86 protein-coding genes, 2 tRNA genes, 1 pseudogene and 2 riboswitches (2 of these 91 cut by a window edge) are annotated in these 115,343 nt (G+C 40.9%); of the genes and pseudogenes, 18 read left to right on the top strand and 71 right to left on the bottom strand.

What is annotated here, in order from left to right:
* On the bottom strand, positions 1-1,195 hold the 5' portion of the coding sequence (locus G4417_RS02205; protein ID WP_173682485.1) for a glutamine--tRNA ligase/YqeY domain fusion protein. The gene continues 473 nt to the left of window position 1, outside the view; the window shows 1,195 of its 1,668 coding nt (coding positions 1-1,195); its start codon is at positions 1,193-1,195; the stop codon falls past the left edge of the window.
* Between the two features lie 251 nt (positions 1,196-1,446).
* Here G4417_RS02205 and G4417_RS02200 point away from each other — a divergent pair, with 251 nt between their 5' ends.
* Positions 1,447-1,956: a Uma2 family endonuclease gene (locus tag G4417_RS02200; RefSeq protein WP_173682484.1), complete on the top strand. Its 510-nt coding sequence runs from the start codon at positions 1,447-1,449 to the stop codon at positions 1,954-1,956.
* Between the two features lie 642 nt (positions 1,957-2,598).
* On the opposite strand, the gene G4417_RS02195 is transcribed toward G4417_RS02200, so the two are convergent.
* The 12 genes from G4417_RS02195 to G4417_RS02140 form a co-directional block, all read right to left on the bottom strand.
* Positions 2,599-2,670, bottom strand: a tRNA-Thr gene (locus G4417_RS02195).
* 113 nt (positions 2,671-2,783) lie between these two features.
* Positions 2,784-3,386, bottom strand: a complete 603-nt coding sequence (sigH, locus tag G4417_RS02190) for an RNA polymerase sporulation sigma factor SigH (protein WP_274597608.1) — start codon at positions 3,384-3,386, stop codon at positions 2,784-2,786.
* Between the two features lie 80 nt (positions 3,387-3,466).
* Positions 3,467-4,204 (bottom strand): 23S rRNA (guanosine(2251)-2'-O)-methyltransferase RlmB, encoded by a 738-nt coding sequence (rlmB, locus tag G4417_RS02185; protein ID WP_173682482.1) that lies wholly within the window; start codon positions 4,202-4,204, stop codon positions 3,467-3,469.
* Positions 4,201-4,680: a Mini-ribonuclease 3 gene (locus tag G4417_RS02180; protein WP_022380425.1), complete on the bottom strand. Its 480-nt coding sequence runs from the start codon at positions 4,678-4,680 to the stop codon at positions 4,201-4,203. Before G4417_RS02180 ends, rlmB begins: the two co-directional genes overlap by 4 nt.
* On the bottom strand, positions 4,665-6,074 hold the full coding sequence (cysS, locus tag G4417_RS02175; protein WP_173682481.1) for a cysteine--tRNA ligase: 1,410 nt from the start codon (positions 6,072-6,074) through the stop codon (positions 4,665-4,667). Before cysS ends, G4417_RS02180 begins: the two co-directional genes overlap by 16 nt.
* A 27-nt stretch (positions 6,075-6,101) precedes the next feature.
* Positions 6,102-6,584, bottom strand: coding sequence for a 2-C-methyl-D-erythritol 2,4-cyclodiphosphate synthase (gene ispF / locus G4417_RS02170; RefSeq protein WP_118409590.1), 483 nt, complete (start codon positions 6,582-6,584; stop codon positions 6,102-6,104).
* A gap of 2 nt (positions 6,585-6,586) precedes the next feature.
* Entirely contained in the window at positions 6,587-7,861 is a 1,275-nt protein-coding gene (locus tag G4417_RS02165; RefSeq protein WP_173682480.1) for a sn-glycerol-1-phosphate dehydrogenase, read from the bottom strand.
* 181 nt (positions 7,862-8,042) lie between these two features.
* Positions 8,043-9,536 carry a serine hydrolase gene (locus tag G4417_RS02160; protein ID WP_243872048.1) on the bottom strand — a complete coding sequence of 498 codons (1,494 nt, stop codon included), beginning with the start codon at positions 9,534-9,536 and terminating at the stop codon, positions 8,043-8,045.
* A gap of 125 nt (positions 9,537-9,661) precedes the next feature.
* Positions 9,662-12,019 (bottom strand): ATP-dependent DNA helicase, encoded by a 2,358-nt coding sequence (locus G4417_RS02155; protein WP_173682479.1) that lies wholly within the window; start codon positions 12,017-12,019, stop codon positions 9,662-9,664.
* A 356-nt stretch (positions 12,020-12,375) separates the two neighbouring features.
* The gene (locus G4417_RS02150; RefSeq protein WP_025580286.1) at positions 12,376-13,695 is read right to left on the bottom strand and encodes an aspartate kinase; all 1,320 of its coding nucleotides are present in this window, start codon (positions 13,693-13,695) and stop codon (positions 12,376-12,378) included.
* Between the two features lie 145 nt (positions 13,696-13,840).
* Complete coding sequence (gene tsaA / locus G4417_RS02145; RefSeq protein ID WP_173682478.1) at positions 13,841-14,551, bottom strand: tRNA (N6-threonylcarbamoyladenosine(37)-N6)-methyltransferase TrmO; 711 nt, start codon at positions 14,549-14,551, stop codon at positions 13,841-13,843.
* Positions 14,552-14,620: 69 nt separating this feature from the next.
* Positions 14,621-16,009, bottom strand: a complete 1,389-nt coding sequence (locus G4417_RS02140; protein WP_173682477.1) for an alanine/glycine:cation symporter family protein — start codon at positions 16,007-16,009, stop codon at positions 14,621-14,623.
* Positions 16,010-16,399: 390 nt separating this feature from the next.
* Here G4417_RS02140 and G4417_RS02135 point away from each other — a divergent pair, with 390 nt between their 5' ends.
* Positions 16,400-18,352, top strand: a complete 1,953-nt coding sequence (locus G4417_RS02135) for a TIM-barrel domain-containing protein (RefSeq protein WP_173682476.1) — start codon at positions 16,400-16,402, stop codon at positions 18,350-18,352.
* Between the two features lie 167 nt (positions 18,353-18,519).
* Here the strand turns inward: G4417_RS02135 and larC are convergent, their stop codons facing one another.
* The 22 genes from larC to malQ all read right to left on the bottom strand — a co-directional run bounded on the left by larC (position 18,520) and on the right by malQ (position 45,696).
* Entirely contained in the window at positions 18,520-19,872 is a 1,353-nt protein-coding gene (larC, locus tag G4417_RS02130; protein ID WP_173682475.1) for a nickel pincer cofactor biosynthesis protein LarC, read from the bottom strand.
* Between the two features lie 2 nt (positions 19,873-19,874).
* Positions 19,875-20,636 carry a nickel pincer cofactor biosynthesis protein LarB gene (gene larB, locus G4417_RS02125; RefSeq protein WP_020993373.1) on the bottom strand — a complete coding sequence of 254 codons (762 nt, stop codon included), beginning with the start codon at positions 20,634-20,636 and terminating at the stop codon, positions 19,875-19,877.
* Positions 20,614-20,748, bottom strand: coding sequence for a hypothetical protein (locus tag G4417_RS17105; RefSeq protein WP_274597607.1), 135 nt, complete (start codon positions 20,746-20,748; stop codon positions 20,614-20,616). Before G4417_RS17105 ends, larB begins: the two co-directional genes overlap by 23 nt.
* On the bottom strand, positions 20,745-21,929 hold the full coding sequence (locus tag G4417_RS02120) for an ATP-binding protein (RefSeq protein WP_173682474.1): 1,185 nt from the start codon (positions 21,927-21,929) through the stop codon (positions 20,745-20,747). Before G4417_RS02120 ends, G4417_RS17105 begins: the two co-directional genes overlap by 4 nt.
* A 334-nt stretch (positions 21,930-22,263) precedes the next feature.
* On the bottom strand, positions 22,264-23,028 hold the full coding sequence (locus tag G4417_RS02115) for a tRNA threonylcarbamoyladenosine dehydratase (protein ID WP_173682473.1): 765 nt from the start codon (positions 23,026-23,028) through the stop codon (positions 22,264-22,266).
* Positions 23,022-23,147: a hypothetical protein gene (locus G4417_RS17100; protein ID WP_274605759.1), complete on the bottom strand. Its 126-nt coding sequence runs from the start codon at positions 23,145-23,147 to the stop codon at positions 23,022-23,024. Before G4417_RS17100 ends, G4417_RS02115 begins: the two co-directional genes overlap by 7 nt.
* 167 nt (positions 23,148-23,314) lie before the next feature.
* On the bottom strand, positions 23,315-24,205 hold the full coding sequence (locus G4417_RS02110; RefSeq protein WP_173682471.1) for an ROK family protein: 891 nt from the start codon (positions 24,203-24,205) through the stop codon (positions 23,315-23,317).
* Positions 24,206-24,315: 110 nt separating this feature from the next.
* The gene (locus tag G4417_RS02105) at positions 24,316-25,662 is read right to left on the bottom strand and encodes a glycoside hydrolase (protein ID WP_173682470.1); all 1,347 of its coding nucleotides are present in this window, start codon (positions 25,660-25,662) and stop codon (positions 24,316-24,318) included.
* 21 nt (positions 25,663-25,683) lie between these two features.
* Complete coding sequence (locus G4417_RS02100; protein WP_173682469.1) at positions 25,684-26,640, bottom strand: carbohydrate kinase family protein; 957 nt, start codon at positions 26,638-26,640, stop codon at positions 25,684-25,686.
* A gap of 69 nt (positions 26,641-26,709) precedes the next feature.
* Positions 26,710-29,859: an alpha-mannosidase gene (locus G4417_RS02095; protein ID WP_173682468.1), complete on the bottom strand. Its 3,150-nt coding sequence runs from the start codon at positions 29,857-29,859 to the stop codon at positions 26,710-26,712.
* Between the two features lie 34 nt (positions 29,860-29,893).
* Positions 29,894-30,715 (bottom strand): carbohydrate ABC transporter permease, encoded by an 822-nt coding sequence (locus G4417_RS02090; RefSeq protein ID WP_117676522.1) that lies wholly within the window; start codon positions 30,713-30,715, stop codon positions 29,894-29,896.
* 11 nt (positions 30,716-30,726) lie between these two features.
* Entirely contained in the window at positions 30,727-31,614 is an 888-nt protein-coding gene (locus G4417_RS02085; protein ID WP_173682467.1) for a carbohydrate ABC transporter permease, read from the bottom strand.
* A gap of 100 nt (positions 31,615-31,714) precedes the next feature.
* Positions 31,715-33,088 carry an extracellular solute-binding protein gene (locus G4417_RS02080; RefSeq protein WP_173682466.1) on the bottom strand — a complete coding sequence of 458 codons (1,374 nt, stop codon included), beginning with the start codon at positions 33,086-33,088 and terminating at the stop codon, positions 31,715-31,717.
* A 141-nt stretch (positions 33,089-33,229) separates the two neighbouring features.
* Positions 33,230-34,486 (bottom strand): ABC transporter substrate-binding protein, encoded by a 1,257-nt coding sequence (locus G4417_RS02075; RefSeq protein ID WP_173682465.1) that lies wholly within the window; start codon positions 34,484-34,486, stop codon positions 33,230-33,232.
* Positions 34,483-35,985, bottom strand: coding sequence for a response regulator (locus G4417_RS02070; RefSeq protein ID WP_173682464.1), 1,503 nt, complete (start codon positions 35,983-35,985; stop codon positions 34,483-34,485). The genes G4417_RS02075 and G4417_RS02070 overlap by 4 nt, the downstream gene beginning before the upstream one ends.
* A complete protein-coding gene (locus G4417_RS02065; RefSeq protein WP_173682463.1) occupies positions 35,982-37,820 on the bottom strand; it encodes a sensor histidine kinase in 1,839 nt (612 codons plus the stop codon). The genes G4417_RS02070 and G4417_RS02065 overlap by 4 nt, the downstream gene beginning before the upstream one ends.
* A gap of 1,249 nt (positions 37,821-39,069) precedes the next feature.
* Positions 39,070-40,149 (bottom strand): Gfo/Idh/MocA family protein, encoded by a 1,080-nt coding sequence (locus tag G4417_RS02060; protein ID WP_173682462.1) that lies wholly within the window; start codon positions 40,147-40,149, stop codon positions 39,070-39,072.
* Between the two features lie 640 nt (positions 40,150-40,789).
* Positions 40,790-41,461: a DUF6198 family protein gene (locus tag G4417_RS02055; RefSeq protein ID WP_173682461.1), complete on the bottom strand. Its 672-nt coding sequence runs from the start codon at positions 41,459-41,461 to the stop codon at positions 40,790-40,792.
* Between the two features lie 195 nt (positions 41,462-41,656).
* A complete protein-coding gene (gene pyk / locus G4417_RS02050) occupies positions 41,657-43,075 on the bottom strand; it encodes a pyruvate kinase (protein WP_055052639.1) in 1,419 nt (472 codons plus the stop codon).
* Positions 43,076-43,328: 253 nt separating this feature from the next.
* A complete protein-coding gene (locus tag G4417_RS02045) occupies positions 43,329-43,859 on the bottom strand; it encodes a DUF3877 family protein (RefSeq protein ID WP_173682460.1) in 531 nt (176 codons plus the stop codon).
* Complete coding sequence (locus tag G4417_RS17095; RefSeq protein WP_274604810.1) at positions 43,860-43,994, bottom strand: hypothetical protein; 135 nt, start codon at positions 43,992-43,994, stop codon at positions 43,860-43,862.
* A gap of 196 nt (positions 43,995-44,190) precedes the next feature.
* A complete protein-coding gene (malQ, locus tag G4417_RS02040; RefSeq protein WP_117676532.1) occupies positions 44,191-45,696 on the bottom strand; it encodes a 4-alpha-glucanotransferase in 1,506 nt (501 codons plus the stop codon).
* 536 nt (positions 45,697-46,232) lie between these two features.
* Between malQ and G4417_RS02035 the strand changes: the two genes are divergently transcribed.
* The gene (locus tag G4417_RS02035; protein WP_173682459.1) at positions 46,233-48,608 is read left to right on the top strand and encodes a phosphoketolase; all 2,376 of its coding nucleotides are present in this window, start codon (positions 46,233-46,235) and stop codon (positions 48,606-48,608) included.
* Between the two features lie 86 nt (positions 48,609-48,694).
* Here the strand turns inward: G4417_RS02035 and G4417_RS02030 are convergent, their stop codons facing one another.
* From G4417_RS02030 to G4417_RS01975, 12 genes are all read right to left on the bottom strand, one after another.
* Entirely contained in the window at positions 48,695-49,597 is a 903-nt protein-coding gene (locus G4417_RS02030) for a LysR family transcriptional regulator (RefSeq protein ID WP_022381354.1), read from the bottom strand.
* A 65-nt stretch (positions 49,598-49,662) separates the two neighbouring features.
* Complete coding sequence (locus tag G4417_RS02025) at positions 49,663-50,307, bottom strand: AAA family ATPase (RefSeq protein WP_173682458.1); 645 nt, start codon at positions 50,305-50,307, stop codon at positions 49,663-49,665.
* Between the two features lie 260 nt (positions 50,308-50,567).
* Positions 50,568-52,358, bottom strand: coding sequence for a flavin reductase (locus G4417_RS02020; RefSeq protein WP_026650331.1), 1,791 nt, complete (start codon positions 52,356-52,358; stop codon positions 50,568-50,570).
* Between the two features lie 426 nt (positions 52,359-52,784).
* Positions 52,785-53,945, bottom strand: a complete 1,161-nt coding sequence (locus G4417_RS02015) for a M20 metallopeptidase family protein (RefSeq protein ID WP_173682457.1) — start codon at positions 53,943-53,945, stop codon at positions 52,785-52,787.
* 116 nt (positions 53,946-54,061) lie between these two features.
* Positions 54,062-55,363, bottom strand: a complete 1,302-nt coding sequence (locus G4417_RS17245) for a serine hydrolase (protein WP_173682456.1) — start codon at positions 55,361-55,363, stop codon at positions 54,062-54,064.
* A gap of 51 nt (positions 55,364-55,414) precedes the next feature.
* A complete protein-coding gene (recQ, locus tag G4417_RS02005) occupies positions 55,415-57,289 on the bottom strand; it encodes a DNA helicase RecQ (RefSeq protein WP_173682455.1) in 1,875 nt (624 codons plus the stop codon).
* Positions 57,290-57,314: 25 nt separating this feature from the next.
* A complete protein-coding gene (locus G4417_RS02000; protein ID WP_173682454.1) occupies positions 57,315-58,202 on the bottom strand; it encodes a putative ABC transporter permease in 888 nt (295 codons plus the stop codon).
* A gap of 86 nt (positions 58,203-58,288) precedes the next feature.
* Positions 58,289-61,237 carry a response regulator gene (locus G4417_RS01995; RefSeq protein ID WP_173682453.1) on the bottom strand — a complete coding sequence of 983 codons (2,949 nt, stop codon included), beginning with the start codon at positions 61,235-61,237 and terminating at the stop codon, positions 58,289-58,291.
* A 5-nt stretch (positions 61,238-61,242) separates the two neighbouring features.
* Entirely contained in the window at positions 61,243-63,093 is a 1,851-nt protein-coding gene (locus G4417_RS01990) for an ABC transporter substrate-binding protein (RefSeq protein ID WP_173682452.1), read from the bottom strand.
* Positions 63,093-65,276, bottom strand: a complete 2,184-nt coding sequence (locus G4417_RS01985) for an ATP-binding protein (RefSeq protein WP_173682451.1) — start codon at positions 65,274-65,276, stop codon at positions 63,093-63,095. Before G4417_RS01985 ends, G4417_RS01990 begins: the two co-directional genes overlap by 1 nt.
* A complete protein-coding gene (locus tag G4417_RS01980) occupies positions 65,260-66,075 on the bottom strand; it encodes a substrate-binding periplasmic protein (protein ID WP_173682450.1) in 816 nt (271 codons plus the stop codon). The genes G4417_RS01985 and G4417_RS01980 overlap by 17 nt, the downstream gene beginning before the upstream one ends.
* 180 nt (positions 66,076-66,255) lie before the next feature.
* Positions 66,256-66,349, bottom strand: a riboswitch (cyclic di-GMP riboswitch).
* Between the two features lie 162 nt (positions 66,350-66,511).
* Entirely contained in the window at positions 66,512-67,855 is a 1,344-nt protein-coding gene (locus G4417_RS01975) for an MATE family efflux transporter (RefSeq protein WP_173682449.1), read from the bottom strand.
* A 209-nt stretch (positions 67,856-68,064) separates the two neighbouring features.
* Between G4417_RS01975 and G4417_RS01970 the strand changes: the two genes are divergently transcribed.
* Positions 68,065-68,523 carry an Lrp/AsnC family transcriptional regulator gene (locus tag G4417_RS01970; RefSeq protein WP_173682448.1) on the top strand — a complete coding sequence of 153 codons (459 nt, stop codon included), beginning with the start codon at positions 68,065-68,067 and terminating at the stop codon, positions 68,521-68,523.
* A 98-nt stretch (positions 68,524-68,621) separates the two neighbouring features.
* Positions 68,622-68,831: pseudogene (locus G4417_RS17675) on the top strand (IS5/IS1182 family transposase); the annotation flags it as partial.
* Positions 68,832-69,086: 255 nt separating this feature from the next.
* On the opposite strand, the gene G4417_RS01965 reads toward G4417_RS17675, so the two are convergent.
* The 3 genes from G4417_RS01965 to G4417_RS01955 form a co-directional block, all read right to left on the bottom strand.
* Positions 69,087-72,293 carry a response regulator gene (locus tag G4417_RS01965; protein ID WP_173682447.1) on the bottom strand — a complete coding sequence of 1,069 codons (3,207 nt, stop codon included), beginning with the start codon at positions 72,291-72,293 and terminating at the stop codon, positions 69,087-69,089.
* A 226-nt stretch (positions 72,294-72,519) separates the two neighbouring features.
* Positions 72,520-72,610, bottom strand: a riboswitch (cyclic di-GMP riboswitch).
* 68 nt (positions 72,611-72,678) lie between these two features.
* Complete coding sequence (locus tag G4417_RS01960) at positions 72,679-73,080, bottom strand: SymE family type I addiction module toxin (protein WP_173682446.1); 402 nt, start codon at positions 73,078-73,080, stop codon at positions 72,679-72,681.
* 132 nt (positions 73,081-73,212) lie between these two features.
* Positions 73,213-74,967: a recombinase family protein gene (locus G4417_RS01955; protein WP_243872047.1), complete on the bottom strand. Its 1,755-nt coding sequence runs from the start codon at positions 74,965-74,967 to the stop codon at positions 73,213-73,215.
* A gap of 337 nt (positions 74,968-75,304) precedes the next feature.
* Between G4417_RS01955 and G4417_RS16825 the strand changes: the two genes are divergently transcribed.
* Together G4417_RS16825 and G4417_RS01945 are read left to right on the top strand one after the other, a co-directional pair.
* Positions 75,305-75,490 carry a hypothetical protein gene (locus G4417_RS16825; RefSeq protein WP_014080774.1) on the top strand — a complete coding sequence of 62 codons (186 nt, stop codon included), beginning with the start codon at positions 75,305-75,307 and terminating at the stop codon, positions 75,488-75,490.
* Positions 75,483-76,091: a hypothetical protein gene (locus tag G4417_RS01945; protein ID WP_005348504.1), complete on the top strand. Its 609-nt coding sequence runs from the start codon at positions 75,483-75,485 to the stop codon at positions 76,089-76,091. The genes G4417_RS16825 and G4417_RS01945 overlap by 8 nt, the downstream gene beginning before the upstream one ends.
* A gap of 47 nt (positions 76,092-76,138) precedes the next feature.
* Here G4417_RS01945 and G4417_RS17090 read toward each other — a convergent pair whose 3' ends face one another.
* Complete coding sequence (locus tag G4417_RS17090; protein ID WP_004844681.1) at positions 76,139-76,273, bottom strand: hypothetical protein; 135 nt, start codon at positions 76,271-76,273, stop codon at positions 76,139-76,141.
* Between the two features lie 250 nt (positions 76,274-76,523).
* Here G4417_RS17090 and G4417_RS01940 point away from each other — a divergent pair, with 250 nt between their 5' ends.
* Entirely contained in the window at positions 76,524-78,770 is a 2,247-nt protein-coding gene (locus G4417_RS01940; protein WP_173682445.1) for a tetratricopeptide repeat protein, read from the top strand.
* Positions 78,771-78,807: 37 nt separating this feature from the next.
* On the opposite strand, the gene G4417_RS01935 is transcribed toward G4417_RS01940, so the two are convergent.
* The 5 genes from G4417_RS01935 to G4417_RS01915 all read right to left on the bottom strand — a co-directional run bounded on the left by G4417_RS01935 (position 78,808) and on the right by G4417_RS01915 (position 83,364).
* Positions 78,808-79,680: an ATP-binding cassette domain-containing protein gene (locus tag G4417_RS01935; protein WP_009265788.1), complete on the bottom strand. Its 873-nt coding sequence runs from the start codon at positions 79,678-79,680 to the stop codon at positions 78,808-78,810.
* A gap of 3 nt (positions 79,681-79,683) precedes the next feature.
* Positions 79,684-80,340, bottom strand: coding sequence for a hypothetical protein (locus tag G4417_RS01930; protein ID WP_005339624.1), 657 nt, complete (start codon positions 80,338-80,340; stop codon positions 79,684-79,686).
* Positions 80,337-81,407, bottom strand: a complete 1,071-nt coding sequence (locus G4417_RS01925) for an ABC transporter permease subunit (RefSeq protein ID WP_173682444.1) — start codon at positions 81,405-81,407, stop codon at positions 80,337-80,339. Before G4417_RS01925 ends, G4417_RS01930 begins: the two co-directional genes overlap by 4 nt.
* A 116-nt stretch (positions 81,408-81,523) precedes the next feature.
* Positions 81,524-82,702 (bottom strand): sensor histidine kinase, encoded by a 1,179-nt coding sequence (locus G4417_RS01920; protein ID WP_117852275.1) that lies wholly within the window; start codon positions 82,700-82,702, stop codon positions 81,524-81,526.
* Positions 82,690-83,364, bottom strand: a complete 675-nt coding sequence (locus G4417_RS01915) for a response regulator transcription factor (RefSeq protein WP_014080778.1) — start codon at positions 83,362-83,364, stop codon at positions 82,690-82,692. Before G4417_RS01915 ends, G4417_RS01920 begins: the two co-directional genes overlap by 13 nt.
* Before the next feature lie 220 nt (positions 83,365-83,584).
* Between G4417_RS01915 and G4417_RS01910 the strand changes: the two genes are divergently transcribed.
* The 6 genes from G4417_RS01910 to mobQ all read left to right on the top strand — a co-directional run bounded on the left by G4417_RS01910 (position 83,585) and on the right by mobQ (position 88,717).
* The gene (locus tag G4417_RS01910) at positions 83,585-84,502 is read left to right on the top strand and encodes a ParM/StbA family protein (RefSeq protein ID WP_117738693.1); all 918 of its coding nucleotides are present in this window, start codon (positions 83,585-83,587) and stop codon (positions 84,500-84,502) included.
* Positions 84,503-84,505: 3 nt separating this feature from the next.
* Positions 84,506-84,889, top strand: a complete 384-nt coding sequence (locus G4417_RS01905) for an adenylate cyclase (protein ID WP_173682443.1) — start codon at positions 84,506-84,508, stop codon at positions 84,887-84,889.
* Positions 84,890-84,907: 18 nt separating this feature from the next.
* Complete coding sequence (locus G4417_RS01900) at positions 84,908-85,624, top strand: replication initiator protein A (protein WP_055219545.1); 717 nt, start codon at positions 84,908-84,910, stop codon at positions 85,622-85,624.
* Complete coding sequence (locus G4417_RS01895) at positions 85,621-86,478, top strand: ATP-binding protein (RefSeq protein WP_055290462.1); 858 nt, start codon at positions 85,621-85,623, stop codon at positions 86,476-86,478. The genes G4417_RS01900 and G4417_RS01895 overlap by 4 nt, the downstream gene beginning before the upstream one ends.
* Positions 86,479-86,648: 170 nt before the next feature.
* Positions 86,649-86,870, top strand: a complete 222-nt coding sequence (locus G4417_RS01890; protein WP_009265797.1) for a DUF3847 domain-containing protein — start codon at positions 86,649-86,651, stop codon at positions 86,868-86,870.
* A gap of 137 nt (positions 86,871-87,007) precedes the next feature.
* Positions 87,008-88,717, top strand: a complete 1,710-nt coding sequence (mobQ, locus tag G4417_RS01885; RefSeq protein ID WP_173682442.1) for a MobQ family relaxase — start codon at positions 87,008-87,010, stop codon at positions 88,715-88,717.
* Positions 88,718-88,918: 201 nt separating this feature from the next.
* Here mobQ and G4417_RS01880 read toward each other — a convergent pair whose 3' ends face one another.
* From G4417_RS01880 to G4417_RS01855, 6 genes are all read right to left on the bottom strand, one after another.
* Positions 88,919-92,866, bottom strand: a complete 3,948-nt coding sequence (locus tag G4417_RS01880) for a hypothetical protein (protein ID WP_173682441.1) — start codon at positions 92,864-92,866, stop codon at positions 88,919-88,921.
* Between the two features lie 261 nt (positions 92,867-93,127).
* Positions 93,128-93,499 carry a TnpV protein gene (locus G4417_RS01875; protein ID WP_014080786.1) on the bottom strand — a complete coding sequence of 124 codons (372 nt, stop codon included), beginning with the start codon at positions 93,497-93,499 and terminating at the stop codon, positions 93,128-93,130.
* A 31-nt stretch (positions 93,500-93,530) separates the two neighbouring features.
* Positions 93,531-95,168: a 23S rRNA (uracil(1939)-C(5))-methyltransferase RlmD gene (rlmD, locus tag G4417_RS01870; RefSeq protein ID WP_173682440.1), complete on the bottom strand. Its 1,638-nt coding sequence runs from the start codon at positions 95,166-95,168 to the stop codon at positions 93,531-93,533.
* Between the two features lie 5 nt (positions 95,169-95,173).
* Positions 95,174-96,121, bottom strand: coding sequence for a 3'-5' exoribonuclease YhaM family protein (locus tag G4417_RS01865; protein ID WP_026649704.1), 948 nt, complete (start codon positions 96,119-96,121; stop codon positions 95,174-95,176).
* 84 nt (positions 96,122-96,205) lie between these two features.
* Positions 96,206-97,471, bottom strand: a complete 1,266-nt coding sequence (locus tag G4417_RS01860; RefSeq protein ID WP_173682439.1) for a S1C family serine protease — start codon at positions 97,469-97,471, stop codon at positions 96,206-96,208.
* Between the two features lie 312 nt (positions 97,472-97,783).
* Positions 97,784-97,868: transfer RNA gene (locus tag G4417_RS01855), tRNA-Leu, on the bottom strand.
* Positions 97,869-98,348: 480 nt separating this feature from the next.
* Here G4417_RS01855 and G4417_RS01850 point away from each other — a divergent pair.
* From G4417_RS01850 to G4417_RS01840, 3 genes are read left to right on the top strand one after another with little or no spacing between them, the layout of a single operon-like run.
* A complete protein-coding gene (locus G4417_RS01850) occupies positions 98,349-100,730 on the top strand; it encodes an endonuclease MutS2 (RefSeq protein WP_025579808.1) in 2,382 nt (793 codons plus the stop codon).
* Positions 100,731-100,741: 11 nt separating this feature from the next.
* Complete coding sequence (locus G4417_RS01845) at positions 100,742-101,443, top strand: response regulator transcription factor (protein WP_055057231.1); 702 nt, start codon at positions 100,742-100,744, stop codon at positions 101,441-101,443.
* The gene (locus G4417_RS01840) at positions 101,440-102,852 is read left to right on the top strand and encodes a sensor histidine kinase (protein ID WP_173682438.1); all 1,413 of its coding nucleotides are present in this window, start codon (positions 101,440-101,442) and stop codon (positions 102,850-102,852) included. Before G4417_RS01845 ends, G4417_RS01840 begins: the two co-directional genes overlap by 4 nt.
* A 184-nt stretch (positions 102,853-103,036) precedes the next feature.
* On the opposite strand, the gene ade is transcribed toward G4417_RS01840, so the two are convergent.
* The 8 genes from ade to G4417_RS01800 form a co-directional block, all read right to left on the bottom strand.
* Entirely contained in the window at positions 103,037-104,761 is a 1,725-nt protein-coding gene (gene ade, locus G4417_RS01835; protein WP_173682437.1) for an adenine deaminase, read from the bottom strand.
* Between the two features lie 279 nt (positions 104,762-105,040).
* Positions 105,041-107,017: an oleate hydratase gene (locus G4417_RS01830; protein WP_173682436.1), complete on the bottom strand. Its 1,977-nt coding sequence runs from the start codon at positions 107,015-107,017 to the stop codon at positions 105,041-105,043.
* 323 nt (positions 107,018-107,340) lie between these two features.
* Positions 107,341-107,910, bottom strand: coding sequence for a TetR/AcrR family transcriptional regulator (locus G4417_RS01825; RefSeq protein ID WP_118338718.1), 570 nt, complete (start codon positions 107,908-107,910; stop codon positions 107,341-107,343).
* Positions 107,911-107,937: 27 nt separating this feature from the next.
* Positions 107,938-108,438, bottom strand: coding sequence for a tRNA (cytidine(34)-2'-O)-methyltransferase (locus G4417_RS01820; protein ID WP_055053526.1), 501 nt, complete (start codon positions 108,436-108,438; stop codon positions 107,938-107,940).
* A 70-nt stretch (positions 108,439-108,508) separates the two neighbouring features.
* Positions 108,509-109,105, bottom strand: coding sequence for an AIR synthase-related protein (locus G4417_RS01815; protein ID WP_173682435.1), 597 nt, complete (start codon positions 109,103-109,105; stop codon positions 108,509-108,511).
* A gap of 141 nt (positions 109,106-109,246) precedes the next feature.
* On the bottom strand, positions 109,247-110,923 hold the full coding sequence (locus tag G4417_RS01810) for a B12-binding domain-containing radical SAM protein (RefSeq protein ID WP_173682434.1): 1,677 nt from the start codon (positions 110,921-110,923) through the stop codon (positions 109,247-109,249).
* A 6-nt stretch (positions 110,924-110,929) separates the two neighbouring features.
* Positions 110,930-111,232, bottom strand: a complete 303-nt coding sequence (gene trxA, locus G4417_RS01805) for a thioredoxin (protein WP_008705666.1) — start codon at positions 111,230-111,232, stop codon at positions 110,930-110,932.
* 26 nt (positions 111,233-111,258) lie between these two features.
* Positions 111,259-112,167 carry an NAD(P)/FAD-dependent oxidoreductase gene (locus G4417_RS01800; RefSeq protein ID WP_173682433.1) on the bottom strand — a complete coding sequence of 303 codons (909 nt, stop codon included), beginning with the start codon at positions 112,165-112,167 and terminating at the stop codon, positions 111,259-111,261.
* 387 nt (positions 112,168-112,554) lie between these two features.
* On the opposite strand from G4417_RS01800, the gene G4417_RS01795 reads away from it, so the two are divergent.
* Positions 112,555-114,129: a glycoside hydrolase family 43 protein gene (locus G4417_RS01795; protein WP_173682432.1), complete on the top strand. Its 1,575-nt coding sequence runs from the start codon at positions 112,555-112,557 to the stop codon at positions 114,127-114,129.
* Positions 114,130-114,315: 186 nt separating this feature from the next.
* On the opposite strand, the gene G4417_RS01790 is transcribed toward G4417_RS01795, so the two are convergent.
* Positions 114,316-115,343, bottom strand: partial view of a hypothetical protein gene (locus tag G4417_RS01790; RefSeq protein ID WP_173682431.1) — the 3' portion only. Its footprint extends 43 nt past the window's final position; 1,028 of the gene's 1,071 nt are visible here — the last part of the coding sequence; the start codon falls outside the window, past its right edge; the stop codon is at positions 114,316-114,318.

The following is a 115,343-nucleotide window of genomic DNA, read 5'->3' as shown; positions in this document are numbered from 1 at the left end:
TAGGCGGATCTACCATAAAGTCTTCTCTCTCAATATAGAGTTCTCTGCCAAACGGTATTTTACGGGTTCCCAGTTCTTCATTCTCCATATTGTTCGGAGCTTCCAGATATTCTACTTCGCCTTCCGGATAATTATCTATCACAAGCTTGATCGGATCAAGAACAGCCATCAGACGTGGACGTTTCAGTTTCAGATCCTCACGGATGCAGTATTCAAGCATTGCATAGTCAACAGAGCTGTTTGCCTTAGATACGCCACAGAGCTCCACAAACATTTTAATGGATTCCGGTGTAAATCCACGGCGGCGCAGTGCTGCGATGGAGACCAGACGCGGATCATCCCATCCGTCTACGATGCCTTCCTCTACCAGTTTCTTGATATAACGTTTACCTGTAACTACATTTGTCAGATACAGTTTTGCAAACTCGATCTGCTTCGGTGGCTGCGGATATTCCAGTTCTTTTACAACCCAGTCATACAACGGTCTGTGATCCTCAAACTCCAGGGTACAGATGGAATGTGTGATTCCCTCGATGGCATCTTCGATAGGATGAGCGAAATCGTACATTGGATAGATGCACCATGTGTCACCGGTTCTGTGGTGTGTCATATGAGCAACACGATAGATAACCGGGTCACGCATATTCATATTCGGAGATGCCATATCGATCTTGGCACGGAGCACTTTCTCTCCGTCTGCATATTTGCCTTCTTTCATCTCTTCGAAAAGCTGCAGGTTCTCTTCTACACTTCTGTTTCTATATGGGCTTTCTTTACCTGGCTCTGTAAGAGTTCCGCGGTATTCGCGAATCTGATCTGCAGTCAGGTCACATACATAGGCTTTGCCTTTCTGGATCAGCTTTACAGCTGCTTCATACATCTGTCCGAAATAATCAGATGCAAAAAACAGTCTGTCTTCCCAGTCTGCACCCAGCCATTTAATATCTGCCTTGATGGATTCTACAAACTCGCTCTTTTCTTTGGTCGGGTTTGTGTCGTCAAAACGCATGTTGAATTTACCGTTATATTCCTGTGCAAGGCCATAGTTTAAAAGAATAGATTTGGCATGACCGATATGAAGATATCCATTCGGTTCCGGTGGGAAACGTGTATGCACGGTGTCATAAACACCCTCTGCTAAATCTTTATCAATGATATTCTCAATAAAATTTTTGGAAACTGTTTCGTTCTCCATCTTCTTCCCTCCTGTTGTCGTATTTTATACTGTTTTTTCACACATCTATATATAAAAAATACAACTGAATATTTTTTATGTCGAATGAATTTATATTATCATTGGAAATTCCATCTGTCAACCGTTTACACAACAGTGACAGGCCTTATATTTCTCAGACTCATCTGCACTCTCTTTCAGCAGCTCATATCCTTGACTAACATCTTGCAAAATATTATAATTATATCAACATATCAAGGAGGTGCGGCAATATGAGTAATGCACTACCAATTGAAGATTTAAGTAAAACGTACCTAGAACATTCTATGGTTATCAATAACTTTGTCATCAAGATCGGCAGCCAAATCAACGATAGCTTATGTCGTGTCTTTGGTGATGGTGTTCAGTATGAATGGCGCGAAAATGATGATAAAGTAATCATTCCTGACGTATCAATCATCTGTAACCTGAGAGACCGTAAGAACATTTCTTTCACTGGCATTCCCCGCTTTGTGATGGAAGTTTTGTCCAATTCCACAGAAGAATATGATCGACATGAAAAGATGGATATTTATTGCAAGGTCGGTGTCTCTGAGTATTGGATCGTTGACTGGAGAAAAAAATCTGTAGAGATTTATCTCTTCGATTTCAAAGAAGATGGCACTGGTTATCCGTATCTTTATAAGACTGTCACAGCCCAGAATAAAGAAGATTTACATCTGGTTATGTTTCCGAATCTGAAGATAACCTTTGACGAGCTGTTCGACATTGGTGAATATTAACGAAAAATAAGGCATAAACCAAGGAGATAGTTTACTCTTTTTTATTTGTTTCAGAATGTTTCAGAATCACTTGCATATTGATTTCCTGATCTGCATATGCTATAATGCCAGTAGGCGAAAAGAAATAGCAAGTCCATGTAGACAAAAAGAATGAAGCCCTCAGTAGTGCGAATACTGGGGGCTTCTTCTTATTTTTTATGGCAGACAAGAAACTGCCAGGTTAGTATTGCCCTACTTATCTCCGTCTAACCATTTGCAAACATAATAGGCGGCTATGCTTGCCATAAAGGAGACAAGAAAAGAAATAGCAAGATTCTCCATATAGACTTCACCTCCTCCCGTTGCCGGGTATCGGTTGGACAACACTGTAAGTATAACATATCTCTTGTCATTCTGGAAGTACAAACAGTTCTTAGAAGTTTATAAAATAATACTGGGTTTATTCGAGTATATCATCCTAAAATCATTATTTCAGGAATAGGAAGAGTCTCAGTACAAAAACTGCAATTCTGAGCAGTATCCCGGAACTGCAAATTGCACAAAAAATAATCAGAACCTATGTCCTGATTATCTTGAGTAACTTTTTGAGTAACTTTGATTTACTGGCACCTCACAAACCCAGTAAATAAGCCATTCTTATCAAGCTGATGACGGGAATTGAACCCGTGACCCCTTCCTTACCAAGGAAGTGCTCTACCTCTGAGCCACATCAGCATTGTGTCGGATTTACCGCTCACATTTAGCTATATTACCAGAACTTATTTGTATTGTCAATCCCTATTTTTAACTTTTTGATTTTTATTTTTTGGTTTTATACAGATATCTTTCTATTTTTGATATTGTTCCAACTGCTCTCTGATTTTGGTTCGGATGCGCTGTAATGCATTATCTATGGACTTGGGTGTTTTTCCCATGATCCGGGCAATCTCTCCGTATCCGTTTCCTGCCAGATAATATTCAAGAACCTGGTTCTCCATTGGACTTAACGTTGCTGTTATCTCCTGCTCCAGATCCTGGAGATTCTCTTGGTCAATAATAATAGACTCCGGGTTCTCTCCCCAGTTATCTCCAAGATGTTCTTCATTTTCCCCATCCTGTTCGCTGAGAGAAATATAGGAATTCAGCGGCTGGTGTTTCTGCCTGTTGGAACTCTGGATGGCGTTGTAGATCTGTCTGTCCACACATATACTGGCAAAGGTCTGAAATGCAGCATCTCTGTCCGGCTGGTAATCGCGGACTGCCTTAAACAGTCCGATCATACCTTCCTGTATCAAATCATCGTTCTCCCCGCCTATCAGGAACATAGTCCTTGCTTTTTTGCGGACCATGCTCTTGTATTTCTCCATCAAATAGTCGAGGATTTCTGATTCCCCGTTTTTGAAACGGGAAATTAATTCTTCATCTTTAATTCCGTCATACTGTTTCATCAATTTAACCCTTCCGTTTTTCTGAAAATCTCTATCATTCGCCCAGAGGGCTTCTTATAACATAACAATATTGTGGAATAATTTTATTTCTTCTGCAGTCTCTGACGTACAATCTCATATCCAAGTACTCCGGCTGCCACAGATGCATTGAGGGAATCAATGTCACCTTTCATAGGAATAGATGCCACGAAATCACACTTCTCACGGATCAGTCTGCTTACACCTTCACCTTCATTGCCGATCACTACGCCGATCGGACCTGTCAGGTTAAGATTGTACATGGTTTCACCGCCCATATCCGCACATACAAACCACATGCCCTGTTCTTTCAGTTCATCGATGGTATGTCCCAGATTGGTAACCTTTGCAACAGGTGTATAGTTTAATGCACCTGCTGAAGTCTTGGCAACTGTGGAAGTCAGGCCAACTGCTCTTCTCTTGGGAATAATCACCCCATGTGCACCTGCAAGGTTTGCTGTACGGATGATCGCACCAAGATTATGAGGATCCTCAATATTATCCAGGATAAAGATAAAGGGATCTTCTCCTTTTTCCTTTGCCTTCGCAAGAATATCTTCTACACTTGCATATTCATAGGCTGCCACCTGAGCGATTACGCCCTGATGTGCGCCTGTCTCGCTTAACTGATCCAGACGTTCTTTTTCCACATAGTTAATAATCGTATCTTTTTTTCTTGCCTCTCTGGCAATAGTGCGGACCGGTCCGTCCTGGCATCCGTCCAGGATAAAAAGCTTATCTACACATTTGCCGGAACGAAAGGCTTCCAGGACTGCGTTACGTCCTTCTATCTGTTCACTCATATCTTATCCTCTCCAATCCCTGCACGGACCAGTTCTATGATCCTGCTGAAATCATCTTTTAAATATAAATAGCCCATCAGAGCTTCAAACCCTGTTGCCCTGCGGTAGTCTGCCATGGTTGCATGTTTAGCCATTGTAGGAGAATGAGCATTCCTTCCTCTTCTGTAAACGCTGTGTTCCTCCTCTGTGAGCATGGGTTCAATCACTTCCATCATGGAAGACTGGGTTCCTGCCTTAACCAGACTGCTGGCTTTTCTGTGAAGCTGGTTTACCGGACAATTGCCTTTTTTTACAAGGATCGTGCGGATCACCAGTTCATAGACGCCATCTCCGATATACGCCAATGTCAGCGGAGAATAGGTTCGTAAGTCTTTATCTTCCAAATGAAACAACTGATGAAGCATGCCTTTCAAACTACTCAAATTCTCTTCATTAAGTCCGTTTGTCTCACTCATATCATTTAAGCTCGTTTCCATTTTACTCCCTCGCGGGTATCCTTAAGGATGATTCCCTTAGCCAGAAGCTCATCTCTGATCTCATCTGCTCTTGCGAAATTCTTTGCTTTTCTTGCTTCCTGACGCTCTGCGATTAGGTCTTCGATTTCTTTATCAAGGATTTCTTCTGTTTTCACAGCCTTCAGACCAAGTACATCGCATAATTTCACCATTGTGTCAAGAAGAGCTCCTGCAAATTCTGCGGAACTTACCTCTGATACATTTGTATTTGCAAATTTAACCAGTTCAAAAATTGCTGCCAGTGCATCTGCTGTGTTGAAATCATCATCCATAGCTTCTTCAAATTTCTTTACGAATTCCTGTGCCTGTGCAAGCAGTTCTTTCTCTACATCTGTTGCAGTTTCTGTCTGTGCTGCTGCTTTTCTGTCCTTTAAGTTTGCTGCTGCATCTGTGATACGTTCTAATGCATTCTTTGCAGCTTCCATCAGATCTGCGCTGAAATTCAGCGGACTTCTGTAATGTGCGTTCAGCATGAAGAAACGAAGCACCTGCAGGTCATACTGTTCACTGATTTCACGAACAGTACGGAAGTTTCCAAGAGACTTGGACATTTTTCTGTTATCAATATTTAAGAATGCATTGTGCATCCAGTATTTTGCAAAGATTTTGTCGTTGCAGCATTCACTCTGTGCGATCTCGTTCTCATGGTGAGGAAAGATCAGGTCTTCTCCGCCTGCATGGATATCAATCTCATCACCAAGGTATTTTTTCGCCATAACAGAACACTCAATATGCCATCCCGGACGTCCGTCACACCATGGTGAAGGCCAGGATGGTTCTCCCTCTTTCTTCGGTTTCCAGAGAACAAAATCCAGTGGATCTTCTTTCTGGTCTTCACCGGATACCTGCAGAGAACGGAAGCCGGATTGCAGATCATCCAGGTTCTTATGCGAAAGTTTGCCATATTCTTTGAACTTCTTAACCCTGAAATAAACAGTACCGTCTGCTGCCGGATAAGCATACCCCTTATCAACCAGAGTCTGGATCATGCTGATCATTCCGTCGATTTCCTGTGTTGCCTGTGGATTGATTGTGGCAGGTTTTACATTCATGCCATCCATATCTTTCTTACACTCTGCAATATAACGCTCGGAAATTTCCTGTGCGCTTACGCCCTCTTCGATTGCTTTCTTGATGATCTTGTCATCTACGTCTGTAAAATTGGAAACATAGTTTACTTCATATCCTTTGTATTCCATATATCGGCGTACGGTATCGAAGATGATCATCGGACGTGCATTTCCGATATGGATCAGGTTGTATACAGTCGGACCGCAGACATACATACGAACTTTTCCCTCTTCAAGAGGTACGAATTCTTCTTTTCTACGTGTCAGTGTGTTAAAAAGTTTCATGTTTTATTCCTCCAGTTTTCTCTATCATTAACTCTCTTTTCTTTCATTAAGAAGACAGATCGCCTGAGATGCAATTCCTTCTTCTCTTCCCGTAAATCCCAGTTTCTCCTCTGTAGTAGCCTTAATGTTCAGCTGAGACTCATTGATTCCCATTGCTTTCGCCATATTGGCTCTCATCTGTGGAATATGAGGTGCCATCTTTGGTTTCTGTGCAATGATCGTTGCATCTATATTTCCGATTTCATAATGGTGCTCTCTCAAAAGCTTCGTCACATGCTCCAGCAGCAGAATACTGGAAATTCCTTTATATGCAGGGTCTGTATCCGGAAAATGTTTTCCGATATCGCCCAGTGCAGCAGCTCCCAGAAGTGCATCCATAACTGCATGGATCAGTACATCTGCATCTGAATGTCCCAGGAGACCTTTTTCCCAGTCTATCTTCACACCACCCAGGATCAGATCTCTGCCTTCGGTCAGCCTGTGTACATCATATCCCATTCCAACACGCATAATCATTCTCCTCTTATATCCAGCATCTTGCTGATTCTCAATAAGCTTAACCGTCTCCTTGTATAAGGAGCAAGTCTGAGGCTTGGCAAAACAGCCGCTTCATCAAGTCCGATATCATAAACAGTTTTCGCGCATCCGGCTTTCTCCAGCAAACGGAACATAGTCTGTTCACTGGGAAGCTCATCAATAATCTCCTCTATCCCATGCAGGCATTTTTCCAGATGCTGGGGTGAAATAGTTTCTAACAATTCCGGCTCGTTTTCTTTTCTTATTTCTTCCAGAAGTCCTTTTTTTCCAAAAGTTTCTTTCAGAAGTTCCTCATCTTCATTCTCATAGGGTTTTGCGTGACATCTTCCCTGTGTGATGGCTGCAGCGATACGCTTGTATTCTTCCAGTACAAGAAGTGCTGCTACAGAAACCTTCTCTCCGTGAAGTGCATCCAGCGGACCATTGATCACTTCCATATCCCACAGATGTGTGACCTGGTGCTCTGCACAGGACGCAGGCCTTGAATTACCAATCATCTGCATTGCAAGTCCGGAAAGAATCAATGCATACATAAGCTGTTCGCATTCATCTTCCTCTCCCTCTGTAATATCCTGAATCGAAGATTTCACAGTTTTTAACGCTTTCTCTTCCAGCTTTACAGTTTCGTGGCAAAAATACTCTCCGGTGACCAGGTTCGCGATCTTCCAGTCTGCAAGACAGATGTATTTCGCCATCAGATCTGAAATCCCGGCTGCAGTCAGGCGCTGTGGTGCTTTTGAAAAAATATCTGTATCTGCATATACACAGATCGGAGCTACTGAAGGCACAGTCTTCTTTACTCCATCCAGGGTCATTGCTGCTACTGTTGTTACAAATCCATCTCCACTTGCTGCGGTAGGCACTGAAATGAAAGGTACTTTGTAATTATGTGCAATATAACGGCTGATATCATGGATCGTGCCTGCTCCTACTGCAAGGATCAGGTCAATATCCTCTTCCATGTTGTTCTCCACAATTTTTATTGCATGCCGGTCTGCCTGAAGTCCCTCTGCATCCAGAACAAGTACCTGGCACCTGTCATAGATATCCTCCATAAGTTCCTCTGTTGCCGCATAGGTATTGGTATCGCAGATGACCAGCGGGGATATGTACTCTCTGAGCATTCCCTCTGACATCTCTTCTTCAAGCTTCTCTACAGCTCCGGCTTCTATCAAAATCTCTTTCACTGCAATCTGGTGTTCCCTGCCGCAGCTGCAAGGTCGGGCAAAATCGTCCGCATCAACTCGCATTTAAATTCTTCCTCCTGACTTTCCTGAATCAAGCGGATAAAATCATCCGTTTGACTATCTGCTCATAATTGAATAGTTGTTTCACAACCTGATTCGGTTAAACTTTTTTCTATAGGCATAGTTCGTTGGTATTATACATGATTTTCCTGTAAAAATCAATCATTCCGCGCAGGTCTGGCGGCTACAGGTTCAAATAATTATATACAATCTTTGAAATATTCTGTATGTTCGTCACCGCCGTACTCTCCGGGCAGTTTTCAGACATCACACATAGGATATAAGTTGTCTTTTCGCCATAGACAATTGCGATATCGTGCTGATCCTGATCTGTCTCGCCGGTCTTGTTGGCAGATTTTATTCCATCCGGAAGTCCCTGGGGGATTTTCCAGGTGTTTTCCTGATTTGACAGAAGATTTAACATTTCTTCTGACGCCTCTTTACTGACACATTCCCCCTTGTAGATTTTTTCAAGCAGAGTGCCGCAATCTTTTACAGAAGTCATGTTTCTGCCACCCAGACTCTCCTGTGCGGATGCTGCAGGATGGAGGGTGTGCTGCACACTTGTCTCTGTATAGCCCTCTTTTTCCAGATATTTGTTAATATCCTCCGCACCTTTTTTGAAATCAAGGGAATCTGTCTGAAGCTTCACCAGTTCATTGCAGGATTCATTGTCACTGACTGTGATCATATTCCACAGCAGGTCATTTAATTTTACATCTACAGTTTTTGTATCTGCAGTATTTAATTTCTTTGCCTCATCTGCCTTTACCTGCTCCATGTCCTCATATGTCTTTGCCATTACAAAGGCTTTGATCAGACTTGCAGAATAAAGGGAAGTATCATTGATCAGGATTTCCTTTTCTTCATTAAGGTCTTTCACGTAAACGCTCCATGTTCCCTGATATCCCGACAGCATCTTCTCAAGCTGGGGCTTCAGATTGTCCATCCCAAGGTCATCCATATTCACGATCTTTCCCGTATCATCCACAATAAAACCATCATCCGTCACTGTGCTTTCCTGAAGCAGGGCGCCATTTGTACCGCCAAAATAATAGCTCCCGTCAAAATTCATCTCATAACAGTCCATTTCAAGCGAATGGATGCCAGGTTCTGTTACCAGTCTGCCATTTTCATCAAAATAATAATATCCGTTCAGAGTAATCCCGTCTATTGCCAGATTGTCAATATACCTTACCTGCGGTGCTGCTGACAGACGCCCCAGATTGTTCACAAAGTAATATCCGTCAAATTTCTCTGCCTCCTGGGCATTCTGTGTACCAGCTTCCTCATCTGTCTTATCCCCAAACACTGCAACACCTTTCAGATGCTCCATATGAGGACTGCAGGCTTTGAATTTCCCATCTGCATCATGGTAATAATATCCGTCAAATACAGTTCCGTCTATCTCATAATCCTGAAAATAATGGATCTCTGCCTGGTTACTTCCGGCACCGTTCACATCCAGACAGTAAAATCCGTCACTCTTCATCATATATTTCCCGCTTCCATCTCCCATTGGCTGAATCTGTGCCTGCCCGGTAACAGATGCAAGACTCTGCTGTGCAGCCATAACAGAAGCCGGCAAAGCCAGTGCCATGGAAATGGCTCCGGCCAGACTTCCGGCTATGATATAACTTTTAATATAATATTTCACTGTTTGTCTATTTTTTCTCATGCAAAACTCCTTTTACGGTTTCTTTTCACATCCCATTCACAGTAAGCAAAGTATATATTGTTTTATTCAGGATAGCAAGATTTTTATCTTTTTTCCAGCAAAGACCAGAATCTCAGTATCAGTGTTCAGCTCTTTTCTCTGATTCTGTTCCAGAAGCTCCCCAGCTGTTCTTCCACAGTATTTAAAGTACAGTTTCCCCTGTCAGACCATTCAGCAGGAAACAGATTCTTGTAATCTTTTCCTGTAAATCTCTCGTCCAGCAGAAGTATGATCCCTGTGTCCTCCTGGGTTCTGATCACACGCCCGGCTGACTGCAGCACCTTATTCATCCCCGGATATCTGTATGCATAATCAAATCCATTCACACCCTTTTTATCATAATACTGCCTGAGGATCTCCCTTTCTGTTCCAATCTGAGGAAGACCAGTCCCTATGATGATTGCTCCGATCAGCTTCTCTCCCATCAGATCAATCCCCTCTGAAAAAATCCCGCCCATCACGCAAAATCCTACCAGCGTTCCCTCTGATGCAGAAAATTCCTCCAGAAATTCCTCTTTCTCCCTTTCATTCATTCCCGATGTCTGCGAAATACAACGAACCCATTCCGCTGAAAACTCATTCTCATACACCTCCAGAACATCTTCCATAAATTTATAAGAAGGAAAGAATACCATATAATTTCCTTTTCTTGTCCATACAGCTCTGGCAATGTAAGATGCGATCCTGTGATATTCCTCATATCCTCTTCTGGTATACCTGCTGCTCACATCCCGTCCTGTGAGAATGCACCTGTTCTCCTGCCTGAAAGGAGAAGTCACATAAATCCCATAGTCATCCTTTCTGGTGCTTAAAAGTGCACGGTAATAATCCATTGGAAGCAGAGTCGCAGAAAAGAACACCGCACTTTTTCCCTTTTCCAGACATCTATGAATATTTGCTGCAGGATTTACACAGAAAAGCCGCAGAATCACCTTTCCCCCTTCTCCCATTTCTGTATAAACCACATAATTTTCATCCAGAAGTTCATCAATGTTCAGGAAATCTCTCACACAGAAGTAAAATTCCAGCAGCTGCTCCGGAAGTTCCTTTCCATGAAGTTCCTCCAGGAGCTTGTCCATCTCCCCCATCACCTGAAGCATTCCCAGAGAAACTGCTCCGGGATTTGGCAGGATTTCGTACTCTGTACACTCCTTTTCCAGAGTTCGAAGCTGTCTGTTCACTTTTTCCAGTGCTCGCACCAGACCTTTGCTGTAATCCCCGGCCAGTCTCTTCGCCTCCAGTAAATCCGCTCTATCCACATGAGCACTGTACATTTCCCTTCCCCTGTCCACCAGATTGTGGGCTTCGTCAATCAGAAAAATATATTCTCCGGAAGTACCCTCCCCGAAAAATCTTTTCAGATAAACATTGGGATCAAATACATAATTATAATCACAGATCACAGCGTCCACCCAGACTGCCAGATCCAGGCACATTTCAAAGGGACACACCTGCCATTTCTTCGCATATTCCAGCAGAGTATCCCTGTCATAGCTGTCCTGCGTGGTCCACAGTTCAAAAACAGCATCATTCACTCTGTCCAGATGTCCTCTCGCCCACAGACAATTCTCAGGATTGCATTCTGTTTTATCGCAGAAGCACAGCTTTTCTTTCGCAGTAATGGTGATCACTTTAAATTTCAGTCCATGCTCCTTTAATATGGAGAAAGCTTCTTCAGCCACAGTCCTGGTAATGGTCTTTGCTGTAAGATAGAAAATATTTTCCCCCAGTCCTGCACCAACTGCTCTCACTGCCGGAAAGATCGTGGACATGGTCTTTCCTACTCCTGTAGGTGCCTGGATAAAAATCTGTCTTTCTGTGGATATAGTGTGATATACACCGGATACGATTTTTCGCTGTCCCTCACGATATTCAAAAGGGAACTCCAGATCACTCATGGACACATTCCGTTCTTTTTTCCATGCAATCTGGTATGCGATCCATTTATGATATCTGTCCAAAAGATTCTGGTACCACAGTCCGAGTTCTTCCAGCGTATATTCTTCTCTGAAAAACTTAAGCTCCTCTGTGTCCAGATTCCCATATGTCATCTGCACTCCGATTTTCTCCAGTTTTTGCTCCTGTGCATAGATCCAGGCATAACACATTGCCTGTGCACGGTGAACCTCCACAGGCTTTTCCAACTGACTGACATCTGCATAAACACCCTTGATCTCATCGATCCAATACTGTCCATCTTCTGTGAAGATTCCGTCAGCCCTGCCCTCTACCTGGATACTTACATCTTCATATTCTGTTTTATATTTAAGAGAAACCTCTGCTCTGTAATGGCTTCCCATCCTGCCCTGTATTTTTTTGTGCAGTCTGCTGCCCTTCTGCATTGCTTCTCTGTCAGAAGATCCTCCCCGGTTGTCAAGATCCCCGCTTCTTAATATAAACTCCACCAGATTTCTGACGGAAATACGAACCACCGGCTTATCCATACCAAAACACCTCACGCAACAATAGCTGTCAAATAATTATCCACATCGTCCGTTCATTATAACACAGAATTCATCATCATGTAAAAACTCCTGAATTTAAGAAAGAATCCTGCTTGCAGGATTCTCCGCCTACAACGGGTCGCTTCAGCGACATAATTCCTCTCCGTCGCAGTGCGATCCTGCCCGGAGGGCTTTTTTATGTTATAGGAACATTACGGAGTAATTTCCTATAACATAAAAAGCCGACAGAAATCTCTATGCTGATTTCTGACGGCCCATTATTTTATTTATCCTATAATTGGTAAACATTATATCCACAAATTGCTCCGCTGTGAAGGAGCTCCTGCAATTCTCAATTAGATCTGAGTAATTACAAAGATATCATAAATAGCCTTTACTGCAGTCTCAAAATCTCTGTTCTCCACACCGATAATGATATTCAGCTCACTGGAACCCTGGTCAATCATCTTCACATTTACATTTGCATGGGCAAGTGCTGAGAAGATTCTTCCTGCTGTACCTCTGGTGGATTTCATACCACGTCCTACAACAGCGATCAGTGCAAGGTCAGATTCCATTTCTACGAAATCCGGCTGTACTGCGCGATGGATTCCTGCGATTACCTGCTGCTCTTTCTCTTCGAATTCATCCTGATGTACATATACAGTCATCGTATCGATTCCTGATGGAACATGCTCAAAGCTGATTCCCTGATCTTCGAATACCTGAAGTACCTTACGTCCGAAACCAACCTCACTGTTCATCATGGATTTTTCAATATTGATAGAACAGAATCCCTTCTTACCTGCAATACCTGTGATTGTAAATTTCGGTTTCTTGCATGTACTCTCAACAATAAAAGTACCCTTGTCTTCCGGTCTGTTTGTGTTTTTGATATTGATCGGAATTCCCTCTTTACGAACCGGGAAAATCGCATCTTCATGAAGAACAGTTGCACCCATATAAGAAAGCTCTCTGAGTTCTCTGTAGGTAATGCTCTCGATCACTTCCGGATTTTTAACAATACGTGGGTCTGTTACCAGGAAACCGGAAACATCTGTCCAGTTTTCATAGAGGTCTGCCTTGATAGCCTTTGCCACAAGAGAACCGGTTACATCAGAACCGCCTCTGGAGAAAGTTTTAACTTTTCCATCTTCACCAGCGCCATAAAATCCAGGGATAACGGCATGTTCACATTTTGCCAGCTTTTTGGACAGAAGTCTGTCTGTCTTCTCGGCATCCAGATTTCCGTTCTTATCAAAACGGATCACATCTGCTGCATCAACAAATTCATAACCCAGATATGCTGCCATCACCTTACCATTGAGAAATTCTCCTCTGGATGCTGCATAGTCTGTGCCTGCCTGTGCCTTGAAATCAGCTTCGATCTGAACAAATTCGTCTTCCAGAGAAAGATCAAGGTTCAGTCCGCGGATGATCTCATAATATCTTCCCTTGATCTCCTGCAGAATCGGGATGAAATCTTCCCCTTCAACTGCAGTATTATAACATTTATAAAGTAAATCTGTAACCTTTGTATCTCCGTCAAATCTCTTTCCGGGAGCGGACGGAACCACATAACGTCTGCTCTCATCACTTCTGATGATCTCCCCTACTTTCTGAAACTGCTCTGCATTTGCCAGAGAACTTCCTCCGAATTTAACAATTTTCTTCATTTTTCCTGCTCCTCATATGTCACTAAATATTTTCAGACCGATCTCCTATCAGTCTTTGTCACTCTACCAACATAAAGTCTGTTTAATATTGTATTGAATAAACGCCAATTTTGCAAGCCTTTCTTACAGAAATATCCGAAAATGGTTATTTTCCACAATCTACCGAAGATTCCTGCTGTTTTTTTACAAATTCTGTCACATTATAAACACGAAGGATATCTCCATCCACCCGAAAATGAATATCCTTCTCTCCAAAAGGCATTCCGTAAGACCGTTCCGGATCATTCTGATAAGCAGGACGGGGATCATCTGCAAGCACTGCGATCAGAGCCTCTCTGCTTTCCCCGGGTATTCTTTCCAGAAGCTCCTGGGGAAATTCTACATTCAGATGATGATCTTTGGAATATTCGGTAAAACTTCCTGTTGCTTCCGGATGGCAATCCGCATAAGGAATATATGGTTTAATGTCGAAAATCGGTGTTCCATTCATCAGATCTGCACCTTCTACATAAAGTACAGGGCTGTCCGGCTCATCCAGAGCTACTTTCTCAAGCTTCACACAGGATAATCCTATGGAATTGGGACGGAAGGGAGATCTTGTGGCAAAAACTCCTTTTCTCACATTTCCCCCAAGTCTGGGCGGGCGGACAGTCGGTGACCACTTTGTCCTCTTTGCCTCCGAAAACTCCCAGATCAGCCAGATATGACTAAACTCTTCCAGACCACGACAGGCATCCACATTGCGATATTCCGGTTCGAATACGATTCTCGCTTTAAGCGCCCCTACACGTCCACTCTGCCTGGGGATACCGAATTTGGTCGGAAAATCATTTTCTATATGTGCGATTGGAACCATGGCTCTATTCTCCTTTTACCTTTCTCATAAAATAATAGCCCGGAAAAATAACTCTCCGGGCTATTATTGTTATTTCTTCTGTGCAAAATATTCTTTCGTAAGTGTAATGGCAGTTCCTGAAAGCAGAAATACACCAATTAAGTTGGGGATTGACATGAGACCGTTGAATGTCTCAGCAATGCTCCAGAGAAGCCCCAGATCTACAGTTGCGCCAAGGATTGCTACTAATGAATATGCGATCATAAATGGGCGGATAACTTTTGCAGAGAATAAGAATTCAATGCAGCGTGCTCCGTAAAGTCCCCATCCGATAATCGTTGAGAATGCAAAGCAGCACATGGCAACTGCCGTAAAGATGGAAACCCAGCCTCCGTATGTAGCAGTAAATCCGGAAATTGTAAGTTCTGCACCTGCCGCTGCACCGTAATTTACCGGCACGCCGCTTACAAGGATCACAAGTGCTGTCAGAGTACAGATCACGATCGTATCTGCAAATACCTCAAAGATACCAAACATACCCTGTTTTACAGGCTTGCTTGTATCTGCACAGGCATGAGCGATAGACCCTGTACCAAGTCCGGCTTCATTGGAGAAAATACCTCTGGAAACACCCTTTTTCATACTGAGGAAAAAGCTTCCGATCACACCGCCTGTCACTGCTGACGGATTAAAGGCTCCATAAACAATATCATGGAAAACTGCCGGAACTCTTCCGATATTTAAGATCACAACGCCCAATGCAAGTACAATATAAAACAATGCCATAAAGGGCACCAGCTTCTCGGAAACACTTCCAATTCGCTTGATACCACCCAGCAGTACCATACCAACCAGCAGCGTGATCACAATTCCAAGGATCAGATTCAGTCTGCCTGTGGAAGACTCTGAGATCACATTAAAGTTAATAAGAGCTGTGTCAATTGCTGTTGTAATGGTATTTACCTGAGTAGCATTACCTGTTCCAAATACAGTCAGTACACCGAATGCAGAATAAAGAACTGCAAGAAATCTCCAATTTTTTCCCAGACCATTCTTAATATAATACATAGGTCCGCCTACATAATCTCCATGTCTGTTTCTCTCACGGAAATGTACTGCAAGGGTAACCTCTGTAAATTTCGTGCACATTCCAAGGAGCGCGGAAACCCACATCCAGAATACAGCGCCCGGACCACCGATGGCGATAGCTCCGGCAACACCGGCGATATTTCCCGTACCTACTGTACCTGCCAGTGCAGTACAGACTGCCTGGAAAGGTGTCATGGAACCGTCAGAAGCTTCTTTTTTCTTAAAAATTCTTCCCAGTGTGGTTTTAAGCGCATACGGGAATTTGCGGATCTGGACAAAACCGGTCCGCAGGCTCAGGTAAAGCCCTACGCCGATAATACAGATCATAGCCGGGACACCCCAGATAAAATTATTTACGACGTTATTGATGGATTCAATTGTCTGAAGCATGTTAAATAAACCTTTCTTTCGTGTAATAATAACAGTTTAGCACTTTTTTCACCGTATGTACAGAAAAATTCTATTAAGATAAAGCATTAAAGCACAATAAGTTGCCAGAGCAAGCAGCTAAAATTATCCACTCCACTGCTCATTGCTTTTCGTAATTGAAGCAGGGGACTTACTTGATTCGGTTAAAAAGTCAAAATAACGTATAAATTTGTCATAATTTCAGTAGCATTTCCCCACTCAAACCTCTATTATTGTAAATATGAAATCAAGGAAAACACCTATGTATTTTCTAACAGTACTTAAGCGTTTCAGTTATTCGGTGTAGCGCCACGTAGCAAAGCGGATGATTTTTCCGCTTGACCATTTTCAACCTAAGGAGGATATGACAAAATGATTCAGAAATATACTTACGGAACCCCATTTGAAACCGATGCCATCGTAACTTCCATCCCGACTTCTGAGGGAACTCCTGCATACGGAACTATCTCCACAGAGAACGGCTTCTCTTTTACTTATGACATGGATGACAACGATGTTGTCTATGGTCTGGGCGAATCAAACCGCGGAATCAACAAACGTGGATACGTTTATGAAAGCAACTGTTCCGACCAGCCAAACCATACAGAAGATAAAATCTCCCTCTACGGAGCACACAACTTCCTCGTAATCTCCGGAAAGCAGACTTTCGGTCTCTTCGTTGATTATCCCGGAAAACTGAAGTTTGATATCGGTTACACACTCTCTTCCCAGTTAAAGATCACCTGTGAGGATGCAGATCTTTATCTGTATGTGATCGAGGGTGAAACCCCTTACGATATCGTAAAACAGTTCCGTAAAATCATCGGAAGAAGCTATATCCCGCCTAAATTCGCATTTGGTTTCGGTCAGAGCCGCTGGGGATATACAACTGCTGATGACTTCAGAAAAGCTGCTGACGGATATCGTGAAAACAATATTCCAATCGATATGGTATACATGGATATCGATTACATGGAAGACTACAAAGATTTCACAGTCAATCAGGAAAACTTCCCTGACTTTGAGGCCTATGTCAATGAAATGAAAGAAAAAGGCATCCACCTTGTCCCGATCATCGATGCAGGTGTCAAGGTAGAGGCTGGCTATGATGTTTATGAAGAAGGCGTTGAGAAGAACTACTTCTGCAAACGTGAAGACGGCAGTGATTTCGTTTCCGCTGTATGGCCGGGCTGGACTCATTTCCCGGATGTCCTGAACGCAGATGCCAGAGCATGGTTCGGACAGAAATATGAACGTCTCATTTCCAAAGGAATTGACGGTTTCTGGAATGACATGAACGAGCCTGCAATGTTCTGCACACCGGAAGGCGTTGCTGAATTAAAAGAATACATCAAAGACAACTTCATGGACAATGAAGAAACATCTGGATTCGTTCTCGGCGCAAAGGTAAAAGGACTTGCAAATAATCCGGAAGATTACAAACGCTTCTATCACAATGTAAACGGTCAGAAGATCCGCCACGACAAGGTACATAACCTGTTTGGCTATAACATGACCCGTGCAGCAGGTGAAGCATTTGAAAAAATCGCACCTGGCAAACGTTTCCTGATGTTCTCCCGTTCCTCCTATGTGGGAATGCACAGATACGGCGGAATCTGGATGGGAGACAATAAATCCTGGTGGTCACACATCCTTCTGAACTTAAAGATGCTTCCATCCCTGAATATGTGCGGTTTCCTTTACACAGGTGCAGATCTGGGCGGATTCGGTGCAGATACCACACGTGATCTGGTACTGCGCTGGCTGGCACTTGGTGTATTCACACCTCTTATGAGAAACCACTCCGCTCTGGGAACCAGAGAACAGGAAGCTTACCAGTTTGAAAATATCGAAGACTTCCGTCATGTGATCGGTGTCAGATATCGCCTTGTTCCATATCTGTACAGTGAATACATGAAAGCTGCATTAAACGATGACATGATGTTCCGTCCTCTGGCATTTGACTACACAGACGATGCATTCGCAACTCAGGTAGAAGATCAGCTTCTCCTCGGAAACGAAATCATGATCGCACCTGTTTATACACAGAATGCAAAAGGCCGCTATGTGTATCTGCCGGAAGAAATGATGTTCGTAAAATTCCTGCCGGATGGAACCATCTTTCAGGAAATCCTTGAAAAAGGACATCACTATGTAGAAGTTGCCCTGAATGAAGTTCCACTGTTCATCCGCAAGGGAAAAGCAATCCCGGTTGCTGATGTTGCACAGACAGTAAAAGACATTGATCCGGCTACTATCCGCATGATCGGATATGAGGGGGCTGAATATGACCGTTATGATGATGACGGTGTAAGTACTCTGTAATTTAACCGAATCAGACAACTTTCCCTGCCTGAATTGCAAAAAGTACCAGGCAGCAGATAGAACTGAACCAGAAGTCACCTCATAAAAATAATAAAAAGAAACAGTCACATACATCTGATGAATGTTGAGATATTCACTCAAGTATGTGACTGTTTTCTTTTACATTGTTATTCTTTATCTTTATTTGCCAAAACAATATAACGGTAAATTTCTGTAAACGGGATCTCTTTTTCTCTGCTCAACTGTGCAACGCTCTCATATTCCGGATAAAGCTGCTCTTTTCCATTCAAAATGCATACCTTTGCCAGAACTTCTCCCCAGGGAGTCGGAAGGGTTCTCGTTTCTCTGGGAAGAATCGTACGTTCCATTCTGCTATAACGAATTCCAATCGTAGTAGTCTCTTCAAAAATAATATTCTGAAGCGTTTCTATATCTTCTTCCTTACAGATCACATTCAGAACCCATGCAGGTCTGTTCTTTTTCATAAAAACAGGCACATAATGCACATCTCTGGCACCGGCTTTCATCAGACGTTCCATCACAAATCCCAGAACTTCTCCACTGCAGTCATCAATATTTGTCTCCATCTTGATAATCGTATCTTTGATTTCCTGATTTTCAGCTTTCGGATTATTTCTGATTTCCGGGTTTTTGAATTCTTCTGTCTGAGCCTTTTCTTCATCTATTTCTGCGCTCTGTGAGATAATCATTGCCCTTAAAATTCCCGAACACTCATACTGGCGTTTACCTGCACCGATTCCAATCTTCTGGATTTCAAATGTTTCCGGAAGTTTATCTTTTGTTTTCACTGCTGCCACTATCGCCGCACCTGTAGGCGTTACAAGTTCACCTTCTACCTCTGTCATTTTCAGATGTAAATGATTGGCACTTACTATATTTGCAACTGCCGGAACCGGGATTGGCAGGATGCCATGCTGACAACGGACAGTTCCACGGCCCTCGCAGAGAACAGGAACGATCACCTCTGTAACATCCAGATCATCCAGGCAGACTGCCACAGACACAATATCCACAATAGAGTCCACTGCTCCCACCTCATGAAAATGCACCTCATCCACAGGCACATTGTGTGCTTTACTCTCTGCCTCTGCAAGAATTTCAAATATACGCAATGCAATCTTCTTTGCATTCTCAGTCATTGCGCTATGCTCTATAATATAGGTAATTTCTTTTATTCCACGGTGTTCGTGATGGTGATGGTCTTGCGCTGTTCCTGTGCCATGGGCGTGATTGCGCTCATGACCTTCATGATGATGTCCATGCAGATATTCCATATCATGGTCATGATTTTCATGCTCTTTATCCAGCACAACATCAAAATCACATGCATCTATTCCGGACTTCACAACTCTGCTGATCTTTGTCTCAAATCCTGATATCGGAAGGCTTCTCAGCACCTTGTCCAACACAGTTCTGTCACCCCCCAGATCAAGAAGAGCCGCAACCGTCATATCACCACTTATCCCTGAATAACATTCCAGATATAATGTTTTTCCCATAATCAATTTCCTTTCTCATCTGTACCTGCTGCCAGACGGTTGATCTGTGTTGCCAGATAGCCGGCACCGTAGCCGTTATCAATATTCACCACAGCAATCCCATTCGCACAGGAATTGATCATAGTAAGAAGTGCCGAAAGACCATGCATACTTGCACCATAACCCACAGAAGTCGGTACTGCGATCACCGGTCTGCTCACCAGACCGCCCATCACACTGGCAAGAGCTCCCTCCATTCCCGCAACTGCAATTACACAGTTCGCACTCTGGATCGTCTCCAGTCTGGAGAATAAACGATGCATTCCGCTGACTCCCACATCATAAATCCGTTCAACATTTGTGCCAAAATATTCCGCTGTCTGTGCAGCTTCCTCAGCAACCGGAATATCTGCAGTTCCTGCTGAACACACGGCGATCTTACCAATACGCTTCTTATCTTTCTTTTCAACCTTTAAGATGCGTGAGATCGGATCATATTCTGTTTCCGGAAACTTCTCTTTCACCAGTTCATACTGATGTTGGGAAGCTCTGGTTCCAAATACCTCGCCGTCTTCTCTGTATAATCTTTCAAAAATATTCAGAAGATGTTCATCTGCCTTATTACTGCAGTAGATTACTTCTGCGAAACCGGTTCTTGCCTTGCGGCTTGTATCCAGCTTCGCATATCCCATTTCTTCATAACTTTCTTTCTTAAGGATTCTCTCTGCCTCTTCTACAGATACAGAACCACTTTTTACACTTTCAAGAATCTCCTGTAAGGTCATGAATCCCTCCTTTTAGAACACCACCTGCACCAGAAGCATACAGACAACCGTTCCCACTATAATACTGAGCAGTGTATTTCTCTTCCACAAATGAAGATTTTGCTGTTATCATTCTTTTTCCTTATCAACGCCCTTATTTCCACGCTGATCATAGTCATCCAGGAAATTATAATATTCTCCATCTTTATGATATCCCATAACAGTACGAAGATTAATATCCCGCACACTGTTAAAGATATTCGTCTCGATCACACTGCTTGTATTTCTAAACTGCGCAACCAACTCTTTCATCTCATCACGCTTGGAACCACGTCCGCCACCGCAGCTTACACAGTTCTCAGTAAAACGGCATGCACACTGAATGAAATGCAACCCATTGGTATCTCTCCATGCCTTGATTGCAGATTCCTTAATCAGATACATAGGACGGATCAGTTCCATTCCCTCAAAGTTCTGACTGTGCAGTTTCGGCATCATAGTCTCCACCTTACCACTGTACAGCATACCCATGAGGATCGTCTCAATCACATCATCAAAATGATGTCCCAACGCAATCTTATTACATCCCAGTTCCTTGGCATGAGAATACAGATAACCACGTCTCATTCTCGCACACAGGTAACAGGGATTATTCTCAATTTCTGCCACTGTATCAAAAATATCACTCTCAAAAACCGTAAGAGGAATTCCCAGAAGCTCTGCATTATCCTGAATAATCTTCCAGTTATCCGCATTATAGCCCGGATTCATTACCAGAAACACCAGTTCAAAATGAATCTTCCCATGACGCTTCAGCTCCTGAAGCAGCTTCGCCATCAGCATAGAGTCCTTACCACCTGAAATACAGACAGCAATCTTATCCCCCTCCTGAATCAGCTGATACTCATTCAAAGCCTTGGTAAACGGTCTCCAGACCGTCTTTCTGAAAGTCTTGATAATACTGTGCTCAATCTCTTTCGTCTTCAGTTCCTTCTGCTCCTCAGCATCATTCTCCATAAAACGGCTCAGAGAAAGTCTCAGATAGGCACGATATCCACCTTCAATATTCACAGCCTCATACCCTGCATCACTCAGCTTCTCCACACAATCCCGGCTTCTGTCCCCCGTATGGCAGAGAACATATACTGTTTTATCTTTGTCAACAGCCTCCATCTTCTCATCAAACTCATCCAGCGGAATATTCACCGCCCCAGGAAAAGACCCCCTACTATACTGATCCGCCGGCCGCACATCCACGATCGTAATCTCAGAAGCATCAATCTTCTCCAACTCTTCCACACTAATTGTATTCATATATAACCTGCCTTTATCTCTTAAAAATCAATCGCCTACATCTGATGAATCACCCTATATTTCCGCCCAATTCACCAGCCATCATTATACTTTGAAACCCTATGATAGTCAACACATTCCCTCTCTGTTGACCCTTTCTCATCACCACACTTCTCCGAATAGCAGCCAACTTTCACTTCTATTCCATCTCCATCCCTCTCCCCACCTCAACACCCCGCAAAAATTTTGTGTGTGCACACAAAATGAATTATTTTTCTGCGCGTCCCCTGCCCCTGAACAAAAAAGATGTGCACCATACCATCTCTGATACAATACACATCCACATAAACATTTTTTATCTCCTGCACTCCGCAGTCAGATCCTTAATCACTTCCCCGGCAATAATAAGTCCGACTACAGACGGTACAAACGCCACACTGCCAGGAATATCCCTGCGCTCCGTACACTTATGTTTCGCTCCAGGAGGACAGATACAATGTGATCTGCAACTAATCGCCATATCCTCGATTGGTCTAATCGGCTGTTCCTCAGAATACACAACTTTCAGCTTCTTTACGCCACGCTTCTTCAGCTCCCTGCGCATAACCTTCGCGAGTGGACACACCTTTGTCTTATAAATATCCGCCACACGAAATGCACTGGCATCCAGTTTATTACCGGCACCCATGCTGCTGATGATCGGAGTACCAGACTCCTTCGCACGCATAATCAACTCAATCTTCGCAGTCACAGTATCCACTGCATCCACTACATAATCATACTCATTAAAATCAAAATCAGCCGCATTTTCCGGAAGATAAAAGCACTTATGGATTCTTACATCTGCCTTCGGATTAATTTCCAGGATTCTGTCTCTCATCACTTCAGCCTTATACTGGCCTACCGTTTTTCTGGTAGCAATGATCTGTCTGTTAAGATTAGTCAGGCATACTTTGTCATCATCAATCAGGTCAAAAGAATACACACCGCTTCTAGCCAGCGCTTCGCATACATATCCTCCAACCCCTCCGATACCAAATACTGCCACACGGGAGTTCTCCAGTTTATTCATTGCCTCTTTTCCCAGAAGAAGCTCTGTTCTTGAAAATTGATTCAGCATAATTTCTCCATTTCATCCTGTATTGCTTCATTCTTTACCTGTTCTTCTTTTACTTCATCATCTCTCGTCTGTCCCGCTCCATTGCCCGTAACATAAGCAGCCCTGCAAGCCAATATCAAAAAAATGATAAGCAAAAACCAACACCATATTTTTCTTTTGTTTTTTATGATCAGCCGTTTCATAATTATATGCCATTACCTTCTTAATTTTACTAATGTCTCCCGGATACCTGCCAGATATGCTTGCAGACAACTACTGCCACTGTTCATTTAGCTTAAAGCTCTTCCTATTTTGAAAAAGCCAGATATGCAGCTCCAATCAGTCCGGAATCTTCATTTAATGTAGATTTTCTTACCTTAATAAATGGTCTCTGAGCTTCGTAGACTTTACTCTTTACAAGCTCCTCTACTTCCTGTACAAAGCCATCCACCTTAATTGCCACAGAGCCGCCCAGTATCACGATATCCGGATCAACAAGATTATAAATGGCCGCAATGAAATTGGCAAGATGCTGTTTCGCATCCATCATGATTTTCTTTGCAGTTTCATTTCCGGCAAGAGCCAGATCATTGACTTCTCCTGCATGTTTTACATCGAGTCCGGCTTTTCTCGCACGCACGGTGATAGCCGTTCCGCTGCTGATTGCCTCAATACCTCCCGGAAGAATCGTGCCATGTGACGGACCATCCTGCATCATAATCGTGTTCTCTACTTCATTCGCCCAGCCATGAGCTCCCTGAAAAATTTTTTTATCAATCACAAAACCAGAACCAATTCCTGTGGAAATCGTCAGAAACTGAACAAATCTATAATCTTTTCCCTCCCCGGCTACTGATTCCGCAAGTGCTGCCAGATTTCCGTCATTATTTAAATATACCGGAATATCAATCATATTTTTTAATTTCTCGGCAACTGCCAGATGATGCCAGTCCCCTCTTAAATTCGGAGGTGTGATAATTCTGCCGTTTACCAAATCAAGAGGTCCCGGGCACGACATTCCCACTCCTACAATCGCATGATCATATCCTTTGATCACCTCCGCAATTTTCCCAAGAGTTTCTTCCGGATTCTCCGGATTTGTAGAAAACTGCTGTCTGTCTGTAATCTCCAGTTTCTCATTAACGAGTGCAACTCTTGTATTTGTTCCGCCTATATCAATCGCTACCGCATATTTCATAATAAATTTCCTGGCTGTATTCTTTCACCGAAATACAACTTTCCTTTCCTTATATAGTATTGCGCTTATCCCCTGATTCCGATTTAGTATATCACAAAAGAAATCCTCTCTCAAGACCGCGCATTATAAAATTCCTCTTCCAGTTTTCTGGCAACAGACCAGGAATTTACCAATGGATTCATGGCCAGTGCCCATACTGCTTTTTCTCTGTCATTTGTTACGATTGCTTCTATGCTGCATTTTTCATATGATTTTACCGTTCGGATCAGATTTTCACAATAAAGAGGAATTTTTCCAAACTCCACAGGCTCAATTCCTCTGCTTGAAACCCTACAGGTAACTTCAACAATATCGTCATTATCCAGGAAGTTCAGACTGCCCTGATTTTTAATACACAAAACCAGGTATTTTCCCTCTTCGCTCTGCATTCCTTCTATACAGTCCAGCATAACACCGGCATATCCCATTCCTTCCGGAACCGGAAGCTTTCCTTTTTCAAGCAGAGGTCTGGCACTTACTCCGGACTCAACACTCATATAGGAGTTTTCTCTGACCTGCATATAGTACAGAAACGTCTGAAGCGCCTCTTCCGGATCTGCATTGATATCCATTCCCGAAAGTTCCTTCATCATCTGCTGATTGATTTTCTCTATCGCTTCTCCTCTGGTATTTTCGCTGTTTAAAATATGTTCCAAAGCCTTTTCTCTGTGATAATAATAATATAGATACTCATTTGGCAACATTTTACTGCTTCTGATAGCTTCCGGATCCATCGTCTTAAACTCCTGCATGGAATCCAGAAAAATTTCATCATTTACCAGTTCAGAAAGAATTTCCTTTCCCTTCTTCTTCACACTGGAAATCCAGGACAAATGATTTATTCCAAAAAACTCCACATATAGTTCATCTTCCTCCACACCAAGCCTCTCTGCCATTCTGAATTTCGTCGCACTGGGCGCATCACAGATTCCTATCACTTTATCATACCCTGCCTGCGTAAGTGCCTGAGTTACAAGCCCTGAAGGATTAGAAAAATTAAAAATCCAGGCATCCGGCGCATATTTTTGAAAAATCCTGCAATAATCCAATAATACCGGAATTGTTCTTGCTGCCATAGAAAATCCGCCTGCACCGGTAGTTTCCTGACCAATCACTCCCGCATTTAATGCTGCCCGTTCATCCTGTACCCTGGAATGGTCGCCGCCTACACGCAGCGTAGTTACAATATAATCAGTGCCTGCCACAGCCTCTTCACATGTATCACAAAGAGTAATTCTCAGATCTTTTTTCTCCCTTTCCACCACATACATACAAAGTTTTCCAATAATGTCAAGTTTTTCTTTATTAATATCAAACAGAGAAACTTCATCAATATTGAGCTTTTTATATCTCCTCAAAAGACCATTAATAAAAATAACCGTGCGCACTCCTGCGCCACCTATTACTGCAATTTTCATCTTTCGCTGCCCCTTTCTTTATTATTCCGCACTCAGAAAGTCATCCAGATATTTTCTAGCCGGAAACGCACTGTTCCCGCCAAGTGCAGTCACACTTAATGCTCCGCATGCATTTCCCAGTCTCAGACATTCCTCTGTGTCTTTATCCATAAGAAATCCATACACAAACCCAGCATTAAAAGAATCTCCTGCTCCGGTAGTATCCCGAACCTGTACCGCAAAAGGATTCACCTGATACAACTTTCCATTTTTTACCGCCAGGGAACCATTTTTTCCAAGTTTTACCACTGCGGTTCCACACATAGACGCAAATTTCTCCGCCGCCTTTTTTACATTTTCAAGTCCACTGTAATGGACAGCTTCTGTCTCATTCATAAACAGCACATCTATATAAGGAAACAATTCATATATTTTGCGATCCCAGATTTCTTCCGGATCCCATCCCAGATCAAAAGAAATCGTAACATCCTGCCTCTGCTTCAGAGTTTTCATAAATTGCAGATATTCCCGATGATTTCTGTTTCCTTCGTATCCTGTTATATGGATGTGTCTGGCTTTAGACACTTCTTCCAGGTTTATATTTTGAATATTTACCTTTGCATTTCCACCCTGATAAGTCAGAAATCCTCTATCCTGTTCATTTGTGAAACTCAGCGAAATTCCTGTTCCTGTTTCTTTACTTTTGCTTACAAATCTGGTGTCGATATTTTTTTCTTTAAATTCCTGCAATATAAATTCACCGTACAAATCGTCTCCGATTACGCCCTGAAATGCGCAATGCATTCCAAGTCTGCCAAGTCCAAGTGTGAAAAGGGCTGCGCCGCCTCCCACAAAAGTTTTCATCGTATCAACAAGTTCTTCCTGTCCCGCACATGGTAAATGCTTCACATTTGGAATGATCAGGTCAATATTCGCATCTCCAAAAACGAAAACATCCCACTCTTTTTTTCTAATTTTTATTCCTGTTTCATATTCCATATCATCGTATCCTTTTAGTTATAAAAAGGAGGGAACATCGTCCCTCCTCTTATTTTTATCCTGTTTGATTTATTTTCGTCTGATCTTTAATGTTTTAATCTCATATGGCTTGATAGCAAAGGAAACCGTATGCTCTGTGCAAGATACCGGCTGTTCTTCTTCTTCCAGAAGATTACATTCAGTCACATCTGCAATTTTCTCCCCACAGGTGAGAACTACATTTGTCCTTCTGTTGTAACACTCATACATACGAACGATCAGGTCTTCTCCGTTTTCTGCTTTTTTAACCGTTTCGATTATCACATTATTCTGATCAACCTTGAATAATGAATATTCTCCTGCAAGTTTTCCGCCCTCATTTTCTTTGACAACAGCGGTCATCGGGTTATTTAATTCATATGCCTGGGCAACTGTGTTTGCATCCGTCCAGTTTTCTGCATGAGGATAGATAGAATATGTAAATTCATGGTGCTCCTTATCGGCATCCGGATTTGGATAGATTGCAGATTTCAACATGGAAAGTCCGACTTCACTTCCATGTACACCAACACCAAATTTACAGTCATTCAGGAAACTTACACCGTATCCTTCTTCGCTCACATCCATCCACTTATGATGGCATACTTCAAATTTAGCAAAATCCCATGAAGTGTTTGCGTGAGTCGGACGTTTTACATTACCATACTGAATGTCAAATGTTGCTTCATTGGTATGTACGTCTACAGGGAAATAATCCTTAACAAAAATCTGATGTTCTTTCCAGTCAATTATATTTTTAATATCAATTCTCGGAATATCATGATACAGATAGATTTTCTGAACGATCACAGAATCCAGATATTTTCTCTCAATTCTGACACACGCTCTTACCGGTCCGTTTTCTGTTACTTCCATAGAAGAAACATCATCGATTTCCCATGATTTCTCTGTATAATAATTATTTACATCCCACGCATCGTAATTATGCGGACGATCCTCATAGCTGATGATCACATTGCCGGCTTTTCCTTCTTTAAGTATCTGTCTCTTCGCTGATTTATCGTAAATCTTTGCGAACTGGCCTTTTTCGTTATAATCAACTGCAAACCAGTCATTCTCCATATGTTTTACAGAGACATCCATGGAAATCTCTTCTGAATTCTCTTCTCCGTCTTCGAGAACATAAGTTTTATATCCTTTAGATGGTACACCCGCAGCAGTAAAGATATATGTATCTCCCGCTTTCTGAATTGCAACTGTATTTCCATTATCTTTCAATACCGGATTCTTAATCTCCTCTGGACAAATAAAGGAAACAATTCCCGGAACTTCGCTGCTGTTTGGATTAAATACAACAACCGCATGTAAAGGTGCATCTACATTTCTTACAAGACTTCCAAGAGAAGCAGTTTTTAACTCTTTGTTTTCTGCAAATATCTTCTCATATTCTTTTTTTGAATCCTCATATACTTCTTTAATCGAAGATCCAGGTAAAATATCATGGAACTGATTTCTGAGGATCACTTCCCAGCCTTCATAAAGCGCATCTTTCGGATATGTATTTCCTGTCAGCACTTCATCCATTGCTGCATAGGTTTCTTCATCCTGATAAGCCAGCTCCGCTTTTCGGTTGTATTTCTTATTTCTTGCCATAGAAGTATATGTTCCTCTATGATATTCCAGATATAATTCTCCAACCCATGAAGGAAGATATTTGCTGCCTTTTGTCTCTTCATCCAGTCTCTTGAAGAAATCAAGTGCCGTAGCCATTTTTGTCCTCGGGCATCCCGGAATTCCCTGACTCATACGTCTCTGATTTTCAAGCTGTTCTTTTGTAGGGCCACCGCCGCCATCGCCAAATCCGAAACTGCAAAGAACCTCTTCGTTCAATTCCTTCTGGCTATAACGGGCCCATCCGCCTTTCATCTGACTTGGGTTCAGGAAACCATTATACGTTGTAAAATGCTCTGTTTCCGTGCCACCTTCCACAGCAGCCTTATTGTAATCCCTTGTCGGTATAAAATGAGTCAGAACTCTGCTACCATCGATTCCTTCCCATTCAAAAGTATCATACGGCATTTTATTTAGCTCATTCCAGCTGATCTTTGTTGTCATGAAATATGGAATACCGCATTTCTGCATGATCTGAGGAAGCGCCGCTGAATATCCAAAGACGTCCGGAAGCCACAGAATCTTATTATCTGTTTCAAACTCATCTTTAAAGAACTTTTTCCCATGCATGAACTGACGGACAAGAGCTTCACCTGATGCCAGATTACAGTCTGCTTCTACAAACATACCACCCTCTGTCTCCCAGCGTCCTTCTTTTACACGCTCTTTGATTTGTTCATAAACCTGTGGTGCATTTTTCTTTACATATTTATACAGCTGAGGCTGGCTGGACATGAAAATATATTCCGGATATTCTTTCATCAGATTTAATACCGTTGAAAAACTTCTCACGGATTTGTCTTCTGTTACCTTTAAGGTCCATAACCATGCACAGTCAATATGTGTATGACCTACGCAGCAGACAACCGGTTCCTGTTCTTTGTCACAATGTTTCTCATAAAATTCTTTTGTAATAAATTCCTGTGCGCTTTCCAGGCTCTCGTAATATTCCGTTGAGCCTTCTTTTCTCATATCCAGAAGATTCAGAGAATCATTTAAAGCCTGAATAATAGTAATATACGCTTTGTCATCTGGATTTAACAGACGTGCTGTTTCGTATGGAACAGAAAGATCATAGAAATACTTCTCTGTTTTTCTGTCCAGAACTTTTAATTTTGAATCCAGCTTCAGACTGAAATTCTGATCTCCTGTAAAAGCAGAGAGGATAATTCTGTACTGTGTTCCGGCTTTTGCCTGTTCTGCAAGGATAATTTCTCTGTGATTTACATCCAATCCCTGAACAAGCGTACCATTTACATAGATTGTAAACTGTGGATTGGTCGCATCCCACTCTGCTTCTCTTCCTGTCAGAAGTTCATATACGACGCATTTCCCGTCAAATTCTTTCGGAACAGTTATAAAAGTCTCAAACCAGTAATACTCTCTGTGACCGCCCCAAAGCTCTGTATTTGTAAATTCTTTCCAGTCAGAAGTATCAAGATCTGCCACATTCTCAAATCGTTTATCTGTTTTGATCATGCGATACTTCTGGATTGGCATGCTTTCCGGATAAATCTGTTCTTTTAAGTATTCCAGCATTTTGCCAATACGTTCTTTAATGAGAACCATTTTTCTACCTCCCGGTTATTGTATTTTAAAAGCATCAGCCTTTTGCAGCACCTGACATTGTAAATCCTTTTGACATGTAATTCTGTGACAGAATGTACAGTATGATAGATGGCAATGCATAAATTACAGAAAATGCTGCCAGTGGTCCATAGCTGATAGAACCATGCTGTCCAAAGAACTGATACAGAAGAACTGCTGCCGGCTGTTTATCCGCACTGCTTAACAAAATGTACGGAATAAAGAAGTTACCCCAGCTTCCCGAAAATGTATAGATAAATACTACGCAGATTCCAGGGAACATCAGCGGAGATACAATCTTTCTGATGGACTGCATGGTGGTTGCACCATCCACCCATGCCGCTTCTTCCAGTTCTACCGGAATCGCATCCATAAAGTTCTTCATCAGCCAGATTCCATATGGTAATGCAGAAGCTGATAAATACAGGATAACACCTGGAATGCTGTCAAGTAACCCTATTTTCAGAAACATTTTATATACAGGAACGATTACAGCAATCATTGGAAGTGCTGTCATAAACAGAATTCCGTACATAAGGCCTTTTTTATAACATAAGTTATATCTGGAAAGAGGATATGCTGCCAGTACTGAAATCACACATACAACCAGTGCCTGTACCCCGGCAATTACAAGACCGATTCCAAATCCCTTTAAATTACTTGCATTTGTAAGAACATTTGCATAGTTACTGAACGTCCACTGATCCGGCCATTTCAAAGACTGATTTGCTCCCATATCAAATGATGCGACAACCAGCCAGATAAGAGGAAGCACAAATACAAGTGCTATAATGGCCAGCAATATATAATGAAGTGCTTTTACAGATCTTTCACTCATTGCTTTTCCTCCTAATCATCTGATTTTAACAATCTGGTATAAATAATACTGCACACAGCACCTACAAACAGAAGGATCATACCTACTGCTGTTCCCTGTCCTAACTGGAAGTTCTTCAGTCCCTGATTGTACATATAGATTGGAAGTGTTGTGGTAGACATGCCAGGACCGCCTCCTGTCAGTGCCCAGATCAGACCAAATACACCTAAAGTAGAAAGGGTGTTCAACATCGTGTTCGTAGCAATTGTATCTTTGATACACGGAACAATAATACGAACCAGTGTCTGAATTCTGTTAGCTCCGTCTACACGGGCTGCTTCTTCTATATCTCCGGATACGTTATCCAGTGCAGACTGGAAGTTCAGCATTGAGAATGCGGTACCATGCCATACGTTAGCAATAATGATCGTCATCATCGGATGACCATAAATAAAGTCAACTCCCGGAATATGAAGTGCTCCGATAATCTTGTTAAATGTACCTGAAACATCAAAGAATGCCAGACAGCAAAGAGAAACAACGATCTCCGGCATAACCCATCCTGCCAGGATACATGGACCAACAACGCTTCTGAAAGCTTTTGCCTTTCCCTTCATGAAATATGCAATCAAAAAGCCTAGAACAGACTGGCCTACAAGGCTTCCGATCAGGAAGATAAATGTGTTTCTGATACTTACAAGTGTATTTGGATCAGAAAGAATTCTTTTATAATTTTCAAGACCAATAAACTGAAAGTTCTGCGCTGCTGCTCCTGTAAGAGCCATATTTGTAAAAGAATAGTATACCGTCAGAACAATAGGAATAATGAAAAATGCCAGCAGTAACACCAGTGCCGGAATCAGAAGAACTGATTTCTTAGCCTGGTCTGCCCAGTATTTCTTTTTCAAGGAACGATCCATTACGACTTCCTCCTTTTAATCTGTATTTTTTTCAAAAACAAAGGCGCTGCCTGTACAAGACAGCACCTTTGTGACATCCGCCTGAAACTTCAGACGTTTATTACTGTTCTGCTACGTTGTCTTCGCCTACAGTTCTTGATACATCTGTATTATACTGTTTCATTGCATCTTCAACACTTGTTCCGGATACTACGGATTCAACCATAGACTGAATGTATGTTGATACAGAAGAGTACTGATCATTCTGTGGTCTGAAATATGCAGTATCAAGGAATGAAGTTGCCTTTTCAAAGAATGGCTGTGCAACATAATCTGCTTCTTCCGCTACATCTGTTCTTGTACAGATATTTCCCTGATCCAGGATTGCTTTCAGATAAACTTCAGGGCTCATCATGTGTTCCATGAAATCGAATGTAAGATCTTTGTTGTCAGCATTTTCCGGAATAGAAAGTGCCCAGCCGCCTGACATTGTAACAGTTCCAGGATCCTGTCCTTCGTTTGTAGGCATTGCTGCAAGACCTACTTTGTCCTGATAATCTTCCCATGGAGAAGCTCCTGTGTCTTTCCAGTTACCTGTAATCCAGATACCATCAATGCTCATACCAAGTTTGCCCTGCGGCATATACTCTCTTGCAGATGTATTTCCAGCCTGTCCGTTTAATACGAGAGATAAGGATGGTCCATATCCATTAGAATAAATGTCATTCAGGAAATTCAGAGAATTTTTGATTCCGTCACTGCCTGTGATCCATTTATTGTCATCATTGAGCAGTTTCTCACCTGTTCCATAGAGAAGCATTTCATAAGTCTGCATGGAAGTAGCTTCACCTGTAGCTTTACCGGAGTTACACCAGAATGGAACTACATCTGGGCATTTCTCTTTGATTGCCGCACATGCATCCAGAATATCCTGCCATGTTTTTGGTTGCCACTCATTGTTTTCATCAAGAAGACCTGCTTTTTCAAATACTTCTTTGTTATACCAAATGCCTCGTGCATCTGTGCAGTATGGAAGTGCATACGGTACTCCATCAACACTTACCATATCTTTCATGGAATCATAATATTTTCCGTCGTTCCAGTCATCGTAATCTTTTACATAGTCTGTAAGATCTGTAAGATATCCTGCCGCAACATCGTTTGGAAGCTGGAATGTATCCTCGCATACCAGATCCGGGCATGTTCCCTTGTCAGCAAGCTGTAATGCAATCTTTGTGAAATAATCACCTTCTGATGCTGTGATCGGAGCTACGTCCAATTCTACTTCATCTTTTTTATCCCAGCTGTCATATGCTGCCGTAACCCACTGATATAACGGTGCAACAGACTGATCTGATCCATCATCACGATATGTAAATGTAATTTTTGTTTTTCCGCCCTTGTCTTTTGCATAAGCCGAAACTGTGCTCAGTCCCATACCCATTACCATTGTTGCAGCTAATGTAACTGCTAATACCTGTCTCCTTTTTTTCATAGCTTATCGCTCCTTTGCTTTTGATGAACTTATATTAACATTACAAAAAAGATTTTGGTATTCCAGATTTTTGATATTGTGGGGTGTATTTTGACATTTATATCAAAAAAAGCCCGCTTTGCGGACTTTTTTTATACACATTTATCGTTCAAGAATACTGACTCGTACTGCGTCCTGTATATTTTTTGCAATAATTTCAGGAGATTCGGTGTTCCCTTCCAGACATTCATTCACTCCCTCAGCCAGTTCTTCAGCGATAGAAAACCATGCCTCATTTACAACGATTGCATGATCCTTGTTCTCCGTTTTCAGATCTTTCATCAGAGAATTTTTTCCCTCATAATAAAATTCCTCATCATTTTGATAATCTTCCCCAAATGCCGGTATCACCTGCATTCCTTTACACAATCCCATATATGTTTTCTCTTCAAATAAATAATTCAGAAATGTATTTGCTTCCGCACTGGCATTGACCGTAAGCCCGATGTCATCGCCTGCATCAAACGTCCAGTCAGATTTTTCCCCCGGAAGCTGTGCCACGCCTACTTCAAAAGACGGCTTATTTTCCCTGATAACCGCTTCCATACTCAGCTGGCTGATCATCATTCTGACCTCACCTCTTGAAAAAGCATTCGCCAGATCTTCCTGATTCAGATTTATGATATCCGGCGGAAGAATTTCCTTCTGTTTCATATACTGAAGATCTGCAAAAGCAGAAATACCTGCATTCTGCTCGATCGTATAAAGATTTCCCTGCTTTGCATACAACATCAACATAAAAAACCTGGCACTTTCTTCACTGTCACGGGCTGCAAAACCAAATCCATAACTTCCCTTAGCTGCTATTTTCTCCGCAGTTTCCATAAAAGAGCTCCAACTGGAAGGTACACTTAGCCCTTTTGTATCCATTGCATCTTTGTTATAGAACAATATATACGGATCTGATGTCAGAGGTTTTCCATAATAATTACCATTATACATAACACTGCTCCACAACTCTGTAAGAGTACTTCTTTTCATTTTTCCCGTAACCTGGTATGTTTTAAAAATCCCCATTTTGATCAGCGACTGCATCTGTACACTACTGCAGATTACGATGTCTGCCATATTCTGTTCATCCTGGCGCAGTGCGATTTCTCTTTTATAATTTTCTTTTGGAATATATTCGATCTGGATTTTTGTGCCTGCATGGCTTCCTTCATATTTTCTGGCAACTGTATTCAGGGCATTTCTCTGATCATGAGTTGTATAAGGTGCCATGATCTTCACCACATTCTCATACTCTTCTGTTTTTTTCTCCATGTCCGGATTGTTCTGTTTAAAAAACATAATAATGACCACAATGATACTGACACACAGAATCCAGACTGTTCTCCATAAGAATCTGACTTTTTTCAAATCTCTTTCTCCTTTCTGAACTCTGAAGGGGTCATGCCACATAATTTTTTGAACACAGACACAAAGTATTTCTGATCTCTGTATCCCACTGCCTCTGCAATCTCATAGACTTTACTTTGCCGGTCGGACAAAAGCATTCTTTTCGCCATGCTGACGCGAAAATTCTGCAGAAATGAGATAAATTTTGTTCCTGTTTCCTGCTGAAATAATCTGCTGAGATATTCCTGGGAAACGTTGCATAAATCCGCAGCTTCTGCTAGAGAAACTTCCGGCTTACTATAATTTTCTCTCACAAAAGATATTGTTTTTAATATAATCTCATTATCCGTAATACTAATTTCAATGAAATTGTGTACCACAAAATTTAGCATTTTCTGAAACAGATATGTAAGCTGTCTTTCTGTAAAACATCTCAGCATACTGCTTACAATATACTGTCCTTCCTCACTTCTGTTTTTGCCTGATGTATCCTCTTTTGCAATTCCCATAGAAAAGCGAATCGTATACTCTTTAATCTGATCCGGATGAAAGTTTCCCTCGATCACTTCCCGTATAAATTTCCCGCCAATCTCATTTACTTTATCTTTATCCTGCTTCAGAATCTCTTTCTGAATCGCCGTTTCCAATGCAGAAGGATACTCTGTGATTTCAAAATGGCAGTTATTGGCAGTCTCCTCATCGATTATCTTTCCTTTTTTCATATGAAACCCATATGGCAGCATCTCTTTCAGATGTGACAGATCTTCATTCAGATTTTTGATGCCGTAATCAGTTGTATAACTGCACACAAATTCTGCAACTTCTGTAAGTTCCGGCACAATGCGCTTCTCCAGCACCCATTTAAGCATTTTGTTTTTCTCTGTATCTGTAACAAGAACCACATATGCGCCACTCTGAAAAAGCGGAATCAGATAGTAATTCTGGATACATTGGACATCCAGTGCTTTTCTTGTCTCATACATCATCTCATTCAGCACTTCCTGTGCCTGACCGCCCAGGCAAAAATACAGTAGTGAAATCTTAATATCCTCATTAACGCCAAGAACTCTTTCCAACGTTTCCCGGTTATCCTGCTGTTTGTTTACATACTCCAGCAGCAGACTTTCCGGCGAAATCTGCTCCGCTTTTTTGTTCTCTATTTTACTCTCGGCATTTTTGATAACTTCCATAAAGTTCTCAATCTCTATCGGTTTCAGTATATAATCCAGCGCATGAAGTTTTATCGCCTGATGTGCATATTCAAATTCTGAGTATCCGGTCAGAAAAATAATCCCTGTTTCACAACCACGTGCCCGCATCTGTTGCAGCATTTCCAGTCCACTCATTCCAGGCATGCGGATATCTGAAATCACAAGATCCGGCTTTTCTCTTTCCACAGCTTCCAGTCCTGCTGCGCCATCTTCCACAGCTGCTGCAATCTCATGTTCTGTATAGTGCTGAATAATTTTCACAATTCCTTCTCTTGATTTGGGTTCATCTTCCACTAATACAATTCTCATCGCATTTCCTCCATCTCTCCACAAGGAATCTCCATGGTTATTTTGGTTCCCGTTTCATCTGATTCCACCCTGAAACTGCTGGCATTTCCATAGTACAGGTTTAATCTGGCAATTACATTCCGCACCCCTATACTGGTTTCTACTTTATCCATTGCATAATCATAATGATTCAGCAGATCTACCAATTCCGGCTTCATTCCACGTCCATTGTCTGCCACGATTATCCGAAGTTTCTGTTCGTCTGACTGTGAAATCTCTATGTACAGTTCATCCACCTCCGATTTTCCCGGAAATCCATGCACAAGTGTATTTTCCACCAATGGCTGCATAAGCATTTTATGTATCTTAACATGGTACAGACTCTCATCTGCTTTCAATGTTGATAAAAAGGAATAATTCAGTCGTTCCTGCTGTAAATGAATGTATTTCTTCAGATAGGTCAGCTCATCTTTTAATTCCACAATTTCATTGCTTCCATGAATACTGTATCTCATAATTGCTGCCAGTTCTGTAAGCATTTTGCTGATCGCATATTCATTTTTATCCACTGCCATCCAGTTGATGGCATCCAGGGTATTGTATAAAAAGTGAGGATTGATCTGTGCTTCCAGTGCCTGAATTTCTGCATTTTTCTCCTTCAGCATTGCTATACGCTCTATGCGCTCAGACTCCTCTATTCGTTTCGTCATTCTGTTAAAATGCCTGGATATACGCATAAATTCTGTACCTGTAATGCAGCTTTCCTCCATCTGTTCTTCGCCGCCTTTTGTAGCGCGGTCCATAACATCAAGGATATATCGCATAGATCTGTCCACATCATTCGATGTATACCAGGCCAGCAAAATGCACAAAACCGCTGCCAATGCACCCACCAGTACAATGATCACTGAAATATAGGCAAAATTACGCATTCCATAATTCACGTCCTGGATATTCAGCACATATATCTGATTTTCCAGGATTCCCTTGCTCTTTACTCTCAGCGCTGTCTTTTGCAGGATTTTTCTGGTTTTCACATATTTCAAAGCGGCTTTTTCTATCTCTACCTGTGTAAAGACCGCTTTCTTTTCTCTATCCAATTCCAGTTTCTGAGGTTTCCAGTTATTCTCCGCAGAAGATATTACATTTCCCTTATTATCTGCAATCAATGTAACATTAGATTTTGTATTTCCTGAACTGTATATATTTTCAAGCATTGTTTCATCAAAGCACAAAATCACAAAGCCAACCGATCCCTTCTGATATTCAGAGAAATCCGTTAACTGATGGACAACATACATACAGTTATAGATTCCATACCCTTCCTGTGCGATACAGACAGATGGCAGATAAATCGTTCTTCTCTCATCTTTTATCAGTTCCATTGTATTATTGTTTTTGATCTTGTTTAAATCAAAACAAAAGCTGCTTTGCCCTGACTGCGTAACTGTATCATAAAAGCAAGTATCATAATGTGTTCCAAAAATAGCGATTCCAAGAACTCCCGAATTATTATAGCACAGTTCCTGTAAACGTTCCCCGATTTCATGTTCCGCCTGATATCGTTCGGAATTATCCCAACGGTTGATTGGTTTCAGCCTCTGTGTATAAAATTCATCCGTATAAATTCCCTGTATAATTTTTTCATATCCTTTATAGAAATTTTCAATATTCGAAGCATTCTGTTCCAGATTAGCCTGAATCAGTTCACCGGTCTGTGTTCTGACAACACTTCCACTTAACTGATAATTCAACACTAGAATACAGCAGATTGGTACAATCGACATAACCAACGATAATGCTAGCAGTTTTTTCGCTACTGCAAGACTCTGAAATTTATTCCAGATTTTTTTCATATTAAACTCCTGTTTTCTTTTTTATATGGATAATATTTGATAATTTTCCTAGAAATAGTTTTGTATGAACGAGTGCCAAACCGCATCTGTCAGAAAAAATAAGTCTTGTACAGACACTGATACACTTTTTTGCAAACAGAACTGTACCAAGCAACTGATAACAAAATATAACATTCTACATGCAATTGTCAATGGTAGGATCTGATTATAAAGCACAAAACTTCAGTCTTATTAATAATGATTCAAACTTCCCATCTAAAATTAAGACATAAATACTGGCTTACTTATCGCGGAAAAAATAAGCAGAGAATACGAAAAGTTAAGAAAAAGCTTAAAGAAAATCCTATTGTCGAATGTAATAAAATTCAAAACAGTTATTACCCAAACTTATTTTCGAAGTTTATCTAAGTAAATAGTTTACGTAATCAGAGTTATATTGATTATTCTTGCCAAATCATGTTTGGAATCTTATATTATAAACTATAAATATATAAGCGAAATTTTTCGAACATGTAAGAAATGACACAAACATTTAATGATGTCAGAGGGTTGAAAAATGGCAAACTATCATTGATACCACAGAACTGGACAATGCCATCAGAAAAAGAATAATTACTCTCTTATCTGTTGTTATAGTCATTGCAAAGCAGATGCATTTATGAAGTATGATAGAAACAATAAATATTGGAAGCAAAAATTTATCTTCAAAATAACCTTGTATACAATTTCTGAGCATTTCATAAAATTTGAAGAAATAAGTCAATCATAATTTTTGTTGTATAATATTTTGTAGTGTAAAATCACTTCTTTATGATATTTTAATCAAACTCATTATACAAAAAAATCCTATACAGCATTTCCTTGATGAAAAAATTGTAAAGTAGTGTCTGAAAAGAAATAAAATAGTTGCACAAAATATATCTTCTGAATTATCAGCCAGCTTTGGACGACACCTAACCAAAACAGAAAATATAAAAAACAATTCATATAGCGCAATTGTAAATCAATTACATTTTAATAGAAAAGTGATGCCTGCCAAAAGAAAATCACAAATTTATATAAATTTTTCTGAAAAGATCAGTATTCTCATTCAATTTAGATATTTTTCTAGATTTACAAAAAAATATATAGACTTTTAAATTTTTCAAAATGGCAGGCTATAAAATAAATTTATCTTTCAAAGCTGGGAACTTTACATTCTTGCTTTTCAAAATTGTTATTACGCTTTATCATATCAGACATCACTTCTCTATGATTCTAAAGAACTCCAGAGCTGTTTTTCTGTTTTTACTATTTTTTCAGTTTCGATTGCTTGCTCAAGCATAAAAGATAAATAAGTATCCTGAAGTGCTTCGCGTAATGAATAAAATTCAGTTCCACTTTCTGTGAAATTTTTCATACATGCAAGGCAAGATGCTACAGCAATCTCATCATCATTCATTCTTGCAGGATAAAAGGGATTTTGATAAATTTGTTTATCCAAAAACAGAATTCCCTTATGTGCCCATTCACTATTATTATTTATGCCTACATCCACTCTATGGAGAGATTGTTCTATTGGTTGATTAGATGCATTCAGAAATCTTACAGTATTATCATTAATTTCCCCCCGAACACCCCGAACATTCCAGCGTCGTGTACGAATTTGTGAAAAATACTGTTCACCTTCAAAATCCATAAAAGCATTTTTTCCATTTTCAAATTGCATAAAAGCCCAGTCTCTATCTTCTTGAATAATAGTTCCACTTTCATCAAAACCATTTCGACCATTAGTAGCTGTTACTTCTGACCAGAATTTTTTTCCCTGAATAACACAATTTTCGTATTTAATACCGAGAATTTTTCGGAATATGCTGATTGCATGATATCCGTGAAGCGCAGACAGCATAGCACTAGATGTTGTGCCCAAGTAACCTTGCCTGATAATATCTAATATACTTGCGTAATAAGGTTGAAAAAAATATTGTTCTACAATTTGTATGCGTCCATTATATTTTTGAGATAATGTCCATAATTCATTTAATTCTGCAATATTTTTTCCGGGAGGTGTTTCACAGAGTACAGGAATTCCTTTTTCCATTAATTGTACGAGATAATCTTTTACAATTTCCCGTGGAACACAAAGAACAGCAAAATCCGGCTTTCTGGAAAGTGCTTTGTCTAAATCAACGGTAGTAAAAACATGTTCCTGTAATGCAACTTCTTTTGCACGAGTTTCTGTACGTAATACACCTGCACATATTGAAAACTGTTCTGGTAAAAGTTTTGCAATTCGGTAATAAAAGTCGGCCCTCCAACCATATCCAATAACCATATAATTTGCTTTCATCTGTTTTCACCTTATCCTTTCACTTTAGTGCCTATCATACTGGCAATAATATATTTTTAAAGAATTATAAAAAATATTAACATTGGCAATACAACTATCAAAATACAGTAAAACCATCTTGCCAGCCCTTGTTTGAACGTCCAAAAAAATTACAAATTACCGTGAAGATAGTTGATTTTTTGCAAATTTTAAATAGAATGATGGAATCACAAAATTATTCCATACATCAATAATGGTAATACAATGTTAGTTATCATAATTTATTTTAAGATTAGAAGTAATACCTCAATAGACATTTACCACAAATTACAACCGTCCATTATGGATATTTCATCAATTTCCTGCGGTACTCCTTTGTAAAACAACAGAATATCGTAATGGTAAAAGGAATCCATAATGAACTAAACATACAAATTACTGAGAATAAATTACCATATATATGCAAATATTGCAATACAAAAGGAACGGATATACTCTGTAAAATTAATGTAAGACAAAAAGCTCACTAAAACTTCTCACACCAATAAGGTGGGTTGAACTTTTCTAAAAAAATGGAACTCGTAGCAAGACACAAATCCCATTTTAGGTATAAAAAGTCTTAGTTAGTTTATTATCAAAACTCCATTTATCACATCATCTGCTATCTATGCTGAGTAAAATTCACAAACTTGAAGTGCTTATCCATCTCATCACCAATCAATCCAATCACTTTCCCCATGGTAAATGCCGCCAACACTGTTCCAATTCCAAGTCCGTTGATATGTCCCAGTATCAGTCCTGTCATACAGGCAGTAATCGTCAGGCAGATCACATCAAAAGAAACCTTGACCTTAGAATATTTCACCTTTATAATCTCTGACAGCTCGCGAGGAAACAGATCCGTCGGAATGATCGGCAGACCGCATCTGTTAGAAAGTGCGATCCCTATACAGATCAGCAGATAACTGATCACAAAATATAACACTCTGAGTGGAATTGTCTTTGGCAGGATATTAATCCATGCCTCATTAACATCCAACAGTTCACTGAATGCAAATCCAACCAGAAAACTGCACAGATAAGCAGGTACAAATTTTTTTCTCAGTATCATCAGACTTAAGATCAGAAGTGCCTGAAAAATATAAGTCCATGTTCCCAGTGTGATTACCGGAAATACTTTTTCAAATGCATAAGGAACACTGGATATGGCAGATATTCCGGAACCGGAATACAGCATCATAATAACAGCAAGACTATTGATCATGACTGCTGTCACCAATGCCAGCTCTCCTCTGAAAATATGTCTCGAATCTTCTTCTCCATTTGTTTTCATAACAGTTCTCTCCTCTAGAGCGTGTTTCAAACACGCTCTAACACAAGCAAAGGACTGCTGTCAGAAAGTATTTTCTGTCATACTTTTCCGACGGCAGACCCCTGTGGCTTTTACATCTTATATTTTCTGAAAATATTATTTTTTATCGAATCAGGCAGGTAGATTTCCCACTTCGACTACTGATATTTCCCTGACTTACTCAACTGTGCAGACGCGGATCAGGTTTGTTCTTCCCGGAATTCCAAGCGGTACACCACCGGCAAATACAATAGTGTCGCCAACTTTTACAAGTTTATGCTTCTGTGCTGCTTCGATTGCTCTCAGGCAAAGGATCTCAGAACTGTATTCTTCCTTGATCAGCATCGGGTAAACACCCCAGGACAGATTCAGCTGGCGAAGAACTCTCTCAGAGCTTGTACATGCACCGATCAGACATCCTGGTCTGTGTTTGGACATCATATGAGCTGTACTTCCAGATTTTGTCACTGCAAGGATTGCACTGGCCTTCAGGTCGATTGCGGTCAGACAGGTTGCATGTGCGATTGCATTTGTAATATCCGGATTCTCATTTCTGTCTGTTTTCTTAAAGATTGTATTGTAATCAATATTCTGCTCCATATGTTCTGCAATACGGCTCATCATCTGAAGTGCCTGTACCGGATATTTACCGGCTGCAGTTTCTCCTGAAAGCATAGTTGCACTTGTTCCCTGGAAAATCGCATTGGCAACGTCTGTAGCCTCTGCACGGGTTGGTCTCGGATGAGAGATCATGGAGTCAAGCATCTGTGTTGCTGTAATAACTGGTTTTCCTGCTGTGTAAACTTTCTGGATGATTTTCTGCTGGATAACAGGTACATATTCCGGCGGGATCTCAACACCCATGTCACCTCTGGCGATCATGATGCCATCTGCTGCTTCAATAATCTCGTCGATATTGTCAACACCCTGCTGGTTCTCAATCTTTGCAATGATCTGAATCTCTTCACCGCCGTTTTCTTTCAGGATTTTTCTTACTTCGCGGATATCGTTTGCAGTACGTGTAAAAGATGCTGCAACGAAATCAAATCCTTCCTGGATACCGAAGAGAAGATCATCATGGTCTTTTTTACTGATGAATGGCATCTTCAGGTTTGCACCCGGAACATTGACACCCTTCCTGTCGCCAATCACACCTGCATTAATAACCTTGCAGACAATGTCCTTTCCTGAGATGTCCTGAACCTCCAGGTCTACAAGTCCATCATCAACCAGAATATGTCCGCCCGGCTGCACATCCTTATAAAGCTCTTTATAAGTAATGCTTACGCACTCATTAGTTCCTTCAATATCTTTATTTGTAAATGTAAAAATCTGTCCTTCTTCCAGAGAAACCTTGCCATCCTTGAAGCATCCAAGTCTGATCTCCGGTCCCTTTGTATCAAGAAGTGCTGCAACAGGTCTGTCATATTTCTTGCGAAGTTCTCTCAGTTTCTGGATACGGCCTCTCTGCTCATCGTGAGGTCCATGTGAGAAGTTGAAACGTGCTACGTCCATTCCCTCTCTCACAAGCTGCTCCATAACATCGCCCTTATCAGTAGACGGTCCCATTGTACAGATAATTTTGGTTTTTCTCATTTAATCTTTCCCTCCAAACTGTCAACTCAATTTTATCTATTTTATTCCTGTAAAATAATGTAATAAAATGTTATCTTTTTCTATAAATGAAAACATTAAGTCAAATAAAAATTACCATTATTGAGACTATCTGTCAATATAGAATTTCGACTTATTTTTGTTGATATTTGACAAAAAAATAACATACTTTTGTTGCAAATGTCACATATATTTTTGCTAATCCGACAGTTGGAAAATTTTTCACCCATTCTTATCAAAAGCCAAAATCTGCATAATCTTCCGGCAGAAATCTGTGGTAAATGATATGGCATCCTTCGTCTTTAAAACAATAATAATAAGGATCTGATCCGTCATCAAAGCGGATCATCACATCAAACTCCTCGTTATCCATTGGTTCAGTAATGATTTTATCTGAATAAGAATGGAACAGTTCTTTAATTTCATCTATCGTACATCCATGTCTGCCAACCAGTTCGATCAATGCCTTGATGAATTCATTCTCTTTCATATTATTATGTACATATTCGGAAGCTTTTTCCGAAACAGTGAAGCAGAAACGATCTCCTCTGTGTGATACTGCTACTTCACCAAATTTCTCTTCTATATAAGAAGGAAAATCTTTTAAAATCTCTATCATTCCTGCAGCATCCGTCTCATTGCCAAAGAAATGATTCAGGGAACTGAGCGGATAATAAAGGCTGATCTTCTCCTTCATATATCCAAGCTTCGCCTGTTCCTCTTTGATCACATCGATCAGACTGGTTTCTAATCTGTTATAGTTCATTTATTTTCCCTCCTGAAAATCTGTCCTTTTGCTTTTTCTGGTTAATATTTTATCAGACATTGCCCGAAAATCAATGCATTTCTTTTTCAATTGTACGCCCGCCAAAACAATTTCGATGTTTTCTTTTTCATACAAAAATAAAGAGCTTGCGAAACTGTCCTTTTTTTCTCCCTCTGACAAATAACTCTAACTGGATAAAACAAAACAGATAAAACCAACCACTTCGTTGCTTTTTTAACCAAATAACTGCTTGATTCGGTTAAAAAAACAGCGTTCCGAATATTATTTATATCCGAAACGCTGTCATTATTCCAGTTATTTCACTATGTATTTAATCCCAGTTCTTACGTCCATAACGAAGTGTCACATCATAGATTTCCTTCTGGAGTTTCTTTGTAAGATCTCTCTTCTTAATTCTCCACTTCCAGTTCATACCAACTGTAGATGGTTTATTCATTCGGAATCTGTTGTCCAGTCCCATATAGTCCTGCATTGGGATAACGCAGACACGCGCAGCACTGCGCATGATCAGACTGATGAAACACTTATACAGTTCTTCTTCCGGTGTTGCATGATCACACAGATAATCTCTCGCCAGTTTTCTCTCAGCTGCTGTGATGCTATTCCACCATCCCACGATAGTTTCATTATCATGGGTTCCTGTATACGCCACGCAGTTCTCCGGATAGTTATGTGGCAGATAATCACTGGCACATCCGGAATCTCTGGAGTCAAACGCAAATTCCAGAACCTTCATTCCCGGGAATCCGCTCTCATATACCAGATGACGTACGGAATCTGTCATATATCCCAAGTCCTCTGCGATAACCTGCTTCCATCCAAGCGCCTGTTCAATCTTACGGAACAGATCAATTCCGGGACCTTTTTCCCAGTGTCCGCCTCTTGCATCTTTATCTCCGTATGGAATAGAGAAATATTCATCAAATCCACGGAAATGGTCGATTCGCACAACATCATACAGTCTGAAGCAGTAACTCATTCTGGAAATCCACCACTGATATCCTGTATTTCTGTGATAATCCCAGCGATACAGCGGATTTCCCCATAACTGACCGGTTGCAGAAAATCCATCCGGAGGGCATCCTGCTACTGCCAGCGGTACATTGTCCTGATCCAGCTGGAACAGTTCTGGATGTGCCCATGCATCAGCACTGTCCATGGCAACATAAATCGGAATATCTCCAATGATCTGGATTCCTTTTGAATTTGCATAGGATTTCAGTTTCATCCACTGCTCATAAAACTTAAACTGCATATACTGCTGGAATTCAATATCAAAATAGAGTTCTTCACGATAATAATCCATGGCATTGTTCCAGCGGAGTCTGATATCCTCAGCCCATTTGGTCCATTCTACACCTTCGAAGCGGTCTTTTACTGCCATAAACAGAGCATAATCTGACAGCCACCAGCTGTTCTCTGCTACGAATTTCTGATAGTCAGGATTCTTGCTGATATCACTGTTCTCGTATGCTTTTCTCAGAAGCGGATATCGGCCCTTGTAGATTTTTTCATAATCTACCTCGTCAGGCTTCTTTCCCCAGTTAACTTTCTCGCAGTCTTTCTTATCAAGAACTCCTTCTTCCACAAGTGTATCCAGATCAATAAAATATGGATTACCTGCAAATGTAGAGAAAGACTGATATGGAGAATCTCCATAGCTGGTCGGTCCAAGTGGAAGAATCTGCCAGTAAGTCTGTCCTGCTTCCTTTAACCAGTCTACAAATTCATATGCACTTTTGGAAAAACATCCGATACCATAGTCTGATGGAAGGCTGCTGATCGGCATTAATATTCCTGCTGCTCTTTTTCCCATGATTCTTGTCTCCTTCGCCATTCTTCACTTTTACCGCCTATACTTTATCTAGTGTACATATAAGCAGTTTTTCTATACCTTATGCGCAATTGTTTTTTTTATTATATCTATTTTTTGTGCAAATTGCAATACAACTTTCATGTTATCCATTTTTTCGTGAAAATTACTAATCATTGCTTAGTTCTTTTCGTCATCTTCCATATTAAACACCAATCATTTCCACTCAGAGCATTGTCGTCAAGCGGATATTCGCAATCTGCTTCGCTACGCAGCTCTATACCGAATAACTGCTCCGCATTTCATCAGAAGGAGCTTATTTTTTATCCATATCAAAAACTTATAATTACAATGCAATATTTCTATTTTACGTTTCATTTCTGATATGATAGGATGTGTTCAGTTAAAAAATAACAAAGTAACACTCCAACTTATCTGTTGAGAAATGTTTATCATTAACTACCATCAGAAAATTTCTTATACAGATATCTTCAACATCTTAAGTTATACACATCAAAGACAAAGAAAGAGGTAAGAAAATGGAAGATAACAAATTATGTCTGGAAAAGCAGCCTTTAAATCAGGAAATGCTTGACAAAATCGATGCTTACTGGCGTGCAGCTAACTATCTGTCTGCCGGACAGCTCTATCTTCTTGACAATCCGCTTCTGAGAGAGCCATTAACTATGGATCAGATCAAGAAAAAAATTGTTGGTCACTGGGGAACTGTACCGGGACAGAATTTCGTTTATGCACACTGCAACCGTGTCATCAAACGTTATGACCTTGATATGATCCTGCTTTCCGGTCCTGGACATGGCGGAAACTTCATGATCGCCAACACCTATCTGGAAGGTTCCTACAGCGAAGTTTATCCTAACATCAGCCAGGATGAGGAAGGTATGAAGAAAATGTTCAAACAGTTCTCCTTCCCATGCGGAGTCCCAAGCCACTGCGCACCGGAGACACCTGGTTCCATTAATGAAGGTGGCGAGCTTGGTTACTCCATCGCTCATGCTTTCGGAGCTGTATTTGACAACCCGGATCTGATTGCAACTACTGTTGTAGGTGATGGTGAAGCTGAGACTGGTCCTCTGGCGACATCCTGGCAGTCCAACAAATTCCTGAACCCGATCACAGACGGTGCTGTACTTCCTATTCTTCACTTAAATGGATATAAGATCAGCAACCCGACTATCTTCTCCCGTCTTTCTCATGAAGAACTTGAATGCTTCTTCAAGGGCTGTGGCTGGAAACCATATTTCGTTGAAGGTGACGACCCAATGACAATGCACAAGAAGATGGCTGAAACAATGGACACAGTGATCGAAGAAATCAAAGCGATCCAGAAGAACGCCCGTGAGAACAATGATCCGGAACGTCCGGTATGGCCAATGATCATCCTTCGTACCCCTAAGGGATGGACAGGTCCTAAGGTTGTTGACGGACTTCAGATTGAAGGTTCTTTCCGTGCTCATCAGGTTCCGATCACTATGGAAAAACCGGAACATCTTGAACTTCTGAAGGAGTGGCTGGAAAGCTATCGTCCTCAGGAACTGTTTGACAAAAACGGACGCCTGATCCCTGAACTGGCTGAACTGGCTCCTAAGGGAAATGCACGTCTCGGTGCCAACCCACATGCAAATGGCGGACTTCTTCTGAAAGATCTTCGTCTTCCGGACTTCCGCGATTATGGTATTGAAGTACAGCCTGGCAAAACAAAAGCTCAGGATATGATCGAGCTTGGCGGATACATCCGCGACATCTTCAAACTGAATGAAGAAAACAAGAACTTCCGTATCTTTGGACCAGATGAAAGCATGTCCAACCGTCTGTACAAAGTATTTGAATATCAGAAACGTGACTGGAACGCAGAAATGCTTGATACTGATGACTGCCTCGCAAGAGACGGACGTATTATGGACAGTATGCTCAGTGAGCATATGTGTGAAGGATGGCTGGAAGGTTACCTGTTAACAGGTCGTCATGGCTTCTTCGCAAGCTATGAAGCTTTCATCCGTATCGTTGACTCCATGGCAGCCCAGCATGCAAAATGGCTGAAAGTTTGCAATCAGCTTTCCTGGAGACAGCCCATCGCATCCCTGAACTTCATCCTGACATCCAACGTATGGCAGCAGGACCACAACGGATTTACTCATCAGGATCCTGGATTCCTGGATCACATTGCCAATAAGAAAGCAGACGTAGTTCGTATGTACTTACCACCGGACGCTAACTGCTTACTCTCCTGCTTCGATCACTGCATCAAGAGTAAGAACTATGTCAATGCAATTGTAGCTTCCAAACATCCAAGCTGCCAGTGGCTGACCATGGAGCAGGCTGTTAAGCACTGCACACAGGGTATCGGTATCTGGGAGTGGGCAAGCAATGACTGTGGTGAAGAACCAGATGTTGTTATGGCCTGCTGCGGTGATACACCTACACTTGAGATTATGGCTGCAGTTACTATCCTTCGTGATGAAATGCCGGAACTTAAGATTCGTGTTGTTAATGTTGTGGACCTGTTCAAACTGGAATCCGACCACAAACATCCACACGGCTTAAGTGACGCAGAATATGATGCAATCTTCACAAAAGATAAACCTGTCATCTTTGCATTCCATGGATATCCAACACTGATCCATGAGCTTACTTATGAGCGTCACAACCACAATATCTCTGTTCACGGATATCAGGAAGAAGGTACTATTACTACACCATTCGATATGCGTGTACAGAACCAGATTGACCGTTTCAATCTTGTAAAGGATGCCATCATGCATCTTCCACAGCTTGGAAACAAAGGTTCCTTCTTAATCCAGAAGATGAATGACAAGCTTGTTGAGCACAAACAGTATATTGCTGAATATGGCCAGGATCTGGAAGAGATTCGAAACTGGGAGTGGCATAAATAAATCCGTCTAACAGATGATAAATTCCTTATAAATATAATAAGTCATCAGGATTCACATCATGTGGATTTCCTGATGACTTTTCTATTTCAGCGGTTCTGTTCTTTCCGTTCTGCCAAAAACTTCTGGAATGCTTTAGATGCAATACTTTGAGGATATTCTGTATCATGGATCAGAATAATGCTTCTCTCCGGAAGTGTTTCATTTACATCTATCTCAAAAACCTTTCCGGATTCCAGATCATCTCCGGCAAATTCTTCTGGCAGGAATCCGATTCCCATATTATACCGTACTGCCGGGAGAATCATATCTGTAGTCGCCAGCTCTACATCCGGCGAAAACTGCAGTCCATTTTTTGAAAAATACTCATTCAAAAATCTCCTGCTGATTGCCTCGGAAGTCAGGCTGATCCATGGATAGGCTGAAAGTTCCTCCAACGAAGTCTTCCTCCCCTTCAGCTCCGCAAAACGACTGCCTCCGATCAGAATTTCCCTATACTTTCGCACTACTTTCATTTTCAGTGGCTCTGCTAACTGTAAAGAAGCAGATACAACTGCAAGATCTACTTTACCCTCTTTTAAGGCATTTACAGAATCTGTAGTGCTGTTATTAAGAATTTTAAAATGCACATTCGGGTATTGAATATTAAAGTCTCTGACTGCCTCGAACAAATAACAGTGCAATGCTGTCTCTGTTGCACTGATATAAATGGTCCCGTTCTCAAGGCTGATCAGATTATTAAGATTATCCTCGGCTTTGAAAAACTGAGCACAGCCTGCTGCTACATACTGATAGAAAATCTTTCCCTCAGGAGTCAGTTTCATGCCACTTTTGCTTCTGGTAAACAGTCTGCACCCTAATATATTTTCCAGATTATGTATCGTCCTGGTCACAGCCGGCTGGCTGGTCTTTAATACTGATGCTGCCTTTGTCAGATTCTCATATTTTGATACGTAATAAAAAACTTTATAATATTCAAAATTTGCGTTCATTCTGTTCTCCGTCTGTCATTGCCTTATACTTCCGCATGATTCGTAATGTACTGAATTTGTGCTAATCACCCAATATAACATAACAATCTTTTTGATAACACGCAATTCCATATTTGATAATTGTCCGCATTCCATCCTTTTTCAAATGCTTTCGCCAGAGGCACATCATATTCATCAATCAATAAGATAACTTTCTGACCATGATGTTTCTCCAGAAGTTCTGACAGAATCCTCAAACTGCTGCACAGAACAGATTCCTTCATATCCGACAGAAGCAATGATTTGAACGCATCCTTATCATATTCCGTCAAACGTTCACTGTCCAATAAATACTGGAATCTACGCGCCTCACCATTTACAATCTGTATTGCCATATCACAGGCTTTTTCATAAGTTTGCGCGCTGATACTCTTCAGGGAAATAAAAATCACAGGGAACTTTCCCATGTATTGTTCGCAAAGATAAACTTCTCTGGAAATTCTTGTGTCTCTAAAGCAATTCTTATCACTGTTTAATTCAAAAAATGCTTTCAGCATACTCATATTCAGTGTTTTACCAAATCTTCTCGGACGTGTAAACAGATTCACCTCCGCCCAATTATCCAGAAGTTCTTTGATAAGCATCGTTTTATCTACATAGTAGAAATCTTCCGCCTGAAGCTTTGCAAAATTTTCTATTCCTATTGGAAGTTTCTTTTTAATTTGTTTCAATAGACACACTTCCCTTTATATTTGATATATTAAACTCTAACTTTTATAAAGTGTAACATATTGTTATTGAATTCGTCTATCAAAATTTCTTTACATTCCATAATGTTTCTATTAATACTGGAGCAAAATAGAGATTGCCAGCTATTTAATAACCACTGACAATCTCTATTTTTTATTTTATCAATCAGATCACTCTGAAATCTCAACAATTATTCATATAACAGAATGTCACTCTTTAGCAGTTTAACAAGAGAAATCTTTCATCCAATCGGTTCGAAGTCTACAGCACCATGTTTACACAGTGGGCAGATATAATCTTCCGGAAGTTCATCACCTTCGTAGATATATCCGCAGACTTTACATACAAATCCTTTCTTACCTTCTGTTTCAGGTTTCGGTTTTACATTTTTCTGATAATAGGTGTAGCTCATTGTCTCCTGGTCACTTACCACGCGGGCTTCTGTCACACTGCAGATGAACATTCCGTGAGTTCCCAGATCTACATACTGCTCTACTTTCAGGGACATAAATGCGTTGATATATTTGTCCAAGAATATCAGTCCGTTATCAGAACGATTCACCTTCTGTCCCGCAAATTTATCCACGCTTCTTCCACTCTGGAAACCAAACTGTTCAAATACAGAGAACGGAGCTTCTACAGAGAGACAGTTTACATTCATCACCCCTGTCTGCTTGATAACATGGTGAGAATAATTTGTCTTATTGATATTAACTGCAACGCGGAACGGAGAGTCTGTCAGCTGGGTAACTGTATTGACGATCAGTCCGTTATCCTTTTTACCGTCATTTGATGTCACTACATAGAGACCATAACCAATGCGGAATAATGCTGTCATATCATTTTTATTTGCCAGTTCATCATTCTTTGCAATATATTCCTTACAAAGCTCGGAAGCCATCGCTTCCATCTGATCTCTGTTTTCCTGATTGACTGCGGACATGATCTTCACTGTGGTGTCCAGCCAGTTGATCTTCTTACATTCAGAAAGCATATTTTTCATTACTTTTGCTGCCAGAGGTGCCCAGGAACCGTTTTCAATAAGGCCCACTGTGCGGTTCTGGAAATTATGCTCTGCCAGACGGGTAATAAAGTCATTCATAAACGGATAGATTCCTGCATTATAGGTAGTTGTTGCCAGTACCAGCTTACTGTAACGGAATGCATCACTGAGTGCCTGAGACATATCATCTCTTGCCAGATCATAAACAACTACCTTCGGACATCCCTTGCTTTTTAATTTCTCCACAAACTGATTGACTGCTTCTTTGGTATGTCCGTATACAGAAGTATATGCAACTACGATTCCTTCTTCCTCCGGTGTGTAAGAGGACCAGGTATCATAGAGGCTGATATAATGTCCCAGATTTTCTGTAAGTACCGGACCATGTAACGGACAGATGATCTGAATATCCAGAGTAGCTGCTACTTTCAGAAGTCTCTGTACCTGTGCGCCATATTTACCAACAATACCAATAAAGTATCTTCTTGCTTCATCATCCCAGTTTTCTTCCACATCCAGAGCACCGAACTTACCAAATCCATCTGCTGAAAAAAGAACTTTATCTGTACTGTCATAAGTCACCATAACCTCCGGCCAGTGTACCATTGGCGCAAATACAAAAGTAAGATTATGATTTCCCAGACTCAGTGTAGAACCATTCTCTACTTCCAGTTTCTGCCCTTCCAGATCCAGTCCGAAGAAATTCTTGATCATTACAAATGTCTTCGCATTGGCTACTACTGTAGTGCCGGGATATACTTCCAGAAAGTTCGCTACATTTGCTGCATGGTCAGGCTCCATATGCTGAACGATCAGATAGTCCGGCTTACGTCCGCCCAGTGCCTGTTCAAGATTATCCAGCCATTCATGTTTGAAATTGGCATCTACAGTATCCATAACTGCAACCTTGTCATCCAGAATCACATAGGAATTATATGCCATTCCGTTTGGCACTGCATACTGTCCCTCAAATAAATCTACCTGATGGTCATTCACTCCGACATATTTAATGGTATCTGTAATCTTCATATTTCTGCCCTCAATTCTTTCTTTATAGTATATCGTCTGTCCGTTACTATTCAGCAATCTGCTGTCACTCAACGTTAATCAGTTATAGTTGTTATGCATTCTTAATTTGTTTATGTTTTTATATTATACTATTTTAATCCAATTTTCAAGTCCTTTTGGTAATTTTTTTCATTTATTTATGAGATTTTTCATAGAGTCAGGTGGATATCCTCAATTGAAACAGGGCTTACTTAATTTGGTTAATTTACAGTATTCTCTGAAATTATTACGAGTATACTCAAAAAACAGCAGAACAGATACAAATTATCCATCCTGCTTACTTTCCCTCTATAGCAATCTGCGTAAATAATATATTAATCCAGTTCAGTAGAATTTCATGCTCTGCTGAACCACATCACAATTCATTATTTCCCCAAATTGCAATACTCATAATGTAGTTATAATCTTATACAATGTCTCCACGCTGTACGGCAGTATTCTCTCATCCAATTGAAATTTCGGATGATGCAAAGGATGATTCTCTCCTGGTATTCCCGCAAGAAATACTGTGAAAAGTCCTCTAGTTTCTCTAAAATATCTGTATGCGTTGTCACCGGAAAGAAACAACTCATCTTCTCCTTCCAGAACAAATTTATCCCCGAATACTTCTGCACCCACTACCTTTGCTGTCTCTGTAAGTTCCTCATCATTGGCAAACGCATATATCGGATCTTTTGGAAATTCCATACGGATCTGTGTGCCAGTCTGCTTTTCAATTTCCTGCAGATTTCTCTCCAGCTCGTGCTCAAGTGCCATGTAAGTTTCTTCATGAACTGCGCGTATATTTCCGTTTAATACCACATGGTCTGCAATAATATTCGTATATTCACCGCCATGGATCGTACCCGTACCCACAATATATTTTCCTGCATCCGGATGCTGTTTTCTAAAACTTTCATTCAGATCATGAATGGCACTTATCACTTGAGCAGCTGCATAAATTGCATCAATCCCCTTATCCGCTTCACACCAGTGACTGGATTTTCCATGAACATGAATCTGCATACTGTTGATCATGGAAGAAGCCTGTCCCTGGTGCACTGCCATTCCCAAAGTCATATCTGTCGCATAATGAAACATAAGAAATGCATCTGCTTTGGGATTCTCCAGTGCTCCAGCCTGAATCATCCTTTTTGCTCCCTCGCCGATTTCCTCTGCAGGTTCAAAAAGAAAACGAATCCTTACCGGAAAATTCCTCTGTTCTTCTGCCACGATCTTTGCAAGAATCAAAGCTGACGCAATAATAAAATCATGGCCACAGGCATGCATACACCCCTGATTCACAGATGCATAAGGAAGTTCTGTCTGTTCCTGTATAGGCAATGCATCCATCTCTGCTCTGAGGACTATCAGTCTTTTCCTGATTTTCAGGGATGGAAGTTCCGCTATAAGACCCGTAGGTTCCACAGGAGTAATCTCATATCCCAGTTTTTCCAGATATATCCGGATAAACGCAGAAGTTTTTACCTCCTGAAGTGCCAACTCAGGATGCTGGTGAAAGTGACGCCTGAGACTGAGCAATTCCTCTGTATAATGTCGAATATTCATATAGCCTCCTGTAATATTTTTATTAATACTTACGATGATCAAATATATCTGTCATTTAACCAAGTCAAGTAAATCACCTGCTTTTATTTTGAACATTTTCCAGACTATCTGTTGTGCTAATTGTTCAATGCTCTGTAAATCTTTGAAGAAAGTGCTCTGATTCCGCTTACACCGCTTCCTTCATATGTTTGTGAAAAAATACATACAATATATGTTGTCTTTTTGCCATAAACAATTGCCACATCATTCTGACAGCTGTCATTTTCGCCTGTCTTATTTGCACATTTTATTCCGGAAGGAAGACCTGCCGGGATTTTCCATGTTCTTGTCTGATGTAACAGCAGATTCAACATTTCTTTTGAGTATTTTGCCGATACACATTCGCCTTTATAAATCTTTTCAAGGATCAGCCCTGCATCTTTTGCAGAAGTCATATTTGAATGTCCGTCCCATGTAAAAGAAGATGCTGAAGGATGAAGACTGCTGTGACATCCTGTTTTTGTGCATCCCGCTTTTTTAAGATATCTGTTAATCACGCTGCATCCATTTGTAAAGCTTCTATAGGAACTATTCCTTCTTACCAGTTCATTAAATGATTCGTTGTCACTGACTGTGATCATATTTGTCAAAAGACGACTTACCGTACTGTTCTTTTTTATCCTTCCGTTTTTAATACTGTCATAAGTTGCTGCCATTGTAAACAATTTAATCACACTGGCCGGCTTCATTGCTGTATCATTGATGGAAATTACATCTCCTGTTTCCAGGTTTTTTACATAAACAGACCATTTTCCACTATATCCGCTGATCATTGAAACAAGCTGTTTCTTCAGGCTGCTCAGAGATATTTCTTCTTTTGTACATTTATGCCCGTCACAATCCACATAGCTTCCATCCGGAGTCTGCATATTTTTCGCTATCTGACCATCTTCTTTAACATAATATCCTTTTACCCATCTGTTTACATACATACGACCGGTTTTTGACAGGTAATATTGTTTCTTTTTTATCTGTGTCCATCCCGGTTTATTCATCCATAAACGACCGTTTTTCTCTCCAAAATAATATTTTCCTTTGAAACGTAAATCACCGATTTTCGTATCAAGAGCATGGAAAGTTTTTCTTGTATCAAGAACTCCTCTGGAATTAAAGGTATAATATCCGGTCACTAATTCTTTTTTCTTTGGAACCCGCAGATATAGTACCTTTGAAGATAATATCTGTTTATCCTTTTCTTCATCGCCGGTTGTAAACTGCCATGAATCTTCTGTTTTTTCCAGAACTGCTTTTTCACTTTCGTTTACCTTTACAGAGATTCTATTTCCGGCAGCCTGTACCTGTATTGAAATCCCCAGCAAACAGATTACAGCAATTACCAAAATAAAAATATGCTTTTTCTTTTGTATCTTCCTTCTCACCTTTTATGTTCTCCATTCTTTCAGATATTCCGGTAAACATTCACATTTGTCTTATTCTTCTTTCATACTCAATATAGCATTCGGACGTTCCAGGCAGAACTTCTGTATTTCTTCCAGAAATCTCTGACCGTATTTCTTTAGCTTATTCTCGCCCACACCGGAAACCTCCAGCATTTCTTCTTCATTTGATGGACATTTGATGCACATATCTATCAGCGTCTTATCACTGAACACGATATATGGAGGCATGGCTTCCTCTTTTGCAATTTCCAGACGAAGTTTCCGCAGGGCTTCAAATAAATCGTAACCTGCTGCCGTAAGCGCATCTGTACTGCGTTTTCTGACAGATTTCTGGGGCTTTTTCTTTTTATCCGGTTCTTTTTCCTCGTAAGTACGCATGATCACGTGAGTATTTTCATCTCTTAGCGGAGAAATATTGCCCAGTTTCAGCACACTGTAACGTTCCTGTGTCTGATAGAGATATCCCATCTCAGTCATCTGGCTGATCAGTGCCCTGAGTTCTGCCTCACTGTGATCATTCAATGCCCCATAAGATTTATACTTATCTGTTCCAAGCTCCCTCAGCCGGGCTCTCTTAGCCCCCAGCAGAGTACCAAGCACAATTGTCAGTCCATATCTTCCTCTCGTCTCAGCCACACAGTTCACTACCCACTTCGCCTCTCTGGTCATATCTGTCTCATGGTATTCTCTGTGACAATTTCCACAATTATCACAGGGACCGAAGGTCTTTTCACCGAAATACTCCAGAATATAATTTCGCAGACATCCTGTTGTTTTACAATATCCTTCCATGATCTGAAGCCTTCGTATATCCCGCTGACGAATGAAAAATTCATCCTCTTCATCCACATCTGAAAAATCTTTGTTATCCAGAAGCATTCGATCGATCATAACATCCTGTGCAGAAAACAATAGAACGCACTGGGAATTCTCTCCGTCACGCCCTGCACGTCCTGCCTCCTGATAATAATTCTCCATACTCTGCGGCATATTGTAATGGATCACATATCTCACATTGGATTTATCAATCCCCATTCCAAATGCATTTGTTGCAATAATAACAGGAGTTCTGTCATAAATGAAATCATCCTGATTCTTTTTTCTGGTTTCATTATTCAGTCCTGCATGATATCTGGTAACAGCAACTCCTTTTTGGAAAAGCAGTTCAAAAAGATTGTCCACATTTTTTCTTGTAGAGCAGTAAATAATCCCGCTCTCTGTTGGATGTCTGTCTATGTAATCCATCACAAAATCGTCTTTTCGCCGGATATTTTCCACGCTGTAATATAAATTCTTTCTATCAAACCCGGTGATCACTACTTTCGGATCTTCCAGATTTAAAGTACAGAGAATGTCGTTCTTTACTTCCTCTGTTGCAGTTGCGGTAAAAGCACTGACGATCGGACGACCGGGAAGATTTTTTACAAAATCTACAATTTTGACATAGCTTGGTCTGAAATCCTGTCCCCACTGGGAAATGCAATGTGCCTCATCCACTGTCACCATGGAAATCTTCACATGTCTGGCAAATTCCAGAAACTCATAATTTTCCAGACGCTCCGGTGCAACATAGATAATCTTATATCGTCCCCCTGCTGCCAGATACAACGCCTTGCTGATCTGATTTTCTGTCAGTGAAGAGTTAATAAAAGCAGCATGGATTCCCGCTTCATTCAATGCCTTTACCTGATCCTGCATCAATGATATCAATGGAGAAATCACAATTGTGATCCCAGGCATTATCAACGCCGGTACCTGATAACAGATGGATTTTCCAGCTCCTGTCGGCATGATTGCAAGCACATCCCGGTGTTCCAGAATGGACTCCACAACACTCTCCTGCCCTTCTCTGAATGTATCATATCCAAAATAAGTCTTTAAGGTTTGTACTGCCTGTCTGTTCACCTGAATCCTCCCTCTGCATTTTAATCTATTTTAATTTCTTTTTCAGATCCTGAATCAGTTCGGAATAGTCTCTGTGCTGCATCTTCGGAAATGCCTTGATGATACGCCCCTGCCCGACAACGGTATGATTGGTAATAGAGCTGGACAGTTCATCAAACTGAGCCTGAAGCTCCGCTCTTTTTATGCGAAGCATTTCGATAGATTTTTCTCGCTGTGCTGCAGTTGCATCACGCAGTTCTGCTGCTGCAAGAGTTGCCTGAACCTTTCCTTCTCCCACTTTCTGTGCTGTGCCAATCGTAGTCGTAGCCAGTGTATCACTCAGTTTATCACTTACAATTCTCAGATCTGAGCGAACCTTATCCAGTCTGGTAAGCTTTTTATTTAATCCCTGTATCACTGCTACCGTCACAATAAAATCTGTCAGATACACAGCATACAAAACTGCTATCACAATCCATTCCCAGGTTGCAGGTGTATGTGACGCATGTGCCTCTACATACTTCTGGAAAACTTTTACTACCATAACGATAGCCAGTCCCCAGATCAGAGAAAACTCCAGGCAAATGTAGCCATGAAAATTGAAAGGTTTATCTGAATAATCCCACCATCTTGCGTGGAAACACACATCCAGCAGCCAGCCTGCAACCAGTTCCACCGCCGTTGCCAGAACAATCCCAAACACAAAAATCATTCCATCACTCATCTGATGCCCATTACCCTGAATTGTATTGAGCAGAGCAAAAACAGAAAGCACCCCAAATCCATATACCGGGCAGACCGGTCCATTCAGGAAACCTCTGTTTATGACCTTTCCCAAGGCTACTGCATGAAAAATAACTTCAACAACCCAGCCGCCAAAAGAATAAATAAGAAAATACAGACATATCTGAAAATACGTCATTCCACAAATCATTCGTTGCTCCTCCTTATTTTCATCAAACCACTTTTCATATCCCATTATCACAGTTCAAACAGAAAACTTACCTGATTCAGTTAAACTTACCCCAGACTGTTTTGTAATGTACTGATCAGTTCCTCTATAACAATTGGTTTGGATAAGAATCCATTCATACCACATGCCAGTGCTTTCTTTCTGTCTTCGTCAAAAGCATTGGCAGTCATGGCAAGGATCGTGATTCCCGCCAGTGAAGGATCATCCAGTGAACGGATCTGCTCAGTAGCCTCATATCCATTCATTACAGGCATCTGCACATCCATAAGCACCAGGTCATAATCACCTGGTGTTGAATTCTTAACTTTCTCCACAGCCTCTGCTCCATCTTCCGCTGTATCAACCCGAAAACCATATTCACTAAGGAGCTCTACTGCAATTTCACTGTTCAGTTCATTATCTTCCACAAGCAGTATGCGCCTGCCTCTGAAATCTAAATCTGCTGCCGGAAGGATATTATCCTCTGTCTCAGCCTGTTTCTGGCCGATTGCAGCCATCAGAGTCTCTCTGATATCCGACATAAACATAGGTTTGGCACAGAACGCAGTCACCCCTGCTGCCCTGGCTTCCACTTCAATATCTGACCAGTCGTAAGCAGTCAGGATAATGATCGGCGTATCATCACCAAGACTGCGGATCTGACGGGTAACTTCAATGCCGTTCATATCCGGAAGACGCCAGTCAATGATATAAGCATGGAATGCATCTCCCATTTCCACAGACTGCCGTGCACGGAGAATAGCCTCCTTGCCGGAAAGTGTCCATTCCGAACGCATTCCAACCTTTACAAGCATCTTAGTCACACTGTCACAGGTATTGAAATCATCGTCTACTACCAATGCCTTCAGGCCTTCCAGCTCTGCGATTTTCTCTATACGGTGGTTCTCAGGCTGAATCCGCAATGGCAGACGGATAATAAATTCAGTACCTTTGCCCTGTTCTGTCTGAACCTCAATGGTTCCGCCCATCATATCCACGATGTTTTTGGTAATGGCCATGCCCAGTCCTGTACCCTGAGTCCTGCTTACAGTGGAAGTCCGCTCTCTCTCAAAAGGAGAAAAGATCTTCTGCACAAATTTCTGACTCATGCCGATTCCGTTATCCTTTACCCGGATTTCGTACAGTTCACAGCCTCTCTGTGTACCCGGATACTCTCTCAGCCGGACAGAAACGGTTCCGCCTGCAGGAGTAAACTTGATCGCATTGGATAAAAGATTCAGCAGCACCTGATTCAGCCTGGTCTTGTCGCAATAAACATCCTCATTGGTAACATCCATGACATCCATGTAAAGCTCTAACTGTTTCGCATGGATCTGTCCGCTGATAATGGTTTTCAGATCATGAAGAACCTCTGACAGACTGACTTCCGTCTCTTCCAGATGGATTTTCCCGCTCTCAATACGGCTCATATCCAGGATATCATTGATCAGTGAGAGCAGATGATTACTGGAGGAAAGAATCTTACCCAGATAATCCCGAACCCTTTCTTTATCATCAATGTTGCTTACAGCCAGTGTGGTAAAACCAATAATCGCATTCATTGGTGTCCGGATATCGTGAGACATATTGGAAAGAAAGGTGCTCTTTGCCTTGTTTGCAGTCTCCGCAGCGCGGACCGCCTCAGAAAGGGCCTGATTCATTTTTCTGTCAGAGGTACGATCTGACAGAACCAGGATATATTTCTTTTTCCCGTTTACCTCGCTGCCCATTGCAACGTTATGAAACCAGCGGTGTTCTCCTGTTTTCTGATGAACATATTCAAGATCCCATTCCTGCTGCTCATGAACCTGGATTTCTTCCAGATACTTCTTCTCCGGATCTTCAACGTCCCCGGGATGCAGTTTCCCAAGGACACAAATATCTTTACGAATCTGTTCTACTGTAATTCCCAGCAGTTTTTCCACATTGGGACTGACGTAATCTGCCTGATATGTTTTTGCATCCAGCATCAGGAAAACGTCATCTACATTCATTGACAGCTTTTGAAACAATTCGTCCCTGTACAGGATCTCCGTATCCTTTCTCTTCAGGTTTACCCTGTTTTTCCGGAGAATAATTCCAATAAAAAGACCGGCAATACACACCGCTACTGCACTTACAAGCAGCACAGTGCTACGCTGCAGAACATTCATACTTGCATTGACGATATCAGCCTGGACAAGTCCCAGAAAGATCCAGTCCTGAGGTTTGGATTTCTCATAGACCAGATAGTAATCCTCTCCATCCAGATTTATCAGCATTGCATCTGTATGTCCTTCCTTAAACTCTTCTGAAAGTTTAAGGATCTCTTTTTCAGACATATTGGAATGTTCTCTCAGAATCCCAAAGAAATTATACACCTCTCCCCATGCCTCAGAAGAATGATCCACAACAACACGGCCATCCGGATGAACCACATAACTCTGGGCATTTCCATTGAAAGCAGAAATATTCAGCACATTTACGATATCAGAGTTTTCATAGGCAATGGCAATGGCATCATATTCAAAGCCCTGATAACTTCCATGAGGCCTGGGAGTAGCAAAAACAAGGAGCTGGGATTTTCCGGGAACCGTTGCATTGGTTATCACATCATTTCCCTGCCGGATCTCATCTTCAATATTTTCCTGCAATCCCAGATACCCGGTTTCACCTGTTGCCATCTTATAGTTCCCGTCCGCTGACAGGAAATAAAAATCTAAAAAGCCTGCATCTTCCTGTGCTTTCTCTATATACTCACGAATTTCACTTTCATCGGAAGTGTTCTGCAAATATTCCCCCCATATATGGAGATAAGTCAGATTCTTATTTGTCAGCTCACTTAGCATATTATCAGACTGATGAAAAATTTCTGTCAGGTGAGAAACACTTTCCTCATAAACAGTCTTCGATACAAACCCCAAATATTGGAAAACAGTCAAAAGGATTCCAACAAATAGGGCAATAAGAACTGCTGCATTCCATCGTTTTCTCACAACCCGTTTCTTTCTGTTTGTATTATGATTCTTAACATCCATTCTTCTCACCTCAGAGTAATGTAGTCTTCAGGCTCTGCAAGAATGGCATTACCATCTGAAACATATGTTGTCCAGGTATCTTCCACAGAGGTATCCCCTCCATCAAATACAATATTTTCCTCTGCCGGATAAGCTTCCATATACTGTGGTGCTGCAAGGCAGGTCACAGTAAAAGTATCCTTGTCCTGAATCTGTTTTCCATTCTTTGTAACTTTACTCAATGTATAACCATTATCCGTTTCCTTGATTTCTACAGAAATACCGCTGAACACAGGCAGAGAGCCGCGGTTAAAGGGGATAAAGCCTCCCTGGTAGCCTTCTACGAAGTTTCTGACCGTTTCCTTCAGTTCTGCCCCGCTCATCTCACTGCTGTAAGCGGAAAGCTCGTTTGGCATAATCATGTTGCCTGCCATTTTTTCTGTATAACCGGCCTTCAGTACATTTCCTGTAAAGCTGTTTCCTGTTGCAATCAGCACATCCGTCCCATAAATACCGCGCAAAGTGTTTGCCATAACAGAATAGGCTTCATTGCCTCCGCTGGTATGGAAACGATTGGAATAAGTTTTCTTTGAATCCAACACAATATCCTCAGAAGTGGACTTTTCTTCAAGAAGCTGGGAATTCAATGACTGATAAGCCTGCTCTGCATTATATTCTCCTGAGATCATCTTAGACACCACATCCCTGGAAATGGAAAAAAAGTCATTTGACGCAATACGGATATACATATGGTTTTCTTCGATTACAGGTTTCACATCCTTCAGATATTCCGTAAGCCTGAAATCCACATCCTGGCTATAGCTTAACAGATCCTGCCCATCATAAATGATCCGGTTCTGCGCATCCTCTGAAAGCATTGTGTTCAGTACCTTCATTGCTTTCTGCCGACGTGTTTCATCCTTTGTCAGGTCACGGTTTAAAGCTATCTGGAAATATGGTGTAGTCATCAGCCACTTTTCGCCGTTCTGCTGAAAGAATGGTAGGAATGTTGTGTTAATGCCCTGATCCTGGAACATTTTTACACCGGCAGAAGTGCCGAAATACATGGCAAGTTTACCACTTTTGTACATCTCAACCACATCATCATAATTCATATCCAGATCATCCTGGCTCAGCCCTGTATCCTGAATAAACTGCTCCATACGTTCAAAAGCCTCCGGCCAGACAGTACTGTCCAGACCTTCTCTCTTTGTATTGTCCGGGTCACTGTAGATGGTACGCCACTTACGTCCATCCACAGAAGACAGCTCTGATGCAGACAGACCCTGCAGTGTTTCCATACAGGTATAATCATAGTAATAGTCTGCAGTAAACCCACGGATACCCACCTCATCAAATGCCTGGCAGGCAGAAACGAAGCTTTCATAATCCGTTGGAAGAGGAATATCATACTTTTCAAAAAGATCTTTGTTTACTACAAAGCCATGGGCATCTGCACACACAGGAAGCCAGTTTACGCTGCCATCCTGATTTCTGAAACTGTTAAGGTATGTATCATAGACAGCACCTGCCGCATTGGTTGTGGAAAGATCCATCAGACTGTCTTTCAGAGGACTTGCATCATGGAGGGAAAACCGGCAGCAGGTTATAATATCCGGCAATCCACCGTTTTCGTTCAGAAAACGATAGAAATCCAGATCATTATTGCCTACTACAAATTCAATGTTGATATCTGGAAGCTGTTCCTGGATGTATGATGCGTATTTTTCATACAGATTTGTGGTCCATAGATACACTGTGAGAGTTTCCGCGTCTTCTTTTTCCGTACTTTTCCTGCCGCAGCCAGACAGAAGTGACATGACTGTCACCATCACCAAAAGAACAGAAACTAACTTGTTCCATTTTTTCTTTTTCATTATAGCTTCTCCCTCTGATTGTGTTTTACTAACTCATTGATCACTTTTACTAATAATTTCCCATCAACAGGCTTGGCAATATGTTCATCCATTCCTGCTTCCTTTGCTCTCATTTTGTCCTCAGTGAACGCGTTTGCTGTCATGGCAATGATCGGTATCACTTTTGCATCCTCTCTGTCCAGAGAGCGGATCATCTTTGCTGCTTCATATCCATTCATGACAGGCATCATAATATCCATAAGAATAACATCAAATTCTCCAGGTCTGTTTTTTCTGAATATGTCAACAGCCTTCTGTCCATTCCATGCTTTTGTCACCACAGCGCCTTCATTCTGAAGCACAAATTCTGCAATCTCCATATTCAGCTCATTATCCTCTGTCAGAAGAACATGGAGCCCCTGGATAGAAGTTTCTGTTTTTTCTTCAGCTTCAGTCCTGTCCTTCATATCTGTATCAATTCGGAATGGAATCCGGATCACAAATGTAGTCCCTATGCCTTCTTTACTTTCAAAGGAAATGGTTCCGCCCATTTTCACCACCAGTTTTTTTGTAATTGGCATTCCCAGTCCTGTTCCGGCGAATTTTGTGCGGCTTCCTGCATGTTCCTGTGCAAATGGTTCAAAAATGCGTTTCTGGAATGCCTCTGCCATTCCAATCCCGGTATCTCTGCAGACAAATTCCAATGTGGTCATTGCTGTCTGTTTCGATGGGATTTCCCGACAGCTGATATAGACATATCCGTTTTCTTTGTTATATTTCACCGCATTGGACAAAATATTCATCAGAATCCGTTTCACATGCACCGGACTTCCAATAAGATTCCAGTGTGTAACTTCTTTCTTTTCCCAAATGATCCGGATATTCTGCTCTGCAGCCATATGTTCGATCACCCCCAGTATTTCCTCAGAAATACTGTTCAGATTAAATGGGATTTCTTCCAGAACCACTTCATCTGACTCCAGCTTGCTCATGTCCAGAACCTCGTTTATCAGTTCCAGCAGCAGATGGGATGCCTTTTTGATCTTTGCCCTGCATTCCGTCTGTTTCTCCATATTGTCTGCATAATGGTCTGCCACATCGATCATGCCGCAGATTCCATTGATCGGTGTCCGGATATCATGGCTCATTCTCTGCAGAAACTCGGTTTTTGCCTCATTGGCTGCTTCTGCTTTTTTTGCTGCTCTTAGAAGTTCTGCTTTATATTTTTCATCTTTTTCCTGTTCCTGTTTCCGGTGTGCCAGATCCGCTCTGTAACCCCAGAAGCAGAATATACCGAATATGAGTAAATAAAGAAAAACGACAGCTGTTACACTTAGTGGCAGGTTACGGAATACTTCCGTATCCGGAAGATAGGCATAAATATAATAATCCCGCTGCTTCAGCATGATTCCGTAACCTCCGGTTCCTTCATTTTTTAAATGAAAAATATGCTGACTGTCTGTATGCTCTTTCATTGCCTGGACAACCTGGTTGCCGGCAGTATCCTGTCCCAGCAGGCTTTCATCGTTGCTGGCAACGATGGTTCCCTTGTCTGCAACAATAATCGTTCCATCCTTCTGAGTGCTATAGCCATTTAAAAGGTTCTGTATTGTCAGGGTATAATTTCTGACAAATTCCGAAGATGTATAATAATAAATTGCAACCATACCTGGTGCATCTTTTCTGGCACAGGCCGCAATGTCGATACGTGATCCGTCTTCTCGGTCAATCCGTTCCGAATAAGATCTTTCTTCATATCCGGTAAAATCCATGATAATGTCTTTTTGCAGATAATCTGTGATCTCATTGGTCAGAGCCTCATCCATGCTGTATTTGCAGACTGTCTTTCCCTCTGTATCCAGCACAAGGATACCATCCACCCAGAGGGTCTGCAGATTTTCTTTCAGAAACTCCTGGCTTAGCCGGCCGCCGTTTTCTGTTTCCATGTCGATATTCGTACTCATCTGTCTGGCACTTTCAATGGCGCGGAGGAGACTTTTAGATTCCGAAGCTTCATTATAATGGGTGTAGGTGGAACACTGCACTTTGACATAGTTTACAGTTTTCACCATCCTGTTCTCTGCTTCCTTTTTCTCTGCCTGAAAAAAGTAATACAGGGAAGCTGCAGTCACACAGATTCCAAGCAGAATGCCGAATATCCAGAATCGTTTTACTTTTATTCTTCTCCTAATATCCAAGATCATCCACCTCCAGATACTTCTGGGGATCATCCAGATATTTTTTAATGATTTTCAGGGATGTGCCATCCTGACACATTTCTTCCAGCGTCTGATCCATCTGCTCACAGATTCCTCTGTCATCCTCTTTTGCAAAAGCAACACCTATCCCGACCACCATCAGCGGATCTTCCAGGATACGGAAGCTTGCATCATAATCCTTCATGTACTGGACAATGGATTCCTCATGTGCAGCAACTGCATCTACATATCCTTTTCCCAGAAAGGTATAGATTAGTTCCCTGTGCCCAAGACTGATCAGATTGCCCAGTTTGGGGATCCTTTCATCCGTCCGGTTCAGAAAGATGCCTTCCGGTTTGGTTGTGGACTGGACGGCAAGGTTCTTGCCCTCCAGATCACTTAGTTTATAGATATCACTGCTCTCATTTACAGCAACTACCTGGCGGCTTGCTATGTAAGGTCCTGCCCAGCGGTAATCGTCAAGGCGTCCTTCCATGGAAAAACAGCCCATAATACAGTCGATCTCTCCGCTTTCTACCAGTTCTTTTTTCTTCTCCCAGTTGATCTGGACAACATCCACCTGATAACCTATTCTTTTAAAAGCTTCTGTAGCCAGTTCCACATCAATTCCTGTGGGAATCCCATCTTCATTCAGATAATTGTATGGCGGATAACTGTCACTGCCCAAGGTGATAACGGGCTTTTCTCTTTCTTTTTTAGTAACATCTGCATTTTTGCACCCTGCCAGGGCAGTTGCTAAAATTCCCACAAGCAGAATGCCTGCAATCACTCTTTTTCCTTTCATCTTTTCTCCATTCCTGCTGTTCTTCTCTATTTTCCATCAAAATTTAACCGAATCATGTAAGTCCCCTGCGGAGGTTGCGAATATCCGCTTGAAGACAAAAAAAAGTTCCTTGTAAAAAATTTTTACAGGAACTTTTTCCATAATGCCCATTTAACATTTACCTTTTTTATTACTGAGGCATGATGCAACCGGCTGGCATGGCCAGATTTCAATCTGACTTTAGCTCCTTCTGGCTTTGCGCCCCGGCTTTTCAACCGGTTTGCCAATAAATGCCATAAAAAATTATTTTTATTATAGCACTCATACTATATCATGTCTATAAGAAAATATGTTACTGTTCACAGCAACACGCTTCGCGAGATATTGCCAGTGAACAGTAACGAAAATATACCTCTTAACATACAAATCCAGCTTTCCATCAAAACTTAAGAGAAATTTACCGGAATGAAACTCCTTCATCAACCAGCCATGATTTTCTAAGTGCCCCATAGGAGATCAGAAAATTCGCAAGCCATCCGGCCGGTACAGCAAGCCAGACAAATGCAATTCCATAACGCGGTGCAAAAATCAAGGCAACTGACAGCCGAATGGCAAGGTTTACCATATTGGCAATGAGAAACGGCCGCATAATTCCAAGTCCACGAAGAACTCCATCTGTTGCCATCTTAATACCCATAAAAATAAAGAAATATCCCAGCCATTTCATATAATCCCCGGACACCTGATATGCCAGAGCGGTTCCATCTTTTCCAAGGAATAAGGAAGAAATTGGGGTGTGCAGTGTTTCAATGACTATGAAAGCAAGGACTGCGAAACACAGGTCCAACACCAGTGCAGCATGGTATCCTTTTTTGATACGTTCAATTTTCTTTGCTCCAAGATTCTGGGAAACATAGGGCGAAACCGCATTTCCAATGGATACAAATATCAGTGAAAAAACATTCTCTACTCTCATGGTTGCCGCATAACCTGCCAGCGCCTGTGTACCGAAGGGATTTACAACCGCCTGTACGATCATCATACCAATTGACACTGTGGATTGCTGAAGAACCGATGGTACTGCAATACGAAGCATGGAATGTAACTCCTGCCTGTCAAACCAGTTAAAGCGGCTTTTATATCGACGCATCCGGTTAAAGAAAATCAAAAGCGAAAACACTGCGGAAATCCCCTGCGCAATGAGAGTTGCAAGGGCGGCACCGAACACACCCAGCCCTAAACCTGCCACCATCCAAAGATCCATAACAATATTCAAAACAGAAGAAAATATCAAAAGGCCCAACGGAATCTTCGATTCACCGATGGAATTGAACATCGTTGAAAGGATATTGTACATAAACAGAAAGGGAAATCCCACAAAATAAACACGCAGATACAGTACTGCTTCATCCAGTATGTCAGCAGGTGTTTGTAATAAACTCATCATAAAATGAGAAAAGCCAAAGCCAAAAACCCCCAGAAGTATACTCAGAATCAGAAAGCTGATCAACGATGTTGACACAATTGTTTTCATTTTGCTATAATTCTGGGCTCCAAAATAGCGGCTCACAAGTACACCTGCTCCTACACCTGCACCCAATGCTACACAGATGAATACATTGGTCAAAGCAGCACAGGCTCCAACTGCCGCAAGTGCAGAGGATCCCACAAACTGACCGACGATAATGGAATCAGCCATATTATATACTTGTTGAAAGAAGCTGCCCAGAATCATAGGCATTGCAAAAACAGTCAGTGCTTTAAGAGGGACATCTGTGATTAAATATTCATCTTTTGACATTCTCATTTTCCTCCATCAATTCCTGCTTTTTATCCGAAATCACGATTGTATTTTCAAAATGTAAGTTTTAGATTTCGTTACGCAACAATTATATGTAGTTACAGCAAATAAGTCAAGCTGCTGTTTACTTTTAGTAATATAAATGATATGATATTTGATATTTAAGAAAACCTGCCATCAGATAGATATTATTTTACAGGAGGGAACTTATGTACCTGGACGGTTTAGATGAGCTGGATCAGAAGATTATCCGGCTGCTTATAGAAAATGCACGTATCTCTTACTCTGATATCGGTGAAGAAACCGGTATTTCCAGAGTGGCAGTAAAAGCCCGTATTCAGGCTTTGGAGAAAAAAGGCGTAATTGAAGAATATACAACAATCATTAATCCTCAGAAAATCAGTGGTGCTGTATCATGCTATTTTGAAATTGAAACAAAACCGGAGCATCTGTCGCAGGTAACAGATATATTGTACAAAAATGATACAGTCACACAGATTTACCGTGTCACAGGAAGAGACAGGCTTCATGTACATGCCGTTGCTTCATCAGGTGATGAAATGGAATACTTCCTGCACAATGTCATTGATACACTGCCTGGCATTATCAGCTGCAGTTGCAATATGATCTTATCACGCATTAAAGATATTAAAGGATTACGGCTATAAAAGTCAGAAGCTGCAACCAACCTTGATCCATACAGTCATGTCACCCTGCCAAAGTGAATTAAATATAACGCTCCCAGCCACTTTTTGACTTCAACAGTTTGCTCTTCCTGAAACGCCTCGCAGCTTTTCAAAACTCCTTTGGAGATTTAAAACAGGATATGCAGTTCCGCAGATATTTAAGCAAAGGAAATGCAAATGTTCTTGCAAAGAGTACGTTGCTTGCCACGGCAAGCAACATAAACAAACTACATAATAAGATTCAAAATAAAAAAAACGGAACACGTTTATTTTCGATAAAAAGTGCCTGAATTTTGACTTATCAAAACAATTTTTCAAGCCATCAAAAATGGCTTCAGACTGTAGACAAACTTGGTGTTGGGGATTATGCCCAGCACCAAGTTTGTCTACAGTCTGAATAGATGAATCATTTCATCTATTAGGCTTATACCATATATCTTCTGTATTTGTCAAGCTGTTACTATAATTTAAAACCTTCTCACCATTTTTTCAGTTACTGTTCACTCTGTTCCTAGTAATATACTTTGTGATCACATGAAAATCAGTTACAGCCAGCTTTCCAGAACATCATTCAGCTTATTCATATCCAGCGGTTTTGCGATATGTCCATTCATGCCTGTATTTTTGGCCAGTTGTACATCTTCTGCAAAAGCATTGGCAGTCATGGCAACAATCGGCAGTTTTCCCTGTTCACCCGGAAGGCTCCTGATTGCTGCGGTTGCCTCATAACCATTCATGACAGGCATTTGGATATCCATAAAAACAAGATCATACAAGTCTTTCGGAGAAGCTTCTACTTTTTCAACAGCAATTTTTCCATTTTCTGCCGTTTCCACTTCTGCCCCTGTCATCTGCAGAATTTCAACAGCAATTTCTCTGTTCAATTCATTATCCTCAACCAGAAGAATCCTTTTTCCCGTGTAATCTGCTTCAGACAGCTCCTCCAGATAATTTCTTGCTGTTTTTTCTTTTCTTCCTGAAGTAAACTGCCGCAGTGTAGCCGTCAGCCGAGAACGAAACAGCGGTTTTGCAATAAAAGCATCTATGCCCGCCGCCTTTGCTTCTTCTTCGATCTCGCTAAATTCATAAGATGTCAGTACAATGATGGTGATTTCTTTACCTATTCGCTTCCGGATCTGTCTGGCTGTTTCTATGCCATCCATATCCGGCATCTTCCAGTCTAAAATAACAGCAAAGTAATCATTTTTTAGCTCATGACGTGCATAACAGCGCTCAACGGCTTCTCTGCCGGAGAGAACCCATTCGCCTGCAATACCGATTTCCTTCAGTGTGGCAACTGTACTTTCACAGCATGTCCTATCATCGTCCACAACCAGAACCGGCAGATTCATCAGATCTCTGTCCTGTTCTTTTTCTTTTTCCTGAAGCTCCAGATAAATTGTTACTGTAATTTTAGTTCCCTTGTGTAAGGTACTGTCCACTTTAATAGTGCCATTCATCAGATTCACAATATTTCTGCTGATTGCCATTCCCAGACCAGTTCCCTGAACCTTGGTTGTCCGGTGGTCATCTGCGCGGCTGAAAGGATCAAACATGATTTTCTGAAATTCCGGTGACATACCGATCCCATTATCCTCAATCGAAAATTCATAGCATCCAAGTTCCGAAAATCCATTTGACTTTTCCTCTATGGAAAAAATAATATTCCCGCCATCCGGTGTATACTTAATTGCATTGCTCATCAGATTCACAAACACCTGCTGGATTCTCAAGCTGTCACCACAGACATCCTCGTGTTCAATGTGATTGATGTGTATATCAAAATTGTGTTTATGTTCATCCAGTGCCGGTTTCGTAAGCGTAATAAGATTATCCACCAGCTCTGACAGGTTGAAATCTTCCTGTGCCAGCGTCATTTTTCCGCTTTCAATACGTGCCATATCCAGCACTTCATTGATCAGCCCCAGCAGATGACGGCTTGATTCTGTAATCTTACTGAGACATTCAATAACTCTATCCTGACTCTCAATATTTGCTCCTGCGATTGCAGTCAGACCCACAATGGCATTCATCGGTGTCCGGATATCATGGGACATATTGGAAAGAAATTCTGTTTTCGCACGATTTGCATTTTCTGCGGACCGGTAAGCCTCTTTCAGTGCCTGACGGGATTCAATCTCTGCTTTCTTCTCCTGTGTCACATCCATGGATGCCAGCAATACCTTTTCCAGCTTTCCATTCTTCCATTCCAAGGGAATATAAGAAGCGATTTTATAAGTCTTTTCATCCAGGCTGCAATATTCAAACTTATAAATATCATTTTCACTTTTCAGTTTTTTCCGAATATTATCCGGGGCTATCAGGATATCTATAGCTTCCAATGGTTCCAGTGTCTTATATTTTTCAAGAACCTGCATCTGAAAATCATGATAAAATCCCAGAGGTTTATATATCATCTGTCCATTCAGGTTGTAGAACTCATATCTGTCATTTTCCAGATTACAGACAACAAAGCGGTCAACCAGACGCACAATACTCTGAATCAGCTGCTCCATGGAAGCATTATCTGCTGCCATCTGCAGATGCCGTGCGCTCTCTACCTTTGCCTCTGTGATATCACGCAAGAAAATCATGGCATATTCTGAATCCTCTATCTCTCCACGTATGACCACATTGCGGACCCATCGCTCTTCTCCATCCAGAGTGATACGGCACTCTAAAGCCAATTCTGTTTCCAGACCCTTCAGCCTTTCTGCAATATAATCACGGTTATAAAAAGCGGATACCAACTTCTTATCTGTTTCCACAACATAGGAATCCACAAAATGCCGGATCAATTCATCCCACGTATGACTCTGTTCAAAGACGGTCATCAGGGACGGTTCAACCTTAAAGGTATCAAAAGTATTCGCTTCCAGATTCACATAATACTCGCACAGATCTGCTTTCGTAAAAGCCCGGTGGAAAGCAGCAGATTTTTGTGCCTGCATGATTTCTTTTTTCTCCGCATCAATGTTAATAAAAATCCCGGCAATCCTGCTGGCAGAACCATCCAGACGGCGTATTACTTCTGCCGATGCCCGAAACCACTGGTATTGATTATCCTTCATTCTCATACGATACTCTACCTGGTATTTTATCTGGTTCGTCTTATCCTTAATTGCCGCCTGAAGCTGCACCATTACTCTTTCTTTATCCTGTGGATGCAGAAGATCTGACCAAGATTCCAGTTTATTCGGAAAGTCCAGAGTGTCATGATAGCCAAGCATTTTTCGGAATTCATGACTCCAGTTTGCATTCACAATCTCACTGTTTTCGTCACAGTCAAAATACCAGAAGCCGGAATAGATAGCCTCATTGAGCAGTGTCAAATTTACATGATCCCAGTTGACCTGTACGGACATAACCCAGATCTGTCTGCCCGCCTCATCTGTCGCATCCTCTTTACAAAGCCGTACATTTTTCACTGTACCGTCTGCTGCAAGGATCTGTGCTTCCCCTGTTCCGTGAAGTTGCAAAAAACGGTCTCGCTCCAGTATATCTTCCTCGTCATAAAAGAAGTTTCTCAATGAGCCTTTTGTCTGTTCCATAAAAGTATCGAATGTATATCCTGTACTATGCAACAGCAGATTATTCACAGACAAAATAGACAGGTTTTGGTCATAAGATCCTGTCATTACACCTACCCCGCCATTATTTTCCAGTGTTTTCTGTACGGCCTGTGACATGGTCTGTGTCTGCCCCGTTACAGTCTCACCTAAAGAATATATTTTGTCTTCATAATTTTTCATTTTATAAAAATCCTCTCTCCGTCTTATGCCTTCTTTTATCTGTATACAGAAAACTTGTCCCTGCTAGTTTTGTTACCCATTTTTGCATACAAAAAGGACACCTGCCAAAATCTGCCAGTGTCCCTACTATATTTCTTTAAAATCACACATCTATTATATAGTATAAAAGGTATCGGAATCTCTTCTGTTCAAACATCTTTTCCATATATTATGATGATATGGAAACAGTGGCAACCGGCTGACATGGTCAAACTTTCTGACTTTAGTCCCTTCTGGCTTTGCGTCCCTGCCTTTCAACAGGTTTGCCTTTAAAATAATTTTCATTTTTTCCAAAAATAAAATACCATGTGGTTTTTCTTACGTCAATAATATTTTGGTGAAAAATTTACATATATTTTAACCGAATCAAGTAACTCCCCTGTGGAGGTTGCGAAAAGCAATAAGCAGTGGGTGAAGACCTGCTTGTATCAGGAAGAGTTCCATAACAGCCAGCACTCTGCTCTGCCACATATTTTGCAGTAATTTCTTCTTTTTCATTCTGGTATCTGATTTTCAGTTTCTTAATCTCTTCATCCATAAATGCAGTCTTTGCTTCCTGCTCCTGTGCTTTATTCACATCCGGCGTGATAATCAGCTGACCATTTTCACATTTCACCTGTACATAATCCCCAAGATGAAATCCCAGTTCTTCCAGCCATTTCCCTTTTAATGTAATTGCCGGAACCGTCTCATATTTATAACCGCTCTGTCCACAAACCTTCATATTTCTTACATTTTTCTTTGCCATAGAATTGACTCCTTTCAGATTTGACTAATAGATTTTCAGATAAAAAGAAAAAGCCGCTGACACGTTATCTTCTAACGCATCAACAGCTTCTGTCTTGCTTTGTTTCAGTGTATTATTCAGTTTTGTAAAGGTTTATTTGCTTTCAGCATTCTCCCTGATACGGTAATAATCATCCATATCAATGCCTATTTTTACCTTGGCATCTGGTTTTCGTTCGCCCAAAAGGCACACAGTCTCAACGGTACTTTCGTTGTCCCAACAAAGTTCCTGTGTCTCCCTGTCTCCAAAATACACCGGAAAACGAAACTTTATGTGCTTCAGGAATCTGCCATCTGGCTGCTCCTGCTCATAAATGTCCACCTGTTCTACAAAACTGTTAAGAAATTCTTTCTTCTCCAGGTCGGTGAACTTATCATATAGTTTATCAAAATATAAAAGAAATTGATAGACGTTTTCTTCTGATATTTTCTGTTGCTGGATATTCAGCAGGCGGTTCTTAACTTCCTCTATACTGTTCTCCACGCCTTCGATCTCATCGTACAGACGGTATAACCTTGTCTCCATATCCTGATATTTCTTCTCATAAAATTTATCCATAATATCCAGACTGTCCATCTGCTGTCCAAGTCTTGCTTTTGCTCCGGTCAGCTGCCTGTGCTGCTTTTCCAATCCGTCAATCTCTTTTTCTATTTCTTCTGTATCTATTCTTGAACCAATTTTATTCAGAATTGCTTCTTCAAATTTAGGATTCTTCACCAGCTTCCGAATAACTTCTTCCACTGCATTGTTAATCTTCTCCTCACTCCATTGTTTACGATATCCACATTTATGACCGTCTACCAGACGACGATGTTTACAGGCATAATAGAAATAATCTTTATATAAGGTTCCGTCTTTCTTTTTCTTTCGGTTCACGTTCCCATACATACCGCTTCCACATAACGGACATCTCAATATTCCAGATAAGATATGCTCATGATCCAGACTATGCGTCTTTTCATATTTCACACCTGTTTTTTCCCGTTTTTGATGTGCCAGCTCCCAATCTGTTTCTGAAATAATTCCTTCGTGGATACCATCATGCAGCATATAATTTTCCTGTTTTACAATGCGATATTCATTTCTTGTTCCTGAAACTTTCTCGTTCTTCCTTCGTCCATAAGCCAACTTTCCACAGTATACCGGATTATCCAGAACGCCTTTTATAAACGAAGAGGCAAATGCGTCCAGTGTATTATTCTGTCGTTTTTTCTTTTTATATCCATGCTGGTTCAGCCATGCGGCAATCGCAGAGATTCCCATATTGGTATGAATAAATTTGTCATAGATCAGACGAATAATCTCTGCTTCGTCCTCTGCAATCTGCAATTCTCCATTTACCAATTCATAGCCATATGGAGCAAATCCACCGTTCCATTTTCCTTCCCTGGCTTTCTGCTTACGTCCTTCCATTGTCTGAACAAGGATATTCTCTCGTTCAATCTCTGCCACCGCAGACAGAACAGAAATCATCAGCTTTCCACTATCTTTTGAGCTGTCAATTCCATCTTCTACACAAATCAGATTCACTCCAAAATCCTGCATCCTCTGCAAAGAGTTTAATACATCTGCCGCATTACGACCGAATCTGGAAAGCTTGAACACCAGTACAAACTGTACCTCATCTGTTCCATTCTCAATATTATCCAACATTCTCTGAAATTCCGGTCTGCCCTCTACGCTCTTTCCAGACTTACCTTCGTCTGAATACTCATTTACAATTTCCATATTCTGAAATTCCGCATATCTCTTGAGTTTTTCTTTCTGAGCATCCAGACTGTAGCCATCTACCTGCATGGTTGTGGATACTCTGGTATATATATCGCATTTAATCTTTTTATTCTTCATAATCTTCCTCGCAGTATAACTCTGTTTTATTGTCCCAACCTTATTTTAGTACTTGTTCCAACTATTTTCAATACTTATTTTCCGTATTGACGCATTTCTTCGCCAATCGTATAATTAAGTTAGATACAGAGCATTTCTGTTATCAAAATATTGCCCGCCCACCATTGGCGACTTATAAATGATTGGCTCGAAAATATTGTTCGCTTACCGGAAGCGTCTAATAAATGTCCGGCTTGAAAATTATTTAGAAATAATTTCTGTTTTTGATATTGTGTTTTTATCACACATTGCATATACTATAAATACACAAAAAAGCCAAAAAAGAGGAGGTGTTAGTATGGCTACTTCAAGTATTACTCATAATTTTGTCGTATCCAATCCAAATAGCGTAAAGCGTTTTGTCGCAGCAATTGACGAAGCCGACCGTGACCGCACACCAAAGCAGACACTTCCCGGACGTCAGTTAACGAACCCACAGGAAATCTTAGCTTTAATGTCAAAAAGGAAGAAAAAACATGTCTGATAAATATTTTACCGTTAATATTCGGGCATATTTGGATAAAGACGAACCGACATATATCGGAGAGGAAAGTCTTTACGACTTACTCTCCGATTTTTCTTGTCCCAAAAATCCCGATGTGGAATACTTTTTATTACATAATGCGATTGAGTTTACCAAAAAAGATCAATCTATCACTTATCTGGTATTTGATGCTGAAGATGCTTCACTGGTTGGTTATTTTTCACTTACAATAAAACCAATCTCTGTCCGTGCTTCAAATATCAGCAAGACAATGGCAAAAAAACTGTCCCGTGTCAGTATTTTGGATGAAGAAACACAATCCTATACTACCGCAGCTTACCTGATCGCCCAGTTGGGAAAGAACTATTCTCTTCCAAAGGAAAAACGAATTCCTGGAAATATTCTACTGGGATTTGCACTGGAAACCATATCCAGTCTCAAATATTCCGTAGGTGGCGTTATGGAGTTTCTTGAATGCGAAGATAATGAATTTCTTCTGAGCTTTTATACGCAGAATCATTTCAAGCCATTTGATACGCGTATTACCGCTTCTCAGAATAATGAGCCACACACTCTGCATCAGCTTTTAAAATTTATTTGATTTAAAAATGCATGAAAAAAGCGACAGTCTGATTTACATTTTGTATTTCAGGAAACTGCCGCTTCTTTTTCTTCCTTATTCTGTTTTTCTTCCTCCAACTCCCGGAGGACTTCTTCGCCGTACTTATCAATCATCCGTACCAGAAAATCAATGCACCGCTCAAATTCAATATTCTGTTGCATAAGCTCCTCCCGTCATTGTTTTGATCTGAGCTTATTTTACAGAACCTGCTGGAAAACCACATTGAATAGAAATTGATTGTAAATTGACACAATCACTTTAAAAATATCCACATTTTCTTGAATCGAATATATGTTCGTGTTATGATAGATATACTCAATCTTAACTACGAAAGGGGAATTTCTATTGAATCGATGCGATTTTTCTTCTATTAGCACTTGCTTAAAAAATCATATCAGCGAAAGTAATCAAATGAGTCAGCCTGATTTTTTATACGAATTATTTGAAGATTTTATGGATGATCCGGCAAATCAGGATTTTTCAATGGACAACGGTCTGGTTTGCCGCTGGATGACTGGTCAGGCTAAAATCAGTCCTAAAATATCCGCTTACTATTCCAAACCCAGTAATCAGAAAAAGCTGGCAGAAACCATTCACCAAAATCTGCTTCCACTGATGTCTGACTGCAATATGGCTATGCAGGATATATACACATTATTTATACAAGATGACACCATCTCCGATGCCAAAAAGAAAAATCTGGCTTCTCTGTACAAACCAGCCAGCTCACGTCTGCTTTTTCTTGCAAAGCTGGTTTCTTTTGGCATGGAGCGACAATTTATCAAACGTGATACTAAAAATCAAAAATTAATTGCCGGAGGTGCCCTGTCCCCAATTGTGCTGGATTATATTATGGACAGTGAGGTTCCGAAACCATGCCGTCATTTTATCGGAAGAGATAAAGAACTGGAAGAATTATATACCATGCTTGAGGAAAACCGTCATATTTTTCTTTGCGGAATTGCTGGAATCGGAAAAAGTGAACTTGCCAAAGCCTACGCAAAGCGGTACATAAAGCAATACACCAATATCCTTTATGTAGAATATACCGGCAATCTTCATCAGGATATTACTGACATGGATTTTATTGACGATCCGCCGGAAAGCACTGACCAGGAACGGTTTCAAAGACATAACCGTTTTCTGCGTTCCCTGAAATCTGATACTCTGCTTATCATAGATAATTTTAATGTCACTGCCACACAGGACAGCTTTCTGTCAGTAGTATTAAAATATCGCTGTCAAATTTTGTTTACAACCAGAAGCAAACTGGATGAATACTGTACTCTGCCATTAAAAGAAATAGAGGATATGAACGCTCTCTTCCAGCTGGCATCAGTATTTTATTCAGAGGCAGACACGTACCGGCCAACAGTTGAAAAGATCATCGAAACTGTTCACTCTCATACTTTTGCCGTGGAACTGGCAGCAAAACTTCTGGAAAATGGAATCTCAACTCCAGACCAGTTATTAACAAGACTTCAGGTGGAAAAAGCATCTTTCCATAACGAAGATAAAATTAAAATAATCAAAGATGGACAAAGCAGCAAAGCCACCTATTACAGTCATATCCATACGCTGTTTTCGTTATACACTTTATCTCTTAAACAGCAGGATATCATGTGTAATATGTGCTTTCTTCCTTCCACCGGTATTTCTGCCCGTATATTTGCCAAATGGCTGGAATTGCCCACACTAAATGAGATCAACGATTTAATTGAGACTGGTTTTGTCCAAACAACAAAACGTCGCACTATCTCTCTGCATCCGATGATTCAGGAAATCACCCTTTCAGAGACAAAACCATCTGTAACTCGTTGCCACATATTACTGGATTCTTTACAGCACATATGTTTAATGCATGGAATGGAAGTAGCTTATTACAAAAAGCTATTTCAAACAATCGGAAATATCATAGAATTGATTGAAAAGGATGATATACCAAAGTATCTGCTTTTTCTGGAAAATGCATTTCCATACATGGATAACTATAACTACCACAAAGGTATGAATGGAATCATTCAGGAACTAACGGGGCTGTTAAAGACAAAAAACATTGGCACCGATTCTGACCGGGCATTGTTACTGGATTTTCAGGCTACTCTTGAAATCAAGCCAGAAAAAGCAATAAAACTGGAAAAGGATGCACTTGCCCAGATAGAAAATATCACTGCTGACAATGCTCGCCTTGTTTCCAACCTTCATGCCAATCTCGGTGGACTTTACCGCATGAACGGTCATCCCGATCTTGCAAGAGAACACATGGAAAAAAGTATCTCACTGCTTGACCAATTTAACCTGCTTCATATAAATGACAGCATACCTCAGATTGCCAATTATGCAATGTTCCTGACAGAACAGCAGGAACCCGAAAGAGGAATCTCTGAATTGCAAAAATTATCCGGCATCATCAAGGAATACCATTCCGATGACTGTCTGGATTATGCCAAAGTTCAGGAAACCCTTGGAACCATTTATCTGATGACTGCCAATCTTCCGCAAGCCAAAACACATTTTAAAAGAGCTTTCAAAATATATGAAAAGATCTGGGCTGATGAACCAGAAATGATTGAAGCAAAATATCAGGAAATTCAGGAGTTATATCCACAGATTGGATTTTTCATTGGAAAAAATCTATCCGGTCTTTTAACAAAATAAGCATAATTTACGGCGGGCAACTTGCCCGCCGTTATATTCAACTATTCGTCAAATAAATATATGCATCTTCCAAAGTGATATCATTATCCAGGACACAATTCTCATTTGGCTTTCCTTTGCTTAATACTTTCATATGAATTCCATTTTCTACATACTGCTTAGATGATATAGAATAATTGGCTTCTAACAAACGGGCTTCTTCTGCATTTTGTACCGTACAATTCCAAACACAGCCCTTTGCATTTTCCAGCAACCCACTCACGCTTCCAGAATATAAAAAACTTCCCTTTTTCATAATGGCAAGCTGTGTACAGGTTGCTGCTAAATCTTCTACTACATGAGTGGAAAACAGCACAGTTCTATCCTTTGAAAAATCAACCAAAAGATTGCGGATCCTGATTCTTTCTTCCGGATCTAACCCGGTGGTAGGTTCATCAATAATCAAAAAATCCGGATTATTAAGAAGTGCCTGTATGAGTCCGACACGTCTCTTCATACCACCAGATAATTGCCGCATTTTTTTATTCTGATGCTCTGTAAGAGAAGTCTTTTCCAAATAATAGGTAATTCTTTGTTTGAGGTCATTTGTGGATACTCCTGATAGTCCACCCATATATACAAGACATTCTTTCACCGTAAGATTCGGATATAAGTCGATTTCCTGTGGAAGATAACCAATCTTTTTCTGTATTTTCTCATAATTTCCCTCGTTATACAGAATTCCATCAAGGGAAACCATTCCTTCCGTTTGTTTTAAAACAGTTGTAAGAACCCTCATCAAAGTGGTTTTTCCAGCACCATTCTCACCCAAAAGTCCATAAATTCCCTTAGGTATTTCAAGAGATGCCTTATTTACTGCAACTACACCATTTTTAAATCTAACTGTTAAATCATTTATTCTAATACTCATAATCTATCCTCTTTTCTTTAAAGCCATTGGTAATACTGCAAATAAAAACAGCCCCGCTATAAAAGACACAAGCGTTCCATAAATCCAACTCTCGGACATTAATTGAGTAGGTTCACAAAAGCTGAAAGAAAACAATCCCAGATTTCCGAAAAATGAACTTCCCGCTTTTGATATAAGTCCAATGACAATTCCAAATAAACATCCAATACCTGCCCACATATTTCGAAGCAATGTACACAAAATCACAGAGCATATACTCCAAAGCCAGATAGTTCCAAACATTGCAATGAAATATAAAAGAAATATCTGAATACCCGAAATGCCTTCGTTTACACTGCCCGGTTTTTGCCAGAAAAACAAAACATATCCAACACAAGAAAGTATTAATAAATATAATATTTGAACGCCCACTCTCTGCGATATTACTTTTAACTGCTTTTTTTGATCATACAAATGAAATACATCGGCACGTTTACTTTTTACTTCCATCAAATATGTGTCACTACAAAAAATAATTGTTAAAAATGCTATTGGAGACTGAATTGCTGAACCGATTTCTTCATAGTATATAATCGGATGAATAACACACAATATCAGTATAAATGCACATGAATAAAAAATCTTATATAACGACAGGCAGTTTTTTAGTTCCGTTTTCAATGAACCCTCCTCCTTTTCCAGATTGTAACAGAAATACATACTAATATAACTGATGAAATTACAAGAATAATCTGATTTATGTTTGACATTTTGGCTACATGTGTTTCAAAAAATCTGCCAGGGAATCGCACCACAATAGAGAACGGTCTCATATAATAAATATCATTCTTCATGGTCAGCATATTTGAATATATAATGTGTAAAAACAAGATTGGTGCTGCCGGAAGCGGATTTTTAAATATTACTGCTGTAATTGTATAGACACAACATATCATCAAAAGATTCGGAATAATATAGATCAGAGAATTCACGCAAAAATCAATTGGTGTTACTGGAAAGCCCGATTCTAAAGACGTTTTCAAACACAGCATAAAGAATATAACATTCAAAATCACTAATACTCCCAGCATACTAATGAATCCGCTTATTACTTTCCCACATATATATTGGACTGCCGTAACAGGCTTTGTATGTAATAATTCATAGGTACTTTTTCGTGTATCCTGAATAAATAAAAATGATAGCAAGACTGTTGCCAAAAAGGCCATATGCAATCCTGCAAAATCCGTAAATTTTTTGGCAAAGTACCAGGAAAAAGAATGTTCGGATAATTTCCGCTCGATATAATGATTGATTTCTTCTGCTGTCCCCTTATGAATTTCAAGGTCCTCATAAGCATATATTGCATTATAATAGCCATATTGGGATTCCAAAAACTCAGAAGCAGTCTTTACATCCATATTCTGAATTTCTTTTATTACATGATCTGCTTCCTGCCTGCTAAATCCAAAACCATTTTGGGAGGTGTCCATTAACGTCTCTTTGATCGTATCTTCCCACTCCCTTCTTCTTTCTTTATCATCAGATGTGGGAATGTACCCATCCATGACATCAGCATCTTCCAATGCTACGTCATTTTGTGTGATCTGTTCATTCTGTTTGATATAATGAATTTGCAAATACGATGACAGACATTGATACATACTGGCAACTATAATAATCAAGCCAATCCACAAAACAGGGTTCTTTAAATAATCAAGTATACTTCTTTTTATGATTGTTTTCATTGTATCTCTTCCTTTCTTTATTTCTTTAACAACATCATACAAATCAATTCTCAATAAATTCACAATAAAAAAGACTAAAACCACTTTATTTGTGATTTCAGCCTTATAAAGTATTTTTATTCAGCTTTGAAAAGAGCTTCTACATGAGCACCGCCTTGTCTGGCATTATATATTTTCAAATTTCCTCCATGCTTTTCACAGAAAATACGAGAAATATACATACCAAGGCCAAAATGCTTTAAATCATCTTGTGGATTCTTATGATAAAATGGTTCTGTTACTTTTTCCTCAGTATCCACAAATCCTATTCCATCATCTTCAACAGAAATTATAAGAAAACCATCCTTTTTCTTTATCTGCAAAGCAATACTTTTTTGTGCATATCGAACCGCATTTTCCAGTAAGTTGTCTGTCACTTCCATGACAAGTTCCTCATCCACTTTCACAATGTTTTGTTCCTGCACTCTTTCTACCTTACATAATTTACTTTCCTTCTTGGACAGCATGGCAGCTTCTGCCTCAATCTTTTTTGCCAGTTCCGATAATTCTATCTCTGAGCATTGCAGTTCCCTCTGTTCTAAATGGGACATTTTTCTCATGTTTTCCGTGAAATGCTCTATACGGTCAATCTGATACATGCCTGTTTGTAAGATATCAATAACATCCTCTGTTTTTATACTCTCAGCAGAAACAAACTCTAAGAGCATTTCCTGATACCCACGCAATATGGAAAGTGGAGAACGTATATCATGTGCAATTGCATTCCGCAAAGCCTTCTCGTCATCAATCATTCGCCACATCTTTCTGTTGTTATCTGCTAAATCACTTCGCATCATTTCAAATTCTTTACACAAAGTTCCCATCTCATCTTTATTTTCATAGGACACATGAAAATCCAGTTCATTATCTGCAATCATTTGTGAGGCATCTTTTAGTTCCTGTAGAGGTGTCTTTAACTTATTTTTATAAAAAAAGAATACCGCAACAACACTCCCAACAATCGAAAAAATCAGTACCGAATATGTTTCCATAAAGTCACACATTTCCGAAAGATGATAGTCCAAACGATTCATCTGCGATTGATTAGGTCTTGATATCTCAATCTCGTATTTCTTTCCATATTGCTGAAACACGTCCGTATAATCTGCATAATCAATATATTTTTCCCATATTTTATTCTGCATATTTCTTGCAAAATGAACTGTAAATCCAGATAACAGAAATGCTGCCGTTAAGCTGATCACAAAATAAAGCAGAATTGTTTTTTTCAGTGACAAGTTTCTTATTTTTTCCATCGGTATCCAATCCCCCATACAGTTTCTATGTATTCTTTTTCTGAATAATCCGCTATTTTTTTCCTTATACGCCGTACTAATTCCGTTATCGTTCTACTGTCCCCTTCCGCATCATATCCACAGACTTGTGCATATATACGTTCTTTATCAAACACCTGCCCTGGATGCATGGATAAGAATTCTATAATCTGATATTCAATTTTTGTGAACTCCATCCTGTGTCCAGCTATAGCTACTATTTTTTCAGAATAATCAATCAGCATTTCATCCATGAAGCGGTATTCTGTTTTTTGTTGATGCCTTTCTTCTCTCTTTATGTTTGTAACAATCCTCGCTTCCAACTCCCGAAGACTAAATGGTTTCGTGATATAATCATCCCCACCTGAAAGCAACCCATTAATTTTATCATCTTCGTCAACTCTTGCTGTCAGAAATAAAATTGGACATAACACTTTACTGCGTATCAGACGACATACTTCAATCCCATCCATACGTGGCATATTGATATCCAACAAAATAATATCCGGTTTCATTTTTATTTTATTTAATGCTTCCATTCCATCTGTAGCCGTAATGGTTTCATATTGTTTCATATTAAAATAACTACAAAGCATTTTCACCAATTCTTTATCATCATCGACAACTAAAATCTTGTATTTCATCCAAACCACCTCCAGTATCCATATTATACGATAAAAAACAATGAAATCACAACAAGAGTACATGAAGAACGTAAGCACAATATATCTTTTTTCTCAATTCCTGCTCAATTTCCCCTCAATGTCTTTTACCTCCGATCTTCGTATGCTTATCTCACAGCAGAGCAGTACCACACCGGTACGACCTGCTGAATCAATCAATACGAAAACGGAGGTATTTTTTATGCGAGAACTCAGAAACACAAAAATCATTGCTGTAGATCATGGCTACGGCAATATGAAAACAGCAAACACCGTCACCCCAACCGGCATCAAAGCCTATGAAACTGAACCAATCTTCACCGGGAATATTCTGGAATACAACGGCATTTACTACCGGATCGGCGAAGGACACAAAGAATTTATTCCGGATAAAGCTATGGACGAAGAATATTATCTTCTGACACTAATGGCTATTGCAAGGGAACTGAATGTCTTTTCCATCCGTGAAGCAGATGTTCATCTGGCTGCCGGACTTCCTCTCACATGGATCAGAAATCAAAGAGAAGCTTTTCGTTCCTATCTGCTCCAGAATCCAGAAGTCCATTACCTTTTTAACGGCAAAGAGTATTATCTCCGCTTTGTGGGATGCAGCCTTTACCCACAGGGGTATCCGGCTATCGTAAACCAACTAGGAAATTTCAAGGGAACCAATCTCCTTGCAGATATCGGAAACGGAACCATGAACATTCTGTATGTCAACAATAAGAAAGCGCAGGAGAGCCGATGTTGGACAGAAAAACTTGGTGTAAACCAGTGCATGATTGCCGCAAAGAACGCTGTTCTGGACAAATTCGGAGTGAAAATTGAAGAATCCACAGTAGAACAGATTCTGCGGTTTGGAACAGCTGACATTTCAACACCATATCTGGATTGTATCAGTTCTATTGCCAGACAGTATGTGGCAGAACTTTTTTCCACGCTCCGCAAATATGAATACAATCCTGACCTGATGCGCCTGTATGTGGTTGGCGGCGGTGGATGCCTGATCCGTAACTTCGGAACGTATGACAAATCACGAGTCACAATCATTGATGACATCTGCGCCACTGCCAAAGGTTACGAATCTCTGGCTTATATGAGCCTGAAAAGGAGGGGATAAACCATGCAGAACAATATCCGCAACACAAACCTGCGCTTTAATCTGGACAAAGAACAGCAGCGGAGAGCCTGGGAATATTTACAGACGATGGACAGGCAGGATTTTAAATCTTACAGTCAGGTAATCTCTCTTGCACTGGTAGATTATTTTGACCGCTACTACCGCACACAGGCTGATCCTTATCTGGAAACAAGAGAACGGGAAGAACTTTTTGTGAAACAGATTGTAGATGCAGTGGAAAACAGTCTGAAACAGGCATTGCCACTTTTTCTTTCCGGACTGACTGCAGGCATGGTGCAAAGGGAGCCCCAAATCAGGGCGTCCTTTCCAACACCTGAAAATTCACAGCCAGATAGTGATGTAGACTGGGATTTTCTTGGAGAATAACTGATTGGAGGTGAACACATGACGGACTTTCTGACAGCAGACACCAACCTGCCATCTTATATGATGTTTCCCCGTTTTCTTCTGGACATGGAAATAAACGAAACTGCCAAAATGCTTTATATTATCCTGCTCGACCGGGCAAGGCTTTCCCAGAAAAATGAGGGCTGGTCAGATATCAATGGTCATGTGTTCATTTACTTTACAATTGAAGCACTGGCAGAAGTTCTCCATAAAAGCCAGATGACGGTTAAAACTGCTCTGGCAGTACTGGAAAAACAGGAGCTTATCTTCCGAAAACGGCAGGGACCCGGACAGCCCAATCGGATTTATGTAAAACTCCCAAAAGAAACCATCCACTATACAGACAGATTTCTTTCCCTAAGACAGACAGAAAACTGTCCTATTGACAGACAGGATTCTTTCCCTGATACAGACAGAAAACTGTCTGGTAATAAGAAAGAGATAAAAAAGAACAATTTAGAAAAAAGAGGGAGTAAGGAGCCACTCTCACCCTATGGAAAATTTCAAAATGTTTTTCTGTCAGAAAAAGAGCTTGAAGATATCCGGCAGACAATCCCTGACTGGAAGGATTATATTGAACGCTTATCCGGTTATATGGCTTCTACCGGAAAGCAATATCAGAACCATGCAGCTACCATCATCAGTTGGGCAAGACAGGATCATCCTGCTTCCCGGCAAAGGAATTACGAAAGTGAGGAATACGAAACACTATGACAAGATTTACAGAAAAAGCAACCGCTATAACACCAAACAGAGAGATTCAGCCTGATGAATATTTTAACGAAACAGACCACCTGATCTACTGTTCCAAATGCAATACGCCAAGACAATGCCGGCATGAATTACAGGGAAAGGTTCTTATTCCTTCCATCCGCTGTAAATGCCAGCAGGAAATCTTTGAGCAGGAAGAGGCCCAGAGAAAACTTCATGAAAAACAAATGGAAATAGAGCATCTTAAAACCAGCGGCTTACAGGACAAAGCACTCTATGACTACACTTTTGCCAGGGATAACGGCATCAATCCGGAAATAAAACTGGCACACAATTATGTAAGTAACTGGGAAGAGATGAAAGCAAACGCTTCCGGATTTCTCATCTGGGGTGATGTAGGTACTGGAAAATCTTTTTTTGCAGGCTGCATTGCCAATGCCCTTCTGGAAAAAGGCGTTCCTGTACTGATGACCAACTTTTCCCGGATTCTGAATACCCTTACCGGAATGCATTTTGAAGACAGAAACCAGTTCATCAACAGCTTAAACCGCTACAGTCTTCTGATTATTGATGATCTCGGAATTGAGCGGAACTCTGACTTTGCACTGGAACAGGTATTCAATGTGATTGACAGCCGTTACCGCAGTAAAAAGCCCCTGATCATAACGACCAATCTCACTTTATCAGAGCTGAATAACGCCGCTGATATCGCACACAAACGAATTTATGACCGCATTCTAGAGAGATGTATTCCTGTCCGTATCAATAACCGGAATATCCGTCAGGACAACGCTTCCGCCAATTTGAAAGAGGCGAAGAAAATCCTGCTAAGCAATCCTGATTTGAACCAGAATTGAAACAACGGAGTATAACTCAATAGTTATTTCTCACTGGCAGTGGTGCTACTTTCTTTTCATATTCATCACCAGAAATATGCCACTGTCAGTTATCCGAAACTATAGTACTAGACCAGAAGATTTTGAAACCAAAATTGCCCGGATACGGGCATAAAAAGGAGGTGCCAGATATGGCAGATAAAAGGACAATAACACCAGAAGAAAAGGCACTTTTACAGGCAAAGCACCGTCAGGAAGAAGCTGAAGCAAGAAATCGGAAAAAAGAGCGTGATGCCAGAACACACCGATTAGTCCAGGAAGGAGCAATTCTGGAAAGTATTGTTCCCCATATTAAAGAAATGGATTTAGATTCCCTAAAACGGGAGCTGATGATCCGGTTACGGGGAATGTAAACGCACAAGTTCTACTCCCGAAGGGCGCACTTACTCACCACCTGATAAATCAGGCAGTGGTATCCCCTTCGGGGCTCGTGCGCTCTGCCGAGGGCTTTATCCGCTGTTGCAGGCAACATCGAAAGGAGGTGCCAGATATGGCAATTTATCATATGCAAGCCAAAGTCGTCAGCCGTGGTTCCGGTCGGTCTGCTGTTGCTGCTTCTGCTTATATGAGCTGTAGCCGCATGTACAATGATTATGACGGCATCCAGCATGACTATACCAGAAAGCAGGGGCTGATCTATCAGGAGGTGATGCTTCCTTCAATGGCTCCATTGGAATGGAATGACCGGGAACAACTCTGGAATGCTGTGGAAGAAAACGAAAAGACCAAAGACAGCCGACTTGCAAGAGAATTTGTTGTCGCACTCCCCGTTGAGTTGGATAAAGACAGCAATATTTCTCTTCTTCAAAATTTTATTCAAAAGAATTTTGTAGATATGGGAATGTGTGCTGATTTTGCCATTCACGATACAGATGGTCACAATCCCCATGCACACATTCTTCTTACTGTCCGACCACTAAATGAAAATGGAACATGGCAGTATAAAACCGAAAAAGAATATCTCTGTATCAAAGATGGAGAAGAAAAAGGATTTACTGCTTCTGAATTTAAAACTGCTCAGAAACAGGGATGGGAAAAGCAATATCGCTATAAAGTTGGGAAAAAGAAAGAATATCTGACTTCCTCTGCCGCACAGGAAAAAGGATATGAACGGATTGATAAACACCCCAAGAGCAGCCGATATGGCAGACAGAATCCTATTTCCGAACAATGGAACAGTGATGAACAACTCCATATCTGGAGAGCAAACTGGGCAGATGCCGTAAATAAAATGCTTGCACGTAATCAGATAAATGCCGCCATTGATCACCGCAGCTTTGCAGCTCAGGGAATCACCGAACAGCCAACCATCCATGAAGGCTACATTGCCCAGAATATGGAAAAGAAAGGCATGATAGCAGACCGCTGTGAAATCAACCGTCAGATTCGTGCGGATAACAAAATGCTCCGAGAATTAAAAGCAAAAGTAGCAAAACTGGCTGAAGCTGTAGAAAAGTCTATTCCAATAATTGCAGAAACCTTGGAAGCAATCCGAAATCACATGATTTTTACACAATATCATTTGCTCCACAATGAGATGCAAAAAGAAGTGATCCATGACTGGATGAATCATTTTAATCCAATACTGAATAAATACAACACCGTTAAAAAGAAACTCAAAGCTAAAGTTACAGAGCGGAAAGAACTGAATGTGAAAAAAGAGAAAACCAGTATTTTGAATCCCATCCAGCATATAAAATTGAATCAGCAGCTTACCACTGTTACCGAAGAAATTGAAGAACTGAAATCAAGGAAAGAGCAGCTAATCTTCCAGGCACAATGCTCTACCGATAAAGATATGACGAATCTATCCAAGAAATATGACCAAATGAATAACAATCTTGATATCCTAGATTCTCAGGACATCTCGCTCAAAAAACAGCTTGAAAAAGATGCCGCCGCTTTCCGGGAAGAAAAATTTCATCCTGAACCAGAACAATATACCGAGTTACTGGATACCAGAATCCAGATACGTCCTGATTTCCGGGATAAGCTGATCGAGCAGCTCAAAGGTACTTTTGGTAAGTATTATGACTATCACCGTCGTGATATTGCAGCCGATGAGGTGGATTATCTCAATGTGGAAGACCCTGATGTTTTCTCCCATCGTGCATGGGAACTTAAATATCAGAGAGAACAGGAAATGCGGCGAAATCAGTCTGCTCGGACTAAGAAAAGGTCACATGATATGGAATTGTAATCATCTAAAGTATTGTCCTGGCACCATAAATGGTGCCGAGACAATGAATAATATTCACACATTATTATTTTAATATTCCAACTATTTACTTTTATTTGAAATCTAAGTCATAGTCTAGCATTTTCAATGCCTATACTATCAACATTCTTTTTCTTCGATTAAATAGACACTGTCTGCTAAAACAATCAAGCTACAACGATTTTACTGTTCAATCTTTTTCTGTATGAAATGTTCAATAACATTATTGAACATAATGTCATCAAATTTTTCTCCTGAAAATACGTTATCACAAATTTCTATTAACCAATCGACATCTTTGACCGGAAGCTTGTTCTTCAATAAACAAAGCATTTCCGTAATGTTGAGCTGAATATCTTGCGTTTGAGCTGCAAGATAACACGCATCTTCTGGTTCCGTCAACAACTCCACAGATTTAGAATATATCCATAGTTCTTCTGCAATATATCCTATTGGAAGTTCATCGACATCGGTAACTTTTTTTTCAGGCAAATCATATTTTTCACTAAAGCAGTCAAGCATTTGTGCTGTCACATTCACAGGATATGGAGGCACCAGTTTATCAAGCAATGAATGATTTTCTGATTCGATTGCCTTCTTGACGTCAACGAGCATCCGTCGAGGGAACTGTAAAGCAGTAGAATCTATTTCTTTGGACTCGTTTGCAGATAATATGACTAGGTAATCAAAGGGAGCATCAGCAAATGCGATACAGCCCAGAAGCCATTCGGTTAAATTGCTTTCCGATGCCATATCAAAATTACCAACTATGATGGGATAATAGCTCAACATGTCAATGGTGTAAATCTGATCAGGAAAATGAATCGAATACTTTGATTCTAATTCCGACAATCCGTCTTCTACTATCTTTCTCTCATCCCGACAATGCCCGTCATACCAATTGCTAATTTGATATTTATTAAAATACTTATTTGGCGAATGTGTCTGGTAGTAGCTACAGCACATTATTAGTCGCTCTATGTTTTGTGTTTCCATAACACAAAGAGTCAACTGTCTTTCCTGAAAGCTAAAATCAATTGCAATGTCTGCAAAGTAATTCTGCATTGTCACAAGAGCACTTTGAGCTATTGTGAGGTTAACCATAGCCAATCTTTGTTTTTGTTCATTCTTAATGAGGAACCCTGCAAACTGATTCATAAAGTTTTGTATGCTTTGAAAGTATTTACTCTTTATTTTTCCTAACCTCTCGGGCACTGTAGCTTTTTCTTCAAAAGGACGATCTTCTTTAGGATATCGCTTTTCACCAGTAGTAATTAGGGCAAATTCTTCACGAAGTTGATCTACCTCCCCGGCCAAACTCCCTAATGGTTTTCCGCCAAGGAGTTTGTAAATACAGGCACAGCACTTATCTGCAAGCAAACATATATGTTCTCTCACATCAAACCAGTAATTTAACCATTCTGTCGCGGTATCAAATTCGTAATTGCTCATAATGGTCTTGTTCCATAGCGACGTAAGATTCTGATGGAACATGATTACAATATTTTTAATGGGCATTTCTTTATGTGCATCGTCGGGAACAGGATAAGCCGAGAGCAAATCAACTGTCGGCTTGAGAGCATCCGCGCAATACAAATCAAAAATAGGCAAGGCTTTACAAAGGAATTTCAGCCTTGAGACGCTCTGCTCATTTCCCGTTTTAATATTGTGCAATCGAAGGATATATTCAATGTGAATCGCTTTTTTTTCGGAATCAATAAATACCCTATGTGATCTGGTCCACTGCTTAAGGTACGTAAGAATACTCTTAAGATTTCGTTCCACAAATTCCATATATTTCTCTCTGTTCCCGCAGTAGGAGAGATACATCAGCGTAGAAACGCACTCCAGCGTCAATTTTTCTGGCTTGCTCCAAAGATCGTCCAGAGAAAATCCGGCCGATACATTCCACTCTGGATTGATGTTATAGATCCACTCAGAAATGGAGGTATAGGACGTGATGTCCTTTATTCCGTCAAAACGAAAGGTGCGCATTTTCCTATATAAACAATCGCAGAAAATATAGACATACGTTTCCTGCAAACAGCAGGTGGGAATACGCTCCCGTAATCGGCAAAGATATTCTATATTCTTATTATCCGGAAATGTTTCCCGCATTTTGTCCAGCGTATCCATCGACACACCGAAATCCTCGAATACAGCAAAGGGGCACATTTCGGTCGATAGAAGAAAAAGACCGCCGTGGGCATCTGCATCGTCAAACGCAGCCCGGTTAGAAAGGAAATACTGCATCACACTCCCTGAAAAAAGCCCCTGTATTGCAGAAGTATAGTTTGAAAGGTCTTTTTCATCCCATAGACTCTCGACCGCATCGCGGAAAAACGTTTCTTTGTTCAGGGTAAACTCCGGCAGATGAGAAAACAGTATCGATAGGTCCGCTTTGTCCGCCATTTTCATAACTGAAATGGCGGTATTGTCAATTGGCAGGAATTCATGCAGCCTCTTAACAACGTGCTTTGACCGAATGGGATGTAGCCCCTCAATATACCCACTCTCTTCATTTACATGCACAAGGAACTCCGATTCCATACCTTTTAAAAGCTCCCCAAAATCCGAGCCAGAGTCTTCTGATTGACTCGCAGAAAGTTTGATAGCAGAAAGCCTGACTCCGCAAAGATCTGCAAAACATACTTTGCGTAAGATTTCACATTTTGCTTTGCCAGAAGATGATTGTCCTATTTCGGATATTTGTGAGGCTATTCTTTCTGATAACATCTCACCATGAGTAAGCAAGTAGACATACTCTATAAGTAGTTGCCTTTCTGCAATCTTATTCCATGCTCTTTGCCAGCTTGTTATGCTTGGGTGAAGTTGCTTAGCCTCTCTGAATAGATTGAATATCTCTATTGCTTCCTTTTCTTCTAAAACCGGCTTAATTACTTTCAAAGACTGGATATTGCTCAAGTCACCACTATAATTATACCAATCCATCTCTCGCGATGTGATGAGCAACTTATAATGACAATGCAATTCGGATTGTAAGAGCTGAACAAGATAATTCCATTTGCTGAGATGGTTATCCAGATTGTCAATTAAGATAAGAATCTTTTCACCAAGCTGAATTCTTGCTTTGAAATATTGGACAATATTCCCAATTTCTTTTATCTCATCACACCATAGTAACTGATATGGTATATATTCATTTTGGAGAATATAAGCTGCCCGCAAAGCCAGCGTGGTTTTTCCTTGCCCACTAGAAGCTTTAATTACAGTAACCATGTTTTCGCAAATAGAATTAATAACATCTTTTTCTAAACTCGGTCGTTTGATTGGAAACCCACTTACTATATCTGCTGGTGTTGCTTTTTTCCCTTCGTAAAAACTACACCCTTCATCAATGCTAGGCTTAGAGTAGTCCAGTTTACGAATCCAACTATGAGCTGGATTTTGAGGACCCTTACTGATATCTATTTTGACAGATTGGATTTTGGAATCTAATTCTGCTTTTGTCACATAGGCCCGCTGCTCCATTTTTTCAAAGCAAAGAATTTTTATGCTATTTGCAAATAATGAAACATTGTCTGTGTTAATCTCATAAATTCTAATTAAGGTTTTTTCAATTTCAGTAGCAAGTATAGATTTTTCAATCTTCTCAAATGACAGATGTGAAATAAATTTATCGAAATCATAAACAGACCAATTCCAAGAAGGATTGTTTTTCTTGATATTTGAAATCACGCCAGCCCAATGGGTGCGTGATTTTTCGTCTAACTTAGATGCAAATATCTTACTTAGATGGCCTTTTGCAACAGGGAAATCGTAAACAAGCTTAAAAAATCTATTTTGATCCAGCAAATATGCTTCAAGAAAATTTTTGAGCACATCAGTTAAAAAGCTGGCATCCTGTTTGTTGACAGAATATTTCAACTGTATATGAGTAATATCATTACTACCATTTTTCTGCATGATACAATCAATATCTTCAATCCCCTCAAGCTGGAAAAAATTGCTTGGATTTGATGACGAAAGAATTAAATAACACGAATACAAAAATTGATATGAATACCCCCTGAGTGCAATTTGTCCGCCATCCCTAGAAATACTTAATTCCTGAATATTTGCTTTTGGAGCTGTAATCTTTTTGTTTTTCTTCTTTGTGCTTTTTCCCATATTTTTCCTTTCGTTCTCTTATTACATCTACACGTGCTCTAATCTGTACTTATCAAATTTTCCAATTCAGAATATCGAACGATTCTATTTCTATTAGGAAGTTTAATGGCATTCATCAATTCCATTTCCTTGTAATGAATAAAACATTTTAGATACTATAATAAAAAAATCCCGTTGCTTTAATAATACCATCTTCTTAACCCATTTTCTATATAATCTCTTCCAAACAGCGAAAAGCTCCCGAAGGAGCTTTCCATTACCTTAAATATACACTAATTCTTTTAACACAATCTCTTCTGCAGCATTCCGGATATTGTTTACCGCTCTGACCCATTCCATCTGATCACGAGCTTTCAATTCTTCCGTAATGCCCTGCTGCTCCATCATCTGACGTACCAGAATATCCATTCTCTCCTGTGCTTCATCGTCCACAAGATTCAGATGTTCCACCAGTCTGTCTTCCAACATATACAGTGAATACATTGCCAGACGATGCTCTTTCAGATATGTTTTCCGCATCATTCCATATTTCCCATAATGCGGTTCTTCATCTGTACTGACAAGATTCGGATAGTAAATTCCGTCTGCGCCAAGTGTGTAGGTTCCACCCATTTTTTCAAATGTGCTTTTCATGTGTTATTCCTCCTTGAAATCAGCGATGTCCTTAGATCATCGCAAAATATTTCAGGGCAGCCTTGATAGCTTCTTCCTTCTCTTTCGGGCATTGTGGAACTCTTGCATTTTCTGATTTTGGAAGATTATAGTTTTCTCCCACTTCAATTCCACATTTGCGTTTTACCTGAGAAATATATAAACTTGAAACCTTCAAGCCAAATTCTTTCAGCACATAATCTTTGATTTCCTGATAGGTTGCTTTCAACTCGGCACTGGTAGCATCCAGCTCGTCCAGGTCTAAGTCGATCTCTATCGTGTCATCCGGCTTCTGTTGGGACAAAAGAACAACTGTCTCCACATGAACCGTCATCCCAAATTGATCAACCGGGCATACCTTTCTAAGCTCATATCCCCTCTTACACAGATACTTCAGATCCCTTGCCAACGTCGCACTGTCGCAACTTACATACACAATCCTCTCCGGATTCATCTCGACCATGGTCTCCAGCAGAGTTTCATCACAGCCTTTTCTTGGCGGGTCTACGACGATGACATCTGCATAAACGCCATTTTTCTTATACTCTCTCGGCAGCACTTCTTCTGCTTTTCCCACAAAGAACTCTGTATTCTCCAGGCCATTAAGTTTCGCATTTTCTTTCGCATTCTCTATAGCTGCCGGAACAATTTCCACACCACGGACAAATTTTGCTTTCTGTGCCAGGAACAGGGAGATTGTTCCGATTCCACAGTAGAGATCCCATACTGTCTCTTCCCCATGAAGATCTGCGTATTCCAGTGCCTTTGCATAAAGCTTCTGGGTCTGCATAGGATTTACCTGATAGAAAGACAGAGGAGAAATCTGATAGGAAATATCTCCGATCCTATCTGTGATATATTCCTGACCCCAGAGCAGACGAATTTCCTCACCAAGGATTACATTACTGTGTTTCTTATTTACATTAATGGTGATGCTTGTCATTCCCGGAATCTCACACAGAGATTTTACAAGCTGTTCCTCTTTCGGAATCTTATTTCCGTTCAGAATCAGACAGACCATCACTTCTTTTGTGAAGTATCCGTAACGGATCAAGACATGGCGCACCAGCCCTTTGCCTGTTGCTTCATTATATGGTTCAATCCCGTATTTCTCCATATGTGCGATCACACGGTCCAGAACTTCTTTATTCTCAGCTACACCAAGTGCACAGTCACGGTTTTCGATAATATTGTGGGTTCTTCCTGCATAGAAACCTGTAACGATTTTTCCCTCTTTATTTCTGCCTACAGGAAACTGTGCCTTATTTCTGTAATGAAAAAGTTCATCCATGCCAATGATCGGCTCCATGGGGATATCTGTAAAGCCACCGATACGTTCCAGATGTCCCTTCACCTTATTTGTCTTAAATGCAAGCTGCTGGTCATAGGAAAGTGCCTGAAGCTGGCATCCGCCACACTGACGGGCAAATTCGCACTTGGGCTCAACTCTGTACGGAGATGGCTTCAGCACCTCCATAAGACGTCCGTAACCATAATTTTTCTTTGCCTTGATAATTTTGGCTGTTACTGTATCTCCGATCACTGCGTCCTTGACAAAAACGGTGAAGCCATCGGCTTTTCCGATACCTTCACCGTCAATTCCGCAATCTTCTATCTCTAACGTAACAAGATCGTTCTTACGAAATTCCATAAAGATTACACCTCATCTGTTCTTCTTAAGTTGGATTCAAACAATTTATTATATCCAAGCCATTCTTTTTTGCTCTTGTTTGCTGCAAAAATCTCTGTGATGGTTTCCATTCTTGCATCTGTATTATCTGCAAGATTGAGGGCTACAGCCTCCACCAGTGCAGGTTTCTTCGGGGAACCGTATTCCAGTTCTCCATGGTGGGACAGGATACAATGAATCAGTTCATTCTTAAGCACCTCCGGGAATTCCGGTATCTGGCGTGCAAGATCATTGATCATCTGCGCTCCCATATAAATATGTCCCAGAAGCTGGCCTTCGTCTGTATAATCATTTAACGGAAATGCAGATAATTCTTTTGTCTTTCCGATATCATGAAGAAGTGATGCTGTGATCAGTAAATCCCTGTTGATGACCGGGTATGCCTTTGACATATAATCGCAGAGTCTGGTCACTCCCAGAGTATGCTCCATCAGACCGCCGATAAATCCATGATGTACTGTCTTCGCTGCAGAATGTCCTTCAAACGCTTTCACAAAAGCTTCATCTTCCACAAATAATTTCTTCAGAAGTGCAGACAGATAAGTATTCTCCACACTGTCAATAAATGCTCTCAGCTGGCTGTACATATCATCTGTGCTGTTCTCACTTACAGGAAGATAATCTGCCGGGTTGTACTCATCTTCAGCAGCCTTGCGCACACGCTTGATATTCAACTGCATAGCCCCTGCAAAGCTGGTTACATCTCCCACAACATCAATATAATCCAGGGCATCGAAATCATCAATTCCCAGAGAATTCGGATCCCAGATTTTTCCATCCATGATTCCGGTTTTATCCTGGAGGATAATATTCTCATAGGGTTTTCCATTCTTCGTTACCGCAGACTGTTTCTGCTTGCACAGATAAATCCCATTAATTCTGTCTCCCTCATGTAACTCATTTAAAAAACGCATAAAGCCTGCCTCTCTATCCTTTATTTTTAGTATTATAACAATTCCACAAGAAAGAATCCCGCTTGTAGGATTCTCCGCCTGTCACTATCTCTCTCCAACTGTTACCTTATAATCTTTCTCCGCATACTCACCATCGGAATTTTTGCGAAGAACCGTTATGGTAAGATTTTCTCCCTGCTTTTTTGTCTGAAGATATGTATAGTAAGACTGCATACTCTCTGTGGGAGTTCCATCAATCTTACTTATGATATCTCCACACTGTATCCCTGCCTTCATCGCAGGAGATTCTTCTTGTGTACGCTCCACGTAAAGTCCCTGATCAATTCCCAGTTTTCTACATTGTGCCTGAGTTATCTCTGTTCCATAAATACCTGTATATCTGATTGTCTCTTTGTTAGCCAGATGTTCTACCAACGGAAGAATCTGCGAAATGGAAACTGCATGAATATTATCTCCATCGTTTTCATTCTTCTTCAGTATCATACCTGCCACATTTCCGTCAGAATCAAGCAGCACACCACTTCCATCTTCATTCCCCTGCACATCTGTAGCCAACACATTATACTCCGTATCCGCTACCGATAATTTTTCAGAAACAGAAGTGATCATTCCATAAACCACCGCATCACTGTCACCGGCAGGACTTCCGATAGCAATTACTATATCGCTCTGTCCCAGTTTCTTTGTGTCTGTCAGATCAGATACCACGATACCTTCTCTTGTACTGTCATTAAGAAGATTTTTTCTCACAGTTGCAACTGCAAATCCGGAATCTGCATCTCCCCTACATATCTCTCCCTGCACTGTCGAACCATCTGCAAAAGTCACCTGCAGTTCCTGCAGATTTTCCAGTTCTTCCTCATAGGTCAGGATATAAAATTGTGTCTCTGTTTCAAGAAAGACAAGACCTTCCGTATCTTCCTGCTGCAAATAAGAATTATTCAGCAAATCCTCATCCTTTGAAATTCCTCTCACGTTTACAAGAGATTTTCGGGATTTTTGGGAAACCTTCAGCACTTCCCTATACATCTCCTGACGCATTGCCAGAAGACTCTTCTCCTCTTTTTCAGAAACTGAAGCGACAGATTCCCTCTCTGTTGCCTGTTCTTCAGATATCGTCTCCGCTACATCCGATCCTGTCAGTTCGATTTTCTGCTGTGTATTCTCTTCTCTGTCCGCCATAACCGGAAACACACTGGCAAAGGTTACGGCTGCGCAGCCTCCAAGCAAAACGCCACATCCTGCTATCATAAGCAGCCTGCGCAACAGACTGCCATTCTCTTTTGGCTGTTTTTTTACCGTTTCTTTTATAAACTGATATTCCTGTGTGTCCATTTTGTTTTTTTTCATACCTGATTCTCCTGCCGCACTCCATTCAGGATAACTGCCCAGTGTCATACAAAACAGCAATCTGCCAAACAGTTACCATTCAGGTTCAATATCGCTTATATTCAAACAAATTATATCGTAACAATCTACACATTATTTTAACAAAAAGATATGAATTTTTTATGAATATACTATAAGTAATTTCCCACAGTACAAAAAAGAAGCTCCTACTGAAACACTTATCGTATCAGCGAAACACTGCAGCTCAGGTTATTATGATGACACAAAAAAACGGCTTAAATGCACATATAATAGCATTCAAACCGTTTTTCATGCGGAAGATGGGACTTGAACCCACACGAGCGCAATGCTCACAAGATCCTTAGTCTTGCTCGTCTGCCAGTTCCGACACTTCCGCATATCGCATTTCTGTTATAAGTTTTACTTATTGTTGCGACAATTGGTACTATACCAAAAACTATATAAACTGTCAATAGCTTTTTTGAATTTTTTTTATTTTTTTGTAAAAACTATCATTTTTATGTATTTCTATCCTTTTTGCTTTCCATAGATTCCAAAATCATATATAATAGGAAAAGTATTTGTAACTGCTTATTTCACAGTAACACAGTTACAATTATGTTACTGTTCACACACCACTATTCCGCGAGGTGTTTTGGCATGAATATGCCAAAATCCCGAGACATACAAGCCAAAATTCCATTGCCGCAGGCAATCTGGAATGAATTTTGGCTACGTTACTGTGAACGGAGTGAACAGTAACACAATTATTTTTTTAGAATTGCTATAATCCCGGAGTACATTTCCATAACAAAAAATGCTATAATATCAGGGACAGCAAATTATAAAGATATCTATCAGGAGATTTAAACAGACAATGAATCAGAAAGCATATAAAGCACTTGAATATTATAAAATCATCAATATGCTGACAGACAAGGCTTCCTCTTCCATGGGAAAAGAGATCTGCCGGAAGCTGGAGCCATCCACAGATATTGATGAAATCCGACATATGCAGACTCAGACCAGAGATGCACTTACCCGTCTTTTCCAGAAAGGAAATATTTCCTTTGGCAGCGTCAAAGATGTGCGTGGTTCTCTGAAACGTCTGGAAATCGGAAGTTCTCTGGGGATTGGTGAACTTCTTGCCATCTGCAGCCTTCTTGAGAACACCAATCGTGTCAAAGCTTATTCCAGAAGTGAGCGCGGTGATTCTCTCCCGGACTCTCTGGACGGGATGTTCGAGGCACTGGAACCACTGACTCCTCTTACAACAGAGATCCGTAGATGCATCCTCTCAGAAGATGAGATCAGTGATGATGCAAGCAGCAACCTCCGCCAGATCCGAAGAAACATGAAGATTACCGGAGACAGGATCCATACACAGCTCTCCTCTCTCGTAAACGGAAGTGCCCGCAATTATCTGCAGGATTCCGTTATTACCATGAGAAACGGACGCTACTGCATTCCGGTCAAAGCAGAATACAAAGGACAGGTTCCGGGTATGGTACACGATCAGTCCTCCACAGGTTCTACTTTATTTATCGAACCTATGGCAATCGTAAAACTAAATAATGACATCCGCGAGCTGGAACTGGAAGAACAAAAAGAGATTGAAGTGATCCTTTCCACCCTGAGCCAGCAAACTGCAGAACAGACCGACTCTATCCGCGCAGATCTTAATATCATGGTACAGCTTGACGTCATTTTTGCCAGAGCATCCCTTGCCATGGATATGAATGCAACAGAACCAATCTTCAATGATGAAGGACGCATCCGTCTGAAACAGGCACGCCATCCTCTCATTGATAAGAAAAAAGCTGTTCCCATTGATATCCGTCTCGGCGATGATTTCGACTTGCTTGTTATCACCGGTCCGAACACCGGTGGTAAAACTGTATCTTTAAAGACTGTCGGACTTCTCACTCTCATGGGCCAGTCCGGTCTTCATATTCCCACACTGGACCGCTCAGAGCTTGCACTGTTTGAAGAAGTTTATGCTGATATCGGTGATGAACAGAGTATTGAACAGTCATTAAGTACATTCTCCTCACATATGACCAACGTGGTTTCTTTCCTGAAAAAAGCCAACCGTCACTCTCTTGTCCTTTTCGATGAGCTTGGTGCAGGTACAGATCCGACAGAGGGTGCTGCCCTTGCCATTGCGATCCTTTCCCATCTTCATGAACAGGGAATCCGCACTATGGCAACCACCCATTACAGTGAGCTGAAGGTATATGCGCTCTCCACCTCAGGTGTAGAAAATGCCTGCTGCGAATTTGACGTGGAAACGCTCCGCCCGACCTACCGCCTGCTAATCGGTGTTCCCGGGAAAAGTAATGCATTCGCCATTTCTTCCAAGCTTGGACTTCCGGACTATATCATCGATAAGGCCAAAGAACAGATCAGTGAACAGGATGAATCTTTCGAAGATGTTCTCAGTTCCCTGGAAAGCAGCCGTATAACTATTGAAAATGAACGCCGCGAGATTGAACAGTATAAACAGGAAATTGCCTCTCTGAAATCCGAAATGGAATCCAAGCAGGAGAAGTTGAACGAGCAGCGAGACCGCATCATCCGTCAGGCCAATGAAGAAGCTCATGCAGTTCTCCGCGAAGCCAAGGAATATGCAGACCAGACTATGAAGATGTTCCACAAATTCCAGAAAGACCATGTGGATCTCTCTGCTGTGGAAAAAGAACGCCAGAATCTGCGCAAACATATGAATAAAGCAGAGAAAGGCATGACTCAGAAAACTGCTGCAAAGAAACCGAAGAAGGAACTCACAGCCAAAGATATCTCCCTCGGAGATGCAGTTAAGGTTCTCAGCATGAATCTGAAAGGCACTGTCAGCAGCCGTCCGGACAACAAAGGTTTCCTCTTCGTTCAGATGGGTATCATCCGTTCCAAGGTTCACATCTCTGATCTGGAACTGATCGATGAAGCAGAGATCACCACACCAACCATGCAGCGTACAGGTGCAGGTAAAATCCGCATGTCAAAAGCAGCCCATGTATCCACAGAGATCAACCTGCTTGGCAAAACGGTAGATGAAGCAGTTGCAGAGCTTGACAAATATCTGGATGATGCTTATATCGCTCATCTGAAATCTGTCCGTATTGTTCATGGTAAAGGAACCGGTGCTCTGAGAAAAGGTGTACACAATTATCTGAAGCGCCAGAAGCATGTGGAATCCTTCCGCCTTGGAGAATTCGGCGAAGGAGATGCAGGTGTTACTATTGTAGAATTTAAGAAATAGGAGGGACTGGCATGGTTTCCAAACAGAAAATCCTTATTGTTGATGATGATAATAATATCGCAGAGCTTATTGCCCTGTATCTTACCAAAGAATGTTTTGAAACAAAAATCGTAAATGACGGAGAGGAAGCCTTAAAGGAATTTGTTTCCTTTCGCCCGGATCTGATCATTCTGGATCTGATGCTTCCGGGAATTGACGGTTATCAGGTATGTCGTGAAATCCGACATACCTCTGATGTTCCCATCATTATGCTTTCCGCAAAAGGCGAAACCTTTGACAAGGTTCTGGGGCTTGAACTGGGTGCAGATGACTATATGATCAAACCCTTTGATTCCAAGGAACTGGTTGCACGTGTACGTGCAGTCCTGCGCCGTTTCCAGGTAAAACAGCCTGCACCTTCTTCCAGTGAAAAATGTGTCACTTACCCGGATCTGACCGTTAATCTGACAAACTATGCAGTCACATACATGGGACGTCAGGTTGATATGCCGCCAAAGGAACTGGAACTTCTCTATTTCCTTGCAGCATCACCAAACCAGGTATTTACCCGCGAACAGCTTCTGGATCACATCTGGGGTTATGAATACATCGGTGATACCCGTACTGTAGACGTTCATATCAAACGTCTTCGTGAAAAGATCAAAGACAATCCTCACTGGTCCATTGCCACCGTATGGGGAATCGGATACAAATTTGAGGTAAAAAATCCATGAAACAGCATCATCTTTCCACAAAATTCCTGAGATTTTATATTCTCATCGGGATTTTGGGATTTTTCCTCATAACCCTCGGCGGTTCTTATATGGTAGAAAAGCATCTGGAACACTCTTTAAGTGCCGCACTCTATACAGAAGCGCACAATATTGCATCTAACGAAGCAGTTAAAAGCAATATCTCTTCCAGTACAGTAGATACTCTTCAGGAACACTTATGTGCAATTTCCGATTTTCAGGATGCTGTATTGTGGATCATCAACAGTAACGGCGAAATCATTGTAAGTACACAGAAAAATATTGACGTCCGGGAGCCAATCCCACTGGAAGAATTCGATGCTTCCAAATGGGGAAGCAACTATTATCAGATTGGAAAGTTTTATGGTTTCTTTAAAACAGATCATTTGAGTGTTATTGCCCCGATCACCTCTGATATGGAAACCAAAGGTTACGTGGCAATCCATTATTCGATGACAAACCTTTATCAGAGCCGGAGCAGTATTCTTTTTATCATGCAGGTAATCTTTCTCCTGTGCTATGCAGCCACCAGTCTTCTGCTCTGGGCTTACAGCCACTACATACGTAAGCCCCTGGCCAGGATCATGAAAGGTGCCAGTGAATATGCAGGAGGTAATCTTGCATATAAAATAGACGTTACTTCTGATGATGAAATGGGATATCTTGCCAAAACTCTGAATTATATGTCCGATGAACTGAACAAAAACGGAGAATATCAACGTAAATTCATTGCAAATGTCTCTCATGATTTCCGTTCTCCCCTTACCTCCATCAAGGGATATGTCAATGCCATACTGGACGGTACCATCCCATATGAAATGCAGGAACGGTATCTGAAGATCATCGCTTTTGAATCTGAACGTCTTGAAAAACTCACCCGCAGTCTTCTGACTCTGAATGAACTGGATATGAAAAAACGGATGATGCACATCCAGCGTTTTGATATCAATGATACCATCAAAAACACAGCAGCTACATTTGAAGGCATCTGCACCAGCCACCAGATCCGCCTGGAGCTGCTTCTCTCCGGACATGAACTTTATGTCAGAGCTGATATGGAACAGATTCAGCAGGTCCTTTACAACCTTCTTGATAATGCCATTAAATTCAGCAATGATAATTCTTCTGTTCAGATTGAAACAACTGTAAAAAGTGGTAAGGTCTTTGTTTCTGTAAAAGATTATGGAACCGGCATTCCCAAAGAAAGTCTGGGCAAAATCTGGGATCGTTTCTACAAGATTGATGCTTCCCGCGGAAAAGACCGTAAAGGCACCGGACTTGGACTTTCTATAGTCAAAGAGATCATCAATGCACATAACCAGAATATTGATGTGATCAGTACAGAAGGTGTGGGAACCGAATTTATCTTTACTCTGGAGAAAACGAAATAAATTTCTTTCACTTGAAAAATATTGTCTTAAATATACCTGTAACAACCCTCTTACCTGGAGCGTGTCTGAGAGGACTGCTATAAAAAATACCGTAACAAAAGTATATAGCATTTACTTTTATTACGGTATTTTTTTATTCTATGGCAATCCTCGTAAATAATGCATTTAAGACATTTCACCCACCTTAACTAAACGGTGTTCTCAGCATTCTGTCTTCATTTACGAGATAGATTCCTCTCGGTGTGATCCTGATTTCAGGAATCACAGGAAGTGCCATAAATGACAGGGTGATAAACGGATCAAATCCTTCTTTCACTCCCATCTCATGGGCCTTCGGAATCATTTTTGCAAGTGCTTCGTTTACACTCTCGTAGCCGGCATCGCTCATCAGTCCCATGACAGGAAGTGGTAAGGTTCCATAAATCTCTCCATTGCATACCAGAGTATAACCACCTTGCGTCCGCATCATTTCTTTTACAGCAATAGCCATATCACGATCATTATCTCCTACTACAATAATATTGTGGGAATCATGAGAAACACTGGAAGCAATGGCTCCGCCGCGGATTCCATAGCCTTTTATAATGCCCACTCCCATCTTGCCCGTATTCTTATGACGCTCGATCACTGCAATCTTCTGATATTCCCCGTCCGGAGCAAAATATTTCTCACCATCCGATTCTATCCATGGAACCTCTTCCAGAACATCCCTTGTCACAATCTGTTTTTCAAGCATCTGAATCACTCTTGCCTTTGTTCCCGGATGTTTCAGTTTCAGACGTTCCTCACTGAACCCAGATACATGAACTGTATTTTTCAGATATGGAGGACATGGTTTCAATTCTGCTTTCTCATCTTTAATGATCTTCTTACCACAATGATATACATCTACAACATTCAGATCTGTCACATTATCCAGAATTACAAAGTCTGCCTGCCTTCCGGGAGCGATCATACCAAGTCTGTATAAACCATAGCATCTTGCAGGCTGGATCGTCGCCATCTGCAGTGCTTTCTCAACCGGGAGTCCAAGCTGTACAGCCCGCTTCACATTATAATTGATATGCCCCTCTTTACGGATTTCTTCGATATGCTTATCATCCGTACAGAAGCAGAAACTGGAAGTATCTGTATAGTGTTCCACAATCCCCTTCACAATAGCATCCAGATTTCTCGCTGCACTTCCCTCACGTATCAGTACCTGCATTCCATTTCTTACCTCAGCCATTGCATACTCATAATCCACACACTCATGATCTGTATCAATTCCACCAAGTACATATGCAGCCAGATCCCCAGGTGCCAGAAACGGTGCATGACCATCCTTCACTCTGTCCTGAAACAGCTGGAGCTTTTCATGCATTGCAACACTTCCGTTAATCACAGAAGGCGCATCCATCACTTCACCAAGTCCCAGAATCCTCGGATGTTCCAGATATCCCTTCATTTTTCCTGCTGTAAGAATACACCCGTTATCATCCACATGAGTCGCCGGAACACAGGAAGGCATCATTACATATACATTTGCCGGTGCATCTTCTGTCTGATCCAGAATATAATCAATTCCATCCGTACCGGATACATTTGCAGACTCATGAGGATCTACAATAAATGTTGTAGTTCCACACTGTGCAGCCTGCCGGACCAGCTCACCCGGCGTCACCAGAGTAGATTCCAGATGCAGATGACTGTCGATAAATCCCGGACAGATTACTTTTCCTTCCAGATCAATCTCTGTCTCTCCTTCATATGTACCGACTCCGATCACAATTCCATCTGCAACAGCCACATCACCATCAATAAATTCTCCTGTACCAGAGCTGAACACACGCCCATTTTTAAACACTAGCTCAGCCTTCTCAATACCTCTTGCCATCTGTGAATACCTGCGATACATCTCAAGTTCCATAAAAAAACCTCCTTTCGCTCCCTTGAAAGCCCTCCTGCGCCCACACATTCATTATTACAGTAAAGCTTCCAATATATTATCATATTTACTTGTTTTTTCAGACTTTTCATTGTCCCAATCAATTTTTTCTATATATTTCATTATATATTATCATCTGTCTTTTTAATTTGCAACCTGTTTTTTCTTTGCCAAAGCAACTTTCCATCAACTTTTAACGGCTTTACAAAAAGGCTGCCGGATATCTCCTGCAGCCTTTTCATATCACTTACATCTCTATATTTACATCATATAATCTTTGATCACATCATGATCTCTGAGTACTTTCTCGATCACAGTTCCCTTAACAGCTTTCAGAAGCGGTTTCTTCAGCATATCCAGTGGTCCCGGAAGTTCGATCTCCAGTGGAGATTTTCCATCCATCAGCTTCACACTGCTATCCAGTAATTCTCTGATATCGTAAACACTGCCCCATACTTCCGGCACACCTCTGTCAACACCCAGAAGTCCATACACAGCCTCCATAGCAGTTCTTACGGAATATTCAGTAGTAAATACAGTATCTCTTGGTGTATCGGCAAACTGTCCGAGGAATGCGAAGTTTACACAGCCATCCGGAATAACATCAGGTCTGTCACCCTTTGTTCTCGGCATAAAGAATGCTGTAATATAAGGCATCATGGTCGGTACACAAACTGCACTGTTCTCAGCCATGTCTTCAATCTGGTCAACCGGAACGCCAAGATGATAGAGCCACTCTTCTGTGATCTCCTTACCTGTACACTCTTTCATAGGCTTCTTAACGTAATCACCCGGTACATCTGTAAACAGACCATATACCCATACACAGACCTTATCTTTATCCTGATCCTTGAACTGTCCCTGTCTGTTGATCGTCCAGCTTAATAACCAGCTGGAATCCTGACAGCTTACAATACCGCCTGTAACAACCTTGCCTGTTCTCGGATCACGTTTGCAGATATCTGTAATATAAGGAATGATTTTATCATCCAGAGTAGTCACTGTTGCTGACTCCCAGTTTGTCTTAGCAATATCAGAACAGAATTTCTCAGGATGTCCGAAGGACGGATCCTGTTTTGCGATATTTTTCCAGAGACTCCAGCATCCACTTGTACGAACTTCTGCATCTCCGTTCGGTGCATGATTCTGATCGCCATAGATGGTTCCCTCTGTACAGCTTCCGTTTGTCACAAATACAAAGTCGTTTTCTGTAAGAACAATTCCCTTTTCTACGCCATTCACCTTACACTCGATTGCTTTTGCAATCTTCTTATTGCCTTCAAACTCAAAGAGTACGTTTGTAACCTCTGTATTGAACTGGAATTCAACGCCTGCTTCTTCCAGATATTTCTGCATTGGCAGAATCAGGGATTCATACTGATTGTATTTAGTAAATTTCAGGGCGCTGAAATCCGGAAGTCCGGAAATGTGATGGATAAATCTCTGGAAGTACAGTTTCATTTCCAGTGCACTGTGCCAGTTCTCAAATGCGAACATGGTTCTCCAGTATAACCAGAATGTGGAATCAAATACTTCATCGTCAAATACATCTTCAATTGTCTTGTCATAAAGATCTTCATCCTTTGTCATGAACAGCTTCATGATCTCCATGCAGCCCTTCTGGCTCAGATTGAATTTACCGTCTGTGTGAGCATCCTTGCCTCTCTCTTTTGTCGCACGACAGAGAGAATAGTTCGGGTCTTCCTTATTCAGCCAGTAATATTCGTCAAGTACAGATACACCAGGTGTTTCAATGGATGGAATACTTCTGAAAAGATCCCATAAGCACTCGAAATGGTTTTCCATCTCACGTCCCCCACGCATCACATATCCGCGGCTCGGATCAAAGATACCGTCACATGCACCGCCTGCAATATCCATTGCTTCCAGAATGTGGATATTCTTTCCTGGCATCTGTCCGTCACGTACAAGGAAACAGGCTGCTGCAAGAGAAGCCAGTCCGCTTCCTACGATATAAGCATGTTTATCATCTACGCCTTCCGGCTTTCTTGGACGTGCAAATGCTTCATAGTTACCGTTTGTATAATAAATTCCCTTACTGTTTTTCTCATATTTTCCACGTTCTGTATTGCGATATTCACTTGTATTATGAAGTGCATCATAATCTTCTTTTTTCTTTGTCTCAGCTGTTTTATACTTCTTTCCTGCTGCCACTGCTGCCACGCCTGCTCCAACTGCCAATGCGGATACAAGTCCCAAACCTTTATTTTTACTCATAATACACATCCACCTTTCTTGATTTCTTCTTTAGAAGTTCTTTCAGATTCGTTATCCTGAATGCTTTTTACTCTCTGCTTTACCCATTTCCCGGCAACTCTTTTGCCTGCCGGAAATCTCTTGATCTCCCGTCAAGACATCTTCATGACTTTTACATTCTTATCTGTATGTTTCCCATATCATAAGCATTTCATCCGTCTGAATGATTTGTTTGTTGCTATGGCTGTATATTAACAGTTAAAATATGATTCTACAATTTACAAAAGCCGCCGAATGATAAGTTTTTTATCACCCGGCGGCTTTTGTAAAGAATTTTTATATGATTATTTTTCTATATTATTTTTCTGAAAGTTATGAATAGATGTAGTCACTGTATCGTGAAGTGTCAGATCCATCATTCTTACCAGATCTTCAATATTTTCTTTCATTCCTTCCCTGATCCACTCAAGCATGATTCCCACAAAACCATATTTATAGAAGTCTGCAATAAATTTCTTATCCTCTTCTGTGATATTCAGACCCTTGCTTTTTTCTTCCACCACACCCACGATCAGATCATAGGTTAATTTAAAAAGATAATTTTCTATCCGCTCCCTGTCCACATTTCTGTAAACATTCATAATAAACGGTTTGTTTTCCAGCACTGCCTCAAATATCTGGGTCAGCCCTTCTGTCCAGGACTCAGAAGTCTTTTTGCCCTGAAGGGCTTTTGTCCCATCTTCCACACAGGACCATTCAACCAGATCATAAATATCCTTGAAATGATAATAAAAAGCCATGCGGCTTATTCCACAGTCTGTGGTAATATCTGTTATCGTGATCTTGTCCAGAGGTTTCTTCAGAAGAAGCCGTTTCAGGGATTCTTCCAGAGCTGCTTTTGTGGTATTTGGCATATAACTCCTCCTGTCTGCTTACTGTGATTATTTCCAGTCGTAGTTTCTCAGGTGTCCTTCCAGATTCATGTGGTCAAAATTATTCTGGCGCAGTGCCTCGTACAGAACAATCGCTACGGAATTGCTCAGGTTCAGAGAACGGATATCTCCGATCATAGGGATCCTTACGCAGGTTTCCTGATTATTGACCAGAATGTCCTCCGGGATTCCTGCGCTCTCTTTTCCAAACATAATGTAGCAGTCTTCTTCATAATGAACATCAGTATAAGTCTGAGGCGCTTTTGTTGTTGCATAGTAAATTTTTGCACCGGGATTCTTCTCCAGAAATTCTTCAAAGTCCAGATATGTAGTTACATCCAGATCTTTCCAGTAATCCATTCCTGCTCTCTTTAAGGCTTTCTCACTTAAGGAAAATCCCAGAGGCTCGATAAGATGGAGTCTGGTTCCTGTTGCCACACAGGTACGGCCGATATTTCCTGTGTTTGCAGGAATCTCCGGCTCGTGAAGTACAATATTTAATTTTGCCATTTTCTTTTTATTCCTCTTGTTATTAATCGTCTGTCTTTTCTTAGAAAATTGTCTCTTAAGTTTCCTGCAGTTACTCTTTGAGAAGTTGCTGCAGTTCATCCTCTGCCGGACGTTCCAGATAGCGGGCACTGCCGCCACTGTAGAGAAGCCGGTCATTACCACTGTTAGTCTGACCGATGACCTCTGCCACAAATCCCTCATTGCGAAGTCTCTGTACCAGTGCTTCACCTCCGCGGATTCCAATCAATACTGCTCCATCTGCCTGAAGCTTATATGGATTCAGGTCAAAAATCTCGCACACTTCTATGGTCTCCTGACGAATCGGTACCTTACGGAAGTCTGCTTCCAGTCCTACTTCTGAAGCTTCTGCCATCTTCCAGAGCGCACTCAAAAAGCCGCCCTCACCCATAGCATATAATGCGCTGGCATCTGCCTCCTGCGCAATTTTCCAGACAATACTGCCAGCTCCATAATCGTCCCGAAGTGAAACGCAATTCTGAATAAAACCGGCAGAGAATCTCTCTGCCAGTTTGTCCTTTTTATTTTTTGCTATTACAGAGGTTCCTTTCAGAGCCACCGGACATGCCACCACCAGTTCATCTCCCGGTTTCAGGCATCCGGTTATTTCTGCCCTCAGAGCCTCCATTGCCGCCTGTCCAAGTCTCATTTGTTTTCTCCTGAAAAATTTATTATACAAGCAGAGACAGAACTGTCGGCACTACCATTGCCAGTACCAGAATGATTGCAATAATTGCTGTGATCACTTTACGATTCTTTGGATTAAACATTCCCATTTCTCTTCACCTCTTTAATCTCTGTTCAGGTTCTCAAACACATCTTTCGTCACATCTGTCACATGAGCGTTGTTAGTCAGCGGATCACGGTCTGCATAGTCAAACAGCAGTACTTTTCCATCTGCAAATACTTCCACATGTGCATTCTTTGCCACTTTTTCCCGTTTTCTGAAGTCCCATATCTGTCTCTCAAAAGGCTTCTGGTCTCTGGCAAAGCCGGGACGGCTTTTCAGGTTCTCTCTCAGATAGAGATCATATACCATTTGGTCTTTTACCTGATCCACGGAAATCTCCGGCATATCCTCCAGAAATTCCAGCAGAATCTCATATCTTCGCATTCTTGTATGAGAAATGTCACCATAGCCTTTTTCCATGTAAAAACTGCCCAGTCTCTCGTAAATTGAGAAAGCATCCGGGAAAAATTTTTCCAGATATTCAAGTGTATTCTGGAATTGTCCACTATTATAATACACTTCCACCATATTTTCCACAGTTTTCAGCTTCAAAACGTGGTCATAATCCAGCCACTTCGTGGAAAGTACCTCATAAGGCTCCTGTGTTTTGTATACAATACCATATTCCCTGCACATCTCCATCATATGGGAACCCTTTAACACCTTCAAAAAGCCCAGCTGAAGCTGCTGTGGTTTCAGCGCATAGACATCATTAAAGGAATGCCGGAAGCTGTCGTAATCTTCATAGGGAAGTCCTGCGATCAGGTCCAGATGCTGATGGATATTTCCAAAGCTGTGGATTCTGTCAACAATTCCTTTCAGTTTTTCAAAATCCATAGTTCTGTGAATTGCCTTAATCGTATCCGGATTTGTTGACTGTACTCCGATCTCCAACTGAATCAGGCCCGGACGCATAGTGGACATTTCCTGCAGTTCCTCTTCTCTTAACAGATCTGCCGAAATCTCGAAATGAAAGTTTGTTACACCGTTATCGTGTTCATTAATGTATTTCCAGATTGCCATTGCATGGTCATGTTTACAGTTAAAAGTACGGTCTACAAACTTTACCTGTGGAACCTTATTGTCTATAAAAAACTGCAGCTCTTTCTTTACTGTCTCTGTATCTCTGAAACGCAGTTTCTTATCAATGGAAGAAAGACAGTAACTGCAGGAGAAAGGACATCCTCTGCTGCTTTCATAATAAATGATCCTGTTCTTAAACTCGGACAAATCTTTGTAAATAAATGGAATACTGCTTAAGTCCATGATCTGGCGCCATCCATTATGTATGATCTGATCTCCGTCTCTGTAACAGATTCCTGTCATATCTTTCAGATCCTGCGGATTTTTTTCCACATAATATCCGGCAAGTTCTTTAAATGTTTCTTCACCTTCCCCGACCATAACACCTTTAAATTCTGAGTTTTCTGTCAGGAATTTCTCCGCATCATAAGAAACTTCCGGACCGCCGGCCCAGAAGTCGGCGCCCGGAAGAATCTTTATCAGATCTGCCATCAGTTCTTTTACAAAAGAAAGGTTCCAGATATAACAGGACACGCATACCACATCAGGATGTTCCAGATAAATATCACGCATGATATCATCTTTCTGCTGGTTAATGGTATATTCCTTTAATACAATATGATCTGCGTAATCGGATGCATATGCCTGCAGATCATAAACAGCAAGATTAGAATGAATATATTTTGCATTGCATGCCACTAATAAAATCTTCATAAATCTTTAGCCTTCCAGTGCACTCTTCAGCTCTTCTTTGGAAGTAAGACCTACGAAGCGTTTCACTTCCGCACCGTCTTTGAACAGGATCAGTGTCGGAATGCTGACTACACGAAACTGCTGTGCAAGTGCCATATTCTGATCTACATCTACTTTTCCCACTGCGTATCCCTCTTCTGCCAGTTCTTCTACAACCGGACCCTGACGCATACATGGTCCACACCATGTTGCCCAAAAATCTATAAGAACCGGTTTCTCAGATTTTAATACTTCTGTTTCAAAATTTGCTGTTGTAATCTCTTTTGCCATAATTCATATCTCCTTTGCTTATTCTTTTATTTTAAAGATCTTACATACTTCCCTGCATTAATACCTGCCTGTGCTCCCTCATATACAGCTTTCGCCACCTGAAGAAGCCCGCCTGTACAATCACCTGCCGCATAGAGTCCCGGGATGGTTGTTTCCATATTTTCATTAACTTTAATGTTGCCTTTTTCCGTAAGTTCAGCTCCCATCTGGCGGGCAATCTCAGTACTGCCTGCAGTTCCCATTGCAATAAATACACCCTCTGTTGGACAGAAATCATTTGCCTGCTGACCTGCTTCTGCATTTATTTCCTGTGCCTGCACATCAGGTGCAAGACGGATTCCTGATACCAGATCACCGCCCTCTACAGACTGAATCTTCATTGTGTTTACACTGATATTTTCTTCAGGTGTAAATTCCGGTTCTTCACCGTTTGTATAAATGGTTACTGTAGAAGCAGTATTGGACAATTCCTTTGCTTCATGCATGGCGAAATCACCGTTTCCAAGAACTGCTACATCCTTGCCTCTGTAAAAGAAAGCATCGCAGATTGCACAGTAACTGACACCTTTTCCCTCAAATTCTTTAACACCCGGGATCTTCGGTGCAGCGCGCTTGCTTCCTGTTGCAAGGATCAGACTCTGTGTCTCGAAATCCCCTTCCGTAGTCTTTACCACAAAGGTATCAAATCCACCGACTCCCAGAACCTGTGCATCCAGCATTCTTACACCAAGCGCTTTCGCCTGACCAATTCCTGTGTCATATAGTTCCTGACCGGACAGCGGATGTTCCAGTCCGTAATAGTTTTCTATTTTCTCTGCTTTTTCCAAAGCACCGATCCCATTATTGATCACCAGGGGATCCAGATTTCCACGAACTGCATAAAGCGCAGCGGAAATTCCTGCAGGTCCGGCACCTATGATTATCACTTTCTCCAATTTATGTCACCTGCTCTCTGTGATTGTTCTCAATACACTGTGATATACACTCTGAATACAGCAATTAATTATTATGATCAATTCCAATAAATCATCAACTGTCATTTAACCTGTTCTGCTTTTCAGTATAATCATCAGCTATTGTTACTATACTACGTTTCCTGAAAAAAATCCATGTTTTTATTTGGATAATTTTGGTATAATTTGGTCAAAGTTCCCACCCACTGCTTATTGCTTTTTGCAACCTCCGCAGGGGACTTACTTGATTCGGTTAAACAACAAAAACTGTGCTGTTTTTTCCATCAGATAGGAACTTATTTCTATTTTATTTCTTATAATTTTACCCTATAGTTAAAATGATTATAGTTTTTTAAGGAGGTTCTTTTTATGCTTCAAAATACATATCACAATCCGCTTCTTCCCGGTTTTTATCCTGACCCTTCTATCTGCCGGGTAGGAGATGATTATTATATGGTTACTTCTTCATTCGTTTATTATCCGGGACTGCCGATTTTCCACAGTAAGGATCTGGTTCACTGGGAACAGGTTGGTCATGGAATCCACAGACCTGAGCAGCTTGACTATAAAAACTGCGAAACTTCTGAAGGATTATGGGCACCAAGTATCCGTTATCATAACGGAACTTATTACATCATTAACACTTTCGTATCTGCAGGACGTGAAGCAGACCGTGACAATTATATTATTACAGCAAAAAATCCTGCCGGCCCGTGGAGTAATCCGATTGTTGTAAAAGGTGCAGACGGCATCGACTCCAGTCTTTTCTTTGATGATGACGGTTCTCTGTGGTATGTAGGCAACTACATCAGTCCTGACTGCCTTTATGAAGGACATCATGGTATCTATCTGAACGAGCTTGATCCGGAAACCTTCCAGTTCAAGGGACCTCGTTACATTATCTGGGATGGTGTAAAAACACGCAGTAAATGGATTGAGGCTCCGCATATTTACAAGAAGGACGGATGGTATTATCTCCTTGTTGCAGAGGGTGGTACTTTCGTAAATCACAGTGTACAGATGGCCCGCTGCCGTACAATTCAGGGAGATTACGAAATCTGCCCGAGAAATCCGATTGTTAGTCACAGACACATACCTCTGTTGAACCCGATTTCTGTTACAGGACATGCTGATATCGTAGAAACTCAGAATGGTGAATGGTGGATGGTCCTTCTGGCTGTGCGTCCATATGAAGGAGGACATTATAATCTTGGCCGCGAGACCTTTATGGTTCCGATTATATGGGCCGAAGACGGATGGCCTATGGTTGACAATAAAACAGGACTTGTCCAGACAGAAGACCGTCTTCCGGATCTACCTAAGACCATTTATCCATTAATGCCTGAATCTGATAACTTCGAATGTGATACTCTGCAGATGCAGTGGAATACCATTCATCCGCCAGTTAAACAAATTTATTCTCTGACAGACCGCTTCGGATATCTGCGTCTGTATACAAGAAAAGAAGTTCTGAACGAAATCTGTCTTCCTTCTTTCATAGGTCGCAGACAGCGCCATAAAGTATTTCTGGCAAAAACAGCTATGGAATTTACTCCTGCAAATGAGAATGAAGAGGCCGGAATTGCCCTTGTGCAGGATGACCGTTTCCATTATCTTATGGTATTAGTTCAGAAAGACGAAAAGCCATTCCTTCAGGCTTACAAAACAGAAAATGGTACAAAATCTTTGCTTGCAGAAACTGAGATCAAAGATGTAAAACGCCTCTACCTCAGTGTTCAGGGTAATACTACTGATTATGACTTCTATTACGGATACACAGATCAGGAAATGCTCCCGCTTGTCAGAGGGCTGGATGCTTCTCTGTTAAGTTCTGTAGTAAATAACGGATTTACCGGAACATACATCGGTATGTATACAAGTTCCAACCATCAGCCAAGTACTAATTATGCTGACTTTGACTGGTTCAACTATCAGGGAGAATAATCACTGTTTACAATTAACAAATCCATAAAAAATTTAAAATATAACGCAAAAACGGATTGCCGTTCAACGTGAACTTCGCAATCCGTTTTTACTGTTTGCAATATCTATATCTCTTTAATCAATCAGATAAAATCATCCGCTTCTCCACTTACCCGTAACCAAATAACTGTTCCACAATTTATTCGATTAAAACGCTTTTTTAATCTGTTTTACCAGTGCATCCACATCTTCAGCTTTTACAAGAAATCTCTCGGTTCCATTGATTTCCAGACTATCATAAGTATCATCATATGTATAATATTTCAGAGTTACTTCCGGAGCTTCTTCTGTGTTTCTGTGGAATGTTACAGTCAGCACTTCTTCCTTATCTGCTGCATCTTTTGTTTCTTCGACTTCCGAATCAAGCATTATACTTTGAAGTGCCTGATACAATTCAGTAAATTTCTCCTTCTTTACAGTTTTCTTTCCAAATTTATAATCGCTGCCGTCCAGCTTCATCGTATATGTTTTCTTTCCGATGGTCATGTCTGCACTGCCAAGTGTATCAATATTTACCAATGCCGGAATCTTCAGAATCAGATTAAACGGTTTCAGTTCCAGAAGACTGTTCACTGACTCTTTTGAAAGCAGATAAACAGCCTCTTCGTATCCTTTTACACATGCATAATAGTCACCATTCTCATCTGTATTTCCGATAAGGATCGTTGCTGTTGCATCTGCATCCTGTGTTTCTTTTGCTGTGTCATCGTTAACTGTATTTACAAAATCTACTGTAAAATATGTCTTTGTATTATCCAGTCCGGTATCTGTATTTGCTGCATCGACGCCGTTGCTGAGATCAAAAGCAGCCAGCACTCCAAACATTTCATACATATTCTCTGTGTTTACTGTTGCAGTCTCATCATACGGATTGGTAATTTCCCAGTAGTCGAAATCCATCTTATAATCTGCCGGTTCCTGTTTGATCTGAAATACTTCTTCGCCGTCCTTTACAATGGAAAATCTGCGAATGGAATAGGCAGACATTCTTGGATGTTCTACAGTTTTTAAATCTGTATTTTCTGTTTTATCATCTGTCTGATCAGCAATTTTTTCTTCCACAGCTGCATCTTCTGCTTTTGGCTCTTCTGCAGTCTCAGAGTTTTGTTCTGCTTCATCTGCCCATACAGGACAGGATATAACTGCTGTGCCTGCTGCACCGGCAGTAAACATGG

The sequence above is a fragment of the Blautia wexlerae genome (genome assembly GCF_013300825.1).
Taxonomy (GTDB): Bacteria; Bacillota; Clostridia; order Lachnospirales; family Lachnospiraceae; genus Blautia_A; species Blautia_A wexlerae_B.
The sequence above is the reverse complement of the archived record's forward strand: the minus strand, read 5'-3'. Positions and strand labels throughout refer to the sequence as shown.

Bases quoted from the DNA above. Each gene is read 5' to 3' on its own strand.
- G4417_RS02200 (WP_173682484.1), top strand. From the start codon at position 1,447: ATGAGTAATGCACTACCAATTGAAGATTTAAGTAAAACGTACCTAGAA.
- rlmB (WP_173682482.1), bottom strand. From the start codon at position 4,204: ATGAGTGAACAGATAGAAGGACGTAACGCAGTCCTGGAAGCCTTTCGT.
- G4417_RS02180 (WP_022380425.1), bottom strand. From the start codon at position 4,680: ATGGAAACGAGCTTAAATGATATGAGTGAGACAAACGGACTTAATGAA.
- cysS (WP_173682481.1), bottom strand. From the start codon at position 6,074: ATGAAACTTTTTAACACACTGACACGTAGAAAAGAAGAATTCGTACCT.
- ispF (WP_118409590.1), bottom strand. From the start codon at position 6,584: ATGCGTGTTGGAATGGGATATGATGTACACAGGCTGACCGAAGGCAGA.
- G4417_RS02165 (WP_173682480.1), bottom strand. From the start codon at position 7,861: ATGCGAGTTGATGCGGACGATTTTGCCCGACCTTGCAGCTGCGGCAGG.
- G4417_RS02160 (WP_243872048.1), bottom strand. From the start codon at position 9,536: ATGAGAAAAAATAGACAAACAGTGAAATATTATATTAAAAGTTATATC.
- G4417_RS02155 (WP_173682479.1), bottom strand. From the start codon at position 12,019: ATGGATAAGCCGGTGGTTCGTATTTCCGTCAGAAATCTGGTGGAGTTT.
- G4417_RS02150 (WP_025580286.1), bottom strand. From the start codon at position 13,695: ATGAAGAAAATTGTTAAATTCGGAGGAAGTTCTCTGGCAAATGCAGAG.
- tsaA (WP_173682478.1), bottom strand. From the start codon at position 14,551: ATGGTTCCAATCGCACATATAGAAAATGATTTTCCGACCAAATTCGGT.
- G4417_RS02140 (WP_173682477.1), bottom strand. From the start codon at position 16,009: ATGCTTCAGACAATTGAATCCATCAATAACGTCGTAAATAATTTTATC.
- G4417_RS02135 (WP_173682476.1), top strand. From the start codon at position 16,400: ATGATTCAGAAATATACTTACGGAACCCCATTTGAAACCGATGCCATC.
- larC (WP_173682475.1), bottom strand. From the start codon at position 19,872: ATGGGAAAAACATTATATCTGGAATGTTATTCAGGGATAAGTGGTGAT.
- larB (WP_020993373.1), bottom strand. From the start codon at position 20,636: ATGACCTTACAGGAGATTCTTGAAAGTGTAAAAAGTGGTTCTGTATCT.
- G4417_RS17105 (WP_274597607.1), bottom strand. From the start codon at position 20,748: ATGATAACAGCAAAATCTTCATTTGTGGAAGAGAAATACACTGCTCAG.
- G4417_RS02120 (WP_173682474.1), bottom strand. From the start codon at position 21,929: ATGAATACAATTAGTGTGGAAGAGTTGGAGAAGATTGATGCTTCTGAG.
- G4417_RS02115 (WP_173682473.1), bottom strand. From the start codon at position 23,028: ATGCTGAATCAATTTTCAAGAACAGAGCTTCTTCTGGGAAAAGAGGCA.
- G4417_RS02110 (WP_173682471.1), bottom strand. From the start codon at position 24,205: ATGAAATATGCGGTAGCGATTGATATAGGCGGAACAAATACAAGAGTT.
- G4417_RS02105 (WP_173682470.1), bottom strand. From the start codon at position 25,662: ATGAAAATTGCAGTAATAGGTGGCGCAGGAGTGCGCACGGTTATTTTT.
- G4417_RS02100 (WP_173682469.1), bottom strand. From the start codon at position 26,640: ATGGAATATGAAACAGGAATAAAAATTAGAAAAAAAGAGTGGGATGTT.
- G4417_RS02095 (WP_173682468.1), bottom strand. From the start codon at position 29,859: ATGGTTCTCATTAAAGAACGTATTGGCAAAATGCTGGAATACTTAAAA.
- G4417_RS02090 (WP_117676522.1), bottom strand. From the start codon at position 30,715: ATGAGTGAAAGATCTGTAAAAGCACTTCATTATATATTGCTGGCCATT.
- G4417_RS02085 (WP_173682467.1), bottom strand. From the start codon at position 31,614: ATGGATCGTTCCTTGAAAAAGAAATACTGGGCAGACCAGGCTAAGAAA.
- G4417_RS02080 (WP_173682466.1), bottom strand. From the start codon at position 33,088: ATGAAAAAAAGGAGACAGGTATTAGCAGTTACATTAGCTGCAACAATG.
- G4417_RS02070 (WP_173682464.1), bottom strand. From the start codon at position 35,985: ATGAGAATTGTATTAGTGGAAGATGAACCCAAATCAAGAGAAGGAATT.
- G4417_RS02065 (WP_173682463.1), bottom strand. From the start codon at position 37,820: ATGAAAAAAATCTGGAATAAATTTCAGAGTCTTGCAGTAGCGAAAAAA.
- G4417_RS02060 (WP_173682462.1), bottom strand. From the start codon at position 40,149: ATGAAAGCAAATTATATGGTTATTGGATATGGTTGGAGGGCCGACTTT.
- G4417_RS02055 (WP_173682461.1), bottom strand. From the start codon at position 41,461: ATGAAAACAAATGGAGAAGAAGATTCGAGACATATTTTCAGAGGAGAG.
- pyk (WP_055052639.1), bottom strand. From the start codon at position 43,075: ATGAGAAAAACCAAAATTATCTGTACAATGGGACCGTCTACTGATAAG.
- G4417_RS02045 (WP_173682460.1), bottom strand. From the start codon at position 43,859: ATGAACTATAACAGATTAGAAACCAGTCTGATCGATGTGATCAAAGAG.
- malQ (WP_117676532.1), bottom strand. From the start codon at position 45,696: ATGGGAAAAAGAGCAGCAGGAATATTAATGCCGATCAGCAGCCTTCCA.
- G4417_RS02035 (WP_173682459.1), top strand. From the start codon at position 46,233: ATGGAAGATAACAAATTATGTCTGGAAAAGCAGCCTTTAAATCAGGAA.
- G4417_RS02030 (WP_022381354.1), bottom strand. From the start codon at position 49,597: ATGAACGCAAATTTTGAATATTATAAAGTTTTTTATTACGTATCAAAA.
- G4417_RS02020 (WP_026650331.1), bottom strand. From the start codon at position 52,358: ATGAAGATTACAGATACCATTAAATATGTCGGAGTGAATGACCATCAG.
- G4417_RS02015 (WP_173682457.1), bottom strand. From the start codon at position 53,945: ATGAATATTCGACATTATACAGAGGAATTGCTCAGTCTCAGGCGTCAC.
- G4417_RS02000 (WP_173682454.1), bottom strand. From the start codon at position 58,202: ATGATTTGTGGAATGACGTATTTTCAGATATGTCTGTATTTTCTTATT.
- G4417_RS01995 (WP_173682453.1), bottom strand. From the start codon at position 61,237: ATGGATGTTAAGAATCATAATACAAACAGAAAGAAACGGGTTGTGAGA.
- G4417_RS01990 (WP_173682452.1), bottom strand. From the start codon at position 63,093: ATGAAAAAGAAAAAATGGAACAAGTTAGTTTCTGTTCTTTTGGTGATG.
- G4417_RS01985 (WP_173682451.1), bottom strand. From the start codon at position 65,276: ATGATCTTGGATATTAGGAGAAGAATAAAAGTAAAACGATTCTGGATA.
- G4417_RS01980 (WP_173682450.1), bottom strand. From the start codon at position 66,075: ATGAAAGGAAAAAGAGTGATTGCAGGCATTCTGCTTGTGGGAATTTTA.
- G4417_RS01975 (WP_173682449.1), bottom strand. From the start codon at position 67,855: ATGTCAAAAGATGAATATTTAATCACAGATGTCCCTCTTAAAGCACTG.
- G4417_RS01970 (WP_173682448.1), top strand. From the start codon at position 68,065: ATGTACCTGGACGGTTTAGATGAGCTGGATCAGAAGATTATCCGGCTG.
- G4417_RS01965 (WP_173682447.1), bottom strand. From the start codon at position 72,293: ATGAAAAATTATGAAGACAAAATATATTCTTTAGGTGAGACTGTAACG.
- G4417_RS01960 (WP_173682446.1), bottom strand. From the start codon at position 73,080: ATGGCAAAGAAAAATGTAAGAAATATGAAGGTTTGTGGACAGAGCGGT.
- G4417_RS01955 (WP_243872047.1), bottom strand. From the start codon at position 74,967: ATGAAGAATAAAAAGATTAAATGCGATATATATACCAGAGTATCCACA.
- G4417_RS16825 (WP_014080774.1), top strand. From the start codon at position 75,305: ATGGCTACTTCAAGTATTACTCATAATTTTGTCGTATCCAATCCAAAT.
- G4417_RS01945 (WP_005348504.1), top strand. From the start codon at position 75,483: ATGTCTGATAAATATTTTACCGTTAATATTCGGGCATATTTGGATAAA.
- G4417_RS17090 (WP_004844681.1), bottom strand. From the start codon at position 76,273: ATGCAACAGAATATTGAATTTGAGCGGTGCATTGATTTTCTGGTACGG.
- G4417_RS01940 (WP_173682445.1), top strand. From the start codon at position 76,524: ATGAGTCAGCCTGATTTTTTATACGAATTATTTGAAGATTTTATGGAT.
- G4417_RS01935 (WP_009265788.1), bottom strand. From the start codon at position 79,680: ATGAGTATTAGAATAAATGATTTAACAGTTAGATTTAAAAATGGTGTA.
- G4417_RS01925 (WP_173682444.1), bottom strand. From the start codon at position 81,407: ATGAAAACAATCATAAAAAGAAGTATACTTGATTATTTAAAGAACCCT.
- G4417_RS01920 (WP_117852275.1), bottom strand. From the start codon at position 82,702: ATGGAAAAAATAAGAAACTTGTCACTGAAAAAAACAATTCTGCTTTAT.
- G4417_RS01915 (WP_014080778.1), bottom strand. From the start codon at position 83,364: ATGAAATACAAGATTTTAGTTGTCGATGATGATAAAGAATTGGTGAAA.
- G4417_RS01910 (WP_117738693.1), top strand. From the start codon at position 83,585: ATGCGAGAACTCAGAAACACAAAAATCATTGCTGTAGATCATGGCTAC.
- G4417_RS01905 (WP_173682443.1), top strand. From the start codon at position 84,506: ATGCAGAACAATATCCGCAACACAAACCTGCGCTTTAATCTGGACAAA.
- G4417_RS01900 (WP_055219545.1), top strand. From the start codon at position 84,908: ATGACGGACTTTCTGACAGCAGACACCAACCTGCCATCTTATATGATG.
- G4417_RS01895 (WP_055290462.1), top strand. From the start codon at position 85,621: ATGACAAGATTTACAGAAAAAGCAACCGCTATAACACCAAACAGAGAG.
- G4417_RS01890 (WP_009265797.1), top strand. From the start codon at position 86,649: ATGGCAGATAAAAGGACAATAACACCAGAAGAAAAGGCACTTTTACAG.
- mobQ (WP_173682442.1), top strand. From the start codon at position 87,008: ATGGCAATTTATCATATGCAAGCCAAAGTCGTCAGCCGTGGTTCCGGT.
- G4417_RS01880 (WP_173682441.1), bottom strand. From the start codon at position 92,866: ATGGGAAAAAGCACAAAGAAGAAAAACAAAAAGATTACAGCTCCAAAA.
- G4417_RS01875 (WP_014080786.1), bottom strand. From the start codon at position 93,499: ATGAAAAGCACATTTGAAAAAATGGGTGGAACCTACACACTTGGCGCA.
- rlmD (WP_173682440.1), bottom strand. From the start codon at position 95,168: ATGGAATTTCGTAAGAACGATCTTGTTACGTTAGAGATAGAAGATTGC.
- G4417_RS01865 (WP_026649704.1), bottom strand. From the start codon at position 96,121: ATGCGTTTTTTAAATGAGTTACATGAGGGAGACAGAATTAATGGGATT.
- G4417_RS01860 (WP_173682439.1), bottom strand. From the start codon at position 97,471: ATGAAAAAAAACAAAATGGACACACAGGAATATCAGTTTATAAAAGAA.
- G4417_RS01850 (WP_025579808.1), top strand. From the start codon at position 98,349: ATGAATCAGAAAGCATATAAAGCACTTGAATATTATAAAATCATCAAT.
- G4417_RS01845 (WP_055057231.1), top strand. From the start codon at position 100,742: ATGGTTTCCAAACAGAAAATCCTTATTGTTGATGATGATAATAATATC.
- G4417_RS01840 (WP_173682438.1), top strand. From the start codon at position 101,440: ATGAAACAGCATCATCTTTCCACAAAATTCCTGAGATTTTATATTCTC.
- ade (WP_173682437.1), bottom strand. From the start codon at position 104,761: ATGGAACTTGAGATGTATCGCAGGTATTCACAGATGGCAAGAGGTATT.
- G4417_RS01830 (WP_173682436.1), bottom strand. From the start codon at position 107,017: ATGAGTAAAAATAAAGGTTTGGGACTTGTATCCGCATTGGCAGTTGGA.
- G4417_RS01825 (WP_118338718.1), bottom strand. From the start codon at position 107,910: ATGCCAAATACCACAAAAGCAGCTCTGGAAGAATCCCTGAAACGGCTT.
- G4417_RS01820 (WP_055053526.1), bottom strand. From the start codon at position 108,438: ATGGCAAAATTAAATATTGTACTTCACGAGCCGGAGATTCCTGCAAAC.
- G4417_RS01815 (WP_173682435.1), bottom strand. From the start codon at position 109,105: ATGAGACTTGGACAGGCGGCAATGGAGGCTCTGAGGGCAGAAATAACC.
- G4417_RS01810 (WP_173682434.1), bottom strand. From the start codon at position 110,923: ATGAAGATTTTATTAGTGGCATGCAATGCAAAATATATTCATTCTAAT.
- trxA (WP_008705666.1), bottom strand. From the start codon at position 111,232: ATGGCAAAAGAGATTACAACAGCAAATTTTGAAACAGAAGTATTAAAA.
- G4417_RS01795 (WP_173682432.1), top strand. From the start codon at position 112,555: ATGCTTCAAAATACATATCACAATCCGCTTCTTCCCGGTTTTTATCCT.